This window comes from Mesorhizobium sp. ESP-6-4, from assembly GCF_020164735.1.
Lineage (GTDB): Bacteria > Pseudomonadota > Alphaproteobacteria > Rhizobiales > Rhizobiaceae > Mesorhizobium.
Genome location: NZ_JAIUGS010000004.1, coordinates 280,079 through 391,580 on the forward strand (window position 1 = coordinate 280,079; position 111,502 = coordinate 391,580).

General features: G+C 63.5%; 109 protein-coding genes, 2 tRNA genes and 1 riboswitch (2 of these 112 cut by a window edge). Of the genes, 49 read left to right on the forward strand and 62 right to left on the reverse strand.

Translation table 11 applies throughout. From position 1 onward, the window contains the following. Both LB523_RS10935 and LB523_RS10940 read right to left on the reverse strand, forming a co-directional pair. Positions 1-126, reverse strand: partial view of a PleD family two-component system response regulator gene (locus tag LB523_RS10935; RefSeq protein ID WP_095765104.1) — the 5' end (the start) only. Its footprint begins 1,248 nt before the window's first position; 126 of the gene's 1,374 nt are visible here — the first part of the coding sequence; its start codon is at positions 124-126; its stop codon lies off the left edge, out of view. 31 nt (positions 127-157) lie between these two features. Then, positions 158-529 (reverse strand): response regulator, encoded by a 372-nt coding sequence (locus tag LB523_RS10940; protein ID WP_027166515.1) that lies wholly within the window; start codon positions 527-529, stop codon positions 158-160. 240 nt (positions 530-769) lie between these two features. Between LB523_RS10940 and LB523_RS10945 the strand changes: the two genes are divergently transcribed. Together LB523_RS10945 and LB523_RS10950 are read left to right on the forward strand one after the other, a co-directional pair. Continuing rightward, complete coding sequence (locus tag LB523_RS10945) at positions 770-1,069, forward strand: DUF3572 domain-containing protein (RefSeq protein WP_140840333.1); 300 nt, start codon at positions 770-772, stop codon at positions 1,067-1,069. Continuing rightward, the gene (locus tag LB523_RS10950; protein ID WP_224602665.1) at positions 1,066-1,719 is read left to right on the forward strand and encodes a hypothetical protein; all 654 of its coding nucleotides are present in this window, start codon (positions 1,066-1,068) and stop codon (positions 1,717-1,719) included. The genes LB523_RS10945 and LB523_RS10950 overlap by 4 nt, the downstream gene beginning before the upstream one ends. 9 nt (positions 1,720-1,728) lie before the next feature. Here LB523_RS10950 and LB523_RS10955 read toward each other — a convergent pair whose 3' ends face one another. Next, the gene (locus tag LB523_RS10955) at positions 1,729-3,306 is read right to left on the reverse strand and encodes a hypothetical protein (protein WP_224602667.1); all 1,578 of its coding nucleotides are present in this window, start codon (positions 3,304-3,306) and stop codon (positions 1,729-1,731) included. 149 nt (positions 3,307-3,455) lie between these two features. Further along, a complete protein-coding gene (locus LB523_RS10960) occupies positions 3,456-4,031 on the reverse strand; it encodes a GNAT family N-acetyltransferase (protein ID WP_224602668.1) in 576 nt (191 codons plus the stop codon). 65 nt (positions 4,032-4,096) lie between these two features. Here LB523_RS10960 and LB523_RS10965 point away from each other — a divergent pair, with 65 nt between their 5' ends. Beyond that, entirely contained in the window at positions 4,097-5,425 is a 1,329-nt protein-coding gene (locus LB523_RS10965; protein ID WP_224602669.1) for a DNA polymerase IV, read from the forward strand. Positions 5,426-5,429: 4 nt separating this feature from the next. Here the strand turns inward: LB523_RS10965 and LB523_RS10970 are convergent, their stop codons facing one another. Continuing rightward, positions 5,430-5,933 carry a hypothetical protein gene (locus tag LB523_RS10970; protein WP_224601597.1) on the reverse strand — a complete coding sequence of 168 codons (504 nt, stop codon included), beginning with the start codon at positions 5,931-5,933 and terminating at the stop codon, positions 5,430-5,432. Positions 5,934-6,111: 178 nt separating this feature from the next. On the opposite strand from LB523_RS10970, the gene LB523_RS10975 reads away from it, so the two are divergent. After that, on the forward strand, positions 6,112-6,999 hold the full coding sequence (locus tag LB523_RS10975; protein WP_224601598.1) for a DMT family transporter: 888 nt from the start codon (positions 6,112-6,114) through the stop codon (positions 6,997-6,999). A gap of 133 nt (positions 7,000-7,132) precedes the next feature. Here LB523_RS10975 and dnaE read toward each other — a convergent pair whose 3' ends face one another. Both dnaE and LB523_RS10985 read right to left on the reverse strand, forming a co-directional pair. Further along, a complete protein-coding gene (gene dnaE / locus LB523_RS10980) occupies positions 7,133-10,657 on the reverse strand; it encodes a DNA polymerase III subunit alpha (RefSeq protein WP_224602670.1) in 3,525 nt (1,174 codons plus the stop codon). Positions 10,658-10,770: 113 nt separating this feature from the next. Then, on the reverse strand, positions 10,771-12,783 hold the full coding sequence (locus LB523_RS10985) for an acetyl/propionyl/methylcrotonyl-CoA carboxylase subunit alpha (RefSeq protein ID WP_224602671.1): 2,013 nt from the start codon (positions 12,781-12,783) through the stop codon (positions 10,771-10,773). Between the two features lie 270 nt (positions 12,784-13,053). On the opposite strand from LB523_RS10985, the gene LB523_RS10990 reads away from it, so the two are divergent. The 7 genes from LB523_RS10990 (at position 13,054) to LB523_RS11020 (ending at position 18,241) form a co-directional block, all read left to right on the forward strand. Next, entirely contained in the window at positions 13,054-14,181 is a 1,128-nt protein-coding gene (locus LB523_RS10990; RefSeq protein ID WP_224602673.1) for an S-(hydroxymethyl)glutathione dehydrogenase/class III alcohol dehydrogenase, read from the forward strand. Positions 14,182-14,246: 65 nt separating this feature from the next. Next, entirely contained in the window at positions 14,247-14,816 is a 570-nt protein-coding gene (gene gfa / locus LB523_RS10995) for an S-(hydroxymethyl)glutathione synthase (RefSeq protein ID WP_224602674.1), read from the forward strand. Positions 14,817-14,881: 65 nt separating this feature from the next. Then, positions 14,882-15,349 carry a YaiI/YqxD family protein gene (locus tag LB523_RS11000; protein WP_224602676.1) on the forward strand — a complete coding sequence of 156 codons (468 nt, stop codon included), beginning with the start codon at positions 14,882-14,884 and terminating at the stop codon, positions 15,347-15,349. Between the two features lie 26 nt (positions 15,350-15,375). Continuing rightward, positions 15,376-16,047: a DUF1345 domain-containing protein gene (locus LB523_RS11005; protein ID WP_224602678.1), complete on the forward strand. Its 672-nt coding sequence runs from the start codon at positions 15,376-15,378 to the stop codon at positions 16,045-16,047. A 98-nt stretch (positions 16,048-16,145) separates the two neighbouring features. After that, positions 16,146-17,018 carry a cytochrome b/b6 domain-containing protein gene (locus tag LB523_RS11010; RefSeq protein ID WP_224602679.1) on the forward strand — a complete coding sequence of 291 codons (873 nt, stop codon included), beginning with the start codon at positions 16,146-16,148 and terminating at the stop codon, positions 17,016-17,018. Between the two features lies 1 nt (position 17,019). Beyond that, positions 17,020-17,811 (forward strand): molybdopterin-binding protein, encoded by a 792-nt coding sequence (locus tag LB523_RS11015; protein ID WP_224602681.1) that lies wholly within the window; start codon positions 17,020-17,022, stop codon positions 17,809-17,811. Next, positions 17,783-18,241 (forward strand): GNAT family N-acetyltransferase, encoded by a 459-nt coding sequence (locus tag LB523_RS11020; RefSeq protein WP_224602684.1) that lies wholly within the window; start codon positions 17,783-17,785, stop codon positions 18,239-18,241. Before LB523_RS11015 ends, LB523_RS11020 begins: the two co-directional genes overlap by 29 nt. Here LB523_RS11020 and LB523_RS11025 read toward each other — a convergent pair. Then, the gene (locus tag LB523_RS11025) at positions 18,238-19,242 is read right to left on the reverse strand and encodes a hypothetical protein (protein WP_224602686.1); all 1,005 of its coding nucleotides are present in this window, start codon (positions 19,240-19,242) and stop codon (positions 18,238-18,240) included. The two genes, LB523_RS11020 and LB523_RS11025, sit on opposite strands and share 4 nt — an antisense overlap. A 223-nt stretch (positions 19,243-19,465) precedes the next feature. Next, positions 19,466-19,552: riboswitch (glycine riboswitch) on the forward strand. Between the two features lie 149 nt (positions 19,553-19,701). Between LB523_RS11025 and gcvT the strand changes: the two genes are divergently transcribed. Genes gcvT through gcvP form a run of 3 tightly spaced genes read left to right on the forward strand, consistent with a single transcriptional unit; the run spans position 19,702 to position 24,005 of the window. Next, the gene (gcvT, locus tag LB523_RS11030) at positions 19,702-20,802 is read left to right on the forward strand and encodes a glycine cleavage system aminomethyltransferase GcvT (RefSeq protein WP_224602688.1); all 1,101 of its coding nucleotides are present in this window, start codon (positions 19,702-19,704) and stop codon (positions 20,800-20,802) included. A gap of 7 nt (positions 20,803-20,809) precedes the next feature. Beyond that, positions 20,810-21,178, forward strand: a complete 369-nt coding sequence (gene gcvH, locus LB523_RS11035) for a glycine cleavage system protein GcvH (RefSeq protein ID WP_095765085.1) — start codon at positions 20,810-20,812, stop codon at positions 21,176-21,178. A gap of 16 nt (positions 21,179-21,194) precedes the next feature. Next, a complete protein-coding gene (gene gcvP, locus LB523_RS11040; RefSeq protein ID WP_224602689.1) occupies positions 21,195-24,005 on the forward strand; it encodes an aminomethyl-transferring glycine dehydrogenase in 2,811 nt (936 codons plus the stop codon). A gap of 7 nt (positions 24,006-24,012) precedes the next feature. Here the strand turns inward: gcvP and LB523_RS11045 are convergent, their stop codons facing one another. The 9 genes from LB523_RS11045 to cpaB form a co-directional block, all read right to left on the reverse strand. Beyond that, complete coding sequence (locus LB523_RS11045) at positions 24,013-25,185, reverse strand: GGDEF domain-containing protein (RefSeq protein WP_224602691.1); 1,173 nt, start codon at positions 25,183-25,185, stop codon at positions 24,013-24,015. Between the two features lie 178 nt (positions 25,186-25,363). Continuing rightward, positions 25,364-25,837, reverse strand: coding sequence for a hypothetical protein (locus tag LB523_RS11050; protein ID WP_095765082.1), 474 nt, complete (start codon positions 25,835-25,837; stop codon positions 25,364-25,366). Positions 25,838-26,065: 228 nt separating this feature from the next. Further along, positions 26,066-27,028, reverse strand: coding sequence for a type II secretion system F family protein (locus LB523_RS11055; protein WP_224602693.1), 963 nt, complete (start codon positions 27,026-27,028; stop codon positions 26,066-26,068). 1 nt (position 27,029) lies between these two features. After that, positions 27,030-27,995: a type II secretion system F family protein gene (locus LB523_RS29380; protein ID WP_095765080.1), complete on the reverse strand. Its 966-nt coding sequence runs from the start codon at positions 27,993-27,995 to the stop codon at positions 27,030-27,032. Between the two features lie 4 nt (positions 27,996-27,999). After that, positions 28,000-29,421: a CpaF family protein gene (locus LB523_RS11065; protein ID WP_224602695.1), complete on the reverse strand. Its 1,422-nt coding sequence runs from the start codon at positions 29,419-29,421 to the stop codon at positions 28,000-28,002. Beyond that, positions 29,418-30,632: a CpaE family protein gene (locus tag LB523_RS11070; protein ID WP_140542187.1), complete on the reverse strand. Its 1,215-nt coding sequence runs from the start codon at positions 30,630-30,632 to the stop codon at positions 29,418-29,420. Before LB523_RS11070 ends, LB523_RS11065 begins: the two co-directional genes overlap by 4 nt. A gap of 13 nt (positions 30,633-30,645) precedes the next feature. After that, the gene (locus tag LB523_RS11075; protein ID WP_224602696.1) at positions 30,646-30,918 is read right to left on the reverse strand and encodes a hypothetical protein; all 273 of its coding nucleotides are present in this window, start codon (positions 30,916-30,918) and stop codon (positions 30,646-30,648) included. A 4-nt stretch (positions 30,919-30,922) separates the two neighbouring features. Then, entirely contained in the window at positions 30,923-32,362 is a 1,440-nt protein-coding gene (locus LB523_RS11080) for a type II and III secretion system protein family protein (protein WP_224602697.1), read from the reverse strand. A gap of 29 nt (positions 32,363-32,391) precedes the next feature. Continuing rightward, the gene (gene cpaB / locus LB523_RS11085; RefSeq protein ID WP_224525372.1) at positions 32,392-33,306 is read right to left on the reverse strand and encodes a Flp pilus assembly protein CpaB; all 915 of its coding nucleotides are present in this window, start codon (positions 33,304-33,306) and stop codon (positions 32,392-32,394) included. Positions 33,307-33,560: 254 nt separating this feature from the next. Here cpaB and parE point away from each other — a divergent pair, with 254 nt between their 5' ends. The 3 genes from parE (at position 33,561) to LB523_RS11100 (ending at position 38,258) form a co-directional block, all read left to right on the forward strand. Then, positions 33,561-35,615, forward strand: a complete 2,055-nt coding sequence (gene parE / locus LB523_RS11090) for a DNA topoisomerase IV subunit B (RefSeq protein WP_224602698.1) — start codon at positions 33,561-33,563, stop codon at positions 35,613-35,615. A gap of 42 nt (positions 35,616-35,657) precedes the next feature. Continuing rightward, positions 35,658-37,739, forward strand: coding sequence for an FUSC family protein (locus LB523_RS11095; RefSeq protein ID WP_224602699.1), 2,082 nt, complete (start codon positions 35,658-35,660; stop codon positions 37,737-37,739). Positions 37,740-37,820: 81 nt separating this feature from the next. After that, on the forward strand, positions 37,821-38,258 hold the full coding sequence (locus LB523_RS11100; protein ID WP_224525367.1) for a VOC family protein: 438 nt from the start codon (positions 37,821-37,823) through the stop codon (positions 38,256-38,258). A gap of 16 nt (positions 38,259-38,274) precedes the next feature. On the opposite strand, the gene LB523_RS11105 is transcribed toward LB523_RS11100, so the two are convergent. After that, positions 38,275-39,396: a DUF2336 domain-containing protein gene (locus LB523_RS11105; protein ID WP_224602700.1), complete on the reverse strand. Its 1,122-nt coding sequence runs from the start codon at positions 39,394-39,396 to the stop codon at positions 38,275-38,277. Positions 39,397-39,547: 151 nt separating this feature from the next. Here LB523_RS11105 and LB523_RS11110 point away from each other — a divergent pair, with 151 nt between their 5' ends. After that, on the forward strand, positions 39,548-40,000 hold the full coding sequence (locus LB523_RS11110; RefSeq protein WP_224602701.1) for a MaoC family dehydratase: 453 nt from the start codon (positions 39,548-39,550) through the stop codon (positions 39,998-40,000). Beyond that, positions 40,000-40,881, forward strand: a complete 882-nt coding sequence (locus LB523_RS11115) for an HpcH/HpaI aldolase/citrate lyase family protein (protein ID WP_224602702.1) — start codon at positions 40,000-40,002, stop codon at positions 40,879-40,881. The genes LB523_RS11110 and LB523_RS11115 overlap by 1 nt, the downstream gene beginning before the upstream one ends. 65 nt (positions 40,882-40,946) lie before the next feature. Here the strand turns inward: LB523_RS11115 and LB523_RS11120 are convergent, their stop codons facing one another. Both LB523_RS11120 and LB523_RS11125 read right to left on the reverse strand, forming a co-directional pair. After that, on the reverse strand, positions 40,947-41,621 hold the full coding sequence (locus LB523_RS11120; protein WP_224602703.1) for a methyltransferase family protein: 675 nt from the start codon (positions 41,619-41,621) through the stop codon (positions 40,947-40,949). Positions 41,622-41,697: 76 nt separating this feature from the next. Further along, complete coding sequence (locus LB523_RS11125; protein ID WP_224602705.1) at positions 41,698-42,282, reverse strand: nitroreductase; 585 nt, start codon at positions 42,280-42,282, stop codon at positions 41,698-41,700. A gap of 281 nt (positions 42,283-42,563) precedes the next feature. On the opposite strand from LB523_RS11125, the gene LB523_RS11130 reads away from it, so the two are divergent. Continuing rightward, positions 42,564-43,529 carry a hypothetical protein gene (locus LB523_RS11130; protein ID WP_224602707.1) on the forward strand — a complete coding sequence of 322 codons (966 nt, stop codon included), beginning with the start codon at positions 42,564-42,566 and terminating at the stop codon, positions 43,527-43,529. A gap of 9 nt (positions 43,530-43,538) precedes the next feature. On the opposite strand, the gene LB523_RS11135 is transcribed toward LB523_RS11130, so the two are convergent. The 5 genes from LB523_RS11135 to LB523_RS11155 form a co-directional block, all read right to left on the reverse strand. After that, entirely contained in the window at positions 43,539-44,480 is a 942-nt protein-coding gene (locus LB523_RS11135) for a lysophospholipid acyltransferase family protein (RefSeq protein ID WP_224543704.1), read from the reverse strand. An 82-nt stretch (positions 44,481-44,562) separates the two neighbouring features. Then, positions 44,563-46,536, reverse strand: coding sequence for a threonine--tRNA ligase (gene thrS, locus LB523_RS11140; RefSeq protein WP_224602709.1), 1,974 nt, complete (start codon positions 46,534-46,536; stop codon positions 44,563-44,565). Positions 46,537-46,685: 149 nt separating this feature from the next. Further along, complete coding sequence (blaOXA, locus tag LB523_RS11145) at positions 46,686-47,498, reverse strand: class D beta-lactamase (protein ID WP_224602711.1); 813 nt, start codon at positions 47,496-47,498, stop codon at positions 46,686-46,688. Between the two features lie 145 nt (positions 47,499-47,643). Continuing rightward, positions 47,644-48,024, reverse strand: a complete 381-nt coding sequence (gene yidD / locus LB523_RS11150) for a membrane protein insertion efficiency factor YidD (protein WP_140840402.1) — start codon at positions 48,022-48,024, stop codon at positions 47,644-47,646. A gap of 16 nt (positions 48,025-48,040) precedes the next feature. Then, positions 48,041-48,244 carry a hypothetical protein gene (locus LB523_RS11155; protein WP_224602713.1) on the reverse strand — a complete coding sequence of 68 codons (204 nt, stop codon included), beginning with the start codon at positions 48,242-48,244 and terminating at the stop codon, positions 48,041-48,043. 92 nt (positions 48,245-48,336) lie between these two features. Between LB523_RS11155 and LB523_RS11160 the strand changes: the two genes are divergently transcribed. Then, positions 48,337-49,242: a LysR substrate-binding domain-containing protein gene (locus LB523_RS11160; protein WP_224602714.1), complete on the forward strand. Its 906-nt coding sequence runs from the start codon at positions 48,337-48,339 to the stop codon at positions 49,240-49,242. A gap of 9 nt (positions 49,243-49,251) precedes the next feature. Here the strand turns inward: LB523_RS11160 and LB523_RS11165 are convergent, their stop codons facing one another. Continuing rightward, positions 49,252-49,698 (reverse strand): iron-sulfur cluster assembly scaffold protein, encoded by a 447-nt coding sequence (locus LB523_RS11165; protein WP_140627330.1) that lies wholly within the window; start codon positions 49,696-49,698, stop codon positions 49,252-49,254. A gap of 237 nt (positions 49,699-49,935) precedes the next feature. On the opposite strand from LB523_RS11165, the gene folE reads away from it, so the two are divergent. From folE to LB523_RS11180, 3 genes are all read left to right on the forward strand, one after another. Next, complete coding sequence (folE, locus tag LB523_RS11170; RefSeq protein ID WP_095765060.1) at positions 49,936-50,568, forward strand: GTP cyclohydrolase I FolE; 633 nt, start codon at positions 49,936-49,938, stop codon at positions 50,566-50,568. 43 nt (positions 50,569-50,611) lie between these two features. Further along, the gene (gene hisI, locus LB523_RS11175) at positions 50,612-51,070 is read left to right on the forward strand and encodes a phosphoribosyl-AMP cyclohydrolase (RefSeq protein ID WP_224602716.1); all 459 of its coding nucleotides are present in this window, start codon (positions 50,612-50,614) and stop codon (positions 51,068-51,070) included. Positions 51,071-51,154: 84 nt separating this feature from the next. After that, positions 51,155-52,120 carry a patatin family protein gene (locus tag LB523_RS11180; RefSeq protein WP_224525335.1) on the forward strand — a complete coding sequence of 322 codons (966 nt, stop codon included), beginning with the start codon at positions 51,155-51,157 and terminating at the stop codon, positions 52,118-52,120. Between the two features lie 55 nt (positions 52,121-52,175). On the opposite strand, the gene recJ is transcribed toward LB523_RS11180, so the two are convergent. The 5 genes from recJ to LB523_RS11205 all read right to left on the reverse strand — a co-directional run bounded on the left by recJ (position 52,176) and on the right by LB523_RS11205 (position 58,258). Continuing rightward, complete coding sequence (recJ, locus tag LB523_RS11185) at positions 52,176-53,960, reverse strand: single-stranded-DNA-specific exonuclease RecJ (RefSeq protein ID WP_224602718.1); 1,785 nt, start codon at positions 53,958-53,960, stop codon at positions 52,176-52,178. 137 nt (positions 53,961-54,097) lie between these two features. Next, positions 54,098-55,081 (reverse strand): class II fructose-bisphosphatase, encoded by a 984-nt coding sequence (glpX, locus tag LB523_RS11190; RefSeq protein WP_224602720.1) that lies wholly within the window; start codon positions 55,079-55,081, stop codon positions 54,098-54,100. Between the two features lie 142 nt (positions 55,082-55,223). After that, positions 55,224-56,537: a homoserine dehydrogenase gene (locus LB523_RS11195; protein ID WP_224602723.1), complete on the reverse strand. Its 1,314-nt coding sequence runs from the start codon at positions 56,535-56,537 to the stop codon at positions 55,224-55,226. Between the two features lie 57 nt (positions 56,538-56,594). After that, entirely contained in the window at positions 56,595-57,812 is a 1,218-nt protein-coding gene (locus LB523_RS11200; protein WP_095765055.1) for an LL-diaminopimelate aminotransferase, read from the reverse strand. A 41-nt stretch (positions 57,813-57,853) separates the two neighbouring features. After that, positions 57,854-58,258, reverse strand: a complete 405-nt coding sequence (locus LB523_RS11205; RefSeq protein WP_224602724.1) for a hypothetical protein — start codon at positions 58,256-58,258, stop codon at positions 57,854-57,856. A 97-nt stretch (positions 58,259-58,355) separates the two neighbouring features. Here LB523_RS11205 and phaC point away from each other — a divergent pair, with 97 nt between their 5' ends. From phaC to LB523_RS11220, 3 genes are all read left to right on the forward strand, one after another. After that, the gene (phaC, locus tag LB523_RS11210; protein ID WP_224525320.1) at positions 58,356-60,191 is read left to right on the forward strand and encodes a class I poly(R)-hydroxyalkanoic acid synthase; all 1,836 of its coding nucleotides are present in this window, start codon (positions 58,356-58,358) and stop codon (positions 60,189-60,191) included. Positions 60,192-60,517: 326 nt separating this feature from the next. Beyond that, positions 60,518-61,675, forward strand: coding sequence for a YcbK family protein (locus LB523_RS11215; RefSeq protein WP_224602726.1), 1,158 nt, complete (start codon positions 60,518-60,520; stop codon positions 61,673-61,675). A 452-nt stretch (positions 61,676-62,127) separates the two neighbouring features. After that, positions 62,128-62,202: transfer RNA gene (locus tag LB523_RS11220), tRNA-Glu, on the forward strand. Positions 62,203-62,695: 493 nt separating this feature from the next. Here LB523_RS11220 and LB523_RS11225 read toward each other — a convergent pair. The 3 genes from LB523_RS11225 to LB523_RS11235 all read right to left on the reverse strand — a co-directional run bounded on the left by LB523_RS11225 (position 62,696) and on the right by LB523_RS11235 (position 64,464). Then, positions 62,696-62,842 carry a hypothetical protein gene (locus LB523_RS11225; RefSeq protein ID WP_224602728.1) on the reverse strand — a complete coding sequence of 49 codons (147 nt, stop codon included), beginning with the start codon at positions 62,840-62,842 and terminating at the stop codon, positions 62,696-62,698. 856 nt (positions 62,843-63,698) lie between these two features. Then, positions 63,699-63,962 carry a hypothetical protein gene (locus tag LB523_RS11230; RefSeq protein ID WP_411966450.1) on the reverse strand — a complete coding sequence of 88 codons (264 nt, stop codon included), beginning with the start codon at positions 63,960-63,962 and terminating at the stop codon, positions 63,699-63,701. Between the two features lie 52 nt (positions 63,963-64,014). Continuing rightward, the gene (locus tag LB523_RS11235; RefSeq protein ID WP_224602729.1) at positions 64,015-64,464 is read right to left on the reverse strand and encodes a cupin domain-containing protein; all 450 of its coding nucleotides are present in this window, start codon (positions 64,462-64,464) and stop codon (positions 64,015-64,017) included. A 63-nt stretch (positions 64,465-64,527) separates the two neighbouring features. On the opposite strand from LB523_RS11235, the gene LB523_RS11240 reads away from it, so the two are divergent. Together LB523_RS11240 and LB523_RS11245 are read left to right on the forward strand one after the other, a co-directional pair. Beyond that, a complete protein-coding gene (locus tag LB523_RS11240) occupies positions 64,528-65,565 on the forward strand; it encodes a LysR family transcriptional regulator (RefSeq protein WP_224602730.1) in 1,038 nt (345 codons plus the stop codon). A 700-nt stretch (positions 65,566-66,265) separates the two neighbouring features. After that, positions 66,266-66,952: an aspartyl/asparaginyl beta-hydroxylase domain-containing protein gene (locus tag LB523_RS11245; RefSeq protein ID WP_095765048.1), complete on the forward strand. Its 687-nt coding sequence runs from the start codon at positions 66,266-66,268 to the stop codon at positions 66,950-66,952. A gap of 12 nt (positions 66,953-66,964) precedes the next feature. On the opposite strand, the gene LB523_RS11250 is transcribed toward LB523_RS11245, so the two are convergent. From LB523_RS11250 to LB523_RS11260, 3 genes are all read right to left on the reverse strand, one after another. Beyond that, positions 66,965-67,270 carry a DUF982 domain-containing protein gene (locus tag LB523_RS11250; protein ID WP_140840426.1) on the reverse strand — a complete coding sequence of 102 codons (306 nt, stop codon included), beginning with the start codon at positions 67,268-67,270 and terminating at the stop codon, positions 66,965-66,967. Positions 67,271-67,495: 225 nt separating this feature from the next. Further along, positions 67,496-67,735 carry a hypothetical protein gene (locus LB523_RS11255; protein WP_224602731.1) on the reverse strand — a complete coding sequence of 80 codons (240 nt, stop codon included), beginning with the start codon at positions 67,733-67,735 and terminating at the stop codon, positions 67,496-67,498. Positions 67,736-67,846: 111 nt separating this feature from the next. Beyond that, positions 67,847-68,215 carry a hypothetical protein gene (locus LB523_RS11260; RefSeq protein WP_224602732.1) on the reverse strand — a complete coding sequence of 123 codons (369 nt, stop codon included), beginning with the start codon at positions 68,213-68,215 and terminating at the stop codon, positions 67,847-67,849. A gap of 197 nt (positions 68,216-68,412) precedes the next feature. Between LB523_RS11260 and map the strand changes: the two genes are divergently transcribed. From map to LB523_RS11300, 8 genes are all read left to right on the forward strand, one after another. Continuing rightward, positions 68,413-69,240, forward strand: coding sequence for a type I methionyl aminopeptidase (gene map, locus LB523_RS11265; protein ID WP_095765044.1), 828 nt, complete (start codon positions 68,413-68,415; stop codon positions 69,238-69,240). Positions 69,241-69,275: 35 nt separating this feature from the next. Then, entirely contained in the window at positions 69,276-70,037 is a 762-nt protein-coding gene (gene radC / locus LB523_RS11270) for a RadC family protein (protein WP_224602733.1), read from the forward strand. A 148-nt stretch (positions 70,038-70,185) separates the two neighbouring features. Next, on the forward strand, positions 70,186-71,070 hold the full coding sequence (locus LB523_RS11275) for a cytochrome c oxidase subunit II (protein ID WP_224602734.1): 885 nt from the start codon (positions 70,186-70,188) through the stop codon (positions 71,068-71,070). Between the two features lie 21 nt (positions 71,071-71,091). Next, on the forward strand, positions 71,092-72,861 hold the full coding sequence (gene ctaD, locus LB523_RS11280) for a cytochrome c oxidase subunit I (RefSeq protein ID WP_095765041.1): 1,770 nt from the start codon (positions 71,092-71,094) through the stop codon (positions 72,859-72,861). Further along, positions 72,858-73,562 carry a cytochrome c oxidase subunit 3 gene (locus tag LB523_RS11285; RefSeq protein WP_224602735.1) on the forward strand — a complete coding sequence of 235 codons (705 nt, stop codon included), beginning with the start codon at positions 72,858-72,860 and terminating at the stop codon, positions 73,560-73,562. The genes ctaD and LB523_RS11285 overlap by 4 nt, the downstream gene beginning before the upstream one ends. Before the next feature lie 10 nt (positions 73,563-73,572). Continuing rightward, positions 73,573-74,292: a heme-copper oxidase subunit III family protein gene (locus LB523_RS11290; protein WP_095765039.1), complete on the forward strand. Its 720-nt coding sequence runs from the start codon at positions 73,573-73,575 to the stop codon at positions 74,290-74,292. Between the two features lie 26 nt (positions 74,293-74,318). Further along, positions 74,319-74,711, forward strand: a complete 393-nt coding sequence (locus tag LB523_RS11295; RefSeq protein ID WP_095765038.1) for a cytochrome C oxidase subunit IV family protein — start codon at positions 74,319-74,321, stop codon at positions 74,709-74,711. Positions 74,712-74,840: 129 nt separating this feature from the next. After that, positions 74,841-75,314 carry an aminoacyl-tRNA deacylase gene (locus tag LB523_RS11300; protein WP_224602737.1) on the forward strand — a complete coding sequence of 158 codons (474 nt, stop codon included), beginning with the start codon at positions 74,841-74,843 and terminating at the stop codon, positions 75,312-75,314. Positions 75,315-75,661: 347 nt separating this feature from the next. On the opposite strand, the gene LB523_RS11305 is transcribed toward LB523_RS11300, so the two are convergent. The 3 genes from LB523_RS11305 to tig form a co-directional block, all read right to left on the reverse strand. Further along, positions 75,662-76,042, reverse strand: coding sequence for a c-type cytochrome (locus LB523_RS11305; protein WP_224602739.1), 381 nt, complete (start codon positions 76,040-76,042; stop codon positions 75,662-75,664). 214 nt (positions 76,043-76,256) lie between these two features. Continuing rightward, positions 76,257-76,766: a hypothetical protein gene (locus tag LB523_RS11310; RefSeq protein WP_411966452.1), complete on the reverse strand. Its 510-nt coding sequence runs from the start codon at positions 76,764-76,766 to the stop codon at positions 76,257-76,259. Positions 76,767-76,961: 195 nt separating this feature from the next. Further along, entirely contained in the window at positions 76,962-78,491 is a 1,530-nt protein-coding gene (gene tig, locus LB523_RS11315; protein WP_224602742.1) for a trigger factor, read from the reverse strand. 443 nt (positions 78,492-78,934) lie between these two features. Here tig and LB523_RS11320 point away from each other — a divergent pair. Together LB523_RS11320 and LB523_RS11325 are read left to right on the forward strand one after the other, a co-directional pair. Then, a tRNA-Leu gene (locus tag LB523_RS11320) sits at positions 78,935-79,019 on the forward strand. Positions 79,020-79,347: 328 nt separating this feature from the next. Beyond that, positions 79,348-80,082, forward strand: a complete 735-nt coding sequence (locus LB523_RS11325; RefSeq protein WP_224602743.1) for a hypothetical protein — start codon at positions 79,348-79,350, stop codon at positions 80,080-80,082. A 245-nt stretch (positions 80,083-80,327) separates the two neighbouring features. On the opposite strand, the gene LB523_RS11330 is transcribed toward LB523_RS11325, so the two are convergent. Both LB523_RS11330 and LB523_RS11335 read right to left on the reverse strand, forming a co-directional pair. After that, a complete protein-coding gene (locus LB523_RS11330) occupies positions 80,328-80,909 on the reverse strand; it encodes a GDYXXLXY domain-containing protein (RefSeq protein WP_224602744.1) in 582 nt (193 codons plus the stop codon). Further along, on the reverse strand, positions 80,906-82,024 hold the full coding sequence (locus tag LB523_RS11335) for a DUF2157 domain-containing protein (RefSeq protein ID WP_224602745.1): 1,119 nt from the start codon (positions 82,022-82,024) through the stop codon (positions 80,906-80,908). The genes LB523_RS11330 and LB523_RS11335 overlap by 4 nt, the downstream gene beginning before the upstream one ends. Positions 82,025-82,259: 235 nt before the next feature. Between LB523_RS11335 and LB523_RS11340 the strand changes: the two genes are divergently transcribed. The 5 genes from LB523_RS11340 to LB523_RS11360 all read left to right on the forward strand — a co-directional run bounded on the left by LB523_RS11340 (position 82,260) and on the right by LB523_RS11360 (position 85,088). Beyond that, positions 82,260-82,400 carry a DUF1127 domain-containing protein gene (locus LB523_RS11340; protein WP_095765031.1) on the forward strand — a complete coding sequence of 47 codons (141 nt, stop codon included), beginning with the start codon at positions 82,260-82,262 and terminating at the stop codon, positions 82,398-82,400. Between the two features lie 51 nt (positions 82,401-82,451). Continuing rightward, positions 82,452-82,592: a DUF1127 domain-containing protein gene (locus LB523_RS11345; RefSeq protein WP_071031998.1), complete on the forward strand. Its 141-nt coding sequence runs from the start codon at positions 82,452-82,454 to the stop codon at positions 82,590-82,592. A gap of 406 nt (positions 82,593-82,998) precedes the next feature. Then, positions 82,999-84,408 (forward strand): methylenetetrahydrofolate--tRNA-(uracil(54)-C(5))-methyltransferase (FADH(2)-oxidizing) TrmFO, encoded by a 1,410-nt coding sequence (gene trmFO / locus LB523_RS11350; RefSeq protein WP_224602746.1) that lies wholly within the window; start codon positions 82,999-83,001, stop codon positions 84,406-84,408. Positions 84,409-84,481: 73 nt separating this feature from the next. Next, positions 84,482-84,784, forward strand: coding sequence for a type II toxin-antitoxin system ParD family antitoxin (locus tag LB523_RS11355; RefSeq protein ID WP_224601698.1), 303 nt, complete (start codon positions 84,482-84,484; stop codon positions 84,782-84,784). Beyond that, positions 84,756-85,088, forward strand: a complete 333-nt coding sequence (locus LB523_RS11360) for a type II toxin-antitoxin system RelE/ParE family toxin (RefSeq protein ID WP_224602252.1) — start codon at positions 84,756-84,758, stop codon at positions 85,086-85,088. Before LB523_RS11355 ends, LB523_RS11360 begins: the two co-directional genes overlap by 29 nt. Before the next feature lie 8 nt (positions 85,089-85,096). Here LB523_RS11360 and LB523_RS11365 read toward each other — a convergent pair whose 3' ends face one another. From LB523_RS11365 to yajC, 6 genes are all read right to left on the reverse strand, one after another. Continuing rightward, entirely contained in the window at positions 85,097-86,047 is a 951-nt protein-coding gene (locus LB523_RS11365) for a sterol desaturase family protein (RefSeq protein ID WP_224601700.1), read from the reverse strand. Then, complete coding sequence (locus tag LB523_RS11370) at positions 86,047-86,472, reverse strand: hypothetical protein (RefSeq protein WP_095765027.1); 426 nt, start codon at positions 86,470-86,472, stop codon at positions 86,047-86,049. The genes LB523_RS11365 and LB523_RS11370 overlap by 1 nt, the downstream gene beginning before the upstream one ends. A gap of 82 nt (positions 86,473-86,554) precedes the next feature. After that, positions 86,555-87,424: a phytoene/squalene synthase family protein gene (locus LB523_RS11375; RefSeq protein WP_411965384.1), complete on the reverse strand. Its 870-nt coding sequence runs from the start codon at positions 87,422-87,424 to the stop codon at positions 86,555-86,557. Further along, positions 87,425-87,814, reverse strand: coding sequence for an Mth938-like domain-containing protein (locus tag LB523_RS11380; RefSeq protein ID WP_140840452.1), 390 nt, complete (start codon positions 87,812-87,814; stop codon positions 87,425-87,427). 28 nt (positions 87,815-87,842) lie between these two features. After that, positions 87,843-90,383, reverse strand: coding sequence for a protein translocase subunit SecDF (gene secDF / locus LB523_RS11385; protein ID WP_224602747.1), 2,541 nt, complete (start codon positions 90,381-90,383; stop codon positions 87,843-87,845). A gap of 54 nt (positions 90,384-90,437) precedes the next feature. Then, entirely contained in the window at positions 90,438-90,776 is a 339-nt protein-coding gene (gene yajC / locus LB523_RS11390; protein WP_095765024.1) for a preprotein translocase subunit YajC, read from the reverse strand. Between the two features lie 267 nt (positions 90,777-91,043). Between yajC and LB523_RS11395 the strand changes: the two genes are divergently transcribed. Next, on the forward strand, positions 91,044-91,916 hold the full coding sequence (locus tag LB523_RS11395; RefSeq protein WP_224602748.1) for an ATP-binding protein: 873 nt from the start codon (positions 91,044-91,046) through the stop codon (positions 91,914-91,916). Between the two features lie 10 nt (positions 91,917-91,926). Here the strand turns inward: LB523_RS11395 and LB523_RS11400 are convergent, their stop codons facing one another. After that, a complete protein-coding gene (locus LB523_RS11400; protein WP_411966453.1) occupies positions 91,927-92,748 on the reverse strand; it encodes a helix-turn-helix domain-containing protein in 822 nt (273 codons plus the stop codon). A 111-nt stretch (positions 92,749-92,859) separates the two neighbouring features. Between LB523_RS11400 and LB523_RS11405 the strand changes: the two genes are divergently transcribed. Beyond that, entirely contained in the window at positions 92,860-93,750 is an 891-nt protein-coding gene (locus tag LB523_RS11405) for an NAD-dependent epimerase/dehydratase family protein (RefSeq protein WP_224602751.1), read from the forward strand. Positions 93,751-93,860: 110 nt separating this feature from the next. Here LB523_RS11405 and LB523_RS11410 read toward each other — a convergent pair whose 3' ends face one another. The 13 genes from LB523_RS11410 to LB523_RS11470 all read right to left on the reverse strand — a co-directional run bounded on the left by LB523_RS11410 (position 93,861) and on the right by LB523_RS11470 (position 110,059). After that, positions 93,861-95,390 carry a peptidoglycan DD-metalloendopeptidase family protein gene (locus tag LB523_RS11410; protein WP_224602753.1) on the reverse strand — a complete coding sequence of 510 codons (1,530 nt, stop codon included), beginning with the start codon at positions 95,388-95,390 and terminating at the stop codon, positions 93,861-93,863. Between the two features lie 137 nt (positions 95,391-95,527). Then, on the reverse strand, positions 95,528-96,181 hold the full coding sequence (locus LB523_RS11415; protein WP_224602755.1) for a protein-L-isoaspartate(D-aspartate) O-methyltransferase: 654 nt from the start codon (positions 96,179-96,181) through the stop codon (positions 95,528-95,530). A 31-nt stretch (positions 96,182-96,212) separates the two neighbouring features. After that, positions 96,213-96,971, reverse strand: coding sequence for a 5'/3'-nucleotidase SurE (surE, locus tag LB523_RS11420; protein ID WP_140627262.1), 759 nt, complete (start codon positions 96,969-96,971; stop codon positions 96,213-96,215). Between the two features lie 4 nt (positions 96,972-96,975). Beyond that, positions 96,976-98,280, reverse strand: coding sequence for a serine--tRNA ligase (gene serS / locus LB523_RS11425; RefSeq protein ID WP_224602757.1), 1,305 nt, complete (start codon positions 98,278-98,280; stop codon positions 96,976-96,978). 207 nt (positions 98,281-98,487) lie between these two features. Beyond that, entirely contained in the window at positions 98,488-99,351 is an 864-nt protein-coding gene (gene tatC / locus LB523_RS11430) for a twin-arginine translocase subunit TatC (protein WP_224602759.1), read from the reverse strand. After that, positions 99,348-100,055 carry a Sec-independent protein translocase protein TatB gene (tatB, locus tag LB523_RS11435; RefSeq protein ID WP_224602761.1) on the reverse strand — a complete coding sequence of 236 codons (708 nt, stop codon included), beginning with the start codon at positions 100,053-100,055 and terminating at the stop codon, positions 99,348-99,350. Before tatB ends, tatC begins: the two co-directional genes overlap by 4 nt. Positions 100,056-100,138: 83 nt before the next feature. Further along, positions 100,139-100,357 carry a twin-arginine translocase TatA/TatE family subunit gene (locus tag LB523_RS11440; RefSeq protein WP_027167260.1) on the reverse strand — a complete coding sequence of 73 codons (219 nt, stop codon included), beginning with the start codon at positions 100,355-100,357 and terminating at the stop codon, positions 100,139-100,141. 179 nt (positions 100,358-100,536) lie between these two features. Then, positions 100,537-101,292, reverse strand: coding sequence for an SMC-Scp complex subunit ScpB (gene scpB / locus LB523_RS11445; RefSeq protein ID WP_095765016.1), 756 nt, complete (start codon positions 101,290-101,292; stop codon positions 100,537-100,539). Beyond that, a complete protein-coding gene (locus tag LB523_RS11450; protein WP_095765568.1) occupies positions 101,289-102,089 on the reverse strand; it encodes a segregation and condensation protein A in 801 nt (266 codons plus the stop codon). The genes scpB and LB523_RS11450 overlap by 4 nt, the downstream gene beginning before the upstream one ends. A gap of 62 nt (positions 102,090-102,151) precedes the next feature. Further along, a complete protein-coding gene (nagZ, locus tag LB523_RS11455; RefSeq protein ID WP_224602763.1) occupies positions 102,152-103,171 on the reverse strand; it encodes a beta-N-acetylhexosaminidase in 1,020 nt (339 codons plus the stop codon). Between the two features lie 235 nt (positions 103,172-103,406). Beyond that, positions 103,407-106,907, reverse strand: a complete 3,501-nt coding sequence (locus LB523_RS11460; protein ID WP_224602764.1) for an SPOR domain-containing protein — start codon at positions 106,905-106,907, stop codon at positions 103,407-103,409. Positions 106,908-107,010: 103 nt separating this feature from the next. After that, a complete protein-coding gene (gene argS, locus LB523_RS11465; protein WP_224602767.1) occupies positions 107,011-108,768 on the reverse strand; it encodes an arginine--tRNA ligase in 1,758 nt (585 codons plus the stop codon). 61 nt (positions 108,769-108,829) lie between these two features. Further along, entirely contained in the window at positions 108,830-110,059 is a 1,230-nt protein-coding gene (locus LB523_RS11470) for a deoxyguanosinetriphosphate triphosphohydrolase (protein WP_224602769.1), read from the reverse strand. 70 nt (positions 110,060-110,129) lie between these two features. Between LB523_RS11470 and erpA the strand changes: the two genes are divergently transcribed. The 3 genes in view from erpA to xth are tightly spaced (at most 7 nt apart) and all read left to right on the forward strand, a layout consistent with a single transcriptional unit that may run on beyond the window. Continuing rightward, positions 110,130-110,477, forward strand: a complete 348-nt coding sequence (gene erpA / locus LB523_RS11475) for an iron-sulfur cluster insertion protein ErpA (RefSeq protein WP_042644753.1) — start codon at positions 110,130-110,132, stop codon at positions 110,475-110,477. A gap of 4 nt (positions 110,478-110,481) precedes the next feature. Then, positions 110,482-110,874, forward strand: coding sequence for a VOC family protein (locus LB523_RS11480; RefSeq protein ID WP_224602770.1), 393 nt, complete (start codon positions 110,482-110,484; stop codon positions 110,872-110,874). 7 nt (positions 110,875-110,881) lie between these two features. Next, on the forward strand, positions 110,882-111,502 hold the 5' portion of the coding sequence (gene xth, locus LB523_RS11485) for an exodeoxyribonuclease III (RefSeq protein ID WP_224602774.1). The gene runs 174 nt beyond the window's last position; only the first 621 of its 795 coding nucleotides appear in the window; its start codon is at positions 110,882-110,884; its stop codon lies beyond the right edge, outside the window.

Here is a 111,502-nt window from a genome sequence, read left to right on the forward strand (position 1 = left end):
GCAGGTCTCGATCGCATCCGGGCCGTTATTGGCCGTCAGCACCTCGAAATACTCGGCAAGCAGCCGAACCTCCAGCAGCCGCACATTGGCGGGGATATCGTCGACGACGAGGATCCGCGCGGTCATCTCAAAACTCCGGTTCTGCTGGTCTCGGGCATCAGGCGTCGCCCAGATAGGATTTGATCGTCTCGATGAAGCGCGGCACCGAGATCGGCTTGGAAATATAGGCCTCGCAGCCGCCCTGGCGGATGCGCTCCTCATCGCCCTTCATGGCGAAGGCGGTGACGGCTATGACGGGGATAGAATGCAATTCGTCGTCTTCCTTCAGCCATTTGGTCACTTCCAGGCCGGACACTTCCGGCAGCTGGATGTCCATCAGGATGAGGTCCGGCCGGTGCTGGCGCGCGAGGTCGAGCGCCTCCAGGCCATTGCGCGTGCGAACCGTTTCGTAACCGCTGGCTTCGATGAGGTCCCGAAAGAGCTTCATGTTAAGCTCATTGTCCTCGACGATCATCACCTTCTTAGCCATCAGTTTCCCGTCCCGACCGCCCTCGAAGCCGAAGGCCGTCGCAATGCGTCCCCTTCGGACCGCACCCAACCCATTTCCACTCTAGCCCAATATGATTGACGAAACGGAAACCGGAGGTTGGAAAGCTGCACCAATTCCACCTTCGGACGTTGCATGGGAAAGAGCGGAGGCTTGCCGCAAGCGACGCTTGCCGTTACTGCGGAAGGAGACTCGAAAAAATCCACCATTGCAAAGGTAACGATGGCGAACGCAGCGTCAATGCGCGAGGGAGCGGAAACCATTGCCGTCAAGGCCCTGGCCTTCGTCGCCGCCGACCCGGAGCTTCTGCCCCGCTTTCTGGCGATCACCGGCATCGAGGCGAACTCGATCCGCAGGGCCGCAGCTGAGCCGGGCTTCCTTGCCGGCGTTCTGCAATTCATCCTGGCACACGAGCCGACGCTTCTGCGCTTCGCCGAGGAAACCGGCACGCCGCCAGCCGCCGTCGGCAAGGCGCTGCGCGCCCTTCCGCTCGGCGACGACGATCACGAGCGCTCGACATGAGCGACGATCCCGAGACGGCGCGGCAGATCGAAGAGCTTGCCGCCGACGATCGGCCGCTGCTGGTGCTCGACGTCGACGATGTCGTGCTCGAATTCGTCCGGCCCTTCCCGCATTTCCTGAAGTCGCGCGGCTTCGGGTTGACGCTGGCTTCCTTCCGCCTCACCGGCAACATCGCCGAGACGGCGAGCGGGCGGCTGATCGAGCAGCCGGAAGTGATGGCGCTGCTCGGCGATTTCTTCGACGCCCAGGCGGATTGGCAAAGCATCGCAGAGGGTGCGGCGGACGCGCTGGCGACGCTTGGCCGAAGCGCCGAGATCATCCTGCTGACCGCCATGCCGCACAAGCACCGCGCCGTGCGCCGCGCGCATCTCGATGCGCTGGGGCTCAATTACCCGCTGCTGACGACGGAAATGGCCAAGGGACCGGCCATCGCGAAACTGCGCGGCGTCAAGGGCCGGCCCGTCGCCTTCGTCGACGACCAGCCTTCCAACCTGGTTTCGGCGCGCAACTCCGTGGCGGATGCCCATCTCTTCCATTTGATGGCTGACAACTCGCTGCGCGCCTTCCTGCCGCCGACGCCGGAAGACATTATCTCGGTCGACGACTGGCGCGATGCGGCGCCAAAGATCGCGGCCGCGCTCGGGCTTTAACTCAAGCACTCAAGGCTTCAGCTTCGCTCCGGCCCCACCATTGTCGCCGCCGTCGGAATCATCGCTGCCGGTGGAATCATCCGTTCCGTCCGCGCCGTCATCGCCTGAGTTGTCATCCTGACCCGCGCTGTCGTCCTGGGCGGCGTCCGGTCCCTTCAGCATGGCGCCGTTGACTGTGACGGATCCATCGGCCTTGGTGTTGATCGTCCACTCCAACCGGCCGTCCGGCAGCGTCTTGCCAAAGCCTTTGACGGCCAGGGCAAAGGGGAAGGCCTGCGCCATCTGCTCATCGCTTTTGGCGGCTTCCTTCAAGGCATCGACGATCTTGTCATAGCCGGCGACATCGACGGTCACGCTCGCATCGGGTTTCTCGCCGGGAAAGGTCATCTCGCCTTCCAGCGCGACTTCAATGGCGCCGTTCTTCACCGTGCTGTGCCCGATCACGACCTTCGGATTCTTGGCCTTGAAATCGGCGACCAAAGCTTTGCCGAATTCGTCCGACAGCGGCGGATTCTTATTGAGATCAAAGCCTTCGATCGCCTTTTTCGCCATCGTATCGAGATCGATATTGGCGCCGCCGAAATGCAGGTCGATGTCGGTGGGCAGCAATGGGGCGGTCCATTCCGGCAGGGTCTGATGCGGGATCGTCAGACCGGCAGCCTTGATCGCGTAATCGACCTTGCCGTTCTGGGAGATACCGTCCATACCGAATGCGGTGCTGAATTGCGTGGCGCCGAACTTACCGACAGGGCTGTCGACCTCGAAATTCTTGAAGCCGTAATTGCCGTCGATCCTTTCCCAGATGGGCAGCGCAGCCAGCATCAACGATTTGAGCTCAGCCTGGTTGGCCTTGAGCTTGGCTTCATCCTCATTGGCCACGGCAAAGGCAAGCAGGTCGAGCAGCGGCTTCGTCCGCACGCCCTTGCCGTTTGCGTCCACCGAAAGTTCCGGCGTTTTCAAGGTGAGCGGAAAATTCATCCCGCTGTCGGGGTCGTTCACCTTGATCATCTCGACGAAGTCCGAGACTTTCTGCGTGGCCGTGAAGTCGACGCCGCCATTGGCGGATTTGGTCGCGGTAACGGTGGCGGTGCCGGCGCCAGTCGAGATATCTGCCTGCTGCTTGGCTTGCCGCGACGTCATGGTCATTCCGGCCAATGAGCTGGTCGCGCTGGTGAAGGCGGCGAGGGCCGGATCGTAGATGCTGGTCAGCTTGCCCTCCTTGATCGTGAACTCCATGCTCTGACGGCCTTCCGGTCCTTCGAACTCGAAGGATGCGCCTTGCGAGAAATTCGACGAGACGTCCCAGGATCCGTCGCTGCGCGGCTTCACCATCAGCGCGTATGGCGCCATGTCGAATTTCAGGAGCTTCTGTTCCGGCAACGCATTGACGAGCGCCTTGACGTCAAGCGCAATCTTGTAGGCGTCGCCCTCGACCGAAACCTTGAGCACGCCCTTGTCGAACGCCTGCTTGCCGAAATAGCGCGCCAGATTGTCGGAAAGATCTTTGGCGCCTTGATTGTCGACGGTCTGGGCAAAAGCCGGCGCGCTGAGCGCGAGGGCAAAGGCAAATGGCAAAATACGCTTCACGTCAGTTCTCCGTGATTTCGGAAGACGAAATATTCATGCTTCTGGTAGGCAAGAAGCGTAACAGCCGCAAGACGTCGACTGTAGGCCAAAAGCTCATTCGGCTAAAGCGCCAGGCGCATCAGCGCCCAAAGCACAAGGCGCATCAGTACCTAAAGCACAAGGCGCATCAGCGGCCGGCCGGGCTTGCGCTCCACCAGCCTCTCGAAGCCGGCCTTCTCGAACACCCGCGACGAGCCTACGAAAAGCCCGATCGAGCGCGAATCGCGCGACAGATCGATCGGGCAGGCCTCCAGCAGCCTCGCTTTATTCTCGCGGGCGAAAGCGATGCCGCCCTCGACAAGGCGATGCGTGATGCCCCGCCCCCTCGCCCTGGGGCGGATGAAGAAGCAGGAGATCGCCCAGACGGCCGGGTCGCCGGCATCGGCGGGATCGACCGGGGCCGAGCCCCTGCCCTGATTGTTCCACTCGGGGATGTCGGCGCGCGGGCCGACCTGCATCCAGCCGACGGCCTTGCCGTCCTCGAGCGCCAAGAGCCCCGGCGGCGGGCCCGTCTCGATTCGCGCCTTGATGAGATCCTTGTTCCGCTCCTTGTCGCTGGCGCGGCGCTCCGCCGGCGACAACCGGAAATGCGTGCACCAGCAGCCGTAGCAGGCACCCTGCTTGCCGAACAGGTCCTCGAAATCAGGCCAGTGCTCAGGAGTCAGCGGTGCGATGGTCGTGCTCATGCGTTCTCCCCAAGCCAAGCTTGTTGCCGGCCCTGCGCTGTCGTACCATTGCGTTTGTTCTCTTTATGTTCGCAGCGATGGCGGCTCCTGTCAACAATCCCGAACACGGTTTTTGCCGTGACTGCCTGGCGCTCCAGCGCGGCGAGACGCGTCGCTGCGATCGCTGCGGCAGCCCGCGCCTTGTCCGTCACGCCGAGCTCTACCGGCTGCGGATCGCCCATATCGATTGCGACGCCTTCTACGCGGCGGTCGAGAAGCGTGACAATCCCGCGCTGAAGGACAGGCCTGTCATCATCGGCGGCGGCCGGCGCGGCGTCGTTTCCACCGCCTGCTATATCGCCCGCATCCAGGGCGTCCGCTCGGCCATGCCGATGTTCAAGGCGCTCGAACTGTGCCCCGAAGCGGTGGTGATCCCGCCCGACATGGAAAAATATGTCGGTGTCGGCCGCCAGGTGCGCGCGTTGATGCAGGCGCTGACGCCGCAGGTCGAGCCGCTGTCGATCGACGAGGCCTTTCTCGACCTCGCCGGTACCGAGCGGCTGCACGGCATGCCGCCGGCGCTGGTGCTTGGGCGCTTTGCGCAGACGGTGGAAAAGGAGCTCGGCATCACCGTTTCGGCCGGCCTCTCCTACTGCAAGTTCCTGGCGAAAATTGCCTCGGACTTCCGCAAGCCGCGCGGCTTTTCCGTGATCGGCGAAGCCGAGGCGCCAAGCTTCCTCGCCGCGCAGCCGGTGACGATGATCTGGGGTGTCGGCAAGGCGCTGGCCGCGACGCTGGAGCGCGACGGCATCCGCATGATCGGGCAGCTGCAGCGCATGGAGCGCGGCGACCTGATGCGCCGCTATGGCGTGATGGGCGACCGGCTCTACCGCCTGTCGCGAGGCGAGGACGACCGCCCGGTCGATCCGGACGGCGATGCCAAGAGCGTCTCGGCCGAAACCACCTTCGACAACGACATCGGAGCCCTGGCGGAGCTGGTGCCGGTGCTGCGCGGGCTGTCGGAAAAGGTCTCGGCCCGGCTGAAAAAATCCGGCATCGCCGGCCGCACCGTGGTGCTGAAGCTGAAGACGCAGGATTTCAAGACCCGCACCCGTAACCGCCAGCTCGGCGACCCGACGCGCCTGGCCGACCGCATTTTCCAGACCGGGCTCGACCTGTTGCGCCGCGAGGCCGACGGCACAAAATTCCGCCTGCTCGGAATCGGCGTCAGCGACCTCTCCGACGACCAAAAGGCCGATCCGCCGGATCTGGTCGACGTGCAGTCGCGCAAGCGCGCGCTTGCCGAAGGCGCGATGGACACGCTGCGCGACAAGTTCGGCAGGAAAGCCGTCGAGACCGGCTATACATTCGGCAAGGGGGGCGCCGCCAATCCGCCCGAGCCGCTGGAAGATTGAAGGGTCAGGTGCGCTTGAGGTCGATCCGGCTCGTCACCACCATCTTGCCGGTTGCCGGATCCATGTCGGTCACCGTCATGCGCATATTGTCCGGCCCGATCTTTTCTACGGTCAGCTCCGCATTGCGGTCGCCATTGACGACTTTCGCCCAGTGGATGTCGAGGTTGATTGCGTCGCCCTTGCGGCTTCCGCTGAGCCCGGCAGGTCCGCTGCGCGAACCTATGTAAGTGCCAGTGTAGCTCGCCCCGTCGACCTTCAGGTCGGCGCGGATTTCCCGCGACATGATCAACAACGTACGACAGGTGCCGTCAAGCGAGAGCGAGTCCGCCGTCGCGTCCGAAGTGAAGTTGCAGTTGATGTTCATCACCGGCGTGTTCGTTCTGATCCTGACCGTCCCCTTGCCGGCGAACTTCCCCTGCAGCGATCGCAGGAAGGCCGCCTCGTCGGCATGCGCGCCCGTCGCGCAGAAAAGACAGGCGGCGGCCAGCAAAGCGGCGGTCGATTTCATCAAGACGTTTCCCTCTCGCGATCATGCGCCCTCCGATGGAAGGCGTGGACTTAACGGATGCCCAGGCGCCAGGTTCCGCCGCCGCGATGACGGTTTTTTGACGCCCGCTCCGCTGGCCCAGTGGAATGACGCTACTAACGGTTGCGGCCCGGGTCCGGGCTTGCGACATAGGGCTCAAATGGCGCCCGCTCCCTCGATCCCAAAAGCCGCGTTCTGGATGGCTCTGTCAATCGCCTCGATGCTGGCGATGTCGGTTGCCGGCCGCGAGACGACGGCCGAGCTCAACGTCTTCCAGGTGCTGGAGCTGCGCTCGGTGATCGGTTTCTTCATCCTTTTGCCGCTGGTGATGATGAGCGGCGGTTTTGCCGCGATGCGCAGTGAGCGCCCGTTCGCCCATATCGCCCGCAACATGATCCACTATACCGGCCAGGCCGCCTGGCTCTACGCGCTGACGCTCATTCCGCTCGCTGTGCTGATCTCGATCGAGTTCACCACGCCGATCTGGACGGCGATCCTGGCGGTCAGCTTTCTGGGGGAAAGACTGTCCCGGTCGAAGCTCACGGCGATCGTGCTTGGCCTGATCGGCGTGCTCGTCATCGTGCGCCCCAGCGCCGGCTCGATGGATCCCGGCCACCTCGTCGTCCTGGGCGCCGCGGTCTGCTTCGGCATCTCGATGGTGCTGGTCAAGTCGATGACCAAAACCGAAAGCGTGGTGCGCATCATCTTCTGGATGCTGATCATCCAGTCGGCAGTTGGCCTGATCCCGGCTCTCTACAGCTGGCACAACCCTTCGCCAGGGCTCTGGCCATGGATCTTCGTCATCGCCTTCACCGGCATGTCGTCGCATTTCTGCCTGGCCCGCGCGCTCGTCCATGCCGATGCCACGATCATCTCGCCGATGGACTTCCTGCGCGTGCCGCTGACGGCGCTGGTCGGCTGGCTGCTCTACCATGAGCAGATCGACGTCTTCACCGCCGGTGGCGCGGCTCTGATTCTCGCCGGCAATTTGCTCAACCTGCAGAAGAAGACGCCGCGGGTGGCAGAGGCGGAGGCGGCAACGCCCTGAGCTCGGGTGTGTTGAGATTCAGGTCAGGCCAAGCTTTCGAGAACCGGAGCGGAGCGGACATTCGGGTCCGTGAGCACCGGAAGCGCAGAAAACCAGCATTTGCAGGCTGGCATTACCTGAATATCAACACAACCTAGACCAGCTCCACGTCCACCACGCCCTGCACCGCGCGCATGGCGGAGGCGATCTGCGGCGAGACGCGATAATTACCCAGGCCGATCTCAATCTCGCCCTGCGCCTCTCCCTTGAGAACGATGATGCTGACTTGACTGTCGCCACGCTGTTTGAGCTGCGATTGAATGATCGACGATGGTCCATCATCCCTGACAAATATGCGCAGCGCTTTCTGGATGCGGCTGGCTTCATCGTCCAGTGATTGCACCGAGTTGATGCGCAGGTTCACACCCTCAGGCCTGTCTTCGGCCGCAACCATGATCACCACCGAACTGCCGGGCTCCAGCATGTCGCGATACTGCGCCAGGCCTTCGGAAAACAGTACGGCCTCATACTGTCCCGTCGTGTCGGAAAACTGCACCACGCCCATCTTGTTACCCGTGCGGGTCTTGCGCTCCTGCTTGGAGGTGACCGTACCGGCGAGGCGCCCGGCGGCGGCGCCGCGTTTGACCGCAGCCGAAAATTCCGCCCAGTTCTGCACCCGCATCTTCTGCAGCGCGGACTTGTACTCATCGAGCGGATGCGCTGAAAGATAGAAGCCGACGATCTGGAATTCACGGTGCAGCTTGTCGGCAGCAAGCCACGGATCGGTCGCCGGCAGGTTGAGAGCCTGCGACTGGCTCCCAAGCGAAGCGCCGAAAATGTCGGCCTGGCCGGAGATGGCGTTTTGTTGCGCCAACGAGGCAAGGCCCATCATCCGCTCGACGCCGGCCATCATCTGCGCGCGGTCGTGGCCGAAGCAATCCAGCGCGCCCGCCATGATCAGGCTTTCGAAGACGCGCTTGCCGACGATCTTGGGATCGACCCGCTCGCAGAAATCGGCAAGGTTCTTGAACGGCTTCTCGCCGCGTTTCTCGACGATGTGCTCGACCGCCGCGTCGCCGACGCCTTTCAGCGCCGCCAGCGAATAGAAGATCTTGTTCTCGCCGACCTCGAAGGGACGGAAGCTCGACATCACCGACGGCGGCACCACCTCGATGCCGAGCCGCATGGCATCCTGGCGGAAATCGGCCAGCTTGTCGGTATTGCTCATGTCGAGCGTCATCGACGCCGCCAGGAACTCGACCGGGTAATGCGCCTTGAGATACGCGGTCTGATAGGAAACGACGGCGTAAGCCGCCGCATGCGATTTGTTGAAGCCATAGTCGGCGAACTTGGCCAAGAGGTCGAAGATGAAGTCGGCCTGCGGCTTTGAGACGCCGCGCTCGACCGCGCCCGTGACGAAGCGCTCGCGCTGCTTGTCCATCTCGGCGCGGATCTTTTTGCCCATGGCGCGGCGCAGAAGGTCGGCTTCGCCGAGCGAATAGCCGGACAGCTCCTGCGCGATCTGCATCACCTGTTCCTGGTAGACGATGACGCCTTGCGTCTCCTTCACCAGATGATCGATCTTGGGATGGATCGAGGCCATCTCCTCCTCGCCATGCTTTCTGGCGTTGTAGGTCGGGATATTCTCCATCGGGCCGGGGCGATAGAGCGCCACCAGCGCGATGATGTCCTCGATGCAGTCCGGCCGCATGCCGATCAGCGCCTTGCGCATGCCGGCACTTTCAACCTGGAACACGCCGACCACCTCGCCGCGCGACAGCATCGCGTAGGTGTCGGGGTCGTCGAGCGGTATCTTGGCGAGATCGATGTCGACGCCACGCCGCCGTATCAGCTTTACTGCCGTTTCCAGCACCGTCAGCGTCTTCAGGCCGAGGAAGTCGAACTTCACCAGCCCCGCCTGCTCGACATATTTCATGTTGAACTGGGTGACCGGCATGTCCGAGCGCGGATCGCGGTACATCGGCACCAGCTCGGACAGCGGACGGTCGCCGATGACAATGCCCGCGGCATGCGTCGAAGCATGACGGTAGAGGCCTTCGAGCTTCTGCGCCGTGTCGAGCAGCGTCTGCACGATCGGCTCCTTCTCCGCCTCCTCGGCGAAGCGCGGCTCGTTGGCGATGGCGTCCGCCAGCTTGACCGGATTGGCCGGGTTCTGCGGCACCATCTTGGAGAGCTTGTCGACCTGACCGTAAGGCATCTGCAGCACGCGGCCGACATCGCGCAGCACCGCGCGCGCCTGCAGCGTTCCGAAGGTGATGATCTGCCCGACCTGGTCGCGGCCGTATTTCTGCTGGACGTAGCGGATGACTTCCTCGCGCCGGTCCTGGCAGAAGTCGATGTCGAAGTCCGGCATCGACACCCGGTCCGGATTGAGGAAGCGCTCGAACAGCAGCGAGAAACGCAGCGGGTCGATGTCGGTGATGGTGGTCGAATAGGCGACCAGCGAGCCGGCGCCCGAACCGCGCCCCGGCCCGACGGGAATGCCTTGCGCCTTCGCCCATTTGATGAAGTCGGCAACGATCAGGAAGTAACCCGGGAACTTCATCTTCTCGATGATGCCGAGCTCGAATTCGAGCCGCTCGCGATATTGCTCGACCGTGTAGCCGGGCGTCGGCCCGTGCGCGGCCAGCCGCGCCTCCAGACCTTCGCGCGCCTGCCGGGCAAGCTCGGCCGCCTCCGCCTTCTCGGCTGCGTCCTTGTCGGCGGCATCGGCGCCGGTAAAGCGCGGCAGGATCGGGCTGCGGGTCTTCGGATAGTAGGAGCAGCGCATTGCGATCTCGACCGTGTTGTCGATCGCTTCGGGCAAGTCGGAAAAGAGGCGCGCCATCTCTGCCTGCCCGCGCAGGAAATTGTCAGGCGAAAGCCGCCGGCGGTTGTCGGCGGCAACCACCGAGCCTTCGGCTATCGCAATCAGCGCGTCATGCGCCTCGTAATCCTCGCGTTTGGAGAAGAAGGCCTCGTTGGTTGCGACCAGGGGCAGGTCATGCGTATAGGCAAGGTCGACGGTCGATTTCTCGACCATGCGGTCGTAGCCGGCGACCCGCTCCAGCTCGACATAAAGCCTGTCGCCGAACAGGCCTTTGAGGAACAGCAACCGCTGTTCGGCGAGGTCGCGCCGGTCCGCTTTGAGCGCACTGCCGATCGGACCGCGCGGCCCACCGGTCAGACAGATCAGCCCGTCGCACTGATCTTCCAGCATAGCGCTGGTCAGATGCACCGGCTCGCCTGGCGGCGTCTCCAGATAGACCTTGCTGATCAGCCGCACGAGATTGCTGTAGCCGTCCTCACTGGCGGCGATCAGAACGACCGGCGACATGTCCGGGCCGTGGCGGCGGCGGTCGCGCTGGCCGTCGCTCACCTCGCCGGAAAAGGCCAGATCGATCTGGCAGCCGATGATCGGCTGGATACCTTCCTTGACCGCCTTCTGGGCGAATTCCAGCGCGCCGAACAGATTGTTGGTGTCGGTGACGGCGATCGCCGGCGCCTCGTCCTTGACGGCATGGCCGACGATCGCGCCAAGCTGCAAGGCGCCCTCGAGCAGCGAATATGCCGAATGCACGCGCAGATGGATGAACCTACGCGCCGGCGTTTCGGGCCGGCTGGCCTTCACTGCCGCTTCGCGCTGCAAAGGATCGCGTGGAAGTCGTTCATCCGCCATGTTTTTTCACGCTGTGCGAAGACTCATCGGTGCAGATGTATTGTCCCGGACGGGGCCATGCCAGTCCAGCACAATCGACCGCGACACAGGCTTGCGTCCCGCACCGCCCTTTCTCAGGCAAACTCCATGATCACCGCATCGACCGCCAGGCTGTCGCCGGGCTTGGCGTTGAGCTTGGCTATCGTGAGGTCGCGTTCGGCGCGCAGCACGTTTTCCATCTTCATCGCCTCGACCACGGCCAGCGTCTCGCCGGCCTTGACCTCCTGCCCCTCCGCCACGGCGATCGAGACGACGAGACCCGGCATCGGGCAAAGCAGCATCTTCGAGGTGTCGGGCGGCAGCTTCTCCGGCATCAGCTTTTCGAGTTCCGCGATGCGCGGCAGCATGGCGCGCGCCGTCACCGACATGCCTTTCCAGGCGATGCGCAAACCGTTCAGCGTCGGACGGATCTGCGCCGCGATCTTGTCGGCGCCGACCGTGCCCTGCCAGATCGCGTCACCCGGCCGCCAGTCCGAGGCGACGGTCAGCGGCTTGCCGCCGTCGATCGACAAATCGACCTCCATCGGGATGGAAATCATGCCGTCGACGATCTCGACCGGCAGATAGTCAGCGCCGATCTTTACCACCCAATCGCGCTTGAGATGTCCGGAATGCGGCGCCAGCCGGCCGCTGAGGCGGTCGAGCCGGTCGCGGCGCAGCAGTTCGATCGCCGTTGCGACGGCGGCGAATACCGCCCTCTCCTCGTCATCCGGCGCGACCGGCGAAAAACCGTCCGGATATTCCTCGGCGATGAAGCCTGTCGACAGCCGCCCCTCGCGCCAGCGCGGATGCTGCATCAGCGCCGAAAGGAACGGGATGTTATGCTCGATGCCGTCGACGATGAACCTGTCCAACGCCTCTGACATGGCGTCGATGGCTTCCAGCCTTGTCGGCGCCCAGGTGCAGAGCTTGGCCACCATCGGGTCATAGAACATCGAGATCTCGGACCCTTCAGTGACGCCGGTGTCGTTGCGGATGACGGTGCCGCCGAACGTACCCTCCTCGGGCGGCCGATAGCGCGTCAGCCGACCGATCGACGGCAGGAAGTTGCGGAAGGGATCCTCGGCGTAAAGGCGGCTTTCCACCGCCCAGCCGTTCACCTTCACATCGCTCTGCCTGATGCCGAGCTTCTCGCCGGCGGCGACGCGGATCATCTGCTCGACCAGGTCGATGCCGGTGACCAGTTCGGTCACCGGGTGCTCGACCTGCAATCGCGTATTCATTTCAAGGAAATAGAAGTTCTTGTCCTTGTCGACGATGAACTCGACGGTGCCGGCGCTCTGGTAGTCGACGGCCTTCGCCAGCGCCACGGCCTGCTCGCCCATTGCCTTTCTGGTCTTGGCGTCGAGGAACGGCGACGGCGCCTCCTCGACCACCTTCTGGTTGCGGCGCTGGATCGAGCATTCGCGCTCGCCGAGATAGACTGCCGTGCCATGCGCGTCGGCCAGCACCTGGATTTCGATGTGGCGGGGATCGACAACGAACTTTTCGATGAAGACGCGGTCGTCGCCGAAGGAGCTTTTCGCTTCCGAACGGGCACGCTCGAAGCCGTCGCGCACCTCCGATTTGCTCCAGGCAATGCGCATGCCCTTGCCGCCGCCGCCGGCCGAGGCCTTGATCATGACCGGATAGCCGATCTCGCCGGCGATCCTTTCGGCATGGTCGGCGTCTTCGATGACGCCGAGCCATCCGGGCACGGTCGAGACCTTGGCCTGGCTGGCGAACTTCTTCGATTCGATCTTGTCGCCCATGGCCTTGATGGCCTTGGGCTTCGGCCCAATGAAGACGATATCTTCCTTCTCCAGCGCCTCGCAGAAAGAGGCGCGCTCCGAGAGGAAGCCATAGCCCGGATGCACGGCTTCGGCGCCGGTCTCCTTGCAGGCGGCGACGATCTTCTCAGGCAACAGATAACTCTGTGCCGCCGGCGAAGGTCCGATATGCACCGCTTCGTCGGCCATCTCGACATGCACGGCATCGCGGTCGGCATCCGAATAGACCGCGACGGTGGCAATCCCCATCTTGCGCGCCGTCTTGATCACGCGGCAGGCGATCTCGCCGCGATTGGCGATCAGGATCTTCTTGAACATTCGGATGTCGTTCCTCCGGCGAAGCGGTCCAGTTCTATGGACAATTCCGGTGCGCCTCAAGGGGTCGGCCCGGTGCGCATCCGACTTGCTCGAATTGCGACTGCCGCGGCGAAAAACGTCGCAAGGGAAGTTGGCCGCCAGCAAGGAAAGCGATAAGGTGGTCGATGGGCTCGGAGAAACAAACGGCGGGCAGAGATTTCGTCCCGCCAGGCGGGAACGACGGCCTGCCGTAACCTGAAACTTACTGATTGCCTTGGGAGGAAACGCCTGATGAAAACGCGTGCCGCAGTCGCCGTCGCCGCCGGAAAGCCGCTGGAGATCATGGAGGTCGACCTCGAGGGGCCGCGCGAAGGCGAAGTGCTGGTCGAGGTCAAGGCGACCGGCATCTGCCATACCGACGAGTTCACGCTGTCGGGCGCCGATCCGGAAGGGCTGTTTCCGGCCATCCTCGGCCATGAGGGCGCCGGCGTGGTCGTCGATGTCGGCAAGGGCGTGACCTCGGTCAAGAAGGGCGACCATGTCATCCCGCTCTACACGCCCGAATGCCGGCAGTGCCCGTCGTGTCTGTCGCGGAAGACAAACCTCTGCACCGCCATCCGCGGCACGCAGGGACAGGGCCTGATGCCCGACGGCACCTCGCGCTTCTCGATGGGCAAGGACAAGCTGTTTCATTACATGGGCTGCTCGACCTTCTCCAACTTCACCGTGCTGCCCGAGATCGCGGTGGCCAAGGTCAATCCCGACGCTCCCTTCGACAAGATCTGCTACATCGGCTGCGGGGTCACCACCGGCATCGGCGCGGTCATCAACACCGCCAAGGTCGAGCAGGGCGCAACCGCCGTGGTCTTCGGCCTCGGCGGCATTGGCTTGAATGTCATCCAGGGTCTTCGCCTTGCCGGCGCCGACATGATCATCGGCGTCGATGTCAACAACGACAAGAAGGCCTGGGGCGAGAAGTTCGGCATGACGCATTTCGTCAATCCGAAGGAGATCGATGGCGACATCGTGCCTTACCTGGTCAACCTGACCAAGCGCGGCGCCGACCAGATCGGCGGCGCCGACTACACTTTCGACTGCACCGGCAACACCAAGGTGATGCGCCAGGCCCTGGAAGCCTCGCATCGCGGCTGGGGCAAGTCGGTCATCATCGGCGTCGCCGGCGCCGGCCAGGAGATCTCGACCAGGCCTTTCCAGCTGGTCACCGGCCGCACCTGGATGGGCACCGCCTTCGGCGGCGCGCGCGGCCGCACCGACGTGCCGAGGATCGTCGACTGGTACATGGAGAAAAAGATCCAGATCGACCCGATGATCACGCATACGCTGAAGCTCGAGGACATCAACAAGGGCTTCGACCTCATGCACGAGGGCAAGTCGATCCGCAGCGTAGTGGTTTACTGAGGAAAACAAGCCGCCGACCTATGGCCAGCGACTGAAGTTGCACAGGTTCAACAAGGGAGGACTCAATGCCTGAAAAACTGCATCCGAAGATCGACAACGGCTTGCCGAGGGAGAGCGCGAGCTTTGCCGGCGGCACGCTGGTCTGCGCCTGCACCAGCAATCCGGTGAAGGTGAAGGTCAAGGGCCAGATCGCCCACAACCATGCCTGCGGCTGCACCAAATGCTGGAAGCCGGACGGCGCTATCTTCTCGGTCGTGGCCGTCGCCGGCACTGGCGATGTCACCGTCACCGAGAATGGCGACAAGCTCAAGGTGGTCGATCCCGCGGCGCTGATCCAGCGCCATGCCTGCACCGGCTGCGGCGTCCACATGTACGGCCCGGTCGAGCGCGACCATCCCTTCAAGGGCCTGTCCTTCATCCATCCCGAGCGCTTCGAGGAGGATGGCTGGTCGCCGCCGGGCTTCGCCGCCTTCGTCTCCTCGATCATCGAATCCGGCGTCGACCCGAGCCGCATGGACGGCATCCGAGGCCAGCTGAAGTCGATCGGGCTTGAGCCCTATGACTGCCTCAATCCCGGCCTGATGGACTATATGGCCACCTGGACCGCCAAGAGGTCCGGAGCCTTGGCGGCCTGACAATTGCGAAATTTCATGCGAAGGGGCCGGCCTATGTCGGCCCTTTCGTACATTTGGAGATAAGGTTGCCTGCCCCCATCATTTATGTCGACGCGGATGCCTGTCCGGTCAAGGCCGAGGTCGAGAGGGTCGCGGAGCGCCACGGCGTCGTCGTCACCTATGTCTCCAATGGCGGCCTGCGGCCGTCGCGCGATCCGATGATCCGCAACGTCGTCGTCTCCAAAGGCGCAGATGCGGCCGACGACTGGATCGCCGAGAACGCCAGGGCCAACGACGTCGTGATAACGGCCGACATTCCGCTTGCCGCGCGCACGGTGGCGCTAGGTGCGCATGTGCTCGGCCCTACCGGCCGCCCCTTCACCCCGGAAACCATCGGCATGGCGGTGGCGATGCGCGATCTCAAGCAGCATCTGCGCGAGACCGGCGAAAGCCGGGGCTTCAATGCCTCCTTCACACCGAAGGACCGTTCGCAGTTTCTGGGCGAGCTCGACCGCATCTTGCGGCGCGCGCTCAAATCCGTCACACCGGACTGATCCAACGTCTTCAAGGGCCTCGGGCCATGGGTGACGATCTCAAGACGCCGATGCATCGGCACATGCAGTTCGCCCTCGCCGCGGCCATCGGTATCGTGGCACTGCTGCTTGCCTTGTTGCTGCGCTGGCCGCTCCCCTACTCGATCGGCGCCAATGTGTTCTTTGCAAGCTATATCGCCCTGGTGCTGACCCTGATGCCGAGCCTTACCGGCCGCTATCTCCGCAAGAATGCGCGCGCGACCGACCTGCCCGTGCTGCTGATCTTTGCCGTCACCCTCTTTGTCGTCGGCGCGGCCATCGTCTCGCTGTTCCTGCTGATCAACCGCAAGGATGCCGCGCATCCGCTGCAGCTCGCCTTCGCCATATTGTCGATCCCGCTCGGCTGGTTCACAATCCACGCTATGGCGTCGCTGCACTACGCGCACGTCTATTGGAAGGATGGCGACGGGATCGACGAGAAAACCCACAAGAAGATGCCGGTCGGCGGCCTCGATTTTCCGGGGGGCAAAAGGCCGGAAGGCTGGGATTTCCTCTATTTCGCGACGGTCATCGGCATGACGGCGCAGACGGCGGACACGGCCGTCACCACCTCGCAAATGCGGCAGGTCGTGCTTGTTCATTCGATCCTGACCTTTTTCTTCAACACGGTGATCGTCGCGGCGGCAGTCAATCTCGCGGTCAGCCTGGGCTCTCCGTAATAAATCCGTGATCGCATGAAACATTGCCTTGTGCGGCGACGTATTGAGGGGGAGACAATGACCTGAGAAGCCGCTTGCTTGAGGCGGCCGGAGGCAAGATGGACACCGTTGCCAACAACCATTCCGCCGCCGAGGCGGACGGCAAGGACACGACCCTCATCTACCGGCAATCGCGCTGGACGCGGTTGACCCACTGGATTTGGGCTTTCTCGCTGTTCTTCATGCTGCTTTCCGGCCTGCAGATCTTCAACGCGCGGCCGCAGCTCTATGTCGGCAAGCAGTCCGGCTTCGAGTTCAACAACACGATCCTCCAGATCGGCGCCGAAAACACCGCCAACGGTCCGCGCGGCTTCACTGAAATCTTCGGCCATCGCTTCGACACAACCGGCGTGCTCGGCTGGTCGGGTCCCCCGGGACAAGAAACGCCCCGCGCCTTCCCTTCCTGGGCCACGATCCCGTCCTATTACGACCTCGGCACGGCCCGCGTCGTGCACTTCTTTTTTGCCTGGATCCTGACCACGACCCTGCTCATCTGGCTGATCGCCAGCCTGGTCAACGGCCATATCCGTCGCGATCTTGCCCCTCGCGTGTCAGACCTGCGCAAGCTGCCGCGCGACATCGTCGATCATGCGAAGCTGAAGTTCCACCACACGCGCGAATACAACACGCTGCAGAAATTGGCCTATGGCGGCGTGCTCTTCGTGCTTTTGCCGCTGATGATCGTCACAGGCCTCGCAATGTCGCCGAGCATGAATTCGGTGCTGCCCTGGCTCAACGAAATCCTCGGCGGCAGGCAGACGGCGCGCACCATCCACTTCACCGCCATGGTGCTGCTCGTGCTTTTCTTCATCGTCCACATCCTGATGATCCTCGCCGCCGGCCCGATCAACGAGCTGCGTTCTATCATCACCGGCTGGTACCGCACCGACCCGCCTGCGAAGCACGTTGAGCCGACCGAGAGGAGCGCCTGACATGGCAAAATTCCAGATCAGCCGCCGCAAATTCCTCACCTCCGCCAGCCTCGGCCTGTCCGGCATCGCGCTGTCCGGCTGCGATGCGTTCGACAGCGGCCTCGGCATCGGCGGCGGACTGCGCAGCTTCCTCGAAAACGCCAATAGTCTGACCTGGCGCGCGCAGCGCCTGCTTGCCGGCCGGGACGCGCTGGCGCCGGAATTCACCGAGGCCGATATCCGCCAGCCGCAACGGCCGAACGGCGTTACCGCGCCGGACGACGACACCTACAAGGGCCTGCTTGCCAACAATTTCGCCGACTGGCGCCTCGAGGTTTCAGGCCTTGTAGAGAAGCCGCTTTCGCTGACCCGCGAGCAGCTTCAGAACATGCCGAGCCGCACGCAGATCACCCGTCATGACTGCGTCGAAGGCTGGAGTTGCATCGCCAAATGGACCGGCACGCCGCTGTCGCTGGTGCTGGACCAGGCCGTGGTCAAGCCGCAGGCCCGCTATGTCATGTTCCACTGCCTCGACACGATCGAGCAAAGCCTGTCCGGCGACATCAAATATTACGGCACCATCGACCTGATCGACGCCCGCCACCCGCAGACGATTCTTGCCTACGGCCTGAACGGCAAGCCCCTGCCGGTCGAGAACGGCGCGCCGCTGCGCGTGCGGGTCGAGCGCCAGCTCGGCTACAAGATGCCGAAATACATCTACAAGATCGAGCTGGTCGACAGTTTTGCCAATGTCGGCGGCGGCCGCGGCGGCTACTGGGAGGACAATGGCTACGACTGGTATGGCGGGATTTGACGGCCCTCGCCTGCGGGCCGAGCATGGTCTCGCGGCCGCCGAGCTTGGTGCCATCGAGGAGTGTCTCGACAACGACAACCGGCGGCTGACCGGTCGTGGCGACGACCGTGCTCTCATCTTTGCGCTGCGCGATGAGCAAGGCCGCGCCGTCGGGGCGGCCGCCGGCTATTCCTGGGCCGGCATTGCCGAGCTCACGCTGATGTGGGTCGACGAAGCCTATCGAGGCCTTGGCCTCGGCAGGAAGCTGCTCGATGCCTTCGTCGCGGAAGCCGCCGCTCGCGGCTCGCTGCGGATATGGGTTTCGACCCATGACTTCCAGGCGCCGGGCCTTTACGAAAAGGCCGGTTTCGAGCGCATAGCCGAATTGACCGGATGGCCCGAAGGCCATTCTAACATCATTCTTTGCAAGACGATTGCAGGAAACGCCTAAGCCACTTTCTCAAGCAGCGGTTTCAGCGTCGGATGGATTTCCGGCGCCGCGTGCTTGATCAGCGTCAGCAGCGCGCGCTCGTTGTCGCGCAGCGGCCGCTGGCCGCCGCCGACACGCTCGGCAAGCCATTCGGCCTCGCTGGCGTCGATCGTCTCGGCGCGGCGAGCAAGCGCTTCAGCAGCCCGGTTCCTGGCTTCCCATTCGGCCTCGATATCGCCGGGCGAATGATAGGCTTCGAGGATCGCCGCGAAACCACCCGAGACCATCCGGCTGAAGAAGCCGCCAAGCGTCGGCGCCGCCTCGTCGAGGAAGTTCTCGTGGCGCAGCGCCACTTCCCGCGTCGGCGGCTCGTAGCCGGTCGAGCACATGACGTGGTTGGCGATCGCCTTGACGAAGAGGTCGCTCCAGGCCGGATCGTTGTCAGCTGCCGCGGTCCGGTCGTTGATCCTGAACAGGACCTCCGCCTCGGCCTTGCTGATGGCGATGTTGCCGTCGCCGCTATAGGCATAGAGGATGCGCCGCAGCAGATCGACCTCGGCCTTGGCGATATGGCCCGGAACCAGGCTGCCGCCATGCATCAGCGGACCCTTGCCGTCGATTGCCGCATGTGCGACCTGTTCCAGCGCATAGGCCGAGAGCTCGCTGGGCGAGGACCTCGCTTCCTCCAGCACATGCACCAGCAGTTCAAGCTCGGTGCGGCCGTCAACTATGCCGTCGCGCGAGACGGTTCGGACCAGCCAGTCGGCATTCTGCTCGGAGATATAGCCCTCCGGCTTTTCCTGGTGGACGATGTAATCGGTCACCGCCTCGACGAAGAACGGCGCCCATTCGCCGCACTTGTCGCGCGCCGTCTGGTCGAGCGCGAACAGCGCCTCCGCCTCGCCGCGACTCACCACGCCGTCGGCGAAGACCTCGCGCCGCAGCATCGTCACGTCTTCGGCCGTGATCTTGTTCTTCGAGATCAGCCCCGCCACCGGAGCGCTCATGATCAATTCGCCCATTTGCCGTCCCTGCCCGTCGCCCGTTCCCGGCGAACTGAGTGCGTTACCCCGCCAAGCTTTATCAGCATTGTCTTGAGAAACCGGCAAACGGCGTGGTTAGCGAAGCCTTGTCGGCCAATCCATGTCGCTGAAAAGCAGGGCGCGCTTAAAATGTCGCTGGGAGGTGACAAGGTGTCGCCGACGGGCTATGGATGACACGTCGAGGACTTAGGCGACTGAGTCCTACCTGTTTGCGGGAGAGAGCAGCGCAAGCTGTCGCCGAAGGGGAAATCGCCCGAAATCTCTCAGGCAAAAGAACCGTGGACGGGAAAGACAACTCTGGAAAGTCGGGAATCTTCCCGCGCCGAAGGTGTAAGCGCTGCCGACAGAGTTACGGGGCGCGAGTCTCTCAGGCTTCAGACAGAGGGGCACGACTAGGCCGCCAATGGCGGTCGATCGCCGTGCGACTCTGGAGAAGACATGACAGGCCAAGACACCAGACACCTCCCCCTTGAGGATTTGCATCAGGCCGCGGGCGCGCGTTTCGGCGCCTTCGCCGGCTGGTCGATGCCGCTCACCTACCCACCCGGCGTGATGAAGGAGCATCTTCACACGCGCGAGCATGCCGGCCTGTTCGACATCTCGCATATGAAGCTGTTCGAGGTTTCCGGTCCGGGGGCCACTGCCTTGTTGAACCGCGCCTGTCCGCTCGATGCCGGCGCGCTGGAAATCTCGCAGTCCAAATACACCTTCTTCCTCAACGAGGCTGCCGGCATCATCGACGACCTGATCGTGACGCGCCTGGGCGATGACCGGTTCATGGTGGTGGCCAATGCCGGCAACGCGGTGGAGGACGAGAAGCATTTGCGCGCGCTTGCTGCCGGTTTCGATGCCAGGGTCGATCCGCTCGACCGCGTCTTCCTGGCGGTCCAGGGGCCGGACGCCTGGGCAGCTTTGGCGCGGGCCGGCATCGAGACCGGCTCGCTGCTCTTCATGCATGGGGTCGAGCCCCGGCAAAACTGGTTCATGAGCCGCTCCGGCTACACCGGCGAGGACGGATTCGAGATCGGCCTGCCGGAAGCGGACGCGCGGGATCTGGTCGCGAAGCTGCTGGGGGACGAGCGCGTGCAGTGGATCGGCCTTGCCGCCCGCGACAGCCTGCGGCTCGAGGCCGGGCTTTGCCTGCACGGCCAGGACCTGACGCCGGAAATCGACCCGGCAAGCGCCGGACTGATGTGGGCGATTCCCAAGGATATCCGCGCCTCGGGTCATTTCATCGGCGCCGACGCGCTGCGCTCGATCATCGAGCGCGGGCCGTCGCAGAAGCGCGTCGGCCTGAAGCCCGATGGACGCCAGCCGGTGCGCTCGGGCGCCGCATTGATCGACGCCGACGGCCATCCGGCCGGTCATGTCGCTTCGGGCGGCTTCGGCCCCTCGGCGGGCCACCCGGTCGCCATGGGCTATGTCAACACCGCGCTGGCCAAGGCCGGCACGAAGCTCTTTGCCGATGTCCGCGGGACGAAAATCCCGGTCGACGTCACGCCCCTGCCCTTCACCCCACATCGCTACCGCAAAGGATGATTTCCAGATGGCAAAGACCTATTTCACGGAAGACCATGAGTGGCTGCGCGTCGACGGCGGCGTCGCTACGGTCGGCATCACCGATTATGCGCAGGAACAGCTCGGCGATCTCGTTTTCGTCGAGCTGCCGGAAATCGGCCGCAAGCTCGCCAAGGGCGACACCGCCGTCGTGGTCGAATCCGTCAAGGCGGCCTCGGACGTCTACGCGCCGGTCGACGGCGAGATCACCGAAGCCAACGCCTCCCTGTCGGCCGACCCCTCGCTGGTCAATTCGGCCGCGACCGGCGACGGCTGGCTCTGGAAGATGAGGCTGGCCAACGAAAGCCAACTCGACAGCCTCATGGATGAAGCCGCCTACAAAGCCCATATTGGCTGATATCAGGATCCTGGAAATGACCGCAGCACCTATTCCCTTCTCGGCCCGCCACATCGGCCCAGGCGTCAACGACGTCAGGGCAATGCTCGCCGTCATCGGCGTTCCATCCGTCGAAACGTTGATCAGCCAGGCCGTGCCGAGATCGATCCGCCTCGACCTGCCGCTCAACCTGCCCGCTCCGGCGAGCGAAGCCGAAGCGCTGGCCGAATTGTCGGCGATCATGGCGAAGAACACGGTGCTGAAGAGCTTCATCGGCGCCGGCTATCACGGCGTCTTCGTGCCGCCGGTCATCCAGCGCAACCTGTTCGAGAACCCGGCCTGGTACACGGCCTACACCCCATACCAGGCCGAGATCAGCCAGGGCCGGCTGGAGATGCTGTTCAACTTCCAGACCCTGGTCGCCGAGCTCACCGGCCTGCCGGTGGCGTCGGCCTCGCTGCTCGATGAGGCGACCGCCGTCGCCGAAGCCGTCGGCATTGCGCTGCGCCACCACCGCGACAAGCGCACCAAGGTGGCGCTTGCCGGCACGCCGCATCCGCAGACGCTGGATGTCGTGCGCACCCGCGCCGAGCCGCTCGACATCGAGGTCGACGGCGAGACGATCGACGACAACACCGCCGCCCTGCTCGTCTCCTGGCCGGACACGTTCGGCGTCTATGGCGACCACAAGGCGGCGATCGAGAAGGCCCGCGCCGCCGGCGCGCTGGTCGTCTTCATCGCCGATCCGCTGGCGCTGACGCTGACGGATGCGCCGGCGAAGCTCGGCGCCGACATCGCCGTCGGTCCGATGCAGCGCTTCGGCGTGCCGATGGGCTTCGGCGGCCCGCACGCCGCCTATTGCGCAGTCTCCGACAAGCTGACCCGCCTGATGCCAGGCCGCCTTGTCGGTCAGTCGACCGATACCAAGGGCCGCCCGGGCTACAGGCTGGCGCTGCAGACGCGCGAGCAGCATATCCGCCGCGACAAGGCCACCTCCAACATCTGCACCGCACAGGCGCTGCTGGCCAACATGGCCACCGCCTATGCGATCTGGCACGGCCCCGCCGGCCTGCAGGCAATTGCCGGGCAGATCCACGCGTTGGCCGGCCGCCTCGCCTCGGGCCTCAAAGCAACCGGTGTTTCGGTGCTCGGCGCGAGGCGCTTCGATACGGTCACGGCCGAGGTGAAGGGCAAGGCCGCTTCGATCGCAGAAGCCGCCGAGAAGACCGGCCGGCTGTTGCGCGTCCTCGATGCCGACCATGTCAGCATCGCCTTCGACGAGACCTCCACGGAAGCCGATCTCGAGGCGATCGCTGCCCTGTTTGGCGCCAAGCCCGGCGCGGCTGAAGGCAGCTCCATGCCGGGCAAGCCGCGCGGCAAGGAGTTCCTCACCCAGCCGGTCTTCCACGACAATCATTCCGAGACCGAGATGATGCGCTTCCTGCGCAGGCTGGCCGACAAGGACCTAGCGCTCGACCGCACGATGATCCCGCTCGGCTCCTGCACCATGAAGCTCAACGCAGCCGCCGAGATGATGCCGGTGAGCTGGCCGAGCGTCGCCAATCTGCATCCCTTTGCGCCGGCCGGCCATTCGGCGGGCTATCGCAAGATGGCCGCCGACCTGGAGGCATGGCTGTCGGAAATCACCGGCTTCGACGCCGTCAGCCTGCAGCCCAATGCCGGCAGCCAAGGCGAATATGCCGGCCTGCTCGCCATTCGCGCCTATCACCGCGCGCGCGGCGAAGGCCACCGCACGATCTGCCTGATCCCGTCCTCGGCGCATGGCACCAATCCGGCGAGCGCCGCGATGGCCGGCATGAGCGTCGTCGTCGTGCGTTGCCTGGACGACGGCAATATTGACATGGACGATCTGCGCGCCAAGGCCAACGAGCATTCCAGGAACCTCGCGGCACTGATGTTCACCTATCCTTCGACGCATGGCGTCTACGAGGAAGGCGCACGTCATCTGTGCGCGCTGATCCACGAGCATGGCGGCCAGGTCTATTTCGATGGCGCCAACCTCAACGCCCTGGTCGGCCTCGCCCGTCCCGGCGACATCGGTGCCGACGTCTGCCACATGAACCTGCACAAGACCTTCTGCATCCCGCATGGCGGCGGCGGCCCGGGCGTCGGTCCGATCGGCGTCAGGGCGCATCTGAAACCCTATTTGCCGGGCCATGTCACCGAAGGCTCGGCGCATGCCGTGGCGGCGGCGCCCTTCGGCAGCGCCTCCATCCTGCCGATCACCTGGATGTATATCCGCATGATGGGCGGCACCGGCCTGAAGCAAGCGACGGAGACGGCGATCGTCTCGGCCAACTATGTGGCGACACGGCTCGCGCCGCACTACCCGCTGCTCTACAAAGGCAGAAGCGACCGCATCGCCCATGAGTGCATTCTCGACACACGCGTGCTCAAGGATAGCGCCGGCATCAGCGTCGACGATATCGCCAAGCGCCTGATCGACTATGGCTTCCATGCGCCGACGATGTCGTTCCCGGTTGCCGGCACTCTGATGGTCGAGCCGACCGAGTCCGAGCCCAAGCGTGAGCTCGACCGGTTTTGCGAGGCGATGATCGCCATCGCCGCCGAGGCGGCGAAAGTGGCGAAGGGCGAGTGGCCGTCCAGCGACAACCCGCTGGTCAACGCCCCGCACACCGCGGCGGAAGCGCTTGCCGGTGAATGGAAGCATCCCTATTCGCGACTGGAGGCGGCCTATCCGACAGGCGATGCCGATCTGGCGGCGAAATACTGGCCGCCGGTCTCGCGCATCGACAACGTCGCCGGCGACCGCAACCTGGTCTGCTCCTGCCCGCCGCTGTCGGAATATCTCGGCGCTGCGGAGTAGCGTTTGCTCAGGCAGTCTTCAGGGCCGACCCGGCATCGGGCCGGTCCGCTGCGACCTGAGCAATGACGCGGTTGCGCCCGGCACGCTTGGCCGCATAAAGCGCGGCGTCGGCTTGCGCCAGCACGTCGTTCAAGGGACGACCCGCGGCCGAACCGAATCCCATGCCGCCGCTGACGCTGCTGCGCAGCGGGCCGCGATGGGTTGGAACGACCTCCGTGCCGAATGCGACGCCGATCCGGCTTGCCATGTCATGCGCCTTTTCCGGCGTCACGCGCGACATGACGAGCGCGAATTCCTCGCCGCCCAAGCGGAAGGCGTCGACGCCGGCCCTGCCATATTTCTTGATCACCGCGGCGAAGCGACAAAGCACCTGGTCGCCGACGGGGTGGCCGAAGACGTCGTTGGTCATCTTGAAATGGTCGAGATCGAACATGGCGATCGCCATGAACGGACCGAAGCTGCGGTCGCCGTAAAGCTCGTTGAGCGCTCGGCGGTTCATCAGACCGGTCAGCGGATCGGTTATCGTCTCGGCCTTGAGCTCGATCTGCGCCTGCAGATGGTGCAGCGAAAGCGTCAGCGCGCCGAGGCCTGTCATGCAGGCGACCGCGACGACGGAGTTCAACCGCTCCGCCCAATTGTCGGGCGCCGCACCCAGCACCCACTGCCCTTGCACCAGCAGCGTCAGGCCGCATAGCGCGAAGGACAAGCCGCAGGCGCCGCTAAGGAACGAGACGACGAGCAGGATCCGGCGGTCGTGATCCCCCTTCATCCAGAACATCGTCCCGATCGCCGCGAGCAGCGCCGTCACGGCCGCATAGGTGATCTGGAAGCCGATGCCGTCGAAACCGAGAAAGGTGACGATCGCGCAGACAGCCATCGCGGCCAGCGTCGGCACGACGACGCGGCGGTAGTCTCGAAAGCCGAGATACTGCATGGCCGACAGGCAGAGGACCAGGAAACCCAGGGTCAGCAGCGCGAGCACGACCTGGCACAGCCAGGGATCGGCATCCTTGCTATAGCGCCAGAAACCGACGACATGGGCGACGAGCACCAAGATGCCGCAGGCGACCGTGAGCACGAAACGCGCTTTCGGCGTGGCGAGCCAGATCGCAAACATGGTGATGCTGAGGCATATGCCCGACAGCGCCGCCGCGAGCAGAAGCGAACTGAAATCCAACATCCCTGAAGAACTGCCTCTAGCGTAGCCGGTGCTCGGACCCCCAATGTAGGCTGGCGGCGGCCGGAGCAAACCGTTTTCGGCCGATGCCCGGCGCTACCTCGACACAGGGTTTACAAAGCGTCGACAGGTGAGGCGAAATCCCGTGACGGTACACGGAATACGCGAGCCCGCTGACGGATCAGCCCTTGTCGAGCAGCGCCAGATTGGCATCGACCACTGTCTGATCGGCCATGCCGGCCTTGGCCTCGAGCAGCAGCGCGCGCGCTTTTTTCTTGTTGCCGCGCAGAAGCTGCGAATAGCCCATATTGTTGACGATCTGCGGCTTGCGCCCGGCGACCTTCAACAGCTGCATATAGGCGCGATCGGCGAAGTCGAAGCGGCCAAGCTCGTCATAGGATGCGGCAAGCCCCATCCAGGCCTCGGCATTGTCGGACTTGAGCTCGACCGCCTTGCGGAAATGCTGTTCGGCAAGGCCGAAATTCGCCTCGCGGAACTGCGCCTTGCCTTCAACGAGGTCGTTGGCGCTGACGTCCTTGGCCACCGGCTGGATCGCCGTGGTCTTGGTCGTGTCGACATCGTTGTTCGTCGTGCAGCCGGTAATCATCAAGACGGCCGCCAATGCCGCCGCTGCCCTGGGAAGTCTCTGACGCATGCCCCTGCCCCATCGCCCGATTTGCCGGGTCGTTCTTCAGGAAAAACGATACAGGACAGCGATTAAGCTTCGGTGCCGAAATGCAGATAAAATTCGGTTGCGCGCCAAGGATGCGTTAACCACGGCTATGTCCTGGATTCAGGTCAGGCCGAGTCGAAAATGGCGGATTCCGAGAACCGGGGCGGAGCGCAGGAAGCTGCCGTTTGCAAACCGGCCTCAGCTGAATACTCAATGCGCGGTCAGCTTCACGATGATCGGAATGATGGCGATCATCAGCACCACCGGCAGGATACAGACCGTCACCGGGACCGACATCTTGGCCGGCAGGGCATGCGCCTTCTCCTCGGCCAGCGACATGCGCTTGTGCCGCATTTCGTCGGAAAAGACACGCAGCGAGCCCGACAGGCTGGTGCCGAGTTCCTTGGATTGCTGCAGCAGCGTCGCGAAGGAGCGAACCTCGTCGAGGCTGAGGCGGTCGGCAAGCGCCTTCAGCGCGTCGTCGAGGCTGCGCCCGGCCCGCAACTCCAGCGACACCAGGATCAGGTTCTGGCTGAGCGACGGATAGGTCCTGGCAAGCTCCCTGGAGACCCGCTCGATGCCGGCCTCCATGCTCATGCCGGCATCCGAGCAGACGATCATCAAATCCATGAAATCGGGAAAGCCGTTGCGGTATTCGCGCATCTTTTCCCGAATTTTCTGCATCAGCACCAGGCCAGGCAGGAAATAGCCGGCGGCAGCCGACAGGATGATGAAGGTCCAGCGGCTGGTCATGGTCGACTCGGCGCTTGCCGCCCAGTGATTGACCAGGAATGCGCCGAGCGCCGCGCCGACCAGCGCGGCGAAACGGATGAGGAAGAACATGCCGACGGCGCGCGGTTCCATGTAGCCGGCCTGGATGAGCTTCAGGCGCAGCCGCGCGACATTTTCCGGATCGCTCTTGGCGTAGAACTCCTGTGCCCGTTTCACCGCCTTCTCGCGCACGGCGTTGGTGCTCTTCTTGGGCGCGGGCTCCGCCTGCTCGACCGGCTGCAATATCTCCACCTTCAGCCGGCGCTTGACCTCGCCGCGATCACCCTTGGCGAGCACCAGCGGCCAGGCGACGGCGCCGCCGCCCAGCACAAGGAGCAGCACGGCGACCGGCACCAGCGAGGTCGGCGCGAGCGAGGCGAGGAAGCGGATCACGTCTTCCATCTCAAAACCTGAAATTCGACATCTTGAACATGATGGCGTTGCCGAGCAGCAGCCAGATGATGGAGCCGCCCATCATGTACCAGGTCTTCGGCACGTCCCAGACATCCTGATAGAATTGCGGCATCAGCACCATGATGGCGGTGAACAGAAGCACCGGGACCGCAGTCAGGATGTAAGCCGACATGCGCCCTTCCGTCGAAATGGCGCGCACCTTGCGGCGCAGCTTGCCGCGGTCGCGGATCGTCGCCGACAGGCCGTCGAGGATCTCGCGCAGATTGCCGCCCGAACTGCTCTGGATCGAGACCGCCGTGACGAACAGCGGCAGGTCCTCATGGCCCACCCGGTCGAAAAGATTGTTCAACGCCGAGACCAGGTCGGAGCCGTAGGTCACCTCGTCGGCCACGACGCCGAACTCGGTGCCGATCGGATCGGCCATCTCGCGCGACACCATGGCAATCGCCACCGGCACCGGATGGCCTGCCTTCAGCCCGCGCGTGATCAATTCAAGCGCCTCAGGCAGTTGCATCCCGAAACGCTTGTGCCGGCGCTTGCGCATCCAGCGCAATGCCATGACCGGCAACACCGGCAACAGCAAGAGAAGCAGGATAAGGCCGAACAGGAGCGGCAAGCCTTTCCAGATCGCCACGAGCGCCAGCGCGAGAGCGATCCCCGATGTGATCGTCAGGAATTTCGGCAGCGGCGTGCTTATGCCGGACTGCGTGCGCAGGGCGCGGAAGCGGTCGAGGGAAAAGATGGAGGTGCCGCCGTCGATCCCGCGTTCCTTGCGCAGTTGGATCAGCACCTGCTCCTGGCTAATCTTGTTCTCCGCGAGCTTCATGCGGCGGTTGATGGCCGTGCGCTTGTCGCTGCGCCCGGCATAGAGCAGATAAAGGCCCTCGGCGATCATGATGCCGGTGAGCGCCGCCGCGGCGTAGACGACGTAGACCGGGCTGAAACCCTCGAACACCGGCCTAGTCCTGCGGCCGGCCGGGTTCGAAATACTTGCCCGGGAATTCGATGCCCATGTTGCGCAGGTCCTCGAGGAAGCGCGGGCGGATGCCGGTCGCCTCGAAGTGGCCGAGGATCTTTCCATCCGCCTCCATGCCGGTGCGCACGAAACGGAATATCTCCTGCATCTGGATGACGTCGCCTTCCATGCCGGTCACTTCGGCGACGCTGGTCACCTTGCGCTTGCCGTCGGAAAGGCGCGTCAGCTGGACGATGATGTCGATGGCGCTGGAGATCTGGCTGCGGATCGACTGCACGGTCATCGGCATGCCGGTCATCCCGAGCATCTGTTCCAGACGCGAGATGGCATCGCGCGGCGTGTTGGCATGGATGGTGGCCATCGAGCCTTCATGGCCGGTGTTCATCGCCTGCAGCATGTCGAAGGCTTCCTCGCCGCGACATTCGCCGAGGATGACGCGGTCGGGGCGCATGCGCAGCGCGTTCTTGACTAGGTCGCGCTGCTTCAATTCGCCCTGGCCCTCGATGTTGGCCGGACGCGTCTCCATGCGCGCGACATGCGGCTGCTGCAATTGCAGCTCGGCCGCGTCCTCGATGGTGATCAGGCGCTCGTCTTCCGGAATGAAGGCCGACAAAGCGTTGAGCATCGTCGTCTTGCCCGTGCCGGTGCCGCCGGAGATGATCGTGGTCTTGCGGGCATGCACCGCCGCCGCCAGCACCTCGGCCATGTTCTGGGTGATGGCGCCGAATTCGACGAGCTTGTGCAGGCCGAGCTTGTTCTTGGAGAACTTGCGGATCGACACCAGCGGGCCGTCGACGCCGACGGGGCGGATCGCCGCGTTGAAGCGCGAGCCGTCGAGCATCCGGGCGTCGACCATGGGCTGCGATTCATCGACGCGGCGGCCGACCGCCGCGACGATTTTATTAATGATTCTAAGCAGATGCGCCTCGTCCTTGAACGGGATGTGGACCTGCTGCAGCTTGCCGCGCTTTTCGACGAAGCAGTTCTGGTGGCCATTGATCAGGATATCGTTGATCTCGGGATCCTTGAGCAGCGGCTCCAGCGGGCCGAGGCCAACCATCTCGTCGACGATGTCATCGACCAGGGCGTCGAGCTCGGCATTGTTGATCGCCATCCGCTCCTGGCGCGTCTTTTCCGAGACGAAATCATGCACCTGCCGGCGCATTTCATCCCGGGGCAGCCGCTCCAGCGCCACGAGGTTGATCTCCTCGAGCAGCATGCGATGGATGCGCACGCGTGCGTCCAGCACCTTGTTGGCGCTCTTTGCGGGGGCTGCCTCAGGCCTGGGCGCCGCCGGTTTGCGGGTCGTCGGGATGATCACTGCATTGTGCGTGACCGGCGCGGGTTCGGGCGCCCGCTGCGGGCGGACGTCGCGGCTCTGCAGGTTGGAGAAGCGGCTGGTCATCCTGCCTTCCTCTTCAGCAAGCCCTTGCCCAGGCCGAACAGCGACCTCGACTTGGCCATCGTCTGGACGGCCTCCTCGGGCAGGATGATCTTCTTCAGGTCGTTGACGACGTTGGCGTTGGGGTCGATTGCGTGCAGCGGTACGCCGCGGTCGACCGCCTCGCGCACCAGCCGGTAATTGTTGGAGATGCCGCCGACGAAATGCTCGCCGAGTATCTCCTGAACGTCGGCCTGCTTGATGCCGTTGTCGAACATCTTCTGCTCGAAGCGGTTGACGATGACGTTAGGCTTCACTTCCTTGCCGGCGGTCTCATAGACGGCCTGGATGAGACGCTGCGTATGGCGCAGGCAGGGCACCGTCATCTCGGCGACGATATAGAGCTTGTTGGAACCCAGCAGCACCGTCTCGGTCCAGGGGAACCAGGTGCGCGGCATGTCGATGACGACATTGTCGAAATAGGCCGCCACGAGGTCGAGCATGCGCACCACGACATCGGTCTTGAACGAGCGCATGTCCGAGGGTCGCGTCGGCGCGGCAAGCACGCACAGCCCGCTCGCATGCTTGGACAGCATCACGTCGAGCAGTTGCCGGTCGAGGCGCTCCGGCTGGTTCTCGATTTCGGTGATGTCGAAGCGCGGTTCGAGGTCGAGATATTCGGCGCAGGCGCCCTGCTGGAAATTGAGGTCGACGACGCAGGTCGAGGCGCCCCGCATCACCGAATGATGCAGCTGGAAGGCCGTCTGCAAGGCGAGCGTGGTGGTGCCGACGCCGCCGGCTGCCGGCATGAACGTATAGATATGCGATTCGGTATTCTCTTCTCGCCCCGGTCCTTGCAGCGCACGGATGACGGAACGCACGAGGTCGGCCGTGGTGATCGGCTTGACCAGGAAATCGGCGACCTTGAGCTGCACCAGGATGCGTACCGCCGCCGCGTTGAATTCCTGGGTGACGACGACCACCGGAACGCTGCCTTCCAGCCGCCGCATGACACGCTGCAGCGACTCGATTTCCTCGAGCTTGGCTGCATCCATGTCGACGATGACCGTGCCGAAGTCCGCCTCGAGGATCTCGCCGCGCAGTTCGTTGACGCTCTTTTCCAGCGTCAAAAGCTCGATGACCTCGGAGGCCGCAAAAGCCGTCCGCGTGTCCTGCAAGAACGTCCTGTCCGTCGAAACGAGCAGGATCTTCTTGGTCTTGCTACCAGATGCCATCCTCGTCAGCCCATCAATTCGATGTTGTTGATGATGTCGTCGGTGACGACACGGAGCCGGCCTTCGCACCGACGCCAGCGCTCTCAGGACCCGGACGCTGGGCCGGCACCAGAAGCCTTGTGTTCTGGACGCCGTACTTCCAGGGATCGACCATCTGCATGGCGGTGTTGGACGCCTGCGCGTTGCCGGCCGCCAAGGTCACCCCTTCGGCGCGTACATAGTCGTCGCTGGTGCAACCGCCGGCGAAACCGGCAAGCAGCAGAGCGATGCAAACGGGGATGCGCATGGCCTTAATCCTTTGGCAGATCGAGGAAGTGGCCGGACGCGGCGGCCGCCACCGGGCGGGCGGCGCTGCCGTCAGCCAGCGCCACCGGACGCTTTGACGCCGAGGCGTTCACTTCTTCGGTGTTGTTCAGGAAATAGTCGGCGGGACTTGCCGGCTGGGTACCGTCGGTCGGCTCGACCATCTTCTTCGAGGGATCGACCGGCTTGACCAGGTAGGGCGTGACGATGATCACCAGATCGGTCTCGCGCCGCTGATAGGACTTCGAGGAAAACAGCGGGCCGAGCACCGGCAGCTTGCCGATCCCCGGCACCCGCGATGTCGTGATGTCGTTCTGCGACTGCAGGAGGCCGGCGATCATGAAGCTCTGGCCGTTCTTGAGGTCGACCGATGTCCTGGCGCGGCGCACGATGAAGGCCGGAATGGAAATGCCGCTGCTGACCTGGATGGAAGCGGACGGGTCGATCGAGGACACTTCCGGCGCGATGTCGAGGCTTACCAGCCCGTCCTTCAGCACCGTCGGCGTGAAATCGAGGCCGACGCCGTACTTCTTGTAGGTGACGCTGATCTTGCCATTGTCTTCGGAAACCGGGATCGGGAACTCGCCGCCGGCAAGGAAGCTCGCCGTCTGGCCCGAACGCGCGATCAGGTTCGGCTCCGCCAACCGCCGCGCCAGGCCGCGTTCCTCCAGCGCCTTGATGGCGATGTCGATCGAAACGCCGTTCGACAGCAGGCTGCCGATGATCTCGCCTGTTCCGGCCCCCGTCAGGTTTCCCCCATCCGGGTTCAGCACGACTTTGCGGTTGCCGATGCCATAGGCGAAATTGGCTGCGTATTTGGCGCCGAGATCCTGCCCCGCCTGGCGGTTGATCTCGACGAAGCGGACATTGAGCTGCACCTGCTGCGAGGACGAGATGTTGACCGAGTTGATGACTTCCTCATTGCCGGAAAAGCGCGACGCAATCTTGCTGGCTTTGTCGGCGGCGACCGCATCGTCGGCTTCGCCCGACAGCACGACGCGCCCGTTTGCCGAGCCAACCTTGATCTTGGCGTCGGGCACGCTGGCGCGGATGGTGCTGGCCAACTGGTCGGTGTCCAGCGTCACCTCGATGTCGATGGTGCCGACAAGCTGCTTGTTCTGGTCGAACAGGGCAATGCCGGTGGTACCCAGGTTGTTGCCGAGCACATAGAAGGATTTGTCGGTCAGCGGGTTGACGTTGGCGATCTCCGGATCGCCGATGACGATCTGGTAGAAGGCGGCGCTCGTCATGATCGTCTTCGGCTTGCCCTTGGCGACCTTGATCGAGGCGTTCTTGTTCGCCGAGACATAGACGACGTCATTGCCCGCCCTTGCCGGCGCGGCGACGGCAAGCACTGTCGCCGCCAGCGCAATCACGCCGAGAAGACGCCATCCCCCGGTCGTCCGAAATGTATCAAACCCGAACATCTTGCCCCGTCCCCGCCGGTCCCCACCGGCTATTGCTGCAGTTCCTGCGGCGGTTGCCGCGAAGGAACCTTGTATTCCTCGACCTTGTCGCCGCGCGTCACGATCACCGTCTTGAATTTCGGCTCGTCCTGGTCCTTCGTCACCGCATTGACGAGCGAGGCGGCGCTCGCCTGCGCATTTGCGGCAACCGAACCGCCGAAGGACGAGATGGTCGTCAGCCCGCTTTCGCTGGCGCTGGCGTCGGCGGCCGACCGCAGCGACAACGACAGCGTGCCGACGGTGCGGGCAAGCGCCACCTTCTGCGCCCCGTCGTTGGTCACCTCGATGGTCACCGAATTGGCGACTTGCGGCTCGGTCTTGCGTTCATCGGCGCCCTGTCCGACCGAGAGCACCTTGGCATCGGAGACAACGATCTCGGACGTGACGGTCGAGCCGGCAGCCCCTTGAGCATTCTTGGACACTTCCTGGATGTCCCCAGCATCGCGCGTCAGCACGACGTCGACGCGGTCTCCCGGCGTGATGAAGCCGCCGACGCCGGCGATCTCGTCGGTGCGGATGGTGACGGCCCGCATTCCCGCCGACAGCATGTTGGAAAGCGTGGCGCGGCCGTTCGGTCCCGACAGCTTGGTGAGCAGCACCGGTTCGTTGACCTCGATCGGCGACAGCACGACCCGGCTGCCATCCGCAAGCAGCTTGTCGATTGTCGGGAAAGCGCCCTGCGGCAGTGAATCCTGCGGCCACGGAATCTCGGCGAGTTGCGGCCGTCCAAGCTCCATGCCGTAGCGCAGCGGCGCTTGCGCCACCACGATGGTCTTGAACTCGACCTTGGGCTGCTGCGGCGCCACGACGACCTTGACCTCGGCCTGAGCCTTCGCCTGGCTCTTGACCCAGAAATCCGCCGCAAAGATCGAGATCGCGCCGAAAACGGCGGCGATGCCGATCATGGTTATGGCCTTGCCCCTCACAGTGGAACCCCTGACGCCCGTGGTCTTTTGTTAGTTGGGTCTCACGCTAGGCGTTAATGTTAAAGAATCAGGAATCCCGCGACCCGCCGATCGCCCTATTTCGGCCGGCTTGGTTATCGAATGGTTTTGGAATAAGAGACAGTTTTATCCCTGAACGGAACAGGAACTCGTTCGCCCGCCAAAAGCGTGGCAGTATCGAGGAATGATTCGCATTACCGGACGCTAGGCCCAGCATGGACGACAGCAACGACCTCTTCGGCAAGATGGAAAAGCCGGCACAGCCGGTGCGCGCGCCGTCACGCCCGGCCGATCCGCTGGTGCAGGCCGCGAAGCGTTCGACCGCCACCCGCGACGGCAGCGAGGGCTACAGCGCCGCCGATATCGAGGTGCTGGAAGGGCTCGAGCCGGTGCGGCGCCGTCCGGGCATGTATATCGGCGGCACCGACGACAAGGCCATGCATCACCTGTTCGCCGAGGTCATCGACAATTCGATGGACGAAGCGGTGGCCGGCCACGCCACCTTCATTGACGTCGAGCTTTCCGCCGACGGCTTCCTGACCGTCACCGACAACGGCCGCGGCATCCCGGTCGATCCGCATCCGAAATTCAAGAAGCCGGCGCTCGAAGTCATCATGACCACGCTGCATTCGGGCGGCAAGTTCGACTCCAAGGTTTACGAGACCTCCGGCGGCTTGCACGGCGTCGGCGTCTCGGTCGTCAATGCGCTGTCCGACCACCTCGAGGTCGAGGTCGCGCGGGGTCGTCAGCTCTACCGGCAGCGTTTTTCGCGCGGCGTCCCGGTCAGTGGATTGGAGCATCTCGGCGAGGTCCACAACCGCCGCGGCACGAAGACCCGTTTCCATCCTGACGAGCAGATTTTCGGCAAGGGCGCCGCCTTCGAACCGGCGCGCCTTTACCGCATGACGCGCTCGAAGGCCTATCTGTTCGGCGGCGTCGAGATCCGCTGGACCTGCGATCCGTCGCTGATCAAGGACAAGGATCAGACGCCGGCAAAGGCCGAGTTCCATTTCCCCGGCGGCCTCAAGGACTATCTCAAGGCGACGCTGGGCGACGAATTCCAGGTCACGCGCGAGGTTTTCGCCGGGAAGAGCGACAAGCAGGGCGGCCACGGTTCGCTCGAATGGGCTGTGACCTGGTTCGGCGGCGACGGTTTCCTCAACTCCTATTGCAACACCATTCCGACCCCCGAAGGCGGCACGCATGAGGCCGGCTTCCGCAACGTGCTGACGCGCGGGTTGCGCGCTTACGCCGACCTCATCGGCAACAAGCGCGCTTCGATCATCACCACCGATGACGTGATGATCTCGGCCGCCGGCATGCTGTCGGTGTTCATCCGCGAGCCGGAATTCGTCGGCCAGACCAAAGACAGGCTGGCGACGATCGAGGCAATGCGCATCGTTGAAAACGCCCTTCGCGACCCGTTCGACCACTGGCTGGCAGACAATCCGCAGGAAGCCTCTAAGCTTCTGGACTGGGTCATCGCGCGCGCCGACGAACGCGTGCGGCGCCGCCAGGAAAAGGAAGTCTCGCGCAAGAGCGCGGTGCGCAAGCTGCGCCTTCCGGGAAAGCTTGCCGACTGCACGCAGAACGCCGCCGCGGGCGCCGAGATCTTCATCGTCGAGGGCGACTCGGCCGGCGGCTCGGCCAAGCAGGCGCGCGACCGCGCCAGCCAGGCAGTGCTGCCGCTGCGCGGCAAGATTCTCAATGTCGCCTCCGCCGGCAACGACAAGCTTGCCGCCAACCAGCAGATTTCCGATCTCATCCAGGCGCTCGGCTGCAGCACGCGTTCCAAATATCGCGACGAGGATCTGCGCTACGACCGCGTGATCATCATGACCGACGCCGACGTCGACGGCGCGCACATCGCTTCGTTGCTGATCACCTTCTTCTATCAGGAGATGCCGAACCTGATCCGCGGCGGCCATCTCTACATGGCCGTGCCGCCGCTCTATTCGATCCGGCAAGGCGGCAAGGTCGGCTATGCCCGCGACGACGCGCACAAGGACGAGTTGCTGCGCACCGAGTTCACCGGGCGCGGCAAGGTCGAGATCGGCCGCTTCAAGGGCCTGGGCGAGATGATGGCCTCACAGCTCAAGGAGACCACGATGGATCCGAGGAAGCGCACGCTTTTGAGGGTCGACGTGATCGACGCCGAGCAGGCCACCAAGGATGCCGTCGACGCGCTGATGGGCACCAAGCCCGAGGCGCGTTTCCGCTTCATCCAGGAGCGCGCCGAATTCGCCGAGACGGACGTGCTGGATATCTGAACGCCGTCCGGTCCATAACAGGCTCCGGCACGGAGAACCGGTGTGACCTGGACGCGGTTTAAAGAGCTTGTCGAGAGGCCCTTAAGCGGTCTGACGCAGCCGACCCGTTCGGACTGGATTTTTGCCCTACGCACGGTTTCGGCCGGACTGGTCGCGCTGCTTGCCGCCTATGCGCTGAAGCTCGATCATCCGCAATGGGCGATGATGACGGTGTTCATCGTCGCGCAGCCGGTCGCCGGCATGGTGCTGGCAAAGGGCTTCTACCGGCTGCTCGGCACGCTGGCCGGCGGTCTCGCCGCAGTCGGCATCACTTCACTGTTCGGCGCCGACCCGTGGCTGCTTGTCACCGTGCTGGCGCTCTGGATCGGCGTCTGCACGCTGGTCTCGTCGCTGTTGCGCAATCCGGAAGCCTATGGCGCCGCGCTTGCCGGCTACACGGCGATGATCATCAGCCTGCCGGCCCTCGGACAACCGCATATTGTCGTCGACCTCGCCGTCGCGCGTTGCGCGGAGATCGTGCTCGGCATCGTCTGCGCCGGCGTCACCAGCCGGTTGATCCTGCCAAAGCTCGCGGCCGACGCTATCATTTCCAGGTTGAAGCGCAGCATCCTCGACCTTGCCGAATATGCCGGCGGCGCCTTTTCCGGCGGCGACCCGGCGAGCCTCGCCGCGCTCCAGCGCAAGCTGATCGCCGATGCCCAGACGCTCGCCGAGATGCGCACCTATGCGCGGCTGGAAGCGCCGAGCTTCGCCACCCGCGCCCATCCGGTGCGGCGCACGATCGGTCAGCTTCTGTGGGCGCTTTCGGCGGCGCGCGCATTGCACAGCCACCGCAGGCCGAAGAACGCAGCGCTCATTCCCATGCGCAGCGAATTGAAAGCCTTCGTCGGTGAACTGGCGGCGACGCCCGGCGCGCTCGATGACACAGGGCCATGGGTGGCAAGGCTCGACGCGATCGCGAGCAAGGCCAGGGAGATGCCCGAACTGCCCAACGATACCGGCTCCAACGATAACGGCGAAGACAAGGTCGGCACCATCACCCGACTGACCATCGCCGGCGATTTCGCCGAGGCGCTGAAGCAGGTGATACGCGGGCTGGAGGCGCTTCGCTCGCCCGTCTCCCGCAAATCGAGCGAGCGGGGCCAGCCGGCGCTGGTTGTCCACCGCGACTACCAGGCCGCATGGCGCAATGCCGTGCGCGCCGCGCTGGCGACGTTGCTCGTGGCGATCTTCTGGCTGACGACCAGATGGTCGGAAGCCGCCGGCACCGTCATCCTGGTCGCCGTCGTCTCCAGCCTGTTCGCATCGCGCCCGGATCCCGTGCAGTCCGCTTGGGGTTTTTTCACCGGCACGCTGATCGCGCTGCCTTTTGCCTTCCTTGTCGGCCAGGTCGCGCTGCCGGCGTTGCCGGGCTTCGGCTGGTTCACCCTCTTCGTCGTGCCGATCCTGGTGCCCGCGGCGCTCGGCATGGCCAATCCGCGCCATGTCGGCGTCGCCACCGCCTTCGCCATCAACTTCCTCGCCTTCCTCAGCCCGCATCAGCAGATGATCTACGATCCCGGGCCGTTCTTCGCCGGCTCGGCCTCGATCCTGGTCGGCATCCTGATTGCCATCGGCGTCTTCATTGTCGTGCTGCCCGCCGATCCCTGGGTCACCGTGGAGCGCATCTCGCAGGCGATGCGCGAGGACCTGGCCCGGCTTTGCCTGCATGAGCGCATTCCCCGCCGTTCGGCCTTCGAAAGCCTCGCCTATGACCGGATCAATCAGTTGATGCCGCAGGTCCAGCAGACGGGCCGCAAGGGCGATCCCATTCTCGGCGGCAGCATCGCGGCCGTCACCGTCGGACTGGAAGTGTTGCGGCTGCGCCACGCGCAACTGAACTCCGCCGTTCCGCACGAAACAGTCGAGTCCATCGGCAATTTCCTGCGCGCCCTGGCGCGCGAATTGCTGTTTCGGCAACCGGGCGAGCCGCAGACCGCGACCATCGCGGCGGCGAGGCAATACGCGGCCAGCATCGCCCAACGCAGCGATCGGCTCGAAATGCTGCAGATCGCCGCCTCGCTGCGCATCATTGCCGCGGCGATGGAAGATTACCCGGATTTCTTCGCGAAGGGTCGCGCCTAACCACCTCGGGACGTGTCTGGTTTGGGCCCTTTCCGGGCATAGGTCCTTGCTGGACTGGTCGACACCTTTTAGGTTGGACACATGGCGCTCAAGCGGATGGACAATGTCGGAATCGTCGTCGATGACCTCGACAGCACGGTTGATTTCTTTCGCGAGCTCGGCCTTGAACTCGAAGGGCGTGCCGCGATCGAAGGAGAGTGGGCCGGGCGTGTCACTGGGCTCGGCGACCAGCATGTTGAGATCGCCATGATGCGCACGCCGGACGGCCACAGCCGGCTCGAGCTGTCCCGCTTTCTCAGGCCGCCTGTCATTGCGGATCACCGCAATGCTCCGGTGAACGCATTGGGCTATCTCCGGATCATGTTCGCCGTGGACGACATCGACGACACGCTGGAGAGGCTCCGCAAGCGCGGCGCTGAGCTCGTCGGCGAAGTCGTCCGGTACAAGGACGCGTATCGCCTTTGCTACATCCGTGGACCTGAAGGCCTTCTCATCGGCCTCGCCCAGGAACTCAGCTGAGACGTGATATGTGTCCTTAGGCGGCGGCGATGGCCAGCGCGTGCCCACGCGCGTTTTCGCGCAGGGCGTCGAGATGGATCGACTTCACCAGCCCTGCGAGATCGCCCTCGGCCGCTTGGCCGCCGAGCTCTTTCAGCATCAGCCAGCTCACTTCCTGAACGCCGGCGACACGCCGGCCATTGGCGACCTCGCGCCAGACTTTCAGCGCCCTCAGGATGATGCCATGCGTGGCCGGCGCAAGCCCGGCGCTGCGGAACAGCGCCTGCAGCGCAACGTCGTGCCCGCCAGCGAGAAGTGCCGTCACCCGTTGCTCGGATTGTCGGGCTAGAGCCACCAGGGTCGAGCCGAAGAAGTCCACCTTGCCATGCGCGATGGTGCGGATGATGAAACCGGCGGTGAGGTCGCCGCGCAGCCGCAAATGCTCGATCAGCGCCGCATGCTCCTCCATGCGCGTTCCCTCGATCAGCGTCACCGAGGCTTTCACGCAGGCATCACGCATGACGCGATCGGCGCGCGCCGCCCCCATCATCGCCAGCACCAGCGGCGAACCTTTCAAGGTCTCGCCGAGCTTGACCAGCAACATGTGCCGGCAGTCGGCCGGCAGGCGCCGATCGGCAATCAGCGCCTCGCGCACCAGTGGCAGGTGGCCGTGCCGCTCGGCCATGCGGCGGAAGCTCAGCGAAGCGATCTCGGCGCCGCTGTTGCCGATCAGCGCGGCGCAGGCTTCCGGTTCGCCGATCTCGGCGATCGCCGCCGCCAGCGACATCGAGACGACCGGACGGTTGGCGATCAGCTTCTGCGTCACCTTCTGGCCGCAGGCGACGCGCTCGACCAGATCGGCATCGGTAAGCAGCGGCGAACGCGCGAGCACCAGCGCCGCCACTTCCGGCTGGTCGGCGGCCAAGGCGCTGATCACCTGCGGCGGCGCGTGATGGCTCATCGACAGCGCCTCGGCAAGCGCCAGGCGCACCTTGGACGAAGCGTCGTCCAGAAGCAGCGTCAGCGCCGCCTCGGCGGCACAGCGATCCTCGAACGGCAGATCGGAGTTGATATAGGCGCGCGCCAGCGCGCTCGCGGCGGCGGCACGCTCGGAAACCCTTGCCGTATCAATCCATTTTAGAAAATGCGAAACAACCATACCGACCAGCTGCGCCCTTGCCGGAAGGTCCCGGCCCCGTTGTGAACGGTAGGCTGCAAATGGTTTACGAACGGTTCACCATGTTTCTTAACCGGCTTGATGGGGGCGCAGCCAACGCCTATCAAGCAAGGACATCGGAGGAAATCGAACCATGGCCGGGCTTTATCTGGAAGAGTTTGTCGTCGGCCATGTCTTCCGCCACACGCTGCGCAAGACTGTGACCGAGAGCGACAACATGCTGTTTTCGGTAATGACGTTGAACCCGCAGCCCTTGCACATCGATTTCGACTTTGCCGCGAAAACCGAATGGGGCAAGCCGCTGGTGAATTCGCTGTTCACGCTCGGCCTGATGATCGGCATCTCGGTGAACGACATCACCGTCGGCACCACGGTCGCCAATCTCGGCATGAAGGAAACGGTGTTCCCGCATCCCGTCTTCCACGGCGACACCATCCGGGTCGAGACGACGGTTGTCTCCGTGCGCGACTCCAAGTCGAAACCCGATCGCGGCATCGTCGAGTTCGAGCACCGCGCCTACAATCAGAACGATATTCTTGTCGCCAAATGCACCAGGCAGGCGATGATGCTGAGGAAGGCGGCCTGATGCGCTCGCTGCTGTTCGTGCCCGGCGATTCCGAACGCAAGCTGGAAAAGGGATTCGAGGCCGGCGCCGACGTGGTCATCGTCGATCTCGAAGATTCCGTTGCCGCCGCCAGCAAGGCGGCGGCGCGCGCGACCGCGGCCGGGTTCATCTCGAGTCAAAGAGACCGGACGGGTTCGGCCATCTATGTGCGGGTCAACGATCTTTCCACCGGCCTGACCGACGACGATCTTGCGGCGCTCGTCGTGGCGAAGCCCGACGGCATCATGCTGCCGAAGTCGAACAGCGGGCAGGACGTCCAGCAGCTGGCGGCAAAGCTGCGAGTGCACGAGGCCGAGAACGGGCTTCCGGACGGCGCCATAAGAATCCTGCCGATCATCACCGAGACCGCGGCGGGCGTGCTGGCGGCGGCGAGCTATGCCGGCGCAAGCGCGCGGCTTGCCGGCCTGACCTGGGGCGCGGAGGATTTGTCCGCGGCAATCGGCGCGCGCGCGACCCGCGACGAGAGCGGCCGCTACACCGACGTGTTTCGCCTGGCGCGGACCACGACCATTCTGGCGGCCGGCGCGGCCGAAGTCGCCGCCATCGACACCATCTTTCCCGATTTCCGCGACATGGCCGCCCTTGAGAAGGAATGCCGCGAGGCCGAGCGCGACGGCTTCACCGGCAAGATGGCGATCCATCCGGCGCAGGTGCCGGTCATCAATGCCGCCTTCACTCCATCCGCCGAAGCGGTCGGGCGATCGCAGGCGATCGTCGACGCCTTCGCGGCGGCGGGAAATCCGGGCGTCGTCGGCATCGACGGCAAGATGTACGATCGGCCGCATCTGCGGCTGGCCGAACGGCTGCTCGCGCGCGCCAGAGCAAATCCAGGAAAAGTGTGAGCGGTTTTCCGTCCGGAATTGCGTAAAACCAAGGAGATAGAGCCGCAGGCAGCTCCGCCTGACCGCTACCACACCATTGGGATCAGTCTGTAGCGAACGCGCGCGGCGTAATCGTCATAGCCCCGCAGGCCGGTCCGCAAGGTCCTTTCCTCGATGAATGTGCGGATGCCGAGCAGGACGATGAAGACAAGCACCGACGCCAGTCCCCACCAGGAACCAAGCAGCAGCGCCGTGCCGGCGAAATAAAGTATGGCGCCGGCATACATCGGATGGCGGACATAACTGTATGGGCCGGTCGTGATCACCTTCTGCCCGCGCTCGTCCTGGATCTTTACGACAGGCGCCGCGAAGCTGTTTTCCAGCATCGTCAGATAGCAGACCCATATCCCGACAAGCAGGACCAGCGCACCTATCACCTGCACCCACACGGGAGCTGCCGACCAGCCGAAACGGTAGTCGAGCCCCATCAGGACCAGCCAGGCGAAGATGCCGAGCAGCAATATGCTCAGCAATATCTTGTCGGCAGCCGTCTGGGTCTTCTGGATCGGCGGGCGGAGACGCTCATTCATCAGACCTGGATCGCGCCATGCGAGCGCAATGCCCATCGTAAGGCTCAGCCCGACCATCACGACTATGTACACCCAAGCTCCGGTCCAGTGCAGCGTGCCGGCCGACAGAAACAGCAGCACGCCCATGATGCCGAACCATACGAATGTCTGGAAAACCAATCTCGAGATCATGACCAACCTTCCGTGACGTCCCCCACCACTATTGGCCACCCGCTGCCGCCGTTCCTCCGAAAACCCGCAAAAGGTCCTAACCGGCCCAGGGACCGGCGTAATCGGCATAGAGCTTTGCCGGATCGGGCCGCGGTCGCTCCGGCGCCGGCCCCTGATAGGAGCCGATATGGACGAAGCCGATGACACGCTCCTGCGGCGACAGTCCGAGGATTGCCCTGCCCTCCGGAACGTCGGAATACCAGTTGCTGATCATGTTGGTGCCATAGCCCAGCGCGTTCGCCGCGATCATCAGGTTCATCGCCGCCATGCCGCCCGACAGGAACATCTCCCATTGCGGGATCTTCGGGTTCTCCTTTGGTACCGACACGACGCCGATCACCAGCGGCGCGCGTGAGAAGCGCGCCAGCTCCTGGTTGCGCCGGCCTTCCGGCAGCGGTCCCTCGCGCTGTTCGGCAAGCGCCGCCAGCTTCTTGCCGATCTCGATGCGCGCCTCGCCGCGATAAAGGATGAACCGCCATGGCTCGAGCCGGCCGTGGTCGGGAACGCGCGAGGCGGCTGCGATCATGGTCGCGATTTCGGCATCGCTCGGCGCCGGTTTCTTGAGGTCGGGTATCGGCGCGGAATTGCGGGTGAGCAGGAAGTCGATGATCGGCGACGCCATCGGCGCAAGTCTCCTAAGCATTCAATAGCATTCAATTTTGAGCTGAAGCACGCCATCGGGAGGTAGGGCGGCTCGGGCGGTGGCGTTTTGCGCCGAATAAGAAGCCGCCGCGCAAGGCGGCGCGCTTCTAGGGCATGATGCCGAAAAGTGTGAAGCGGTTTTCGGACGACATCATGCTCTTCTTTGACTTAGAGCCGGATTCAGATTTCAGGTCAATTCGACCTGAAATCATCCGGCTCTAGGCCTTGAAATTGCCACCGCCTTGGGCTTCAACGCAAGGCATGTTTGAGGGGATCTTGCGCCTTTTCGTGATCGCACTCGTCGCTGCGTTGTTCGCGGTGCCGGTTTCCTTCGCGCTGGCCCAGAACGCCAACGACATCGGCGACATCAAGCTTCCAGGCATTTCGAGCTACGCAACGCCGAAGGCCGGGACGTCGCTGGCGCTCGGCAACGGCGGCGCCATCACGCTGTCGGCGCAGTTGACCGACAAGGGCGCCGACATCACCCGCGGCATCGTCTGGCGGGTTTTCGGGCCGCAGCCCGCCAGTGATGGCAAACTGCCGATGGTGGCATCCGCCCATGGCGGCACGGCCGTGTTCCAGCTCGACCCCGGCAGCTATCTTGTCCATGCCTCCTACGGACGCGCCGGCGCCACCAAACGCATCACGGTCGGCAAGGAGGCAAGGCGCGAAAGCCTTGTGCTCGATGCCGGCGGCCTGAAGCTTGACGCGGTAACATCCGGCGGCGCGCCCATCCCGTCGAAGAAACTGCGCTTCTCGATCTATGAAGGCCAGGCCGCGGCCAATGGCGACCGGGCGCTGATCGCCCCCGACGTCGCGCCGAACACCGTTGTGCGGCTGAACGCCGGCACCTATCACGTCGTCTCCACCTATGGCGCGGTCAACGCCGTGATCCGCTCCGACATCCGCGTCGAGGCCGGCAAGCTGACGGAGGCGACCGTCGAGCACCGCGCTGCCGAGATGACGATGAAGCTGGTGCGCGAGCCCGGCGGCGAGGCCATCGCCGACACGTCCTGGTCGCTGCTCAACGAGAGCGGCGATCCGATCAAGGAAGCGGTCGGCGCCTTCGCCTCGATGGTGCTGGCCGAAGGCCAATACACCATCATCGCCAAGAACCGCGACCGTATCTACCAGAAGGATTTCACGGTCGTTGCCGGCCAGAACCAGGAAATCGAGGTCGTGGCCAACGAATCCTCAGCCATCGACCCCGAGGAAGGCGCGGACTGATCGGGCTGATCAGGCTGCCTTGCGCATCCGCTTCGGCAGGAACGGCACGCGGCCACGCTGCGCGGAAGGCGTCGCCAGGTCGAAGACCGCGCGATAGAGGCGATCGAGCAGCGCCTTGCGGTCGCGCAGCGGCTCGAGGTCGCTCCATCTCAGCACGTCGCCGATGCGCACCTCAATCGCCTTGCCGGACAGTCGCGCGAATTCGCGGATAAGCAAGGAGGTGCGCAGCGTCAGCGACGCCTTGCCGATGAATTTCGCCACGCGGTTGTCGCGCTCGGCCATATTCATCGGGCCGCTGACGAGATGGAACAGGCGGCCGTTCTGACCGGAGAAATGCATCGGGATGACCGAGGCCTTGGCGTCCTGGACGAGCTTGGCCGGGAACATCTTCCACGGCAGGTCGATGGCGCGGCCGAAACCCTTCGGCGCCGTGGCGACGCCGCCGGCCGGGAACACGACGATGGTGACGCCTTCCTTCAACAGCCGCACCGCTTCATGGCGCACCGCCATGTTGTTCTTCAACGCTTCCTTGGTCTCGGAAAAATCGATCGGCAGCGAATAGGGCTCCATCTCGCGGATCCTGAGCAGATCCTTGTGGATCATGACCCGGAACGGCCGGCCGAGCTGCTCGGCCAGCGACAGCACCGCAATGCCGTCGCCGATGCCGAAGGGATGGTTTGCGACGATGACCAGCGGCGTGTCCGGCAGCGCTGGCGGCGGCCATTGCACGGCGTTGCGGACCTTGACGTCGATCAATTCCAGCATGCGGCTGAATACGCGGTCGCCTGTCGGCACAACCTGGCGACGCCAGAAATCGTAGAGCACGGCGAAGCGGTCGCGCCCCGACAGGCCCTCGACCGAATGGATGAACCAGCGCGTCAGCACCGGTTGATGCGGGTTGGCGTAGGAAAGCTCGGGAAACCGTCTTTCCCGCAGTTTCAACTTGAGCATGGCGGCTCGTTACAAGGCTGGCGTGACAGGCATATGAAAATGGCGGTGGACACGCACCGCCATTCAAGGAAGCGCTGGTAAGTCAGGCTGCGCGACGCTTGCGGTCGGGCGAGACCGCCTCGTCGGAAAGCTGCTTCACCGCGTCGTCGAGCTTCAGCGATTCCTGGTCGCGGGAGCCAAGCCGGCGGACATTGACGGTTTCCTCTTCCGCCTCGCGCCTGCCGCAGACGAGGATAACCGGCACCTTGGCGAGCGAATGCTCGCGCACCTTATAGTTGATCTTCTCGTTGCGCAGGTCGGCTTCGGCGAGCAGCCCCGCGGCCTTCAGCCGCTCGACCACATTCAAGGCGTACTCGTCCGCATCCGAGGTGATCGTCGCCACCACCACCTGCAGCGGTGCGAACCACAGCGGGAAATGGCCGGAATAGTTCTCGATCAGGATGCCGAGGAAGCGCTCCATCGAGCCGCAGACGGCGCGATGCACCATTACCGGCTGCTTCTTCTCCGAATCCGAGCCGATATAGAAGGCGCCGAAGCGCTCCGGCAGGTTGAAGTCTACCTGCGTGGTGCCGCATTGCCATTCGCGACCGATGGCGTCCTTCAGCACATATTCGAACTTCGGCCCGTAGAACGCACCCTCGCCCGGATTGATCGAGGTCTTGATGCGGTTGCCGGAGCGCGTGCGGATCGTCTCCAGCACATTGCTCATGATCGCTTCGGCATGATCCCAGGCCTCGTCGGTGCCGACGCGCTTGTCCGGCCGGGTCGACAGCTTCACGCTGACCTCCTCGAAGCCGAAATCGGCATAGGTCGACAGGATCAGGTCGTTGATGCGCAGGCATTCGGCCGCGAGCTGCTCCTCGGTGCAGAAGATATGCGCATCGTCCTGCGTGAAGCCGCGCACGCGCATCAGCCCGTGCAGCGCGCCCGACGGCTCGTAGCGATGCACATTGCCGAACTCCGCAAGCTTTACGGGCAGTTCGCGGTATGACTTCAACCCATGCTTGAAGATCTGCACATGGCCCGGACAGTTCATCGGCTTCAGCGCGAAGACGCGGTCGTCGTCGGTGTCGTCGCCGGCGACCGTGACCTTGAACATCGCATCGCGGTACCAGCCCCAGTGTCCCGACGTCTCCCACAGGCTCTTGTCCAGCACCTGCGGCGCATTGACTTCCTGATAGCCGTGCTCGTCGAGGCGGCGGCGCATGTAGTTGATCAGGTTCTGCACCATCTTCCAGCCCTTGGCGTGCCAGAAGACGACGCCCGGTCCCTCTTCCTGGAAATGGAACAGGTCCATCTCGCGGCCGAGCTTGCGGTGGTCGCGCTTCTCGGCCTCTTCCAGCAGGGTCTGGTAGGCATCGAGTTGCGCCTGGTCGGCAAAGGCTGTGCCGTAGATGCGCGTCAGCATCGGATTGTTCGAGTCGCCGCGCCAATAGGCGCCCGCCACCTTCATGAGCTTGAAGGCATTGCCGATCTGCCCGGTCGAAGCCATGTGCGGACCGCGGCACAGGTCGAACCACTCGCCCTGTGCGTAGATTTTGAGGTCCTGGTCCTCCGGAATGGCGTCGATCAGTTCAAGCTTGTAGCGCTCGCCCTTCTCGGCGAAGACCTTCTTCGCCTTCTCGCGCGACCACACTTCCTTGGTGAACGGCTTGTTGCGCTGGATGATCTCGCGCATCTTCTTTTCGATCACCGGAAAATCGTCCGGCGTGAACGGCTCGTTCCTGGCAAAGTCGTAGTAGAACCCGTTCTCGATAACCGGCCCGATCGTCACCTGCGTTCCCGGCCACAGCTCCTGCACGGCCTCTGCCAGCACATGCGCGGCATCGTGGCGGATGAGCTCCAGCGCGCGCGGATCCTCGCGAGTGATGATCTCGACCTTGCCGGACGTGCCGAGCGGATCGGAAAGATCGCGAACGGTGCCGTCGAGGCTATAGGCGACAGCCTTCTTGGCCAGCGACTTGGAGATCGATTCGGCAAGACCGGCGCCGGTCAGCGCCGCGTCGTACTCGCGGACCGAACCATCGGGAAATGTCAGGGAAACGGAATTCGGCATCAGGATTCTCCTATCCAGTCCCGCAAACGAGCGCGGGTGGTGAAATGCATGTCGCTGGATGCGTTGCGGCTTGCAGAGGGTTAGCCGGAGGCGTCCGGCGCGGCAGTCTTTTATGAGGAGTTTCCGCCGCCGTAAAGCCGCAACCCGTTCTATTTGACGAGGCCGGGCAAATCCTTCAGGAACGCCGCCCGCGTCGCGAGACCCTTCGGCTCTCCGGTACGCTTGGCATCGACGACTAGCCTTGCAAAGACGATGCGCCGGCTCCCCTTCTCGGCCCAGCCGACGAACCAGCCAAGCGAGCGCTTGCCGTCCTGGCCGAGCCTGGTGCTGCCCGTCTTGCCTTGCACCGTCCAGTTCCCTGCCGCGAAGGTCGGTAGGATCGCCCTGGTCATCTCATGCGCCTTCGCCGACACCGGCATCTTGCCGGCGAGCAGCTGGCGCAGAAACACCGTCTGCTCGACCGGCGATATCTCGAGCGAGGAATTGATCCAGGATTGCGTCAGCCCGTTGTCCTTGCCGGCATCGCCCGAGACATCCTTGTTGCCATAGCCGAATTTCGACATGTAGCCGGCGAACTTCTCGGCACCGAGCCGCCGCGTGATCTCGCGCGAATACCAGACGATGGAATCGCGCTCCCAGATCGTCGGATCGACGGTCTTCTGGTCGCGCTTCGCCGCCTTGAACTCCGGCTTGTACTCCCAGCTCGGCGTATGCTCGTCGCTCAGGATGCCGGCATCGTAGCCGATCAGCGCCAGGGGCACCTTGAAGGTCGAGGCCGGACTGACACGCTGGTCGCAGACGCCGTCCTGGTAAAGTGTTGCGCCGCTTTGCTGGTCCTGGATCAGCGTGCAGTGGATGTCGCCGAGCGGCGCCGATTGCGCCCGCACCGGCAAGCCCAGCATCCAGGCCAGCAGGAAAAGGACGATGGCGAAAATGAAAGGATAGCGGTCCATCTGGCGCAAGGCGAAGTCACTCCGGAATGAGATTGCAGGAGCGGCTTAGCGAGGCGACTTGTCTCGATTTTGTCTCAAATTCCCAGTGTTCGTGCAGCTTCGCGTTAACCCTACCGGATCGTTAAAATCCGCGTCGCGCGGGACGGCGAAGCGATCAGATTTCGGGCTCGCTGTGCCTTTTGCCGATCCGCCAATAGCGCCAGGGCATGAACCAGACATAGCGCTGGGCAAGCACCTCCGGCACGCGGTCGATGCCATGCGTCCCAAACGGCCCGCAGCGCAGCACCCGGAACAGTCCCATCCAGCCGCCCGCCCACAGGCCATGGCGGGCAATCGCCTCATGCGCATATTCGGAGCAGGTCGGCAGGTGCCGGCAGCTGTTGCCGACAAAGCCGGACAGCGTCAGCTGGTAGAGGCGCACGAGCGAGGTCCCCAGGATGCGCCCGGGCGTCTTGCGCCAAGGCCCCGGCCAGTTGCGCCCGCGCTGGATTGGCCGGCCATCATGCGTATGTCCGGGATGGTCGCCCACCCGCATCTCCGCGGTTGTTTTGCTACGCGATAGATGTGTCCTTCCGACCTCGAACGCAACGCCCTTTCCCCTCATGGCCTGCGGCGACGGACAGGATGCCGGTCGGCCACTGGCGCATGGAACTGCCGGGCCTTTCCTCGCACCAGCCGGGGTGCCGGCTCGTGTCGCGCCACTGAAACGTCGCGATCAGCATGACGTCGCTCAGAATGGCCAGGAACTGATTCATGGCAGTGCTCCTTTGAGCACCGATTAGACTGCCACTGGCCTTCCCTCTCAAACGAGTATAATTTCCGCTTCGGATAACCTGAGGTTATGCGAATGAAGCGTGGCCGGCTGCCGCTGACGGCTCTCAGGAGTTTCGAATCTGCCGGCCGGCATTTGAGCTTCAGCCGTGCGGCCGAGGAGCTTTACGTCTCGCAGGCTGCGATCAGCCGGCAGATACGAGAGCTCGAGACCTTTTTGGGCAGACCGCTGTTTCTGCGCCTCCATCGCCGCGTCGAGCTGACGGATGCGGGACATCTGCTACTCGACCGATTGGTCAGAAGCTTCGACGACATCGATCGCGTGCTTTCGGAGCTCACAGCCTCGCCCGCGGAGGCGATTGTCCGCGTCAGCGTCGAACCGTCGCTTGCCGCCGTATGGCTGGTGCCGCGGCTCAATCGCTTCCGCCAATTGCGGCCCGATATCGATGTGTCGCTAGAGGGCGATCCGCGCCTGATCGAGTTCCGCAGCGATCAGCCCGAGCTCGCCTTGCGTTTTAGCGCCCACGCCACGTCATGGCCGCGTGCCGAGGCCGAGCGCCTGGCCTCGACTGTCGATTCACCGGTCCTGTCGCCGGCGCTGCTCGCCTCCGGCCCTCCGCTGGAAAAGCCGATCGACCTTCGCCATTACACGCTGCTGCATGAGGAAAACCGCCAGGGTTGGGCGCGCTGGTTCCAGGCCGCCGGCGTGCCCGCCGACGCAGTGCCCGCGCGTGGCCCGATGCTGGCCGACATCTCGCTGTCGAAACAGGCCGCGCTGCTCGGACATGGCGTGGCGCTCGGCGATCTCTTGCAGATCGGCGACGAACTTGCGTCGGGCACTTTGATCAAGCCGTTCGATATCGATGTTGCTTCCGGCGCCTACTGGCTGGTGGCCAGGAGCTTGCGGAATCTGCCGGAACCGGCCAGAGCGTTCGCCGACTGGATCCGAAGCGAGTTCGCTGTGACCAGCGGAGCGGCCTGACCGCTGCGCTCAAGCCGCCTGTTCGGCGCGCTTCTTCTCGATCTGGCCGATCGCGTCGACCACCGCGTCGAAGGTCAGCATGGTCGAGGCATGGCGCGCCTTGTAGTCGCGCACCGGCTCCAGATATTTGAGGTCGGCGAAACGGCCTTCCGGCGGCGCGCCGTTCTCCTTCAGCATCTTCAGCATGGTTTCGCGCACGGCGCGCAATTCGTCGGCGCTGGCGCCGACCACATGCTGGGCCATGATCGAGGACGAGGCCTGGCCGAGCGCGCAGGCCTTCACGTCATGGGCGAAATCGGTCACCACGTCGCCGTCCATCTTGAGGTCGACCGTGACGGTCGAGCCGCACAATTTGGAATGCGCCCTGGCCGTCGCGTCGGCATCGTCGAGCCGGCCGATCCGCCCTATATTCCCGGCGAAACCGAGAATTTTCGCATTGTAGACGTCGTCGATCATATTTTTCCAATCCGTCGCCGCCAAGCGAACAGGCTTTGCCGCTCTCGCGTCTTCCTTTCGCGCCGCTCGAACCATATATAATGGTCGCAGTCGGGCATCGACAAGGCGACGAAAAAGCCGTTGTCCCTGCTCATCTGTTCACGCCGCTTGCGGGATGGAAATGGGCGATTTTCACCCAAAAGGTCGTGGTCCGTTCAACTCGTTCCACCTTTGAGTGGGACTACGGGAGACGCCTTTATGGATGCCGTCATCAAGAAAATCATGCCCCCGTCCGAATATTTGGAAAAGCCCGTCACCGACCGGCCGAGCGAAGCCGAGGTCGAAGCCGCCGTGCGCACGCTTTTGCGCTGGACCGGCGACAATCCGGACCGCGAAGGCCTGATCGACACGCCCAAGCGCGTCACCAAAGCCTTCCGCGAAATGTTCAACGGCTATGACATGTGCCCGGCCGACGAGCTTGGCCGCACCTTCGAGGAAGTCGCCGGCTATGACGATCTCGTCATCGTCAGGAACATAAAATTCCATTCGCATTGCGAGCATCACATGGTGCCGATCATCGGCAAGGCGCATGTCGGCTATCTGCCTGACGGCAAGGTCGTCGGCCTGTCGAAGATCGCGCGCGTCGTCGACATCTTCGCGCACCGCCTGCAGACGCAGGAAGCGATGACCGCACAGATCGCAGGCGTCATCCAGGACGTGCTCAACCCGCGCGGCGTCGCTGTCATGCTCGAGGCCGAGCATATGTGCATGGCCATGCGCGGCATCCGCAAGCAGGATTCGACCACGCTGACCTCCACCTTCACCGGCGTCTTCAAGGACACGCCCGAGGAGCAGGTCCGCTTTGTCACCATGGTGCGCGCCGGCGGCTGATCGCCGGCCGTCGCCGGCCTCTAGAAAGAAAGAGCGACCGGCGATGTCGGCACTGCAATTCCCCAAAGCCCCATCCGACAAGAAATCGCTGGAGGAAGACTCCGTCCTTTCTCCGCGCTTCGATGCGGCCGGCCTCGTCACGGTCGTCGTCACCGATGCCGGCGACGGCATGCTCTTGATGGTCGCACATATGAACGCCGAGGCGCTGGCGCTGACGCTTGAGACCGGCATAGCTCATTACTGGTCGCGCTCGCGCAAAGCGCTGTGGAAGAAGGGCGAGACCTCGGGGAATTTCCAGCAGGTCGTCGAGATGCGCACGGATTGTGACCAAGACGCGATATGGTTGCGCGTCAAAGTGTTGGGCCACGACGCAACCTGCCACACCGGACGGCGTTCTTGTTTTTATCGGACGGTGGGGCTCAGCGACGGCAAGGCGGTGCTTGTCGGCGATGGCAGCAAGCCGCTGTTCGATGCGGACCAGACGTATCGGAAGCCGGTGTGAACCATTCGATATTCACAAACCATTCAGATTCACTATTCTCAAATATCCTTTTGGTAGAAGGGATATGGGACAAGGGAGATCATGATGCTCGAATGGGCGTCATTGCGCAGCAGACCTGACGTTCGGGAGGCCAATGGCCCGGCATCGTCCGGCGGCGCGTCTGACCCGACCTCTCAGAAGAAAATCGGCATTTCGCTGGCGCTCGGCGGCGGTTGCGCCAGGGGCTGGGCCCATATCGGTGTGCTGCGCGCGCTCGACGAGGCCGGCATCGAAGTATCGATGATTGCCGGCACCTCGATCGGCGCGCTGGTCGGCGGCTGCTACCTTGCCGGCAAGCTGGACGAGCTGGAGGAGTTTGCCCGAAGCCTGACCAAGCGGCGCATCTTCGGCCTTCTTGATCTCAATCTGCGCGGCAGCGGCCTGTTCGGCGGCATGAAGCTCGACGCGCGGCTGCGCGAGCATCTCGCCGGCGTCCGCTTCGAGAACTTGTCGAAGCCCTTTGTCGCCGTCACTTCGGAAATTCGCACCGGCCATGAGATCTGGCTGTCGAATGGCTCGCTGATCACCGCCATGCGCGCCTCCTACGCGCTGCCCGGCGTTTTCGAGCCGGTGAACTGCAACGGCCGCATCCTGGTCGACGGCGCGCTGGTCAATCCGGTGCCTGTGTCGGTCTGCCGCGCCTATGAGCAGCCGCTCGTGGTCGCCGTCAACCTGCACTACGACCTGTTCGGCCGCGCCGCCGTGATAAAGCACAGCGCCGGCGAACTGGTCGTGGAGAATGACGCGCCGAGACTCGGCCAGCCCGAGCATCAGGCCCATCATACCCGCCTTGGCATCACCGGCGTGATGGTCGAGGCGTTCAACATCATCCAGGACCGGATTTCGCGCGCCAGGCTGGCCGGCGACCCGCCGGACATGTCGCTGCAGCCGAAACTCAGCCATATCGGCCTGACCGAATTCCACCGCGCCGACGAGGCGATCAGCATCGGCTACCAGGCGACGAAGGCGCAGATCAGCGAACTGACCCGGCTGCAGTCCGTTCTGGTGTGATTGCAGTCCACCGCCATTCTCAAGGTGGCCGGCATCACCTGAATATCAGCCCACCTTACGCCAGCGCCGCATCGCTGATGCGGAACTGCACCACGCGGTTGCCGTTCCAGTAATTGCCCGACAATGAACCGGCGATATGCACGGTCCTGCCCCTGTTCTTAAACAGGAATTCGCCGAGCGCGGTGTCGACCGCACGGAACGCTATGGCTTGGATGTTGCCGCCGCTTTGCGACTGCAGATCCACGCGGATGTGGTTGGTGCCGATCGCGCGCGCGTCGGCCAGCCGATGGCGCGGCAGCACGAACACCGGCGCGATGTGCCCGGCCCCGAACGGCCCGGCTTTCTCCAGCGCGTCGAGCAGCGCGATCGTGGCGCCCTCGGCGGCCAAGGCGCCGTCGATCGCCAGGCTTTCCTCGTTCTGCAGGCGAAACACGTCGGCCGCGGCGCGCTCCTCAAAAAAGGCGCGCAGTTCGCCGAGCTTCGCACGCTCGACGGTGATGCCGGCGGCCATCGCGTGGCCGCCCCCCTTGACGATCAGCCCGGCCTCGGCCGCCTCGCGCACCAGCCGGCCGAGGTCGAACCCGGTCACCGAGCGGCCGGAGCCCGTGCCGATGCCGGCCGAATTGAAGGCGATGGCGAAGGCCGGCCGGCGCGCATGATCCTTGAGCCGCGAGGCGATCAGCCCGACGATGCCCGGATGCCAGCTGTTGCTGGCGGTGACGATGACTGCCGGGCCGTTGCCGCCGGCAAGCTCCGCATCGGCCTCGGCGCGCGCCTGTGCCAGCATCTCCTGCTCCATCTGCTGGCGTTCCTGGTTCAGCCGATCCAGTGTCTCGGCAATGCCTGCCGCCTCGACGGGATCGTCGGTGGCCAGAAGCCGGCTGCCGAGCGCGGCATCGCCGATGCGGCCGCCGGCATTGATGCGCGGGCCGATCAGGAATGACAGATGGAAGGTGTTGATCGGCTCGCCGATGCGCGAGACCCGCGCCAGCGCCGCCAGCCCCTCATTCTTCTGTTGGCGCAACACCTGTAGCCCCTTGACGACGAAGGCGCGGTTGACGCCGGTGAGCGGGACCACGTCACAGACCGTCGCCAGCGCCACCAGATCGAGCATCGAAAGCAGGTCGACCGGCGCGGCATTCGGCAGCCTCTCGCGCAGCACTTTGGCCGTCTGTACCAGGCACAGGAAGACGACGCCGGCGGCGCACAGATGTCCCTGCCTCGACAGGTCGTCCTCGCGATTGGGATTGACCACGGCGTCCGCCGCCGGCAGCGGGCCGCCGACCTGGTGATGATCGAGCACCACGACATCGGCGCCGGCTTGCCTGGCCGCGTCGATCGAGGTCGCGCTGTTGGTGCCGCAGTCGACGGTGACGATCAGCTTCGCGCCGCGCGAGATCAAGTCCCGCATCGCTTCCGGATTGGGTCCGTAGCCTTCGAAGATGCGGTCCGGGATGTAGATTTCCGACGGCACCGAAAAATGCGTGAGAAAGCGTTTGATGAGCGCCGACGACGCCGCGCCGTCGACATCGTAGTCGCCGAAGATCGCCACTTTTTCGTGGGCGACGACCGCATCGGCCAGCCTCGCCGCCGCTTTCTCCATATCGGTCAGCGACGCTGGGTTCGGCAGAAGCTCGCGAATGGTCGGATCGAGGAAGCGCGCGGTCTGCTCCACGCTGACGCCGCGCCCGGCAAGCACCCGCGCCACGATGTCGGGCACGCCATGGCCCTGCGCCATGGCCAAGGCAGCCATGTCCTGGCGCTCGGTCAGCCGGTGTTCCCAGGAAACACCGGTCGCCGACTGCCTGACATCGAGGAAGAACCGTTTCTCGCCCGTCATGCGACGCGCCGTCTGCACATCATCCTTGCGCAGATATCAATATGCGACGGCCGGAGCAATTGCGGGGAAGCGGGCAAACCGGGAAAGGTGTGGAACGTTTTCCTTGAATTGCGGCAAAGCGCCCGGACGAAGCGAAATCAGAACTTATCCAGATCCTGGTGACGCGCCTTGATCTCGCGCACCGTGCGCGAGGACGACCGCAGCACGATGGTGTGCGTGGTGATGAAAGTGCGGCCGAACTTCACGCCCTCGAGCAAATTGCCGTCGGTGACGCCGGTCGCCGCGAACAGCACGTCGCCGCGCGCCATGTCCTGGGCGCGGTAGATCCGCTTCGGGTCGGAAATGCCCATTTGGTGCGCGCGCGCCACCTTCTCCGGCGTGTCGAGGATCAGCCGGCCCTGCATCTGTCCGCCGGTGCAGCGAAGTGCGGCCGCCGCCAGCACGCCCTCCGGCGCGCCGCCGGTGCCGAGATAGATGTCGATGCCGGTCTCGTCCGGATCGGTGGTGTGGATGACGCCCGCGACATCGCCGTCGCCGATCAGCCGGATCGCCGCACCCGTGGCGCGCACGGCGTCGATCAGCTTGGCGTGACGCGGCCGGTCGAGGATGCAGGCGGTGATGTCTGAGACGGCCACGCCCTTGGCCTTGGCCAGATTGGCGAGGTTTTCGGCCGGCGAGGCGTCGATGTCGATCAGACCTTCGGGATAGCCGGGACCGATGGCGATCTTGTCCATGTAGACGTCGGGCGCGAACAGCAGGCTGCCCTTTTCCGCGATGGCGATGACGGCCAGCGCGTTGGGCAGGTTCTTGGCGCAGATCGTCGTGCCCTCGAGCGGATCGAGCGCGATGTCGACGGCCGGGCCTTTGCCTGTGCCGACCTCCTCGCCGATATAGAGCATCGGCGCCTCGTCGCGCTCGCCTTCGCCGATCACCACCGTGCCTTTGATGGCCAGCCGGTTGAGCTCCTGGCGCATGGCGTCGACCGCCACCTGATCGGCAGCCTTCTCATCGCCGCGCCCGCGCAGCCTTGCCGCCGCGACGGCGGCCCGTTCGGTCACACGCACGACTTCCATCGTAAGGATCCGGTCGAGACCGGCGGTGATGTCCTGGGCTATGTTCATGGACAGGAATTCCTCGTGAAACTCAACCTCCCGCCAGAGGTGGGCTTCTTCTGGCAAAGCTCCATGACAACGGCAAGACTTGCCCCGTCAATTTTTGAAATGACAGCAAAATCAATCGATTGAAGAGGAAACTGGACTTGGTTTATTCCGCCCGCTCGATGCGGATCACCTGCGGCTTGTCGGTCAGATGACCGTCCTTGGTGATGCCTTCGACGGCCTTGCGCACCGCCGCTTCCGTGGTCTCGTGGGTAACAAGGATGACCGTCTTCTGCGCCTGCGTTTCCGCGCCGGCAGCCTGTTGAACGATCGATTCCAGCGAGATGTCGTTGTCGGCCATGCGCTTGGCGATGGCCGCGAACACGCCCGTGCGGTCATGCACGGTCAACCGGATGAAATAGCCGCCGGCATGGCTGCGCATCTGCGCTTTCTTGTAAGGCTTCAGTTCCTTCGCCGGCCAGCCGAAGACCGGGCCATGCTGGAAGCCCGGCCGGCTCTTGGCGATGTCGGCAATGTCGCCGACGACCGCCGAGGCGGTGGCATTGCCACCCGCGCCTGGGCCGGAAAGCAGGAGCTCGCCCAGGATATCGGTCTCGATCGCCACTGCGTTGGTGACGCCATGCACCTGCGCGATGACCGACGCCGTCGGCACCATGGTCGGATGGACACGCTGCTCTATGCCGCTATCGGTGCGCTGCGCGACGCCGAGCAGCTTGATGCGGTAGCCGAGATCGGCCGCCGCGCGGATGTCGGCCTGGGTGATATTGGAGATGCCTTCCATATAGATATCGCCGGCGGCGATCTTCGTCCCAAACGCAAGGCTGGTCAGGATCGACAATTTGTGCGCCGTATCGTGACCTTCGATATCGAAGGTCGGATCGGCCTCGGCGTAGCCGAGCCGCTGCGCATCCTTCAGGCAGGCGTCGAAGGAGATGCCCTCCGCCTCCATGCGCGTCAGGATGTAGTTGCAGGTGCCGTTGAGGATGCCGAAGACACGCGTCACCGCATTGCCGGCCATCGCCTCGCGCATCGTCTTGATGACCGGGATGCCGCCGGCCACCGCCGCCTCGTAGTTGAGCAGCACACCCTTCTTCTCGGCGATCTCGGCAAGCGCTACGCCATGCTTGGCAAGCAGCGCCTTGTTGGCGGTCACGACATGGCGCCCGGCCTCGAGCGCCGCTTTCACCGAGAGCCGCGCCGGCCCCTCGTCACCGCCGATCAGCTCGACGAAGACGTCGATATCGGCCTTTTCGGCCAGCTTGACCGGATCGTCGAACCATTTGGCGACGCTGAGATCAATGCCTCGGTCGCGTTTCGGATCGCGGGCCGAAACGGCGGTCACAACGATGTCGCGACCGCACTGCCGGGTAAGCTCGGCCGCCTTGTCGCGCAGCACGCGCGCCACCGAGGCGCCCACCGTGCCAAGGCCGGCAATTCCAACACGCAATGCTTCAGCCATGACCGGCGACGCCCCTCAACTTGCAAAAAATGTCAGGTGCAAAAAATGTCAGGCAACTCAACGATGAGCGGCTAAAGGCACCACATTGTTGGGCTGCTTGGCGGTGGTCGCGAGGAACTTCTTGATGTTGCGCGCGGCCTGGCGGATCCGGTGCTCGTTCTCGACCAGCGCCAAGCGCACATAGTCGTCGCCATGCTCGCCGAAGCCGACGCCCGGCGCCACCGCGACATCCGCATGCTCGATGAGCAGCTTGGAGAATTCGAGCGAGCCGAGATGGCGGAACGGCTCCGGGATTGGCGCCCAGGCGAACATCGAGGCCGCCGGCGCGGGAATGGTCCAGCCGGCGCGGCCGAAGGAGTCGACCATTACGTCGCGCCGCTTATGGTAGACCTCGCGCACCTCCTCGATGTCGGCGCCGTCGCCGTTCAGCGCATGCGCCGCCGCAACCTGGATCGGTGTGAACGCGCCATAGTCGAGGTAGGATTTCACCCGCGTCAGTGCCGAAATCAGCCGCTCGTTGCCGACCGCGAAGCCCATGCGCCACCCGGGCATGGAAAAGGTCTTCGACATCGAGGTGAACTCGACGCAGACATCCATCGCGCCCGGCACCTGCAGCACCGACGGCGGCGGATTGCCGTCGAAATAGATTTCCGAATAGGCGAGATCCGACAGGATGATGATGTCGTTCTTCTTCGCGAAGGCCACCACGTCCTTGTAGAAATCGAGCGAGGCGACAAGCGCCGTCGGGTTCGACGGATAATTGAGGATCAGCGCCAGCGGCTTGGGGATCGAATGGCGGATGCCGCGCTCGACCGCCGGGATGAAGCCGTCATCGGGCTCGACCTGCAGTGAACGGATCACCCCGCCCGACATAATGAAGCCGAAGGCATGGATCGGATAGGTCGGATTGGGGCACAGGATGACGTCGCCGGGCGCGGTGATCGCCTGCGCCATGTTGGCGAAGCCCTCCTTCGAGCCCAGCGTCGCCACCACTTGCGTATCGGGATTGAGCTTCACGCCGAAGCGGCGCTGATAATAATTGGCCTGGGCGCGGCGCAGGCCCGGAATGCCGCGCGAAGCGGAGTAGCGATGCGTGCGCGGATCGCGCACTACTTCGCACAATTTGTCGACGATGGCTTTCGGCGTCGGCAGGTCCGGATTGCCCATGCCAAGGTCGATGATGTCGGCGCCGCGCGAACGGGCGCTGGCCTTCAGCCGGTTGACCTGCTCGAACACGTAAGGCGGAAGCCGGCGGACCTTGTGAAATTCTTCCATTTCAGTTCCAGACCATCAGAGTTTCGGCGCGCGATATAGACCTAATTGCAGCTAGGGTCGAGGGCGGGGTCGCATTTGCCCTCGATCTGCTTCAGCGTGTCGGCGCCATGCGTCTTGGCCAAAGTGTTGAGCGCTGCCGAATTCGCCGGCGCCTTGACGCCGCTGCCCTTGGCAATCTGCATCTGCTCCTCGGCCTTGAGCTGGGCGAGGTTCGCCGCGGTCTCTTCCTTGGTGAGCTGCTTGGCGGCCACCTGCGGCGGGATGTTGAGGTTCGGATAGGAACCGGTGTCCCTCGGACCTTCGGTCGGCGCCGTCGGCGCATTGTTCGTGCTGGTGCTCGTGCAGCCGGCAGCGGGCAGCAGCGTGCCGACCAGCCCCGCCATCAGCGCCATGCGGCAAATCGAACCCGGCTTGAGAAAAAAAGTCCCGCCAACATTAATCGTCATATTGTTTTCCTGGCAGCCGGGTTAGAGCGAATTGGACCCGGTCAGATGTCCCATGGTAATATGTCAAGAAAACGCTCCGGGAGGAACCCCGCGAACCATGTCCAAACCTGACGATTCGGACAAAGCGGAAAATGGCGGACCTTCGGCCATCGAGCAATATCTGGTGAAGGATCCCGAGCGCTTCGCCCTGAACATGGCGCGCATGGTCGAGCAGGCCGGCAAGGCGGCTTCCGCCTGGGCCGAACCGCGCGAGAAGGGCGAAGTGCGCGACCATGTCGCCGAACCCGTCGTCGACATGGTCAAGACCTTCTCCAAGCTTTCGGAATACTGGCTGGGCGACCCGCAACGCGCGCTCGAAGCGCAGACGCGGCTGTTTGCCGGCTACATGACCGTCTGGGCGAACGCCATCCAGAAGGTCAATCCCAACGCCGAAGCGCCACAGGACGCGGTTCAGCCCGAGCGCGGCGACAAGCGCTTCCAGGACCCCGAATGGGGCCGCAACGCCTTCTTCGACTTCCTCAAGCAGGCCTATCTCGTCACCTCGCGCTGGGCGAACGAGCTTGTCGAGCATGCCGAAGGCCTGGATGAGCACACCCGCCACAAGGCGAGCTTCTACGTCAAGCAGGTGTCGAACGCGATCGCCCCGTCGAACTTCATCCTGACCAATCCCGAGCTGTTCCGCGAGACCATGGCCTCGAATGGCGAGAACCTGGTGCGCGGCATGAAGATGCTGGCCGAGGACATCGCCGCGGGCCGAGGCGATCTGAAGCTGCGCCAGGCCGATTACACGCCCTTCGAGATCGGCAAGAACATCGCCACCACACCCGGCAAGGTCATCGGCCGCAGCGATGTCGCAGAGATCATCCAATACGACCCGGTAACCGAGACGGTGCTGAGACGGCCGCTGCTGATCTGCCCGCCATGGATCAACAAATTCTATATTCTCGACCTCAACCCGCAAAAGTCCTTCATCCGCTGGGCGATCGAGCAGGGCCACACCGTCTTCGTCATCTCCTGGATCAATCCCGACGAGCGTCACGGCGCCAAGGGCTGGGAGGCCTATATCCGCGAAGGCCTGCAATTCGGCCTCGACATGGTGGAGAAGGCGACCGGCGAAAAGGAAGTCAACGCCATCGGTTACTGCGTCGGCGGCACGCTCCTGGCTGCCGCGCTGGCGCTGTTGGCGCAGGAAGGCGACCACCGCATCAGATCGGCCACCTTCTTCGCCACCCAGGTGGACTTCACCTATGCCGGCGACCTCAAGGTGTTCGTCGACGAGGACCAGGTCGCCGCGGTCGAGCGCTCGATGAACGAAAAGGGCTATCTCGACGGCACCAAGATGGCCACCGCCTTCAACATGCTGCGCTCGGGCGACCTGATCTGGCCCTATGTCGTCAACAACTACATGCGCGGCAAGGAGCCCCTGCCCTTCGACCTGCTCTACTGGAATTCCGATTCCACGCGCATGGCGGCGGCCAACCACTCGTTCTATCTGCGCAATTGCTATCTCGAGAACAATCTCTCGCGCGGCACAATGGAGCTTGCCGGGCGCACGGTCTCGCTGGCCGACATCACCATCCCCGTCTACAACCTGGCCACGAAGGAAGATCACATCGCGCCGGCGCTTTCGGTGTTCCTGGGGTCGCAGTTTTTCGGCGGCGACGTCGAGTATGTAATGGCGGGTTCCGGTCACATCGCGGGCGTCGTCAACCCGCCTGCCGCTAGGAAATATCAGTACTGGACCGGCGGCAAGCCGGTGGGCGATTTCAGCGCGTGGCTTGCCGCGGCGCACGAGCATCCTGGTTCATGGTGGACGCACTGGCAGCACTGGATCGAGGCCCAGGACGACATTCGCGTACCCGCCCGCAAACCCGGCAAGCGTATGAAAACCTTGGGAGATGCGCCGGGCACCTATGTCAAGGTGCGTGTGTAACGGGCTGTAATGTGTGGTGAGTTGACGGGCCGCCAAAACAGGGCGAAATGGTGGCGTCAATCGTTCGGCGGCCTCAAATCACCTTCCGACGCAGAATAATTCCGAGGCTTGCAGATTCGACACACGTCCCGTTTCCGGTTGGGAACAGGAGGGTTATCGCGGCGCGGTACTGGAGTGGCGCGGCGATGACGAACCGACCGGATATCGAGGGGGAATTTGTTTTGAAATCAGCAGGTTGGCGTCTTGCACGAAGGGGAAGCTGCAGCATTGCGGCAGCGCTTTTCTCCGTGCTCCTGGCCTCCTGCACATCGACCGGCGACCCGACGATGTCGGTCGTTTCGCCCGCCTACAATTCAACCGCCGGCGAAATGAGCGCGACATCCAGCGCCAAGACTGCGACCTCGGCCGATTCGTCCTTGCAGGCATCGGCGCCGGCCGAAGCGACGTCGACCGTGATGAGCGAGGGCGATGCGCCTTTGCCCGAGAAGGTCGCCTATGTGCCGGAGACGCGGCCGGACGCCACGTTCCCCATCGCCATTCCTGCCGGCGCCCAGGCCATTGCCGGGAGCACGCCGCAACCGCTGGTTCAGCAGGCGCAAACAGCGGAACAGACGCTAGCCGTCGCCAAGCAGGTCGCCGCCGGCGATGCCGCCACCGTCGCGTCGAAGGCGCAGGCGACCACGCAGGCCATGAGCAACGGCGTCTATGTGACCGCGGCCGAGCCGGCGCAGCCGCAGATCGCCGCGCCGAAGAAGAGCCTGTTCGCCTCGCTGTTCAGCACCACGCCGGCTTCGGCCGCCCCCGCCCCCCTGATCAACAATGCGCGCTCCGGCGACCAGCCCGCCGCGCAGGCCAAGACCACGCCGCCGCCGGCCAAGCCGATCGTGACGCTGGCCTCGGCGACCCCGGCCGAAAAGCCGGTGCAACTGGCCTCGCTCGACAACCCGAGCAATCACATCACGGGCGCCGACGCTCTTCCCGGCGTGCGCCAGACGGCGCTGTTCGAGATCAAGCGCAAATCCGGCATCGACGACGAGAGCGACGTCGACCTCAACGAGGACGAAGGCGGCGGCGGTTCCTACCAGGTGGCGTCGGCCGCCGGCTTGGCCAGGCTCGCGCCCAATGGCCTTTTGAAACAGAACGAAAGCGTCGACGTCGCCTGCCTCAAGCCGTCGCTGGTACGGGTGCTGAAGACGATCGAGGGCCATTTCGGCCGCAAGATGATCGTCACCTCCGGCTATCGCGATCCCTCGCGCAACCGCCGCGCCAACGGCGCCAAGAACTCGCTGCACATGTATTGCGCCGCCGCCGACATTCAGTTGCCCGGCGTGTCGAAATGGGAACTGGCGAGCTACGTCCGCTCCATGCCCGGCCGCGGCGGCGTCGGCACCTACTGCCACACCGAATCCGTCCATATCGACGTCGGCCCCGAGCGCGACTGGAACTGGCGCTGCCGCAGGCGCAGCGGCGGCGAGGACGGCTGATACGTTCGGCCTGGCCTCGTGAGCATGGCCGTTTGACCGGTTGCGAGCCGATCGCCGCCAATGCCGATATTAGTCTCAACACGCCCATCAAAGACGTCGGCGATTAGCCGAGGCATCCGTCGCCTCGTCATCCACGGGCGGAGCGGGAGCGAAGCGGACGCGCAGACCCGAGGATCCATTCCGTGACCTTGACCGCGGAGTGCAGCGGCGCAAGTTCTGCACCGTTGCGGCACGTCAGCCTCGCGGAGTCTATGGTCTGCGCGCGTCGCTTCGCTCCTTGCTCCGCCATAGAATGACGATCGCGAGGATGTTCCGGCTAATCTCCAGGGATGCGCGGCCAAGCGAAACCGCCACCCGAGGGGCTTTGTGCCGTCTTGAAAAAAGTTGTCGCATGTGGCGGCAGATGGGTTGCCGGTTGGCAACAACGCAATTATAAGCCGCTTCGTCTGAGCGCGCCCATCGTCTAGCGGTTAGGACACCGCCCTTTCACGGCGGTAACAGGGGTTCGATTCCCCTTGGGCGTACCAGTCTTTTCAAGTACTTCGCGACGCTTATGCCGACTCTGTCCAATCTTTGGCTATATCGGGCTCGAAATCCGGCTTGGTCCGGTGTCGCGTTGACGATTGGTTAACGTTACGTTACCCTCTCATCAGCTGTTGCTAAAGAAGGGGTAACGCTATGAAAACGGCAATCGTTTGTGCGGCTCTCGTTCTCGCGGCGTCAAGTGCCGCTGTGGCCCACGACAAGAAGCCAACGCTCACTGCCCAAAAGACATGTGCAGGGCTGTCGATCAAGGCGACTGCAGCGGCCAAACTTGACTGTACTGCGACCGGAACCGCCAATTCACCACAGACCGAGGTTGGCAGTTCCAAGCCCCGCCTTGGCTACGAGACGAGCCGTCCCGAAGTGTTCTCTTTCGGACTTTAGTTACTGGCGTGCCCGCCCCAATGAGGCAGCGGGCCGCTCAAAGATCGGTGGTGCAGATCGTGTTTTAGTTGATTGCCGAATGCGTCTCGCCGGTCAGGCGCCCTGACGGCCGAAGGTCTCTGCCGCCAGGGCTTTCGTCTCCGCAGTCACAATGAATTTCGCCACGCAAACGCGTTCCTGGCTCCCATCACAGGCGCGCTGGTTAACGAAGTAAGACACCCGGAACAGATTGGCTGCCATCGAGACCCTCGCTGCCACCACCACCGCCGCCCGTCAGTAACGCTCTCCGCACTTATGAGCTTAGTTCAAGCCAGCCCCGTCATGTGGACGAGCCGAAAAACCCCATGGCCGATCGCGAGCATGAATTCACCATGGTTGGCGGCCAAATCCCAGCCGAAGAACGCAGCCCAACAAAAGAGCACCAAAGTAAAGCGCATTAGCGAATTCTAATGTGCGATAGTTGACCAAACCTTTACGCAATGACCGCATTCCGGCGCCTGGAAATCGGTGGAAAAGGTATAGAAACCTATATCAATGCATAGATGCTAATTTAGCCTCGCTTTAGCCGACTCTACCCACCCCTACCGAGTCGGCTAGGGCCCGGCGGTTCACCCAACGCAAACCCCAACGCGGAACTGTCGGGCCGCTCTATGGCTAAGGCGTCCACCCCTTACGCTGTGCTGGAATTCCGCGCGTTGCTGTATAATGACCCGGTCGCGGAAGGCGCGCTGGGTGTGTTGGATGTGGGCGGAGTCACCTTCAGCAAGCCAGCACGCCCGGCCACCTAAGCAGCCGCGTCAATTGCGACACATGTCGGGTTCTCACTAGACTAGGCATCACAGCTCAAGCCTTCGCTGTTTTGCATCTCGACAAGAACTTTGCGATCCGCGGCTCGATGGGCACTCGATAAAAGGCCCTCATATTTGATATCGGCCGCCGGAATCTGTTAGAGTTCGGCTCGACATAAAAAGCGAAATCCGACATGTGATCGTGATTAAATATCGTGCAGTAAATTACCTGCCCGACTACAGCAAAACCTCTTTTTCAGCAAATCCGCCGCTCACGAATTCACGCATTAGCTGATCATTCTTTGCGTTCAGCGTGACTGTAAGTTCGTCGCCAGCACCAATGGCCGTCCAGAGCTTCCAGGGTTGTGGCAGCGTTGACAATCAGGTTGCGCAGCGCGCGGCGGCGCAGGCCGAGCGCGCCGGAGGGCCGTCATCTCGGTCTCGATGTCGCGGATCAGCCGGTCCAGTTCCACCGCGTCCTGGTTCACCTCCTCGCGCACTAGGCGGATGGCGCTGTCGGCGATGCGGTCGAGCTCGTGAAGATCGCTCAGCCATTTTTCGCACTCCCTCAAGAAACTCGTCTCTGAGCCGCCAAGGACGCGCAGTTAGCTATCGCGCAGTTAGTTATCTAGCCGCGTCCAGAGGTGGGCCTGTGAAGGTCAGACCGAAACGCGCCCCGATTGCCGCGATCTGATCCATGTCATCCGGGATTCGGCACTTGTGTTTCGCCATCTCCGCGAAGAAGCCTTCGAAGCCGCCGGGAGTCAGGATGGTGAGCATTCTGGCGGGTCGATCGCCGATCACCCGGAATGCATGCTCGATTCCGCGCGCAACGTGCACGACACCGCCCGGGCCGACCATGCGCGTTTGACCGTTCATCCAGAACTCTACTTCGCCGGACTGGATCTGGAAGGTCTCGTCCTCGTTATTGTGGATGTGGCGCGGAGGACCGTAACCGGGCTGATCGAGGCTTTCGAACATTCCCAGCCGCGAGGCCGTTTGCTCCGCCGTGAGGCAAATCCGGTAGGACGTTCCAAGCCACTGGACGCTGTAGGGTACTGAAGCAACGGCCACCGAAACCTCCCGCGATCCGACGTCATTTTCGACGCAGGGAAGTTGCCAGAACCGATTTCATAATTGAAATCGATAGCTGATATAAAATATATTCGGCGAATGAATTTATCGAGCTTCGACCTCAATCTCCTGCGGGTACTCGACGCGCTGCTGCGCGAGCAATCGACCGTAAAGGCCGGAGAACGCATCGGTCTGTCGCAACCGGCGATATCGGCCAGCCTGGGACGACTTCGGAATTTTCTCGGCGATCCGCTGTTCGTGCGCCAGGGACAGCATATCGTGCCGACACAATACGCCCGGAACCTCGAGCTTCCGCTTCGCCGCATCCTTGATGAACTGTCGGCGCTGCTTGCCGGGCCTGGCAGCTTCAATCCGGCCGAAGCCGAGCAAAGCTTCAAGATCGCAGGTTCGGATTTCTTTGCCGAGATGCTGATGCCTGCCCTGGCCAATGCAATCTCCGGGCTTGCTCCCAAAATACTGATCCAACTGGTGGATCTTGTGCCCGACGACTATGTCGGCACGCTCGAAAAGCACGGTATCGACCTTGCCCTCGTTCCCAAGGTCGATTTCCCCAGTTGGATCGACTATCTTCCTGCCTTTCGGTCGACATTCGTGACGATCGCCCGCGCTGGGCACCCAAGACTCGAGCGGGCGAAGGTGAGCCCCGGAGACGTCATTCCGATCGACCTTTTCTGCGACCTCGGCCACGTCGTCTTCTCGCCCGAGGGCAAGCTCAAGGCCATGGGCGACGCGGCGCTGGCCCGGATGGGGCGCGAACGGCGGGTGGCCATGACAATGCCGGTGTTCGGCGGCGTCTGTAGCGCAGTGGCGGGAAGCGATCTGGTCGCTCTCGTTCCGGAACAGCTCGCGCGCAAGGTAGCATCTCGCTTGGGACTGGCGATCTACAGTCCGCCCATGCCGATCGATCCTGCCCTCATCTGCATCGTCTGGCACAAACGCAACACAACCGATCCTACGCACCGATGGCTGCGGGAAATCGTGTTGAAGCTGCTCTCGCAACTGAGCGCCGGCGAAGCCGGCAGCAGCGCCCATAAACCACGCCGGTCTGAATGGCGGGCCAGCGTCGTGCCTTGTCGGTAACAAGACAGGACGCAAGCGGAAACGCGCTGTTAACGCCGTTCGCGGACGACAGGAGCCGTCCTCGACCCGAAAGTGTAAAATTCCCTCCGCTCTCGGCCGTGGAGGCGGGAATGAAGATGCTTCGGACAACGCTCTTATGCGCGGCAATGACCGGCGTGGCAGGCGTGCCGCCGGTTCGCGCAGACGATCAGCCTGCCCAGCCGAATAGCCAAGCAATGCCGCGGCCGCCGGCAGTCCATTGCCAGGGGCAAAATTGTCTTCCTCCGGCCGACGATCCCGTGCTGGACTGCAAGGGCCCGGATTGCACGCCGGCCCCGGCAACTGATCAGACGCCGAGCCCGGAAATTCAACCGGAGATTCAAAAGGTCAAGTAAGCCGTATCGGCCAGTGTCTGAGGCTCCCGTGAAAGCCGGGAGAACTCACAGGCCTTCGGTCAATCCGGAACCATTGGAGCCGGCTCTTCGCACCGGTAAAGCGGTGTCGGACCGGGCGTTGGCGAAATTTGCAGCAGCAATGAGCATGGCTGCCGTGCAAAGCATAGGCTTGCGTCCGGGCATGGTGGCGTCCTGGCAAAAACATCGTATCGCCAAATTCGCATCTTTGCGATGTCCATCTCCGTGTTGACGGCTCGAGCAAATCTCCGTGAGTGATGGCCCGTAAGCGATATCCCACTATATTACAGCGTGGTTGAGGTAATGAGATGTCAGGCGCCTACGATCTCGGAACCAATCTGGTCCGCCGTATCTATGAAAAGCGCATAGATGCACCGGCCATTCTTGATGCCGGCACGCATTTTCCCAATGCCGCGAAGTTCACCGCCGCCTGGCGCGATATCCGCGATGAGGCGCTGGCGGCGAAGCTGAACAAGGCGCCGCGCTTCCACGACATCATGCCGGAACAGGCCAATATCTCGGCCAATGACGGTCTCGACTGGCGCATGTTCGTGCTCAAGGCCTATGACATGACGATCCCGGCGAACCTCACGCGCATGCCGGTCCTGAGCCGGCTGCTTTCGGAGTGCCCCGAGGTCAAATCGGCCGCCGTCTCGTTCCTCGCCCCGCGCAAGCACATCCCGCCGCATCGCGGACCCTTTCGCGGCATCATGCGGTTCCATCTCGGCCTGGTCATCCCCAAGCAGCCGGACGGCCGTCCGGCAACGATCATGATGATCAATCATGAGGAAAGGCGCATCGCCGACGGCGAATGCTTGCTGTGGGACGATACTTTCGAGCACGAAGTGATGAACAATTCGGATCAGCCCCGCGTCGCTCTCCTGCTCGACGTGTGGCGTCCGCAAATGCCGCTGGACATGGAAATCCTGTCGCGCGTGATCGTGCGCGGCGTGCAGGTGGGAATGCGCTATCGGGGCGTGTCGTTCGGCGGCTGAACCGATCGAAATCTACGCTCGCGCCTCGCGATACGTCCCTGCCCCGCTGCGACGCTTGCCGGGAAACATCGCGTCCCTCGCCAGCAATCCGCTGACGCGGCAGAAGGCTGCGAACGCGCGGCAGGCCTCCTCGGCGCTGGTCACGTCGACCGTCGCCCCGAAGCAGGCATTGAACGCGGCTTCGTAGACCTTGCCTTGGCGGCGCTTCGGCCAATCCTGCAGGAAATCGAGCGCCTGCTCGACGCTGTAGATTTCCTCGATCGGCAGGCCGGGCGCGGGCGTGATGCGCACCGGCACCTCGAATTGCAATCTGTCCATCCCCTGTCTCCCGAACTGGCGTAGCCAGAGCAACGCCGTTCGTTCTGAAAAGTTGCTTTTGCGGCCTTCTGACTCGCAAATGTGACCTCAGTGCGGTGAAGAACCGGTTCGCCGGTGCGGCGGATCCGGGTCAGTCCGCATCGATGCCGGCTGCATTGCCAATGCCGGATTTCCACCGTACTGCCGGCCATCGCAGCCCCTTGTCCCTCTTCCACGCCCTTGCCGCTATTGGTTAGCCGGGTCGGTCTCCGCATCATAGGCCATGCGGGTAACTACCATCAGCACATAAGCGGACGGCAGCGCGAAGATGGCGCCGAGCACGATCGCCGCTGCTGTTCCTTCCATGCGAAGGGTGGCGGCAATGGCCCAGTAGAGGGTGCCGATGCAGATTGCCGCCTGGACCGCCAGAAAGCAGGCCGCCGCGACCGCGCAGGTGAGTGTCTTGAATGTCTTGATGCGTTGCATTGAACAGAATCCGAACTGACGCGCACGCGACCGGCGGACGACCGGCGGCCGTCGCCGGATCGCGGCGCAAAGGAATTTTTGGTTTGAATGCCGCGCCTAGCGGCTAAGGCTTCACGCGGCCGGCGGCGCGCGCGGTTGGTTGGTGCGCGAAGCGGTAGCGCTTGCCGATACGGGCGTGGCGCTCATCTCGGACGGCAACGCCCGGCCGATAACCAGGAAATCGGATGCATGGGCGAGCGCGCCGGAATTGCCGCCGACGAGCTTTGTCGCGAGCGGCCGGCTGGCCCGGACCTCAAGCGCCTGCGCCTTGCCGGTCGTTCTGAGCAGCGCGATCGTATCGCCCTGACGAACGGCGCTGATGCTGGAACCGCCCGAGAACGGGGTCGCGGACGCGGAGATTTCGGCCTGAGCGAAGCCCAGCAGCGCGAGCATCAGCAGCGCCATCAGGCCCGCAAAAGCGGTCCTGGCCGGCAGCAGCATCGATCTCTCGCGTTCAGGCGCCGTCAAGTCAGTCTCCGGATTCCAAGGCCCGACCTAGCTCATGGGATGGCCGAAGGAAAGCCGCAATGGAGGCCGCAATCGCACTTCGTCCTTGAACCTTGCGGCTTCCGGTGCCAAATCTGGAGCAGATTTTTCGCGTTCGGCTCCTTTGAAGCCTACGCCGGCAAACGGACAAAATGGTTACCTATCTCGACGCCTCCACGGCTCCCCCTCGAAATACCGGTCAGATCCGCCTCTATGGCGAGGACGGCTTCGCCGGCATGCGCAAGGCCTGCGACCTCACCGCGCGCTGCCTCGACGAGCTTGTGCCGCTTGTGAAGCCCGGCGTGACCACGGAAACGATCGACCGCTTCGTCTTCGAATTCGGCATGGACCATGGTGCGCTGCCGGCAACGCTCAATTATCGCGGCTACACCAAATCGTCCTGCACCTCGATCAACCATGTCGTCTGCCACGGCATCCCCGACAACAAGCCGCTGAAGGAAGGCGACATCGTCAACATCGACGTCACCTATATCCTCGACGGCTGGCATGGCGATTCCTCGCGCATGTATCCGGTGGGCACGATCAAGCGTGCCGCCGAGCGCTTGCTCGAAGTGACCTATGAGTGCCTGATGCGCGGCATAGCCGCGATCAAGCCCGGCGCCCGCACCGGCGCCATCGGCGCCGCGATCCAGACCTATGCCGAGGCCGAGCGCTGCTCGGTGGTGCGCGACTTCTGCGGCCACGGCGTCGGCCAGCTTTTTCACGACGCGCCCAACATCCTGCATTACGGCACCGTCAATGAAGGCGTCGAAATGCGGCCGGGCATGATCTTTACCGTCGAGCCGATGATCAATCTCGGCCGGCCGCATGTGAAGGTGCTGTCGGACGGCTGGACGGCAGTCACGCGCGACCGCTCGCTGTCGGCGCAGTATGAGCATACGATCGGCGTCACCGACACCGGCTGCGAGATCTTCACGCTGTCGCCGAAAAAGCTCGACCGCCCCGGCCTGCCGGCGTAGCACTTCGACCTAAGCCTGAGGGGAGCGGGCGGACCATGGGCAAAGTCGAGGACGAGCGGGCATTCTTTTCCGAAGGCTGGATTGAACCGCCTGAGGCAGTGCAAAAGAAGGCGGCACCTACCGAGAAACCGCACTATCACGGCCATCGCGACCGCCTGCGCGAGCGCTTTGTCGCCGGCGGACCGGACGCCCTGCCCGACTATGAACTGCTCGAGCTGCTGCTCTTCCGGCTGATCCCGCGCGTCGACACCAAGCCCATCGCCAAGGCGCTCATCGCCCGCTTCGGCTCGCTGGCCGAAGTGCTCGGCGCGCCGGCATCCCTGCTTGAAGAAGTCAAAGGCATCGGACCGGCCGTCGCGACCGATCTCAAGGTCATCGCCGCCACAGCCCAGCGCATGGCGCGCGGCGAGGTGCGCGGCCGTGAAGTCCTGTCCAACTGGACGCAACTCCTCGACTATTGCCGTTCGGCCATGGCCTTCGAGAACCGCGAGCAGTTCCGTATCCTGTTCCTCGACAAGAAGAACGGGCTGATCGCCGACGAGGTGCAGCAGACAGGCACCGTCGACCACACGCCGGTCTATCCGCGCGAGGTGGTCAAGCGCGCGCTCGAGCTCTCAGCCAGCGCCGTCATCCTGGTGCACAACCATCCTTCTGGGGACCCCACACCTTCCCGCGCGGACATCGAGATGACCAAGCAGATCATCGACACGGCCAAGCCGCTCGGCATCGCCGTGCACGACCACATCATCATCGGCCGCAAGGGCAATACCTCGATGAAGGGGCTGCTGCTGATCTGAGGCGTTTGCCCGGCATTTCGGGATTGCCGGGACATCGTCTCCTCATCGGATAGTCGGCTCTGGAATTTCAGCAGGAAATCAAGCATGATGGCACTTGGTATCTTCCCGGGATCCTTCGCGCTCCCGTGAAATACCGGGAGGACGGGACATGGCCATTGTGCTTGTACTCGTTTTGATCGTTGTGGGCTCGGTGCTGTTCCACCTCCTGAGCCCATGGTGGTGGACGCCCATCGCCTCGAACTGGGACTACATCGACAACACCATCACCATCAGCTTTTGGATCACCGGCATCGTCTTTGCCGCTGTCGTGCTCTTTATGGCTTATTGCGTCTTCCGCTTCCGGCATCGGGAAGGCAATCGCGCGGCATATCAACCGGAGAACAGGCGGCTCGAATCGTGGCTGATGATCGCAACGGCGGCCGGTGTCACCGGCTTGCTGGTTCCCGGCCTCTTCGTCTGGAGCCGCTTCGTCAACGTTCCCGGCGAGGCCGCCGATATCGAGGTTGTCGCCCAGCAATGGCAATGGAGCTTCCGTCTGCCCGGCAAGGACGGCAAGCTCGGCACCTCCGACACCCGCATCGTCTCGGCTGAAAACCCGCTCGGCATCGTACCCGGCGACCCGAACGGCCAGGACGACGTCGTGGTCGAGGCGGCGGACCTGCACCTGCCGGTCGGCACGCCGGTCAAAGTGCTGTTGCGCTCGATCGATGTGCTGCACGATTTCTACATCCCGGAATTCCGCGCCAAGATGGATATGATCCCGGGATCGGTGACGTATTTCTGGTTCACGCCGACGCGGACCGGAACCTTCCAGGTCTTGTGCGCCGAGCTGTGCGGCCAGGGACATCCGCTGATGCATGGCGTTGTCATGGTCGATACCGAGCAGGACTATCTGGCCTGGCTCGGCCAGCAACAGACCTTTGCGCAATTGTCCGCGCCCCAGCAAACGGGCTCGGCGAACCAACCGTCGGAAAAGACGATGGCGTCCAGTTTGGGCGTCGCGGCAAAACTCGAAACGCTCGAGGCCCGCTGAACAGGGTGCGGAGGTGCTCCCATGGTCGACGTCACACCCGCAGATGCCGTTCCACCCGCCGAAGTCGCGGAGATGGAACTCTACCATCCGCACAGCTGGTGGACGAAATACGTCTTTTCACAGGACGCCAAGGTCATAGCAGTCCAGTATTCGGCGACGGCCATGGCTATAGGCCTCGTCGCGCTGATGCTGTCCTGGCTGATGCGCCTGCAGCTCGGCTTCCCCGGCACGTTCGATTTCATCACCCCGGAGGCCTACTATCAGTTCATCACCATGCACGGCATGATCATGGTGATCTATTTGCTCACCGCGCTCTTCCTTGGCGGCTTCGGCAATTACCTCATTCCGCTGATGGTCGGCGCCCGCGACATGGTCTTTCCCTATGTCAACATGCTGAGCTATTGGGTCTATCTGCTCGCCGTGCTGGTCCTGGTGTCGAGCTTCTTCGCGCCGGGCGGGCCGACAGGCGCCGGCTGGACGCTCTACCCGCCGCAGGCGATCATGACCGGCACGCCGGGCGGCCAGGACTGGGGCATCATCCTGATGCTCTCTTCGCTCATCCTGTTCATCATCGGCTTTACCATGGGTGGCCTGAACTATGTGGTGACGGTGCTGCAAGGCCGCACCCGCGGCATGACCTTGATGCGCCTGCCGCTCACCGTCTGGGGCATCTTCACCGCCACGGTCATGGCGCTTCTGGCCTTCCCGGCACTGTTTGTTGCTTGTGTGATGATGCTGCTCGACCGTCTGCTCGGCACTTCCTTCTTCATGCCGGCAATCGTCGAGATGGGCGAGCAACTGCAACACAATGGCGGCAGCCCGATCCTGTTCCAGCATCTGTTCTGGTTCTTCGGCCACCCGGAGGTCTACATCGTGGCGCTGCCGGCCTTCGGCATCGTGTCCGACCTGATCAGCACGCATGCGCGCAAGAACATCTTCGGCTATCGCATGATGGTCTGGGCCATCATCGCCATCGGCGCGCTGAGCTTCGTGGTCTGGGCGCACCACATGTATGTCAGCGGCATGAATCCTTATTTCGGCTTCTTCTTTGCCACCACGACGTTGATCATTGCGGTGCCGACCGCGATCAAGGTCTATAACTGGGTACTGACGTTGTGGCGCGGCGACATCCACCTCACCATACCGATGCTGTTCGCGCTCGCCTTCATCGTCACATTCGTCAATGGCGGCCTGACGGGCTTGTTCCTCGGCAACGTCGTCGTCGACGTGCCGCTGTCGGACACGATGTTCGTCGTCGCACATTTCCACATGGTCATGGGCGTCGCACCGATCCTGGTGATCTTCGGCGCGATCTATCATTGGTATCCGAAGGTCACCGGACGGATGCTGGACGAGACACTCGGCCGCTTCCATTTCTGGATCACCTTCCTCGGCGCCTACCTGATCTTCTTCCCCATGCACTATCTCGGCCTGATGGGCGTTCCGCGGCGCTACGCCGAACTGACCGACATGAATATCATGACGGAATCGGCCCACCATCTGAACTCGTTCATCAGCATCATGGCCTTCATCGTCGGCTTCGCCCAGATGGTCTTCCTGTTCAACCTGATCTGGAGCATCCGCCATGGCCGTGAGGCCGGCGGCAATCCGTGGCGGGCAACGACGCTCGAATGGCAAACGCCTGAGACGCCGCCGGCGCACGGCAATTTCGGCAAGGAACTGCCGATCGTCTATCGTTGGGCCTACGACTACAGCGTGCCGGGCGCCAAGGAGGACTTCATCCCGCAGAACGTGCCGGGCTCCTTCGGCCCCTCCAGGGAGCCGGCATGAGCGTCATCCTGGTCTTCATGTTGGTGATCGCCGGCTTTGCCGGTTGGTGGCTTTCGCACCAGCGGTTGACGGCGAAGCCCTGGCTGGAGCAAGGCGTGGTCGGAGACGTCGTCGGCTTCGACCGGTCGTCCCTGCCCACCGCCAAGATCGGCCTCGGCGTCTTCCTCGCCGTCGTCGGCTGCCTGTTCTCGCTGTTCACCAGCGCCTATTTCATGCGCATGGGCCTGTCGGACTGGCGGCCGCTGCCGCTGCCGCGCCTGCTTTGGCTCAACACCGGCGTGCTGGCGCTGAGCAGCGTCGCGCTGCAATGTGCCGTGGTCGCCGCACGCAGAGGCCAGGCGGACATGGTAAGGCTTGGTCTTGCAACGGCGGCATTGACCGCCCTCGCCTTCCTCGCCGGCCAGTTGATGGCCTGGCGGCAGCTGACCGAGAACGGCTACCTGTTGGCCTCCAACCCGGCCAATAGCTTCTTCTATCTGATCACGGCGATGCATGGCCTGCACATTCTGGGCGGGCTGGTCGGCCTTGGCCGGACGAGCGCCGGCGCCTGGAACGGAACGCGGCGGGAGCGGCTGCGCCTCAGCGTCGAGCTGTGCGCCATGTATTGGCATTTCCTGCTTTTCGTCTGGCTATGCATCTTCGCCGTCCTGGCCGGTTGGGCGGCGACGTTTGTGAGCATTTGCCAACGGCTGCTGACCTAGGAGACTGGCGATGGCCGAGACCACACTGACGCATACCAGCCAGATGGATCGCCCCCAGGGCTTGCGCGGGATCGCCGCCGACTGGGCCTCGGATCAGCGCGCGTTCAAGAACGTGTCTTGGGGCAAGGCCATGATGTGGATCTTCCTGCTCAGCGACACCTTCATTTTCGGTTGCTTCCTGCTTTCCTATATGACGGCGCGGATCTCCACGCGCGTGCCGTGGCCGAATCCAAGCGAGGTCTTCGCCTTGCGCATCGGCGGCTCGGAGATCCCGCTGATCCTGATCGCCATCATGACATTCGTTCTCATCTCGAGCAGCGGAACCATGGCCATGGCGGTCAATTTCGGCTATCGCCGCGATCGGCGCAAAACCGCGATCCTGATGCTTTTGACCGCCGCGCTCGGCGCGACCTTCGTCGGCATGCAGGCCTTCGAATGGACCAAGCTGATCACCGAAGGGGTCCGGCCGTGGGGCAATCCCTGGGGAGCCGCGCAATTCGGCTCGTGCTTTTTCATGATCACCGGCTTCCACGGCACGCACGTCACGATCGGGGTGATCTTCCTGATCATCGTGGCGAGAAAAGTCTGGCGTGGTGACTTCGACACCGGCCGGCCCGGCTTTTTCACCAGCCGCAGGGGCCGCTACGAGAACGTCGAGATCATGGGGCTCTATTGGCACTTCGTCGACCTGGTCTGGGTGTTCATTTTCGCCTTCTTCTATCTGTGGTGAGAGGCAGGTTCTGTTGAGAGGAAGACATGGCTGAAGCAACCGCAAACGGTCTCGGACAACACGCACTGCATCCCGCCCATGATGCGGCGATCGTCGCCAAGGCGGAGACGCATCAGGAGCACCCGATCAAGCTCTATCTGGTCGTCTGGGCGTGGTTGTTCATTCTCAGCACCTGCTCCTATCTGGTCGACTATTTCGGCCTCCACGGCTATCTCAGGTGGTCGCTGATCCTGATCTTCATGATGCTCAAGGCAGGACTGATCGTCGCCGTCTTCATGCACATGGCCTGGGAGCGGCTGGCGATGATGTATGCAATCATCCTGCCCCCGATACTGGTGCTGGTTTTCGTGGCGATGATGGTCTTCGAGGCCGACTATACGCTGCTGACTCGTATCGCGTTTTTCGGGCCTGGCCCCTGACACCCGATGCGGGGTCCAGCCGCAGCATGACGGGCCGGGGACGGCCGGTTCCGATGCCTTGAAACAACAGGCCGCCGGCCCATTTTGGTTTGGCGTATGCGCCGTGAACTCAAGCAAAGGACGCGGACAATGACGATAGCGAACAGACTGAGAAACTTTATCGACCGCAAGGGCATCTCCTACGATACCGTGGGGCATCATCGAACTGCCACCAGCAGGCAGGCCGCCATTGCCGCGCACGTGCCCGGCAGCATAATGGCGAAGTCCGTGGTCGTTCACCACGAACTCGGTTATGCGCTGGCCGTGGTGCCAAGCACCCACAGAATCGAACTCGGCAAGCTGCAGGACGTCATGGACAAACGCCTCGGCCTCGCTTCCGAAGACGAAGTGGTATCGCTCTTTGACGATTGCGACGTCGGCGCCATACCGCCGATCGGTGCGGCTTATGATGTGCCGGTCATTCTGGACGAGAGCCTGCGTGATGCCGCCGATGTCTATTTCGAGGGCGGTGACCACAAGACGCTTGTGCATGTCAGCGGCAAGGATTTCCGCAACCTGACGACGGACGCGCGCCAGGCGCGGTTCAGCTATCCGGCCTTCTGACGCATAGAGGCTCCCGCCGCTGCGTCACGGCAGGGCCTGATTGCTTCGACGGTCTGGGGCAGCCGGCGGCTCTACGACCTTGCGGTAAAAACATGCCGGGGCCGAGGATCGGCAGCACGACCGCCAGTCGTCCAGGGCTGCTTTTTCGGTATTCTCAAGATGCGAAGGTGAACGTCATGGACACGCGGACGCTTCTCATACTCGGCCTTGGCATAGTCATTCTGTTGCTCTTGGGTTTTTTTGCGCTCCCGGCGTGACGGTGCTGGGGGCGATATTCATCTGCGCAACTGCCGGCGTCTTCCTTCCGGATAAGCAGGCGACCATCAAAAGAGTCTGGACGGCGGTGTTTATTTGGAAAACTGCTTCAGGTAGGCGATGACGTTGGCTATGTCCTGATCGTTCTTGAGGCCGGGAAACGCCATCTTCGTCCCTTTGACCATCGCCTTGGGGTCGTGAAGATATTTTGTCAGCGTAGGCTCGTCCCATTTGATGCCGGATTTTCCGGCCTCGATCATGGCCGTGGAATAGCTGAAACCGGGATGCGTGCCCGCGGTGCGCCCGATGACACCGTGCAGAGACGGGCCGACTTTATTCTGGTCCTGGTCGGCAATGTGGCAGACCTTGCACTTGGTGAACACCTTCTCGCCTGCGGCGGCGTCTTGTGCCTGCGATGGGCTTGCAAGGAAGCTCGTAGCGGACAAGACGATGAAAAGCGCGGTTGCGCGCATGGCACTTCCTCCCTGATCGTCATTTACGTCGGACGGCCCGCGCCACGCTGGCGTATCCTGCATGGCGGGCGGCCGCGTCTCTTCAGTGGAATTGCGGCACCTACATACCACAGAATCGAACCAATGGGCAAAAATTGCCGGCCTGCGAAGGCTTAGGCCATGCGCCGAGGACTAACTGCCCAAAAAGCGGTCCAAGCCTTCTGAACGGCGACGGTCAGGGCGGGTCGGTATTGCAGCTTGCCGCGATCTGCCCGATCACGTCCGAAAGGCCCGCAAGCTCGAAATCGGCCTCGCCGCGTCCCGACAAAAGGCCGAAGCGCCACGACAGCGTCAGCCGGTTCGCTGAAGCCAGACGCTTGATGCCGTCGTCTCCATCCCTGACCAGTGTTCTGCCGCGCGGGCCGACCGACCAGCTTTCATCGGTTTTGCCGCCGCCGTCGACCGCGACGGAGATGGTGATCTTGCGGCTGGCGGAGACAGCATCGTTGAGCTGGAGCCACTCGCTCCAGCGTGGTTCGCCGTCGGGCCGGCACGCCAATGTCAGCACAGGGCTGTAGCCCAACGCTCCGCCGCCGGTGATCAGCTTGTTGCTGGCGTGGAGCGACGCCGTGATCTGACCATCATTGCTGGCGCCAACGCTCCAGTTGCCGAGAGCCGGCTCGGCCCGGGCGACACCGGCGGCTGCGGCAAACATGAGCGCCGCGGCGACGACCACGTCTCTCATCGTGAATCCCAGCCTCACCAATGCCTCCATACACCCGCGAATGCGATGAAGCGCAGATAATGTTCAACCGTTGGTATCGCCAGCGGCAGGCCTTCAAGACAAGTTGTCTGTGTTGCCGCGCCGCCACAATAAAGTAGCTCCTAATGAAAAAGGCCGCCCGGAGGCGGCCTTTCGAAGTCTCGGCATTGAAACCTGTTACTCGGCTTCCTTGGCGGCTTTTTTCTTCGGCGCGGCCTTCTTCTTCGGCTCTTCCACCTCGCCGGTGGCTTCGCCTGCCTTTGCTTCGCCAGCCTTTGCTTCGCCAGCCTTTGCTTCGCTTGCCTTGGCTTCGGCCTTCTTCGGGGAAGCCTTCTTGGCCGGCTTCGCCTTGGTCGCGGTTTCGGCCTCTTCGTCGTCGGCCATCAGCTCGTCCTTGCCGACCTTGACGTCGTTGACCGAGATCTGGCCAAGCAGATAGTCGACCACCTTCTCCTCGAACATCGGCGCGCGCAGCGCGTTGATGGCTTCCGGGTTGCTGCGATAATACTCGAAGGCTTCCTGCTGCTGGTTGGCCGGGAAGCGGCGCACCTGCTCGAACAGGCCGCGCTGCAGTTCCTCGTCCGACACGGTGACCCCGGCCTTCTCGCCGATCTCGGCCAGGACCAGACCGAGGCGCACGCGGCGCTCGGCAAGGCGCATATATTCGGCGCGCGCTTCTTCTTCCGTCGTCTCTTCGTCGGCGAAAGTGCGGCCGGCGGCTTCCAGGTCGCGGTTGACCTGGCCCCAGATGTTGTTGAACTCGGCCTCGACGAGCTTCGACGGCGCCTCGAAGGAGTAGGATGCGTCGAGCTGGTCCAGCAACTGGCGCTTCACCTTCTGGCGGGTCATGGAGCCGAACTGGTTCTCGATCTGGCCGCGCACGATCTCGCGCAGGCGCTCGAGCGATTCCAGGCCGAGATTCTTGGCCGTCTCGTCATTGATCTCGAGCGCGCCGGGCGCCGACACTTCCTTGACGGTGACGTCGAAGGTGGCTTCCTTGCCGGCCAGATGCGCCGCCTGGTAGTTTTCGGGGAAAGTGACGGTGACCTGCTTCTCGTCGCCGGCCTTCGTTCCGATCAGCTGCTCCTCGAAGCCCGGGATGAACTCTTTCGAGCCGAGCACCAGCGGCTGGTCGGTGCCGGCGCCGCCGGCGAAGGCCTCGCCGCCGATCTTGCCGACATAGTCGATGGTCACACGGTCGCCCTCGGCGGCCTCGCCGGTCTTCGGCTCGTAGCTGCGCGCCGATTCCGCGACGCGCTTGACCTGATCCTCGACTTCCGCGTCCGGCACGTCATAGACCTGGCGCGTCACCTTGATGTCGGAGAAATCCTTGATCTCGATCGGCGGGATGACTTCGTAGTTGAGGCTGAATTCGAAATCGGCGCCGCCGGCCAGGATCTTCTCGGCCTCTTTCTCGTCCTCGGTCATGATCACTTCGGGCTGCATGGCGGCTTTTTCGCCGCGCCCCGAGATGATCGAACGGGTCGAGTCGTTGAGTATCTCGTTGACGACCTCGGCCATGAACGACTTGCCGTACACCTTGCGCAGGTGCTGCACCGGCACTTTGCCCGGGCGGAAGCCGTTGATGCGCACCTTGCCGCGGGCATCGGTCAGCCGCGCCATCAGCTTGGCTTCCATGTCACCGGCCGGCACGGTGATCTTGATCTCGCGCTTGAGACCGGAGTTGAGCGTTTCGGTGACCTGCATCCTAGAACCTTTGTTTTCAACAATGAGACTGCCGAACGGTTTTAGCCGTTTACAGCCTGCCGGTATGATCTTGCCGGAAATGGCTTTTGGGACGGAACCTGGCGATTTGACCGCGAATGCGGCTCAAATTCTCCTGAATTGCGCCTTGCCAGATGCGAATAAGTCTTTGTCTTTCCTACGACTTTTCACATCTTGCAGAAGCGGAAACTCACTTTCCGTCACATTCGACACGCCTTTTGTCACAGGCTAGGCTAATTTTCAACTATCTTCGCTCGAATGCATGCCGCCCAAAACTGCGCAGCGGTTTTGGGAGAACGGCATGCATCAAGACTAGGCCTGAAGCGCATCACCCGAGCCGTTTCGACATGACGCGCTTTAGCCGGATAAGCATACTTGAGCCTCGACATTGACAGAATGATGGCTACATGGGATTGCCGGGGAAAGCGGATGTGGCGGAATTGGTAGACGCCCTGGATTTAGGTTCCAGTGCCGAAAGGCGTGGGGGTTCGAGTCCCTTCATCCGCACCATCCTTCGCTCTTCGAGCTTCGGATGGCAGGCCATCACCTGAGGCTCGAAGAGCCGAAAGTGTCCTCCGAAGTCTTGGCGAAGGAGGACCGCAGCTATCTCCTGGCGGCGCAAGCAAAGCTCCCACGCTCTCGGAGACCATCCCGCTTTGCGCATCCGATGCACTTGAAATAGTCCTTTGACAGGTTCTTACTTGCAACAGGCGGGTCGGGGCTCTGTCAGATTGTGCGTGTAGTTTCTCTGGTTCTGGGGCTTGGGTCAGCTCTCGCGGCGGCGTCTCAGGTTGAGGCTTTGGAGTACACTCCGGCTTCTCTTCCGAGTCAGCGGCCAATGCTCATTGTCTCCGGTGAGTTTAGCGCCAATGAGTCTTTGAACAGCTTCAGCCGCGCGGTTGCGAGCAGCGGGGCCAAGGTGATTGTATTCAACTCCCCTGGTGGCAATGTCGGCGGTGCTATTCGGTTGGGGCGTATGATCCGCGCAGCAGGGTTGGACACGCTTCAGGTTGGCCAATTGCAGTGCGCTTCAGCCTGCTCACTGGCCTTCCTGGGTGGCATCCACCGTGTTGCCGAACCAAGTTCCATCGGCATTCACCGGGCGTTTCTCAAACCGGCTGACGGGATGTCCACCGAAGAAGCGAAGGCCCGCGTCCAGCTCGGAACGGCAGCAATCACATCCTATGTGGTCGAGATGGGAGTGGACCCCAAGCTGATAGAATTGGCTTCGAGTTATGGCAAGCATGACATTAGATATCTATCGGCCGGCGAAATGGCTGACTTGCATGTGACCAATGCCGCAGCGAACCAATCGCCGGCAGATATTTCACAGGTGTTAACGAGACCCAATCCTGCGCCAGTGTCCGCTCCTGCACCCGACGCCAGGCAACTGCCGGAAAGCATTGCGGTCGCCTTCGTCAGGGATCTCATCGAGCATCATGGCGACAACGACGATTTCGCTCTTGCCCAAGTTCAGGCAATCCTACGCTCCCAAGGTCGATTATTATGGCAAGCTGACGAAGTTGAGGTCGATAGTTCAGGACAAGAGGAACTATTACCGGCGGTGGCCTGAACGCGGATATAGCGTCCGCAAGGACAGCATCGCGGTCAACTGCACCAACGATCGCTGCATGGTCTCGGGCGTCTACGACTGGGTTGTGCGCAGTCCCTCGATACACAAGCAGGAAAAAGGCGTGGCAAACTTTAGCTACACGATTTCGATCGGTCCCTATCCCAAAATTATCGCAGAGACAGGGAGTGTCCAGCGATAAGCGGGACCACCGTTAGCGCGGACACAGACGTCAAGCCTCTATACGCTCAATAAAGCGGCTCCTCGAACAGCGTCTTGTCGCCGTCCATCAGCGCCTTGATCTGTGCCGTGCCGTCGGAGGCGAGCGCGAGCTTAATGCCGAACGGCCGCACGCGCATGTCGTCCTGGATCGCCATTCCTTCGCCTTCCGGCAGATAGAAGCGGTCGATCCCGTAGTCGGGCGCGATCGTCGCTTCCGGATCGCTGAGGCCCCAGCCTTCCCCGACATGGCCGGCAATGTCTGCTTCGTCCGCGCCGGCCGGGACCGGCGCTTTGCCGAACCACGCCGCGGTCGGCTGCCAATAGCCGTCGGAGCCCTTCTTCAACCGCACCACGATCGCTGTGTCTTCGCTGGAGAACTTGCCTTGCGGAAGGTTGGCGATCAGCTTCACCGGGATGCGTGAAATGTTGTTGTTGAGCGAGATATAGTCGCCGCGCAGGAGATCGCGCGGGTCGATCGGTTGGACCTTCAGCAGCACTTCCTTGCCGTTGCGCAGGATCGCGGCCCGGCCGGCGATGATCCAGCTGAGAAAGCCGATCTGGACGAGCGCCAGCACCAACGCCGAGATGATGAGCTTCTTGCCGGTCATGCTGCTGCTCCTGTCTCGGCGGACGCTCTCATGCGCTTCTCGATACGGATGATGATCAGCGCCAGCACGCCGAGCAGCACGGCAGCCGCCAGGAAGAAGCCGGCCGTATCGAGCATCGACCGCAAGGTGACGCTATAGATGATGGCGAGTTCGAAGGCGAAGCCGGCATAGGCCAGCGAGCGCAGGCCCCTGCTCTCGCGGCCGGCCAACATGATCGCCGCGACGATGCCGGCAAGCGCTACGATCGACGCGAGGGCGAAACCGCTATTGTAGGTGCTTTCATCCGCCAGCTCGAACTGGATCATCGCCATGCCGGTCAGGAAGCCGAGCAAGGCGTGCAAGGACAGCCGGCCGCCCAGTTGCAGGATCCTGTCGATCGGATCGCCGGCAAGTACCGCAGCGGCAAAGAGCAGCGTCGATACAATGACCAGCGACATCGCCACCGGCAGCGTGTCGTGATCCGTCGCCAGCAAGACCAGATACAGAATGACAGACAGAATGATGAGGTGGCGCGCTGCCCGGCTGCGCGTCCAGAACGAAACGGCGAACAGGATGATCGCCATGACGATGAAGAGATGAGGAATTTCCGCGCGCCAGTAGAAGCCGAACCCCTTGAGGACCAGCCAGGCATCGGCAATGCCGACCGCAGCCACCGTCAGTGGGTTCGAACGCAGCGCTACTGCCGCCAGCGCGGTGCCGGCGCACCATGTCACCAGCGCCGAGGCCTCGTCGCCAGAAAGATGGTACATCTGGCCGATCAGCGCGATCGATCCGCCGAAGGCGGCGGCTGCAATGATCCACAGCGCCTCGCCGATCGCGGCATGGTCGCGCGTCTTCAGCACCGCGCCGCCGACATAGCCGGCCAGGATGACGGCGAAAAGCGCCGCCACGCGAACGACACGCGGAATGGCCTCCCAGTTGGCGGCGACGAAAATCAGGATCGCTGCGCCGAACAGAAGCGCCGCCATCATCGCCAGGATCGAGCCGAAACTCAGCGACGCGCGCTCGTTGGCAGCGACGTCGCGCGTCAATGCCTCCGCCGTGGCGGGATCGATCAGCCCTCTCTCCCGCCAGCGGGCGATATCCGCCCTTAGCCGTGTCGTATAGCTCGCCATGCTTTCCCCCAAAGCCTGGTCATTTCCTCAACCGGGGCAGCCAAACCGTTGACGCGGCGGCACTTTCCGATTCGGCCTTCTTTGCGACGCAGGCGTGAACGGCCGTTAATGTTGCATTGCACAATTTGCATTGCTGCCATGCGCCAACGGCACTTTTAAACCGATATGATCCCACCTATTTTCTGTTCGTACACAAACGGAATGATCCGAAGTTAAAGACGAAACGAGAACTACCATGAACCTGATCCGCAACTACCGCAACTGGCGCCGCTACCGGGACACCGTCTCCGAGCTGAACCGCCTGTCGAACCGTGAACTGACCGACCTCGGCATCAGCCGCAGCGACATCCACTACGTCGCCCGCAAGGCGGTCTAATCCGCTTCGGACCGCAAATGGTCCGAACCAGTTTTGAAGAGAGTTAAGACAATGAACCTGATCCGCAGCTATCGTAACTGGCGCGTTTATCGCGACACCGTTGCTGAGCTGGGTCGGCTTTCAAACCGCCAGCTCCACGATCTCGGCATCGTTCGCGACGAGATCAAGATGGTCGCCCGCAAGGCGATCTAAGCAAGGCATTTCGCCAGGGTCGACCTCCTCCCCGACCCTGACGGATACGGCCAACCCTCACCTCCTCCCGAGGGTTGACCACCAAAACGGCGCCCGCCGGACCTCCTCCCCCGGCGGGCGTTGTTCCCGAAGCGAACGCCGTTCGTCTTCGAAGGCTTCGCCCCTTCTCAAAGACGAAAAGAATTTTCGTCCTCAAGGGCGATAAGGAATTTCGTCAAAGCCGACCTCCTCCCCGGCAATGACGAATGAAGGTCGATCTTCACCTCCTCCCGAGGATCGACCCCCAAAACGACACCCGCCGGACCTCCTCCCCCGGCGGGTGTTGTTGTTTCTGGCGCAGGCACCGGCCTCGTGCGTTGTCAGCTGGCAATTGCAATCGCGTCCCCAAGCGATTATTCCGGCGCTCATGAGCAAAAATCCCGTACACGTCATCGGCGGCGGCCTCGCCGGCTCCGAAGCCGCATGGCAAATTGCGCAAGCCGGCGTTCCGGTCGTGCTGCATGAAATGCGCCCGGTACGCGGCACCGACGCGCACAAGACCGACGGCCTGGCCGAGTTGGTCTGCTCCAACTCCTTCCGCTCCGACGATGCCGAAAACAATGCCGTCGGGCTGCTGCACGCCGAAATGCGGCTTGCCGGCTCGCTGGTCATGAGTGCCGGCGATGCGAACCAGGTGCCGGCCGGCGGCGCGCTGGCCGTCGACCGCGACGGCTTTTCCGACGCGGTCACCGCGAGGATCGAGGCGCATCCGCTGATCACCATCCAGCGCGAGGAAGTGCCTGGGCTGCCGCCCGAGGATTGGGACCAGGCGATCATCGCCACCGGCCCGCTGACGGCGCCTTCGCTGGCGCAGTCGATCGCCGAAGCTACCGGCGCCGATGCGCTCGCCTTTTTCGACGCGATCGCGCCGATCGTGCATTTCGACACGATCGACATGAACACAGCCTGGTTCCAGTCGCGCTACGACAAGGTCGGTCCAGGCGGCACCGGCAAGGACTACATCAACTGCCCGATGGACAAGGAGCAGTATCTCGCCTTCGTCCAGGCGCTGCTCGACGGCCAAAAGACCGAGTTCAAGGAGTGGGAAGGCACGCCCTATTTCGACGGCTGCCTGCCGATCGAGGTGATGGCCGAGCGCGGTGTCGAGACCCTGCGCTACGGGCCGATGAAGCCGATGGGGCTGACCAACGTCCACAATCCGTCGGTCAAGGCCTATGCGGTGGTGCAGCTCCGGCAAGACAATGCGCTGGGCACGCTCTACAACATGGTCGGCTTCCAGACCAAGCTGAAGCATGCCGAGCAGGTGCGCATCTTCCGCACCATCCCCGGGCTTGAAAACGCGGACTTTGCGCGTCTCGGCGGCCTGCACCGCAACACCTACATCAACTCGCCGACGCTGCTCGATCCTTCGCTGCAGCTGAAATCGCGCCCCGGCCTGCGCTTTGCCGGCCAGATCACCGGCTGCGAAGGCTATGTCGAAAGCGCGGCGATCGGCCTGCTCGCCGGCCGCTTCGCCGCCGCCGAGCGCCTCGGCCGAGCGCCGTCGCTGCCGCCCTCGACCACCGCCTTCGGCGCGCTGCTCAACCACATCACCGGCGGCCATATCGTCTCGGATGACGAGCCCGGCAAGCGCTCCTTCCAGCCGATGAACGTGAATTTCGGCCTGTTTCCGCCGGTCGAGGCGCCGAAGACCGAAGGCAAGCGCCTGCGCGGCAAGGACAAGACCGTCGCCAAGCGCCACGCCATCACCTCGCGCGCTTTGGCAGATTGCAGGGTATGGCTGGGGCTGCCGGCGCGGGCGGAAGCGGCGGAGTAAGGTTTGATCTCGGCTTGGACGCCCCATATAAAGTAGGATATCATCCTACTCGCAATCCTATGTGAGGTGAGCCATGGAATCCGCTGAGAAACTGTCCGTCACCGTCACGCCGGCCATGGCGCGCATGATCCGCGAAAAAGTCGAGGACGGCTCCTTCGGCTCCGCTAGCGAAGTCATCCGCGCCGCGCTCCGCGCCTTCCAGCGCGAGGAGCAAGAGCATGCCGAGCGCATGGCATCGATCCGTGCGCGCGTAAAGGCTTCGATCGAGGACAAGAGACCCGCCGTCCCGCTCGATGAAGCAATCGACCGGGTGAAGAACCGAATTTCACAGCTGGCGCAAGGCCATGATGATCCAGCGCCTCGTCGTCGTTCTTAGCGAAAACGCGATCTCCGATCTCGAAGCGATTGGCAGCTACATCCTTGAGAAGGGCGGCAGCGAAAACGTCGCCAATGGCTTCATGGATCGGGTTAGAGAGCGCTGCCGAAGCATCGGCAACGCACCTCGCGGCGGCCGCTCGCGCGATGACATCGCACCCGGGCTACGAACCGTCCCTTTCGAACATTCCGCGGTCGTCACCTATGTTGTCGAAAGCGATGTCGTTCTCATACTCAACATCTTCTACGGCGGCCGCGACTACGAGACGTTGATGCGCGACGGTGGTTCTGGCGATCAATCCTAAGGCGTTGATTACTCCGCCGGCTCCGCGCCTGCCCTCGGCAATCCCGGCTTGCCCGCCTCTCCCGGATTCCTCCGCACATAAGCCGCCTTCAGCGTCTCGGACGTATCGCGCGAACCGTCATGGCTCCAGCCTGGCGGCTGGATGAGATAGTTGACACGCTGACCAGGCGTCAGCCCCGGCGCCAGCGCATCCTTGAACATGCCGATCCATTCGTGGAACGCAACCTTCAGCGGATTGAAGGTGCCGATGTTCTTTACGATGCCGTAGCGCGGCCGGTCCTCCTCCAATTCCTCGACGAAGGTGCCGAACATGCGGTCCCAGACGATCAGCGTGCCGGCATAATTGGCGTCGAGATAGCGCGGATTGGTGGCGTGGTGGACACGGTGGTGCGAAGGCGTGTTGAAGATGAATTCGAACCAGCCCCACGTCTTGCCGATCGTCTCGGTGTGGATCCAGAACTGCCAGACAAGGTTGAAGCCGAAGACGAACGCGATCACCGCAGGATGGAAGCCGAGCAGCACCAGCGGCGCCTGCAGGATGAAGGTGAAGGTGAACAGCCCTGTCCAGCTTTGTCTCAGCGCCGTCGAGAGATTGTAGTGCTGGCTGGAATGATGATTGACGTGCTCGGCCCACACCCAGCGCACCCGGTGCGCGATGCGGTGATAGACATAGTAGCGCAGGTCGTCGAGCAGGAAGGCGGCGGCGAACACCCAGATCGACAGGCCGAGATTGAAGAAGCGGAATTGCCACAGCCACAGCAGCGCCCAGTAGGACACGACGCCGAGCAGCAAGCCTGCGACGACATTGCCGGTCCCCATCATCAGGCTGGTCAGCGTGTCGCGCGTTTCGAACGATCCCCTGGCGCGGCCGGTGCGCACCAGCCAGAGTTCGATCAGGATCGCCGCGACGAAGAACGGGATCGCAAGCTGGGTGACCTGCGGGAAATTATACTCGTCCATCACGCCGCCTCCCGGATCCGATCATGGCTTTGCAATGCCGCCGCCACGGCCAGCGCGCCGGCTTCGTCGGCAAAAGCAAACCGCCCGCCTTTCCAGGTGAAATCATTGAGCCGCAGCGAGACCACATTGCCTTCCCTAGTCAGCGCCAGAATGTCGTGGGGCGTGACGATGCGCGTCAGAAAACAATCGCCTATGCTCCGGACGATGCCGCAGCGCTGCGGGCCAAGATCGAGAAACGCGGCATGGCTGTCGGCTGTCAGCCGTATTGAACCCGGTCTTTCGTCGGGAAAATCCTCGGCAAAGCGTGCGAGCGCATGATCGGCGCCGGCAAGCGTCGCGGTCGTCGTGCCGCCGGTGAAATGCACGGCCGCGACCGACAGCGCGATGCCGAACACGACAAGGACGACCAGGACTGGCAGGCTCATGGAAAGACGGCTCCTCCGGCGGCCCGCATTTCTTCGACGCGAGTCCACATGGACGGAATCCCTAGCACGGTTGACGTTTACGTCAAAGGGGCGTCCAGCCCCGCATCGCATGACGCAAGAGCAGCCAGTGCCGGCGCAAGGTTGAGAGCGTTGCCGTCACACTGAGCGGCGACCTGCCCGTCTTCTCCATCCTGTCGAGATAGGCATGGGTCGGCGCTAGCGGCAGGAAGGCGGGCCGCAGCGCAACGGGAAGCGCTGGCGCACCCTTCTCGAAGGCGTTGAGATGCTCGCGCGCCAGCGCAATCATCGCCGCAACCGCGCGCTCGGCGGCTTCCCCGCCTTCGCCTTTGACGAACTCTTCCGGCGTCGTGCCGACCGCCGAAAGGATGTCGGCGGGCACAAAACACTGTCCGCGCCGACGATGGAGCGGCAGAAGCAACAACAGGCCGGTGATCGCCTGCGCGCAGCCGGCCCTGCCCGCCAGTTCGGCAAAGTCGGGCGCCGCGGCGGGATCGAGCACCATGGCCGCAAGCTGGATCAGCGCCGCGGCCGTCTCGCCGCAATAGCCCTCGAGATCGGTCCGCGACGGCATCGGGTCGTCATAGAGATCGAAGATGCGCGCCTCGAGCATGTTCTCGAAAGCAGCCTTCGGCAACCGGCAGGCGGCGATCGTCGCGCGCAGCGCATCGGCGGTCGGGTGGCCTGTCTCGGCATCCCCTCCGGCCGAAATGACGTCTCGCCACCATTGCAGCCTGACCTCGCCCGGCAGCGGCTCATGGATGCGATCGCGCACGCCGGCGATCTCGGCATTGAAGGCGTAGAGCGCGAGCAGCGCGTCGCGCTTGTCGGCCGGCGCGTAAAGCGCCGACAGATACCGGTCATGGTCGACGGCGCGCACCGCACCCATGACGATGTCGCCATTCTTGATGATCTTGGACGTGCCGGCGGCCATTCAATCGACGGCGATCAGCGCGGCGGCCACGGCGCGGTCTTCGGCGAGCAGCACATTGTAGGTCCGCACCGCCGCTCCCGTCGACATCGGGTCCGCCGAGATCCCGGCCTCCTTTAGCGCGGCTCGCAGCGCCGCCGGCAGCGGCCGCAGTTCCTTGCCCATCCCGACCAGCAGGATCTCGACTTTGCCGGCCTCGGCGAACAGCTTGTCGAAATCCGTGGCCTTCAGCGCCAGCGGATCGGCGGGCTCCCAGCCATGGATGCCCGACGGCAGGACGAGCAGCGATCCGCGATGCGACATATCGGCAAAGCGAAAGCCGCCATTGCCATAGGCCTCGATCGCCGCCTTGCCCGGGAAATGCGCCTCGCGGATGATGATGCCTTTGGCCATGGCTCTAGAACATGATGCCGAAACGGCGTCAGGTCGCCACCGCCTTGCCGTTCACCGGCTCCTTAGCCGAGGCCTGCGGCCTCAGCTTGAAGAGGATCAGCAGCGGCGCGGCGATGAAGATCGACGAATAGGTGCCGAACACCACGCCGAACAGCATCGCCAGCGTGAAGGAGCGGATCACCTCGCCGCCGAACAGCACCAGTGCCAACAGCGCCAGCGACGTGGTGACGGAGGTCAGCGTGGTTCTGGACAGCGTCTCGTTGATGGCATTGTTCAAGAGCTGCGGCAGCGGCATTTTCTTGTATTTTCGCAGATCCTCACGAACGCGGTCATAGACCACGATGGTGTCGTTCAGCGAATAGCCGATGATGGTCAGGATGGCCGCCAGCGACGACTGGTTGAACTCCAGCCCTGTCAAGACGAAGAAGCCGATCGTCATCACCACATCGTGCACCGTGGCCACGATGGCGCCGACGGCGAACTGCCATTCGAAGCGGAACCAGACATAGAGCAGGATGCCCGCCAGCGCGATCAGCATGGCGATCGTGCCCTGCTTGGCCAACTCGCCTGAGACCGTCGGCCCCACCACCTCGACCCGGCGGAAGTCATACTGGTCCTGCAGTTCGCCCCGCACCTTGTCGATCACAGTCTGTTCGGCATTCTCGCCGGCATCCTGCGTGCCGACACGGATCAGCACGTCGTTCGGCGCGCCGAACTGCTGCACCTGGATCTCGCCGATATTGAGCTCGGAGAGCCTGTTGCGGATGTCGCCGAGATCGGCATCGCCCTTCTTGGACTGCACCTCGATTATCGAGCCGCCTTTGAAGTCGATGCCGTAGTTGATGCCAAGTGTCAGGAACCCGACGACAGACAGGATCGATAACGTGCTGGAGAGAGCGAAGGTCCAGCGGCGGATGCCCATGAACGGGATCTTCGTGCCCGGCGGAATGAAGGTGACCGGCGCGCGCGGCAGTTCCTTCGGCCGGGCGCGGCGCAGCCAGATCGACACCAGCATGCGGGTGAAGGTGAAGGCCGTGAAGACCGTGGTCAGAATGCCGATCGCGTAGGTGATCGCAAAGCCCTTGACTGGCCCTGTGCCCAGCCAGAACAGCACCACGGTGGCGATCAGCGAGGTGACGTTGGAATCGATGATAGTCGCCAGCGCCTTGGAGAAGCCGGTGTCGATCGCCTGGATCACCGAACGGCCGTTGCGCCGCTCTTCGCGGATGCGCTCATAGATCAGGACGTTGGAGTCCACCGCCATGCCGATGGTGAGCACGATACCGGCGATGCCGGGCAAGGTCAGCGTGGCGCCGAGCAGCGACAGCGCGCCGACGATCATTGCCACGTGCACGGCCAGAGCGATGTTGGCCAGGAAACCGAGGAACCCATAGGCGACGAACATGAAGGCGACGACGAGAATTGAGCCGATCACGCCAGCCACCTTGCCGGCGTGGATGGAGTCCTGACCAAGGCCCGGGCCGACCGTACGCTCTTCGATGATCGTCAATTTGGCCGGCAGGGCGCCGGCGCGCAGCAAGACGGCGAGGTCGTTGGCGCTCTCGGTCGTGAAATTGCCGGAGATCTGGCCGCTGCCGCCAAGGATCGGCTCGCGGATCACCGGTGCCGAAATCACCTGGTTGTCGAGCACGATGGCGAACGGCTTGCCGACATTCTGTTGGGTCGCCTGACCGAACCTGGTCGCCCCGCGGGAATTGAAGGTGAACGAAACCACCGGCTCATTGGTCTGTGAATTATACGTCGGCGTCGCATTCGACAGGTCTTCGCCCGAGACGATAACGCGGTTCTCGACGAGGTAAGGAACCGGAGGGTCGTCCTGCGAATAAAGGACCGAGTCGCCAGCCGGCGGGCGATTCTTCATCGCGTCCTGGACCGGCACTGACGTGTCGACCATCTGGAACGTCAGCTTGGCGGTCTGGCCGATAATGTCCTTGAGCCTTTGCGGGTTCTGGAGCCCGGGCACCTGGACCAGGATGCGGTCGTCGCCCTGCCGCTGCACGATCGGCTCGGTCGTGCCAAGCGCGTTGACGCGTCGCTCCACCACCTCGATCGCCTGCGAGAGAGCGGTCGTGGTGCGATATTTGATGCCCGCATCCGTGACGGTGAACTTCAACAGCCCAGGCTCGGAATCGTCCAGCGCCATCGACTGCACGGAACCGCCGGCAAAGAGGCCGGCTGTGACCGGGTTGGTTATCGGCTTCAGCGCTGTCTTGGCGGCTTCGACCTGGCTCGCATCGTTGATGCGCACCTGCACGGTTCGGCCTGTTCCGCCAAGGCCGGTATATTGGATCTTGGCGTCGCGCAGCAGCGTCCTGATCTCGTCACGCGTCGTCTGCAGCTGATCCTTGATCAGGTCGTTCTGATCCATCTGCAGCAGGATGTGCGAGCCGCCCTGAAGATCGAGGCCCAGCGTCATCTGCCGCTTCGGCACCCAGCTCGGCAATTGCGCCAGCATGCTTGCCGGGAAGAGATTGGGCGCGGCGAGGATCACTGTGACGGCCACCGCGAGCCAGATCAGGATCATCTTCAGGCGCGAGAAATAGAGCATTCGTTTTATCCGTTCAGGCGTACAAGCGGCAGCGTTCCGCCATCGAGGTTAGGATTACTTCTTGGCGTTCTGGTTCGCCACCGGCTCGCCCTTGACGCGCACGTCCGAAATCGTCGAGCGCAGCGCCGTCACCTTGGTTCCGCCGCCAAGGTCGATCTCCAGCTCGTTGTCGTCGATCACCTTGGTCACCTTGCCGACGAAGCCGCCGCCGGTCACCACCGTGTCGCCGCGGCGCACCGCCGACAGCATTTCCTGGCGCTTCTTCAACTGCGCACGCTGCGGCCGGATGATCAGAAAATACATGATCACGAAAATCAGGACAAACGGCAAAATCGAGATCAACATGTCTGGCGAGGCGCCGACGCCCTGGGCGTATGCCGGTGTAACGAACATCAAGAAACTCCTGGATGGTGAAATACCGCTGCGGCGGCCCCGCGAAAATTTGGCCGGAATATAGTCGGTAAACTTGCCAATGCAACTGCGCTGCGAGCCCGATCCGTTGCTTTTCCAGCCGTTTGCGGCGTGCTAGAGCGTCGCAGCGGAAGCGGCTTCGAGGCCACCGAAAAGATCATGCTCCAACAAAAGCTTGGACCTGGTTCTTGCAGCGATGTCATGGAAGCTGCTCCCACACGCTGAAATGCCTAAACAAAAAGACCTGATATGACCGACAGCCTGGACGCATTGAACAAGAAACTCGATCGCCTGATCGAGGCAGTCGCTCGCCTCGCCTCGCCGCCGGTTCCTCAGACCGATCTCGGTGTTGCCGACTGTTTCGTGTGGCAGGCGGACCCTGGTTTTCTGGATCCGGTGCGCAAGGTCAACCGCGTCGACATCGGCCTGATCCGCGGCGTCGACCGCGTGCGCGACATCCTGCTCGACAACACTGAGCGTTTCGCGTCCGGTTATGCGGCCAACAACGTGCTTTTGTGGGGCGCGCGCGGCATGGGCAAATCGTCCCTGGTCAAGGCCGTGCATGCCACGGTGAACGCATCCGACAAGCTCGAGCGGCCGCTGAAGCTGATCGAAATCCACCGCGAGGACATCGACACACTGCCCAAGCTGATGGGTCTCCTGAAGGCGGCCCCCTGGCGCTTCATCCTGTTTTGCGACGACCTTTCCTTCGATCACGACGACACGTCGTACAAGTCGCTGAAGGCGGCGCTCGAAGGCGGCGTCGAGGGCCGGCCCGGCAACGTCATCTTCTACGCCACGTCCAACCGGCGGCATCTGCTGCCGCGCGACATGATCGACAATGAGCGCTCCACCGCCATCAACCCTTCGGAAGCGGTCGAGGAAAAGGTCTCGCTTTCCGACCGTTTCGGCCTGTGGCTCGGTTTCCACAAATGCTCGCAGGACGAATATCTCGACATGATCGACGGCTATGTCCGCTACCACGATCTGGCGATCGACCCCGAGCAGCTGCGCGCGGAGGCGCTGGAATGGGCAACCACGCGCGGCAGCCGTTCCGGCCGTGTCGCCTGGCAATTCACGCAGGACCTCGCCGGGAGGCTCGGCAAGCCGCTGAAGGATTGAAACGTTAACGTCACCTGGGCGACTGCGCCCGTCGCAAGTCGCGCGGCGTCTGGCCAATTTCGCGGCGCATCCAATGCGCCAGATGTGACTGATGCGCGAAGCCCGTCAATGCTGCAACCTCGCTCGTGCTCAGATCGCCTTGCTTGAGCAGAACGCGCGCCCTTTCCACGCGGCGTCGCAGCACGTAGCGATGCAGGGTGACGCCTGTCGCCACCTTGAACCATGTCCGTAAGTGCGAGCTGCTCGCGCCGGCAACCCGGCTCAGCCGGTCAATCGAAAGCGGCTCGTGGAGAGCGGTCTCTATGTGTTCCAGAACCCGCTTGAGCTGCGCATCCGACAACCGGTTCGTTTGAACAATGTCCGGCCCATCGAGACCAAGCAGCCTCACCGCAAGGGCGGCGCCGATGCTGTCGGCAAACAAAGGGCCGCTCGGCGCGCCGGCATTGAGGTCGCTCTGCAGCGCTCGGGCGAGATGTTCGATGCGCTGGTCACGAAGCAAATGGCGCGTGTCGAGCCGCGACGCTCGCGCCCTGCCGCCAAGTTCCGCGGCGACCCTTTCCATCAACGCCGGCTGCAAGATGATCTCGATCGTGTCGAACGGGGTTTCGGCCTCGAAGCCGCCCTCCTCGCCAGCCGGCACAAGGTCTATATCGCCGGCGCGCCTGACGAAATATCGCCCAACCTGATTGCAGTAGGAGCGCGTTGCCGCGCTTGCATGCACCATGATGCGATGGTGTGGCGCCCGGGACAGGCGATGGACGCCTGCTTCAACACGGCGGGAGACCATTGCTACGTCGGACGAGGATCGGGCCGGCTCGAATTGCGAAGGCATGCTCTCTCGATTCATGGCGGAACCTGTCCAAGATTTGGCAATTCCCGCGCGATTTTCAACGCCGTGAACTCGTACTCACGCCTCTCCATCAAGCTTGGAAGAGAGGTTGCAATGAGTTTCTATGTTGTTGTCGGCGCGGGCCCGGTTGGGCGCGAGACGGCTCGTCGTCTTGGCGAAGAAGGACACGATGTCGTTCTCACAAGCCGAAGCGTCGGTTCGAACGCGTTGCCGAATGTGCGGACGATACGGGCTGACGCCACGGACGCCGCGGAGCTGTCACGCGTTTGCCGAGGCGCCGATGCCATTTTCATGTGCGCCATGGCCACATATCATCGGTGGCCCACCGACTTTTTCCCCATAATCGACGGCACCGTGCGCGCGACGGAAGCAGTCGGCGCGAAGCTCATCGTGCTTGGCAATCTCTATGGTTATGGAGAAAATGCCGACCGCCCGCTTCGCTCTGACATGTCTTTAGACCCGACTTCGAAGAAGGGAACCGCCAGGACCATCATGTGGCAGCGCGCGGTCCGCGCCAGTGTGCCGGCGATCGAAGTGCGGTCCAGCGACTATCTCGGACATGGCGCGATCAGCTACTTCTCGCTGGTCGCGCTGCCTTCCATTATCGAAGGCAAGCCCACCGCCTTCATTGGGGACCTCGACGCAACTCATGCCTGGGCCTTCACCAAGGACGTCGCGAGCACGCTTGTCGCGGCCTCCCGCTACACGGGAGAATGGGGACGGGCGTTTCATGTTCCTTCGCAATACGCCTCGCCCCGCGAGCTTATCCGGAAAACCGCGGCTATGCTCGGACACGAGACCCCAGAGACACGCTCCTATTCCGTCCCCGAGATGGAAGCCCTTGGCATGCATGAGCTCGTCGAGATGCGGTACCTCTTCGAGAGCCCCTTGCTGGTTGATAGCTCCGACGCGGAGACACTTCTTGGCGTGAAGGCCAGCAGCCTTGAAGAGATGATCGCCGATACGCTCCGTGATCATCTCTGAACCTTGCGGGCAGGCACGTTGCACGGATCTGAAAAAGCCCGCTCCTTGCGGAGCGGGCTGAAGACGGCGGGCCGGACTGGAGGTCAGGCGGCCCGCAAACGGTTCTTGTTCTATTCGAGGTAGCCGCTCGGATCGACCGGGGCCGAGTTCTTGCGCACTTCGAAGTGCAGCTTGGGCGAGTCGGTGGTGCCGCTCATGCCGGACAGCGCGATCTCCTGGCCGCGCTTGACCTTCTGGCCGCGCTGCACCTCGATCGAGCTTGCATGGCCATAAACGGTGACCAGGCCGTTCTCGTGCCGCACCAGCACGGTGTTGCCGAACTCCTTGAGGCCGTCGCCGGCATAGATGACGACGCCGTTCTCGGCTGCCTTGATCGGCGTTCCTTCCGGCACCGCTATGTCGACGCCGTCCTTGCCGGAGCCGAAGCCCGAGATGACCCGGCCGCGCACCGGCCAGCGCATCTTGCCGATCCCGGTCGCGTCGGGCGCCACCGCATCGTCGTCCTCGGCCTGCTGGATGACCTTGGCGTCCTTCTTCGGCGGCGTATAGGAGGCGAGCGTCTCGGTGGTCTTGGCCGCCGGCGGCGTCGTTGCCGTCGTCACCGGATCGACCGCCGGCTTGGTGGCCGCGGGCTTTGCCGCGGCAACGGCGACCGTGCCGCCGGCCGGAACCTTGAGCGTCTGGCCGATCTTGAGCAGGCCGTCCTGCATGCCGTTGGCCTTCTTCAGCGCCACAACGCCGACGCCGGTCTTCCTGGCGATCGACGACAGCGAATCGCCCTGCTGTACCGTGTAGGAGCCGCCGGCGCCGGCCGGCTTGGCCTCGGCCATCTGCGCCGCTGGTTTCGGGTCCTTCGAGGCGCTGGCCGCGGCCGACGTATCGAGCTGAGCGGCCGACTTGCCGTCTTTGATTTTCGGCTGCTGCGGCAGCACCGCGACCTTCTCCGGCGCGCCGGCAGGCTGCTTCGGCGTATTCACCGGCTTGCCCTCGGCGACCTTCGGCTCCTTGCTGGAATAGGCATAGGCGGGAATGACGATCTTCTGGCCGCTGCGGATGCCCTTCTTCGGATCGATCCCGTTGATCTTGGCGATGGCATCGGCAGGCACGTGATAGTGCTGCGCCAGGCCCGAAAGCGTCTCGCCGTCCCTGACCACGATTTCGGTCGCATGCGGGGCAGCACTGGCGTTGCGCACGGCGTCGGGCTCGGCCGTCTTGAACGGCTTGGCCGGCGCGACGGTGTTGGTGGTCGTCCTGTCGACATGCGGTGCGGGGGCAAGCGCGGGAGCCGGAGCAAGGGCGGGGGCTGACGCTGTGCGCATCGGCCTGGCCGGCGCGGCGGCAGGCTGCGAGGGCGGCGGCAGCTGCTGCGCCGTGACCGGCTCGAGGCTCGAGCGGCTCACCGACTGGGTGTGGGTGCCGTCGACCGGCGCCGGCGCGACCGTGTCGCCCGGATAGGGCTGGTCGACATTCTGCTTGTTTATGATGGCGCGCTGATTGTTGGTGGACGACGTGAACACGTCGTCGACACCGTTGAAGCGCATCGACTGGGAACTGCACCCGGCCGCCGCGCCGGCAATCATCAGGACAGCGCAACCGCGCGCCAGATTACGTCTGTTTGCCTTCAAGTGATTGAATTGCATCGCACTAACCCGCACAGACCCGGTACAAACTGGTCACGATTAAAGCGCGTTAATGTTACTGGGCGGTTAACCCATTAGAATCCGACAAAAATTTTCTTAAAACATTGGCGCAAATTTTGGCGAGGGCTGTGAAGCCCTTAAATCACCATCGCGACGCTGCGCAAGATCGGCTGCAGCCTGACCATGCCGATGTCCTCGCGCTCGAAGCGGCTGCCGACCTTGGTGAGCTTGGCCAACACCTGCTCGCCCTCCTCCGGGCCGATCGGCGCGATGACCACGCCGCCGCTCGACAGCTGGTCGAGCAGGAAGCGCGGCAGGCTGTCGAAGGCGGCCCAGGCGACGATGCGGTCGAACGGCCCTTCATTGGGCAGGCCATTCGAGCCATCGGCCTGGCGGACGATGACATTGCTGATGGCCAGCGCCTCGAAGCGCTGCTTTGCCTGCTCGGTCAGGGTCTTGTAGCGGTCGACGGTGATGACGCGCGCCGCAAGCCTCGACATGACTGCGGCCGTGTAGCCCGAACCGGTGCCGATCTCGAGCACGCGGTTGCCCGGCTCGATATGGAGCGCGGCGATCACCGCCGCCTGCAGATCGGCGCCCTCGATCGCCTCGCCGCATTCGATCGGCAGCATGCCGTCCGACCAGGCGAACGCATGGAACTGCGCCGGCAGGAAACCACGCCGCGGCGTCGCCTCGAAGGCGGCGACCAGCGCCTTGGGCGCCGCGCCCCTGCCCCGCAGCCTGAGCAGGAAAGCGGCAAAACCTTCGCGGTCGTCGATGCCCGTATTCATGCCAAAACCGTGTTCATGCCAAAACCCTATTTTATGACAGCGCCTTGGTCAGTTGGTCGCGGAGCTCATGGGCGGTGAGGTCGAGCTGCAGCGGCGTCACCGACACCAGCCGGTTGCGCAGCGCATGGAGATCCGTGCCCTTTTTGCCTTCGACCGGCTCTCGGCCGAAGCGCAGCCAGTAGTAAGGCAGGCCGCGCCCGTCGCGCCGCTCGTCGACCCAAAGGCTGTGCACCAGCTTGCCCTGCGCGGTGACGACGGTGCCCTCCACCTCGTCCGGCGCGCAGTTCGGGAAATTGACGTTGAGCAGCACGCCTTCCGGCAGCGGCGTCTCCACCAGTCTCTTGAGCAACGCCGGCGCCAGCGCCTCGGTCGTCTCGTAAGGCACGACGCGATCCTCGCCGACATAAGAATAGGCCTGGCTCACCGCGATCGAGCGCACGCCGAGCAGCGCGCCTTCCATGGCGCCCGCAACGGTGCCCGAATAGGTGACGTCGTCGGCGATATTGGCGCCGGAATTGACGCCGGACAGGATCAGATCCGGCGGTCCAGGCAGGATTTTTTTCGTGCCCATGATGACGCAGTCGGTCGGCGTGCCGCGCACGGCATAGTGCTTCTCGCCAATCTTGCGCAGCCTGAGCGGCTCCGAGATCGACAGCGAATGGGCATAGCCGGACTGGTCCTGCTCCGGCGCAACCACCCAAACGTCGTCCGACAGCGTGCGGGCGATACGCTCGAGCGACGCCAGCCCCTCGGCGTGGATGCCGTCGTCATTGGTCAGCAGGATGCGCATCAAGTCACTTCGCTTCGATCTTGGCGAGACCACCCATGTAAGGCCGCAGCACTTCAGGAATGGTTACGCTGCCATTCTCATTCTGGTAGTTTTCGATGACGGCGATAAGAGCCCGGCCGACCGCGGTGCCCGAACCGTTGAGCGTGTGGACGAAGCGATTGCCCTTGCCGTCCTTGTCCTTGTAGCGGGCATCCATGCGCCTGGCCTGGAAATCGCCGCAGACCGAGCAGGACGAGATTTCGCGATAGGCGTTCTGCCCCGGCAGCCAGACCTCGATGTCGTAGGTCTTGCGCGCGCCGAAACCCATGTCTCCGGTGCAAAGCGTGACGGTGCGGAACGGCAGGCCGAGCCGCTTCAGCACTTCCTCGGCGCATTCAGTCATGCGCTCATGCTCGGCGAGCGAGCTTTCCTGGTCGGTGATCGAGACCAGCTCCACCTTATAGAACTGGTGCTGGCGCAGCATGCCGCGCGTGTCGCGGCCGGCCGAGCCGGCTTCCGAGCGGAAGCATGGCGTCAGCGCGGTGTAGCGCAGCGGCAGCTTTTCATGCGCGGTGATCTCTTCTCGCACGAGGTTGGTGAGCGGCACTTCGGCCGTCGGAATGAGCCCAAGCCGACTGTCGCCATGCGGCGTGAAGAACAGGTCGAGTTCGAATTTCGGCAGCTGATTGGTACCGAACAATACCTCGTCGCGCACCATCAGCGGCGGGATGATCTCTTCATAACCATGCTCTGTCGTGTGCAGGTCGATCATGAACTGGCCGAGCGCCCGCTCCATGCGCGCCAGCTGGCTCTTCAGCACCGTGAACCGCGAGCCGGACAATTTCGCCGCCCGCTCAAAATCCATCATGCCCAGCGCTTCGCCTATCTCGAAATGCTCCTTCACCCAGTTCGGACGGGTCGGCACCTCGCCGACGATGCGCTTGACGACATTATCGTGCTCGTCCTTGCCGACCGGCACGTCGTCAAGCGGCACGTTGGGCAGAACCGCCAGCGCGTCGTCCAGCGCCTTGTCGAGTTCGCGCTCGCGCGCCTCGCCATTCTGGATGAACGCCTTGATCTCGCTGACTTCGCCCTTGAGCTTCTCGGCGAGCGCTGAATCGCCTGAACGCATGGCGTTGCCTATCTCCTTCGAGGCGGCGTTGCGGCGTTCCTGCTTGACCTGCAGCTCGCTGAGATGCGAACGCCGCGCTTCGTCCTTGGCGACCAGGTCGTCGACCGTGGACTGCGCTTCATCCGCCGGCCACGAGCGCTTCACCAGCGCTTCGACAAGGGCCTTGGGGTTGTCGCGAATCCATTTGATATCAAGCATGGTCGATCCTCAAAGCAATGCATGTCGCCCACAAGTGTGTCGCGATTCTGGGACAACGACATGCATCAAAACTAAAACTTAAAGCGCGCCGCTTGAATCCGTTTCAGCGCGACGCGCCTTAGGGATCGAGGGGGTAAACCGCATCCGCCATCGATGCAAGACGGCGACCAAGCCGACAGCTGCGATTTCTCGGCTGGAAAGCCCCGCTTAGGTGGAAGAGGCGTCCGGCGTGTTGCTGGCGGCGGAGCTCCCCGCCTCCGCCTGCTCGCGCGCCAGGCGGTCGCGCGCCTGGCTGCGCTCGATCATGCGCGAGGACCAGATGGCGACCTCATAGAGAATGATGGTCGGGATGGCGAGGCCGCACTGGCTCATCGGATCGGGCGGCGTCAGTACGGCCGCAACGACGAAGGAAAGGACGATCGCCCATTTGCGCTTCTCGGCCAGCGCCTGCGACGACAATATACCGACGCGGGTCAAAAGGCTGGTTACCACCGGCAGCTGGAATACCAGGCCGAAGGAAAAGATCAGCGTCATGATCAGGCTGAGATACTCCGACACCTTCGGCAGCAGCGAGATCTGCACCTGGTCGTTGGTGCCGGTCTGCTGCATGGCCAGGAAGAACCACATGACCATCGGGGTGAAGAAGAAATAGACCAGCGAGGCGCCCATCAGGAACAGGATGGGCGATGCGATCAGGAACGGCAGGAAGGCGCTGCGCTCGTTCTTGTAGAGGCCGGGCGCGATGAACTTGTAGATCTGCGTTGCGATCAGCGGGAAGGCGATCACCATGCCGCCGAACATGGCGAGCTTCACCTGGGTGAAGAAGAACTCCTGCGGCGCGGTATAGATCAGCTCGACCTTATGCGGGTCGAGCCCTGCCCACTGCGTCGCCCATTTGAAGGGAACGACCAGAAGGTTGAACAGGCGCTTGGCGAAGAAGAAGCAGACGAGAAAGGCGACGAAGAAGCCGCCCAGCGACCAGATCAGGCGGCGGCGCAGCTCGATGAGATGCTCGATCAGCGGCGCTGACGATTTCTCGATTTCTTCCCGCTCCTTGTCCGAAACGCTCACTTGGTGCCGCCCGTCATCTTCTTGCCGTCGGTTGCCCTCTTCGCGGCCGGCTTCTTCGCCGCGGCAGGCTTTGCCCCAGCCTTCGGCGCTGCCTTTGTTGCAGGCGCTGCGGCTTTGGCCGGTGCTTTTGCTGCCGGTGCCCTAGTTGCCGCGACCGGTTTGGCCGCCGTGCTGGCGGTCCTTGCCTTGGCGGTCACCGCCTTTTTCGCCGGCCTGGCCGGCACGGCGGTGTCAGAAACCGGTGCGGTGACGGAGGCGTCGGTCATGGCCGGGAAGGCTGGAGCGGCAGAGCTAGCCTCGGGTCCACCGGCGCCGGGCAGGTCCGTCGCACCGTTCTTGAGCGGCTCGGCGGCCTGCGGCGTTTCCGCTGCCGGCTGCGCCGGATCGGCGGCCGGCTTAGGTTTCATCATCGTATCGACGCCGGCGCGCACATCGGCCGCGGCCTGCTCGAACGGATTGAGCTGCTTGCGCACCTCGTTCATCGGATTGAGGCCGCGAAGACTATCGATCGAGCTCTTCACATCGTCGAGCTCGGCTTCCTTCAGCGCTTCGTTGAACTGCTTCTGGAAGTCGCCGGCCATGGCGCGCAATTTCGCCGCGGTGCGGCCGAAGGTGCGCAGCATGTTGGGCAAATCCTTAGGCCCGACGACCACGATCATGACGACCGCGATCACCAGCAGTTCGCTCCAACCGACTTCGAACATGACAATCTATTCCGACGGGTGCCTGCCGCCCAAAAATGCGAAGCGGTTTTGGGACAACGGCATGCTCAAAGCAACAACCAAGATCAGCTCTTGCTGACCTTTTCCTTGGCCGGCGAAACAGTCTCGTCAGCGCGATGCTCGACGGTACGCTTGTCGTCGGCGTCGTCGTCGGCCATGCCCTTCTTGAAGCTCTTGATGCCCTTGGCCATGTCGCCCATCAGTTCCGGAATCTTGCCGCGGCCGAACACCAGAAGCACGATGACCAGCACGATCATCCAGTGCCAAATCGAAAATGAACCCATAACAATCTCTCTCGAATGGTTTCCCTCGGCGATGATCTATGCGTTTTCGCCCAGGGATTCAAACACAACCGCTACGAAGTTGATAAAATGGCTAGCGGATGTCACGCACTTTCGGCGTGAGCGGCTTGCTACGAATCCGCGCAGCCTCTGCTAATAGACCATTCGCGGCGATTTGATCATCACTCGTCGGTGACGCGCGGCGTCAGCAGCCCGAGCTCCTCGAGGTCGATATCCGTCAGCGCATCCTCGTCTTCGGCGAGCGCGTCCGGGTCGGCCGGCGGAACCGGCATCGAGAAATTCGCCGGCATGCGCGTCGAGAGCAGGCCAGCGCCCTTCAGCTCTTCCATGCCGGGCAGATCACGGATCTCCTCCAGCGCGAAATGATCGAGGAAAGCGTCGGTGGTGCCGTAGGTCACCGGCCGTCCGGGCGTGCGGCGGCGGCCGCGCATCCTGACCCACTCCGTTTCCAGCAGCGTGTCGAGCGTGCCCTTCGACGTTTCGACCCCCCTGATGTCCTCGATCTCGGCGCGCGTCACCGGTTGGTGATAGGCGATGATCGCCAGCACTTCGAGCGCCGCGCGAGAGAGCTTCCTTTGCTGCACGGAGTCCCGGCTCATCAGGAAAGCCAGGTCGCCCGCGGTGCGGAAGGCCCAGGCATCGCCGACCCGTACCAGGTTGACGCCGCGCTTGGCATAGATTTCCTGCAGATCCGCCATTGCGGCGGCAATGTTGACGCCTTCCGGCAGGCGCGCGGCAAGCTGCTTTTCGCTGACCGGCTCGGCACTGGCGAATATGATCGCCTCGGCCATGCGCACCGCTTCCGACAATTGCAGCCGCTCGGCCGGGTTTTCGATGGAACCCTGCTCGGCCATCTCGTCTTCCGGTTCGTCCTCGACCTTGAACGGGATGACCGACGCGTTGGCGCGTTCGCTCATGATACCACCTCGACTGCCCTTACCCCTTGCGCGCGGCCGCGCAGATAGATCGGCGCGAACACCTGATCCTGCCGCACTTCCAATTTGCCCTCGCGCACCATCTCGAGCGTCGCCGCGAAGGAACTGGCCATCGCCGTGCGCTTCTCTTCCGGCGCCGCCAGATATTCGATCAGGAAGCTGTCGAGCGTCGTCCAGTCGCCGACCGAGCCGATCAGCCGCGCCAGCACCTCGCGCGCATCCTTCAACGACCACACGGCGCGCCGGGCAATCGTCACATTGTTGATCGCCTGCCGCTGGCGCTGCTGCGCATAGGCGGTGAGCAGATCGTAGAGCGAAGCCGAAAAGCTGTTGCGCTTCTCGACAATGACCATTTCCGGCATGCCGCGCGCAAAGACGTCGCGGCCAAGGCGGTTGCGGTTCACTAGCCGCGCTGAGGCGTCGCGCATGGCTTCAAGGCGCTTCAGCCGGAATTGCAGCACGGCCGCCAGTTCCTCGCCGCTTTCGCCCTCCTCGCCCGGCTGTTTCGGGATCAAGAGCTTCGACTTGAGGAAAGCCAGCCACGCCGCCATCACCAGATAGTCGGCGGCAAGCTCGAGCCTCAGGGCCCGCACCTTTTCGACGAAGGCCAGATATTGCTCCGCGAGCGCCAGGATAGAAATGCGCGCCAGATCGACCTTCTGGTTGCGGGCAAGATGCAAAAGAAGATCGAGCGGGCCTTCGAAACCCGCCACGTCGACGACCAGCGACGGGTCGCCAGTCAGGCGTGAATCGTCGTTCTCGGCCCACAGGCGGTCCATCGGTGCGGCCTTCGCGGCCTTGCTTTCCAATGTCTCCGCCACTTGCCTTTCGTCCCTTCGGTTCAGGCCACCGCTTCGAAATAGGTGGCGAATTCTGCGCGTATGGCCGTTTCGTCGGCGACGTCGCGATCCTTTATATAGGTCAGCGCCCGCTCGGCGCGCTGCAAAGACTTGCCTGACAGCGCCGTCGTGCGCGACGCGATCCCCGACATCTCCTCGAAAACGCCGTTGCAGTGAAGGACCAGATCGCAGCCGGCCGCAAGGATCGAGGCCGCCTTTGTCGGGAAATCCCCAGAAAGTGCCTTCATCGACGTGTCGTCGCTCATCAGCAGCCCGTCGAAGCCGATCTCGCCGCGGATCACCTGATCGACGACCTTGACGGACGTCGTCGCCGGATTGTCGGGATCGACGGCGCTATAGACGACATGCGCCGTCATCGCCATCGGCAGCTCGTTCAACGCCTTGAACGGGGCAAAATCATGCCGTCTGAGTTCATCGAGCGGCGTATCGACGGTCGGCAGCGCGAAATGCGTGTCGGCAAAGGCGCGGCCGTGGCCGGGAATATGCTTCATCACCGGCAGCACGCCGCCCGACATCAGCCCCTTGGCCGAGGCCCGGCCAAGCTCGATCGCGGCGTTGGGCTCCTTGCCATAGGCACGCGCGCCGATGACGTCGCTGGCGCCTTCGACGGGCACATCGAGCACCGGCAGGCAGTCGGCGGTGATGCCGAAGCGCGAGAGATCGAAGGCATGCAGCCGTGCCATCAGCCAGGCGGCGCGGCGGCCGGCCTCGCGGTCGTCGCGCCACAACGCGCCAAGCGCGCCGCCGGCCGGGTAGTTCGGCGCCAACGGCGGACGCAGGCGCTGCACCCTGCCGCCTTCCTGGTCGATGAAGACCGGAGCCTCCGGGCGACCGACGCAGTCGCGCATCGAGGCGACGAGGTCGCGGATCTGCCCGGCCTCGCCGATGTTGCGCGCAAACAGGATGAAGCCCCAGGGACGTTCGTCCCGATAGAAATGGATTTCGTCCTCTGTGAGGGATTTCCCGGCGCAGCCGAGGATCATGGATTTTGATTCGCTCATGCCCGGAAGCTTAAGGCTTTGAGCGAGCAAAGGGAATCACCCCTGTCCTCGGACCAGTTAGAGCAATTCCAGGAAAAGTGTGAGCGGTTTTCCGTCCGGAATTGCGTAAAAAACAAAGAGATAGGGCGTTTCGCCGTTTCCGTGAAACGGTGAAACGCACTAAAGCCCGCAACCGTCCACAAGGAAAAGCCGGCGCGGCCTCGCGGCGGCGCCGGCTTTGATAGGCTTGATTTAATCAGCGCGATACGAAGCAGTTGCCGCCGGCCGCCTTGTAGCTGGTGCAAAGGCTGATCGCATCGTTGCGCGACTGGGCCGCAACGCGGACGCGGTAGAAGGTACCCTTGCCCGCGACCTCGGCCTTGACGATGTTGGCCGTGCGGCCGGACAGCACGCCGCCATAGCGGCGCTGCAGGTCCTGATAGGTCGACTGCGCGCTTTCGACCGTCGGCTGCGAGGCGATCTGCATCGACCACGAGCCGCCGCCGGCGGCCGCCGCCGGATCGATCGAAGCGACCTGGTCCGGCTTGACCTCGCCGACGATATCGACCGGCTGGTCGGACGGACGCGCCGGCGCCACCGGCGCCACTGCCGGCGTGTTGGCCGACTGCGCCTTGGCTTCAGTCTTCTTCGCGGGTTTCACCGGCTTGACGGCCGGCGCATCGGCCTGGTCCGTAACGATCTGGCCCGCGTCGGAAGCCACGGTTCCCGTCTGCTGGCCGTCGGAGGCCGGCGCGACATGTTGCGGCGCCGGATCGCTCGGTTCAGCCGCGGCGACCTTCGGCGCAGCGGCTGGAGCCGGGTCCTCGCGCGGCACCAGCGAGCCGTCGGGTTTCACCATCATCGTCTTCACCTTGCGCGGCGCGACGGCGACGACATCGTTGTTGGCGGTGTTCTCGGCATCCTGCTGCAGCACCTGGGCGATGCGGTCTTCCGACTTCGGCGCCGGTGCCACCGGCTGCGCGCTTGCCGGCGCGGTAGGCTGCGCGCTTGCGGGCGCGGCAGGTTGCGTGCTTGCGGGCACAGCCGCTTGCTCGACGCCGGGCAATGCTGTGCCTGGATCGCCGGCGGCGTCAGTGCCGGCCGCGGCGCCATTGTCGTTGGGCGAAAGGTCGACCACACGGCTCTGCGGCGGTTCTTTCGATGCCAGGTCCACGGGCTGCTCGGTGGTGTTCACCAGCTTCTGCTGCACCGGCTCGGCCGGCTTGGCCGCGCCGCCGCCCTTGGCGACCGCGTCGTAAACCTTGTTGTCCTGGTTCGGCACCACCGTGCCGCCCGGATTTTCGGGCTTCACTTTGATCGGCGAATTGTCGGCCTTGACGATCACCGGGGCAGCGCTGCCGCCTTTGCCGCCGAAGGAGAAGGCCAGCGCGCCAAGGCCGCCGAAAACCACCACTGCGCCGACGAGCGCCGCGATCATCACGCCGCGCCTGCGCGGCTGCGCCGCTTCGCGCTCGGCAAGCCCGGGGATCGCCATCGCTTCTTCGAGCTCGGGATCATAGTCGAGCTCATCGGCGGCGAATTCGTCCGCCTGCGAAACCGGCCGGCTGCCGGGCAAATCATCGGCATCGTAATCATTCGCGGCGGCAAGCGCAGCCGGGGTCACCGGAGCCGCCGGAGCCTCGGCACGCAAGTCGCGACGATCATAGCCATTGAAGCCGGCATTATAGGATTCGTCGTCATAGCCGCGGCTCTGTGTCGGCGCCGACGCGATCTCCGTCGCGTTCATGTCGGTGAGCAGGCTGGCGAATTCCGCATCGAGATCGTCATATGCGGGTGCCGCCGGCTGGTCCTCTTCGAAGCTGAGCTCCGGAATGTCGAGGTCGTCCGCGAGCGCGACCACGCGCTCCGGCACGTCGACCGTCTCGACGTCGGGCATGTCATCATGCTCGCGGGCTTGCGGCACGGGCGCCTGCGCCGGCTTGGCGTAGGCGGAATAATCCGTAGCCAGTTCGCTGCGGTAGGCCGGCGCCGCCACCTGCATTGGCGCTGAAGGCGCGGTCATCTGCACCGGCGCCGAGGCTGCCGGCTGCGCAGCAAACGAAGCCTGCACCGGCGGAGCGGCGGTCGGGGTCGAGCGACTCCACGACCTTGCCGGCTCGGCGTTCGTCGAATGCAGCCAATCGGACGAATTTGCCTTCGCCCGGGCGGCCTCCTGCTCGGCCTCGATACTCCGGGCGAAAGCGGCGCCGAATTCGTCGTCATCAAAATCGACCGCGGGCTCTGCCTTGGCCGAGGTTGCGAAATCCTGGTGATCGAGCTCGCTGGCGAGCAGGTCGTCCAAGTCGCTTTCAACCGGCTGACCGCCCTGGCCGCTCTGCGACGGCTGCTGCTCGTCAAGATTCCAGTCGAGATCGTCGGTCTCGGTCTTCTCGCTTTCGTAGCTCGCAGGTTGCGCAACCAGCCGGGGCGCGGGAGCAGGCTCCCTGACAGCCGGCATCGGCCGCGCAGTCATGGCGCCAAGCAGCGCATTGAGTTCGTCTTCCAGGCTGCGCTCGCTGGCGGCCGGTTTCACGGGTTCAACGGCGGCGCTCGGCGGAACCGGAGCGGCGACGACGGGAGCCGCCTCGGCGACGGTCGGCTGCAGCGCGGCAACAGGCTCGACGGCCGGAGCTTGCGGCTCCTCGTTCAACGCATCGCGAAAGCTCAGCTCGAAATCGTCATCGAGGGTCAGCGCGGCGGCAGGTTCGGGCGCGGCAAGCTCCGGCTCGGCGGCGGCCGTCTCGGCCGGCGCCTCGACAGCCGGCGCAGGCTCGTCGTCAAGCGACGGCTCAGGCTCCCCAAGATCCTGGCCGAGATCCATATCCTGGCCGAGATTGATATCGACATCGGTCATCGCCTGATCGAAATGACCGGCAAAATCATCCTCGGAAATCAGCGGGGCGGCTGCGTGAGCTTCGACCGGCTCGGCGGCCTGCGCTTGCTGCTCCGGCTCGTGGCTCTCAAACGACAGCTCGTCTTCGAGCGACATCTGGACCGCGTTGTCGAAATCGGCGTCGAACGCCGCCTCGCTTGCGGCCTGCATGGCCTCGACGGCGTCCTGACGCGCGTCAGCCGGCTCTTGATCGTCGAGGTTGGCGAGCTCTTGATCGTCGAGATTGGCAGGCTCGTGATGGTCGAGCTGGAAATCCTGGTCCAGCGAAGCCGCCATTTCCCGGTCGATCGCAAGATCATCTTCGACCGGCGAGACATCGAGCGAACTGGCGACCGCCTTGTCGAAATCGTCGTCGAAAGCGACTTCCGGCTCGGAAGCTTCTTCTGGCACCGGCGCGAAATGCGCCTCAGATGCAAAATGCGCCTCTGGCGCGACTTCCGGTTCGGGCGCCGCCTGCGGCTGCGGCGCAAAATCCGGCTCCGGCGCACGGGCCACAGCGAAGTCGGCATAATCCGCCGCGTCGTCGAATACGAAATCCTGCTCGAAGGAAGCGGTGAGCTCGTCGTCATTCGCGGCGGCGCTGGCAGCCTCGAAGGCCGGCTCTTTGCTGATCTGATGCAGTGCAGCCTGCTGAACGACCGGCGCGCTTTCCTCGACGGAATCGAACTCGCCCATCAACTCCTTCTCGAGGTCGATGTCGAAATCGTCAGCCTCCACGGCCTGATTGGCCTTTTCGGTCGCGGGGGCCGGCTGCCGCACCGGCTGGCGCGGATCGAAACCCATGATCCGGGTCAGTTCAGCGAACGGATCATCGTCGGCGATGTCGTTGTGGTCGGCTACTTTCAGCGGGGTTCTGTCTGCCATTATTGTTCCCGAACTCGCACACAGTCGGACGCCATGGACGTCGCGCAGGGTTGGCCCTTACCAGCGCAATGTGGGCAAAAGGTGACAGGTTTTTTAGTTAAACCTAACGCATTTCGATGGGCGCGTCTGCCCCGATAAGCGTCAAGCCGGAAGTCAAAACATCCGAAACAGCCTGCACCAGCCCTAGTCTGGCATAAGTCGATTCTCGGTCGTTAACCTTAACAAAACGTAAGTCCTGGTTGTCGTTGCCGCGATTCCACTGTGCATGGAAGCCGGAAGCCAGATCGTAGAGGTAGAATGCCAGCCGGTGCGGCTCCAGCGAAAGCGCCGCGGATTCGATCAGCCGGGGATATTCGGCCAGCTTCCGGATCAGCGCGATCTCGCCCTCGTCGGCCAGCGCAGCCACCGAGGCCGCGAGCCGGTTGCGATCGAAGTTCGCCTCGCCGAGCTGCTCGCTCGCCTGCCTGAAAACGGAATGGCAGCGCGCCGACGCATACTGCACGTAGAACACCGGATTGTCCTTCGACTGCTCGGTGACCTTGGCGAAGTCGAAGTCGAGCGGCGCGTCGTTCTTACGGTAAAGCATCATGAAGCGGATCGGGTCGCGGCCGACCTCCTCCACGACCTCGCGCAGCGTGATGAAATCGCCGGACCGTTTCGACATGCGGACCGGCTCGCCGTCCCGGAACAGTTTTACGAGCTGGCAAAGCAGCACGGTGAGCTTGACGGCATCGCCGGCAACCGCGCGCGCCAGCGCTTCGAGCCGCTTGACGTAGCCGCCATGGTCGGCGCCGAGCACATAGATCAGGTCGACGAAGCCGCGGTCGACCTTGTCCTTCAGGTAGGCAACGTCGGCGGCGAAATAGGTGAACGAGCCGTCTGACTTGACCAGCGCCCGGTCCATGTCGTCGCCGACCGCGGTCGAGCGGAACAGCGTCTGCTCGCGGTCTTCCCAGTCGTCCGGCTTCTCGCCCTTGGGCGGCGGCAGCTTGCCTTTGTAGATGTGGCCCTTCAGCGTCAGGTCGGCGATCGCCGCCCGGATCTTCTTGGCGTTGTCGGCATGCAGCGTGCGCTCGGAGAAGAACACGTCGTGATGCACGTTGAGCAGCGCCAGATCCTCGCGGATCATCGCCATCATCGCGTCGACGGTGCGGTCCTTGACGATCGCCAGCGCCTCCTCTTCCGGCATTTGCAGCAGGCCGCGGCCGAATTCCTTGGCCAGCGCCTGGCCGACGGGGACCAGATAGTCGCCCGGATAGAGGCCGGACGGGATCTCGCCGATATCGTCGCCGAGCGCCTCGCGATAGCGCAGCAACGCCGAGCGGCCGAGCACGTCGATCTGCGAGCCGGCGTCATTGATGACGTATTCCTTGGTCACGTCGTAGCCGGCGAAGGCCATCAGATTGGCCAAAGCATCGCCGACCACGGCGCCGCGGCAGTGGCCAACATGCATGGGGCCGGTCGGGTTGGCCGAGACATATTCGACATTGGCCTTGCGGCCGCCGCCGACGGTCGAGCGGCCATAATTGCGCCCCTCGCCGAGCAACGCCGCCAGGTGCGTGTGCCAGAATGCGTCCTTCAGTCTGAGATTGACGAAGCCCGGCCCGGCGATCTCGGCCGAGGCAATATCAGCGTCGCCCCGCAGCGCTTCGGCGAGTTTCTCGGCAAGCGCGCGTGGGTTCTGTCCGGTGGGCTTGGCCAGCACCATCGCCGCGTTGGTCGCGAGGTCGCCATGGCTCGCGTCGCGCGGCGGCTCGACCGCGACACGCGACAGGTCGGGCGCGGCTCCATCCTTGTCTTTCAGGTCAAGGGCTTCGACGGCTTTTATGATCCGCGTGTTGAAATCGGCGAAGATATTCATCGGAAGTGCTCTGGGCTTTAAGAGGCGACCGGCTCGATGGCCGGCAAAATCGAGGCTCGCCCTAGCTCAAATCGGGCGTATGGTCAAACAGACGCCGATGTTCCTTGAGGGCGTAGGTGTCGGTCATGCCGGCCAGGAAGTCGGCGACGCTGCGCGCCTTGATGCGGTCCTCGGCCCGGTCGAGCCCTTCGCGCCAGCCGTCGGGCATGGCGCGCGGATCGGCGAAATAGACGTCGAACAGCTCGCGCACGATCTGTTCGGCATCGGCCCGCACCCGCATAACCTCCGCATGCCGGTAGAGATGCTTGTAGAGAAAGGCCTTCAATTCCTTTTCGGCCGCCGCCATGCTGGCCGAGAAGGTCACCAGGGTCTCGCCGGCCGCTCGCACCGCATCGGCGCTGTCCGGCTTGAGCCGCTCGATATTGGCGATGGTCGATGCGATGACATCCTCGACCATCAGCGTGATCTGCCGGCGCATCAGCTCGTGGCCGGTGCGAACATCGTCGAGCTGAGGATATTTGGCACGCACGCTGTCCAGGATCGAGCCGGGCAGACCGACCTCTCCAAGCATATCCAGCGTCAGCAGGCCGGCGCGCAAGCCGTCGTCGATGTCATGGGCGTTGTAGGCAATGTCGTCGGCGATCGCCGCACACTGCGCCTCGATGCCGGCGAAGCGGTCGAGCTCGAGATCGTGCAGCTCCGAATAGTCGCGGATCGCCTGCGGCACCGGGCCCTTGAGCCCCTTCCCGCTCGCGTCGGCCAGCGGGCCATTGTGCTTGACCAGCCCCTCCAGCGTTTCCCAGGTGAGGTTCAGCCCGTCGAATTCGGCATAGCGCCGCTCGAGCCGCGTCACGATACGCAGCGACTGGGCGTTGTGATCGAAGCCGCCCCAGGTCGCCATCTTCTCGTTGAGCGCGTCCTCGCCCGTATGGCCGAAGGGCGTATGGCCGAAATCATGCACCAGCGCCACGGCTTCGGCGAGATCCTCGTCGCCGCGCAATGCCCGTGCCAGCGCGCGGGCGATCTGCGCCACCTCGATCGAATGCGTCAGCCGCGTGCGGTAGTGATCGCCCTCATGCGCGACGAACACCTGCGTCTTGTGCTTCAGCCGGCGAAAGGCGGTGGAATGGATGATGCGGTCGCGGTCGCGTTGGAACGGTGTGCGGGTCGGGCTTTCCGGCTCGTCGAACAGGCGACCGCGCGAGCGCGCCGGATCGCTCGCATAGACGGCGCGCGGCCGGTCGCCGAACCCGATGTCGCCGAGAGCATCCTTGCCCTGCCGCTCGTCCATTGATCCACCAGTTGACTTGGCCCCGCCCGCTTCATACCTATCATGTGAAACCGAAAGCAAGGTGACGCCGATGGGCGCGGATGCCAAGACTGCCATGAAGGTCGAGATGACCGATGCCGCGGCGAAGCGGATCGCCAGGATTGTTTCCGGCGAACCGGGCAAGACGGCGCTGCGCGTTTCCGTCGAAGGCGGCGGCTGCTCCGGCTTTTCCTACAAGTTCGATTTGGTAGGCGACCGCAACGATGACGATGTCGCCATCGAGAAGGACGGCGCAACCATCCTGATCGACGACCTGTCGCTGGTCTATATGGGCGGCTCAGTGATCGACTTCGTCGACGATCTGATGGGCCAGTCCTTCCAGATCAGGAACCCGAACGCGGTCGCCTCCTGCGGCTGCGGTACGAGCTTTTCCATATAGTCCGATGCCTGCCATCGGCGCGGTCCGTCAGGTCGCGCTCTCGGCTGGCCGCGATCTCGATGCGACGCTTGCTTTCTGGCGCGACGTGCTTGGTCTGAACGTGCACGCTCGCTACGACCCGCCCGGTATTGCCTTCATTATGGCCGGTGACGTGCGCCTCCTCTTCACCGACGGCGTTCCGGCCGGCACCGTTTATTTCGACATCGCCGGCCTCGAAGCCTTCCACGCCGAGGCGAAAGCCGCGGGCATTCCCTTCACCGCGCCGCCGACGCTCGTCCACCGCGACACCGAGGGGCGGTTCGGCCCGGCGGGGGAAAGCGAATGGATGGCCTTTCTAAAGGACCCCGCAGGCAATACGATCGGCCTCGTCGAACGTCTGCCGTCCGAAGAGCATTGAGGTCCTCATGAAGATCGTCACCTGGAACATCAACGGCGTTCGCGCCCGCATCGGCAACCTCACCCACTGGCTGACCGAAAGCGCGCCGGACATCGTGTGCCTGCAGGAGATCAAGACTGTCGACGACCAGTTCCCGCGCGCCGAGATCGAGGCGCTGGGCTACAATGTCGAGACCAACGGCCAGAAGAGTTTTAACGGCGTCGCTCTTCTGTCGAAGCTTCCCTTCGACGAGGTCAATCGCGGCCTGCCGGGCGACGATGCGGATGATCATGCCCGCTTCATCGAAGGCGTTTTTTCCACCGACCAGGACGCCTTGCGCGTCGCTTCGCTCTATCTGCCGAACGGCAATCCGGTCGACGATGAACGGAAGTTTTCCTACAAGCTCGCCTGGATGGCGCGGCTGGAGCGTTGGGCGCAGGAGCGGCTGCGGCTCGAGGAAGCGCTGGTGCTGGCCGGCGACTACAACGTCATTCCCGAACCCGCCGATGCCCGGTTTCCCGAAAATTGGCTGGGCGATGCGCTGTTCCAACCGCAGACGAGGCAGGCCTTCCGCCGGCTGAAGAATCTCGGCTTCACCGAAGCAGTGCGCGCCGTGACCGACTCGGCCGGCGTCTACACCTTCTGGGAT

Excerpts from the sequence above, each read along its gene's own strand:
- LB523_RS10940 (WP_027166515.1), bottom strand. The coding sequence starts at position 529 with ATGGCTAAGAAGGTGATGATCGTCGAGGACAATGAGCTTAACATGAAG.
- LB523_RS10945 (WP_140840333.1), top strand. The coding sequence starts at position 770 with ATGGCGAACGCAGCGTCAATGCGCGAGGGAGCGGAAACCATTGCCGTC.
- LB523_RS10950 (WP_224602665.1), top strand. The coding sequence starts at position 1,066 with ATGAGCGACGATCCCGAGACGGCGCGGCAGATCGAAGAGCTTGCCGCC.
- LB523_RS10960 (WP_224602668.1), bottom strand. The coding sequence starts at position 4,031 with ATGAGCACGACCATCGCACCGCTGACTCCTGAGCACTGGCCTGATTTC.
- LB523_RS10965 (WP_224602669.1), top strand. The coding sequence starts at position 4,097 with ATGTTCGCAGCGATGGCGGCTCCTGTCAACAATCCCGAACACGGTTTT.
- LB523_RS10970 (WP_224601597.1), bottom strand. The coding sequence starts at position 5,933 with ATGAAATCGACCGCCGCTTTGCTGGCCGCCGCCTGTCTTTTCTGCGCG.
- LB523_RS10975 (WP_224601598.1), top strand. The coding sequence starts at position 6,112 with ATGGCGCCCGCTCCCTCGATCCCAAAAGCCGCGTTCTGGATGGCTCTG.
- dnaE (WP_224602670.1), bottom strand. The coding sequence starts at position 10,657 with ATGGCGGATGAACGACTTCCACGCGATCCTTTGCAGCGCGAAGCGGCA.
- LB523_RS10985 (WP_224602671.1), bottom strand. The coding sequence starts at position 12,783 with ATGTTCAAGAAGATCCTGATCGCCAATCGCGGCGAGATCGCCTGCCGC.
- LB523_RS10990 (WP_224602673.1), top strand. The coding sequence starts at position 13,054 with ATGAAAACGCGTGCCGCAGTCGCCGTCGCCGCCGGAAAGCCGCTGGAG.
- gfa (WP_224602674.1), top strand. The coding sequence starts at position 14,247 with ATGCCTGAAAAACTGCATCCGAAGATCGACAACGGCTTGCCGAGGGAG.
- LB523_RS11005 (WP_224602678.1), top strand. The coding sequence starts at position 15,376 with ATGGGTGACGATCTCAAGACGCCGATGCATCGGCACATGCAGTTCGCC.
- LB523_RS11010 (WP_224602679.1), top strand. The coding sequence starts at position 16,146 with ATGGACACCGTTGCCAACAACCATTCCGCCGCCGAGGCGGACGGCAAG.
- LB523_RS11015 (WP_224602681.1), top strand. The coding sequence starts at position 17,020 with ATGGCAAAATTCCAGATCAGCCGCCGCAAATTCCTCACCTCCGCCAGC.
- LB523_RS11020 (WP_224602684.1), top strand. The coding sequence starts at position 17,783 with ATGGCTACGACTGGTATGGCGGGATTTGACGGCCCTCGCCTGCGGGCC.
- LB523_RS11025 (WP_224602686.1), bottom strand. The coding sequence starts at position 19,242 with ATGGGCGAATTGATCATGAGCGCTCCGGTGGCGGGGCTGATCTCGAAG.
- gcvT (WP_224602688.1), top strand. The coding sequence starts at position 19,702 with ATGACAGGCCAAGACACCAGACACCTCCCCCTTGAGGATTTGCATCAG.
- gcvH (WP_095765085.1), top strand. The coding sequence starts at position 20,810 with ATGGCAAAGACCTATTTCACGGAAGACCATGAGTGGCTGCGCGTCGAC.
- gcvP (WP_224602689.1), top strand. The coding sequence starts at position 21,195 with ATGACCGCAGCACCTATTCCCTTCTCGGCCCGCCACATCGGCCCAGGC.
- LB523_RS11045 (WP_224602691.1), bottom strand. The coding sequence starts at position 25,185 with ATGTTGGATTTCAGTTCGCTTCTGCTCGCGGCGGCGCTGTCGGGCATA.
- LB523_RS11050 (WP_095765082.1), bottom strand. The coding sequence starts at position 25,837 with ATGCGTCAGAGACTTCCCAGGGCAGCGGCGGCATTGGCGGCCGTCTTG.
- LB523_RS11055 (WP_224602693.1), bottom strand. The coding sequence starts at position 27,028 with ATGGAAGACGTGATCCGCTTCCTCGCCTCGCTCGCGCCGACCTCGCTG.
- LB523_RS11065 (WP_224602695.1), bottom strand. The coding sequence starts at position 29,421 with ATGACCAGCCGCTTCTCCAACCTGCAGAGCCGCGACGTCCGCCCGCAG.
- LB523_RS11070 (WP_140542187.1), bottom strand. The coding sequence starts at position 30,632 with ATGGCATCTGGTAGCAAGACCAAGAAGATCCTGCTCGTTTCGACGGAC.
- LB523_RS11075 (WP_224602696.1), bottom strand. The coding sequence starts at position 30,918 with ATGCGCATCCCCGTTTGCATCGCTCTGCTGCTTGCCGGTTTCGCCGGC.
- LB523_RS11080 (WP_224602697.1), bottom strand. The coding sequence starts at position 32,362 with ATGTTCGGGTTTGATACATTTCGGACGACCGGGGGATGGCGTCTTCTC.
- cpaB (WP_224525372.1), bottom strand. The coding sequence starts at position 33,306 with ATGATCGGCATCGCCGCCGTTTTCGGCGCGATCTCGATCTTTGCGGCG.
- parE (WP_224602698.1), top strand. The coding sequence starts at position 33,561 with ATGGACGACAGCAACGACCTCTTCGGCAAGATGGAAAAGCCGGCACAG.
- LB523_RS11100 (WP_224525367.1), top strand. The coding sequence starts at position 37,821 with ATGGCGCTCAAGCGGATGGACAATGTCGGAATCGTCGTCGATGACCTC.
- LB523_RS11105 (WP_224602700.1), bottom strand. The coding sequence starts at position 39,396 with ATGGTTGTTTCGCATTTTCTAAAATGGATTGATACGGCAAGGGTTTCC.
- LB523_RS11110 (WP_224602701.1), top strand. The coding sequence starts at position 39,548 with ATGGCCGGGCTTTATCTGGAAGAGTTTGTCGTCGGCCATGTCTTCCGC.
- LB523_RS11115 (WP_224602702.1), top strand. The coding sequence starts at position 40,000 with ATGCGCTCGCTGCTGTTCGTGCCCGGCGATTCCGAACGCAAGCTGGAA.
- LB523_RS11120 (WP_224602703.1), bottom strand. The coding sequence starts at position 41,621 with ATGATCTCGAGATTGGTTTTCCAGACATTCGTATGGTTCGGCATCATG.
- LB523_RS11125 (WP_224602705.1), bottom strand. The coding sequence starts at position 42,282 with ATGGCGTCGCCGATCATCGACTTCCTGCTCACCCGCAATTCCGCGCCG.
- LB523_RS11130 (WP_224602707.1), top strand. The coding sequence starts at position 42,564 with ATGTTTGAGGGGATCTTGCGCCTTTTCGTGATCGCACTCGTCGCTGCG.
- LB523_RS11135 (WP_224543704.1), bottom strand. The coding sequence starts at position 44,480 with ATGCTCAAGTTGAAACTGCGGGAAAGACGGTTTCCCGAGCTTTCCTAC.
- thrS (WP_224602709.1), bottom strand. The coding sequence starts at position 46,536 with ATGCCGAATTCCGTTTCCCTGACATTTCCCGATGGTTCGGTCCGCGAG.
- yidD (WP_140840402.1), bottom strand. The coding sequence starts at position 48,024 with ATGCGGGTGGGCGACCATCCCGGACATACGCATGATGGCCGGCCAATC.
- LB523_RS11155 (WP_224602713.1), bottom strand. The coding sequence starts at position 48,244 with ATGAATCAGTTCCTGGCCATTCTGAGCGACGTCATGCTGATCGCGACG.
- LB523_RS11160 (WP_224602714.1), top strand. The coding sequence starts at position 48,337 with ATGAAGCGTGGCCGGCTGCCGCTGACGGCTCTCAGGAGTTTCGAATCT.
- LB523_RS11165 (WP_140627330.1), bottom strand. The coding sequence starts at position 49,698 with ATGATCGACGACGTCTACAATGCGAAAATTCTCGGTTTCGCCGGGAAT.
- folE (WP_095765060.1), top strand. The coding sequence starts at position 49,936 with ATGGATGCCGTCATCAAGAAAATCATGCCCCCGTCCGAATATTTGGAA.
- hisI (WP_224602716.1), top strand. The coding sequence starts at position 50,612 with ATGTCGGCACTGCAATTCCCCAAAGCCCCATCCGACAAGAAATCGCTG.
- LB523_RS11180 (WP_224525335.1), top strand. The coding sequence starts at position 51,155 with ATGCTCGAATGGGCGTCATTGCGCAGCAGACCTGACGTTCGGGAGGCC.
- recJ (WP_224602718.1), bottom strand. The coding sequence starts at position 53,960 with ATGACGGGCGAGAAACGGTTCTTCCTCGATGTCAGGCAGTCGGCGACC.
- glpX (WP_224602720.1), bottom strand. The coding sequence starts at position 55,081 with ATGAACATAGCCCAGGACATCACCGCCGGTCTCGACCGGATCCTTACG.
- LB523_RS11195 (WP_224602723.1), bottom strand. The coding sequence starts at position 56,537 with ATGGCTGAAGCATTGCGTGTTGGAATTGCCGGCCTTGGCACGGTGGGC.
- LB523_RS11200 (WP_095765055.1), bottom strand. The coding sequence starts at position 57,812 with ATGGAAGAATTTCACAAGGTCCGCCGGCTTCCGCCTTACGTGTTCGAG.
- LB523_RS11205 (WP_224602724.1), bottom strand. The coding sequence starts at position 58,258 with ATGACGATTAATGTTGGCGGGACTTTTTTTCTCAAGCCGGGTTCGATT.
- phaC (WP_224525320.1), top strand. The coding sequence starts at position 58,356 with ATGTCCAAACCTGACGATTCGGACAAAGCGGAAAATGGCGGACCTTCG.
- LB523_RS11215 (WP_224602726.1), top strand. The coding sequence starts at position 60,518 with ATGTCGGTCGTTTCGCCCGCCTACAATTCAACCGCCGGCGAAATGAGC.
- LB523_RS11225 (WP_224602728.1), bottom strand. The coding sequence starts at position 62,842 with ATGGCAGCCAATCTGTTCCGGGTGTCTTACTTCGTTAACCAGCGCGCC.
- LB523_RS11245 (WP_095765048.1), top strand. The coding sequence starts at position 66,266 with ATGTCAGGCGCCTACGATCTCGGAACCAATCTGGTCCGCCGTATCTAT.
- LB523_RS11250 (WP_140840426.1), bottom strand. The coding sequence starts at position 67,270 with ATGGACAGATTGCAATTCGAGGTGCCGGTGCGCATCACGCCCGCGCCC.
- LB523_RS11255 (WP_224602731.1), bottom strand. The coding sequence starts at position 67,735 with ATGCAACGCATCAAGACATTCAAGACACTCACCTGCGCGGTCGCGGCG.
- LB523_RS11260 (WP_224602732.1), bottom strand. The coding sequence starts at position 68,215 with ATGCTGCTGCCGGCCAGGACCGCTTTTGCGGGCCTGATGGCGCTGCTG.
- map (WP_095765044.1), top strand. The coding sequence starts at position 68,413 with ATGGTTACCTATCTCGACGCCTCCACGGCTCCCCCTCGAAATACCGGT.
- radC (WP_224602733.1), top strand. The coding sequence starts at position 69,276 with ATGGGCAAAGTCGAGGACGAGCGGGCATTCTTTTCCGAAGGCTGGATT.
- LB523_RS11275 (WP_224602734.1), top strand. The coding sequence starts at position 70,186 with ATGGCCATTGTGCTTGTACTCGTTTTGATCGTTGTGGGCTCGGTGCTG.
- ctaD (WP_095765041.1), top strand. The coding sequence starts at position 71,092 with ATGGTCGACGTCACACCCGCAGATGCCGTTCCACCCGCCGAAGTCGCG.
- LB523_RS11285 (WP_224602735.1), top strand. The coding sequence starts at position 72,858 with ATGAGCGTCATCCTGGTCTTCATGTTGGTGATCGCCGGCTTTGCCGGT.
- LB523_RS11290 (WP_095765039.1), top strand. The coding sequence starts at position 73,573 with ATGGCCGAGACCACACTGACGCATACCAGCCAGATGGATCGCCCCCAG.
- LB523_RS11295 (WP_095765038.1), top strand. The coding sequence starts at position 74,319 with ATGGCTGAAGCAACCGCAAACGGTCTCGGACAACACGCACTGCATCCC.
- LB523_RS11300 (WP_224602737.1), top strand. The coding sequence starts at position 74,841 with ATGACGATAGCGAACAGACTGAGAAACTTTATCGACCGCAAGGGCATC.
- LB523_RS11305 (WP_224602739.1), bottom strand. The coding sequence starts at position 76,042 with ATGCGCGCAACCGCGCTTTTCATCGTCTTGTCCGCTACGAGCTTCCTT.
- LB523_RS11310 (WP_411966452.1), bottom strand. The coding sequence starts at position 76,766 with ATGAGAGACGTGGTCGTCGCCGCGGCGCTCATGTTTGCCGCAGCCGCC.
- tig (WP_224602742.1), bottom strand. The coding sequence starts at position 78,491 with ATGCAGGTCACCGAAACGCTCAACTCCGGTCTCAAGCGCGAGATCAAG.
- LB523_RS11325 (WP_224602743.1), top strand. The coding sequence starts at position 79,348 with ATGCTCATTGTCTCCGGTGAGTTTAGCGCCAATGAGTCTTTGAACAGC.
- LB523_RS11330 (WP_224602744.1), bottom strand. The coding sequence starts at position 80,909 with ATGACCGGCAAGAAGCTCATCATCTCGGCGTTGGTGCTGGCGCTCGTC.
- LB523_RS11335 (WP_224602745.1), bottom strand. The coding sequence starts at position 82,024 with ATGGCGAGCTATACGACACGGCTAAGGGCGGATATCGCCCGCTGGCGG.
- LB523_RS11340 (WP_095765031.1), top strand. The coding sequence starts at position 82,260 with ATGAACCTGATCCGCAACTACCGCAACTGGCGCCGCTACCGGGACACC.
- LB523_RS11345 (WP_071031998.1), top strand. The coding sequence starts at position 82,452 with ATGAACCTGATCCGCAGCTATCGTAACTGGCGCGTTTATCGCGACACC.
- trmFO (WP_224602746.1), top strand. The coding sequence starts at position 82,999 with ATGAGCAAAAATCCCGTACACGTCATCGGCGGCGGCCTCGCCGGCTCC.
- LB523_RS11355 (WP_224601698.1), top strand. The coding sequence starts at position 84,482 with ATGGAATCCGCTGAGAAACTGTCCGTCACCGTCACGCCGGCCATGGCG.
- LB523_RS11360 (WP_224602252.1), top strand. The coding sequence starts at position 84,756 with ATGATCCAGCGCCTCGTCGTCGTTCTTAGCGAAAACGCGATCTCCGAT.
- LB523_RS11365 (WP_224601700.1), bottom strand. The coding sequence starts at position 86,047 with ATGGACGAGTATAATTTCCCGCAGGTCACCCAGCTTGCGATCCCGTTC.
- LB523_RS11370 (WP_095765027.1), bottom strand. The coding sequence starts at position 86,472 with ATGAGCCTGCCAGTCCTGGTCGTCCTTGTCGTGTTCGGCATCGCGCTG.
- LB523_RS11375 (WP_411965384.1), bottom strand. The coding sequence starts at position 87,424 with ATGGCCGCCGGCACGTCCAAGATCATCAAGAATGGCGACATCGTCATG.
- LB523_RS11380 (WP_140840452.1), bottom strand. The coding sequence starts at position 87,814 with ATGGCCAAAGGCATCATCATCCGCGAGGCGCATTTCCCGGGCAAGGCG.
- secDF (WP_224602747.1), bottom strand. The coding sequence starts at position 90,383 with ATGCTCTATTTCTCGCGCCTGAAGATGATCCTGATCTGGCTCGCGGTG.
- yajC (WP_095765024.1), bottom strand. The coding sequence starts at position 90,776 with ATGTTCGTTACACCGGCATACGCCCAGGGCGTCGGCGCCTCGCCAGAC.
- LB523_RS11395 (WP_224602748.1), top strand. The coding sequence starts at position 91,044 with ATGACCGACAGCCTGGACGCATTGAACAAGAAACTCGATCGCCTGATC.
- LB523_RS11400 (WP_411966453.1), bottom strand. The coding sequence starts at position 92,748 with ATGCCTTCGCAATTCGAGCCGGCCCGATCCTCGTCCGACGTAGCAATG.
- LB523_RS11405 (WP_224602751.1), top strand. The coding sequence starts at position 92,860 with ATGAGTTTCTATGTTGTTGTCGGCGCGGGCCCGGTTGGGCGCGAGACG.
- LB523_RS11410 (WP_224602753.1), bottom strand. The coding sequence starts at position 95,390 with ATGCAATTCAATCACTTGAAGGCAAACAGACGTAATCTGGCGCGCGGT.
- LB523_RS11415 (WP_224602755.1), bottom strand. The coding sequence starts at position 96,181 with ATGAATACGGGCATCGACGACCGCGAAGGTTTTGCCGCTTTCCTGCTC.
- surE (WP_140627262.1), bottom strand. The coding sequence starts at position 96,971 with ATGCGCATCCTGCTGACCAATGACGACGGCATCCACGCCGAGGGGCTG.
- serS (WP_224602757.1), bottom strand. The coding sequence starts at position 98,280 with ATGCTTGATATCAAATGGATTCGCGACAACCCCAAGGCCCTTGTCGAA.
- tatB (WP_224602761.1), bottom strand. The coding sequence starts at position 100,055 with ATGTTCGAAGTCGGTTGGAGCGAACTGCTGGTGATCGCGGTCGTCATG.
- LB523_RS11440 (WP_027167260.1), bottom strand. The coding sequence starts at position 100,357 with ATGGGTTCATTTTCGATTTGGCACTGGATGATCGTGCTGGTCATCGTG.
- scpB (WP_095765016.1), bottom strand. The coding sequence starts at position 101,292 with ATGAGCGAACGCGCCAACGCGTCGGTCATCCCGTTCAAGGTCGAGGAC.
- LB523_RS11450 (WP_095765568.1), bottom strand. The coding sequence starts at position 102,089 with ATGGACCGCCTGTGGGCCGAGAACGACGATTCACGCCTGACTGGCGAC.
- nagZ (WP_224602763.1), bottom strand. The coding sequence starts at position 103,171 with ATGAGCGAATCAAAATCCATGATCCTCGGCTGCGCCGGGAAATCCCTC.
- LB523_RS11460 (WP_224602764.1), bottom strand. The coding sequence starts at position 106,907 with ATGGCAGACAGAACCCCGCTGAAAGTAGCCGACCACAACGACATCGCC.
- argS (WP_224602767.1), bottom strand. The coding sequence starts at position 108,768 with ATGAATATCTTCGCCGATTTCAACACGCGGATCATAAAAGCCGTCGAA.
- LB523_RS11470 (WP_224602769.1), bottom strand. The coding sequence starts at position 110,059 with ATGGACGAGCGGCAGGGCAAGGATGCTCTCGGCGACATCGGGTTCGGC.
- erpA (WP_042644753.1), top strand. The coding sequence starts at position 110,130 with ATGGGCGCGGATGCCAAGACTGCCATGAAGGTCGAGATGACCGATGCC.
- LB523_RS11480 (WP_224602770.1), top strand. The coding sequence starts at position 110,482 with ATGCCTGCCATCGGCGCGGTCCGTCAGGTCGCGCTCTCGGCTGGCCGC.